This is a genomic window from Nocardiopsis sp. M1B1, from assembly GCF_052466615.1.
Window position 1 is genome coordinate 1,604,834 of sequence record NZ_CP196194.1, and the last position, 115,343, is coordinate 1,720,176.

The 115,343-nt window shown below is 72.7% G+C and carries 94 protein-coding genes, 1 tRNA gene, 2 pseudogenes and 1 riboswitch (2 of these 98 running past the window's edge); of the genes and pseudogenes, 52 read left to right on the plus strand and 45 right to left on the minus strand.

Annotated elements, in window-relative coordinates:
• Positions 1–532, plus strand: the final stretch of a protein-coding gene (gene gltX / locus ACSTA4_RS07015; protein WP_444962858.1) for a glutamate--tRNA ligase. 884 nt of this gene lie to the left of the window's left edge; the window shows 532 of its 1,416 coding nt (coding positions 885–1,416); its start codon lies off the left edge, out of view; the stop codon is at positions 530–532.
• Positions 533–1,797: 1,265 nt separating this feature from the next.
• On the opposite strand, the gene ACSTA4_RS07020 is transcribed toward gltX, so the two are convergent.
• Together ACSTA4_RS07020 and ACSTA4_RS07025 are read right to left on the minus strand one after the other, a co-directional pair.
• The gene (locus tag ACSTA4_RS07020; RefSeq protein ID WP_444962859.1) at positions 1,798–2,697 is read right to left on the minus strand and encodes a sulfatase-like hydrolase/transferase; all 900 of its coding nucleotides are present in this window, start codon (positions 2,695–2,697) and stop codon (positions 1,798–1,800) included.
• Positions 2,698–2,701: 4 nt separating this feature from the next.
• Positions 2,702–3,949 carry a methionine adenosyltransferase gene (locus tag ACSTA4_RS07025; protein ID WP_444962860.1) on the minus strand — a complete coding sequence of 416 codons (1,248 nt, stop codon included), beginning with the start codon at positions 3,947–3,949 and terminating at the stop codon, positions 2,702–2,704.
• A gap of 163 nt (positions 3,950–4,112) precedes the next feature.
• Between ACSTA4_RS07025 and ACSTA4_RS07030 the strand changes: the two genes are divergently transcribed.
• Positions 4,113–5,342 carry a helix-turn-helix domain-containing protein gene (locus tag ACSTA4_RS07030; protein WP_444962861.1) on the plus strand — a complete coding sequence of 410 codons (1,230 nt, stop codon included), beginning with the start codon at positions 4,113–4,115 and terminating at the stop codon, positions 5,340–5,342.
• A gap of 25 nt (positions 5,343–5,367) precedes the next feature.
• Positions 5,368–5,838, plus strand: a complete 471-nt coding sequence (locus ACSTA4_RS07035) for an NUDIX domain-containing protein (protein ID WP_444962862.1) — start codon at positions 5,368–5,370, stop codon at positions 5,836–5,838.
• Positions 5,839–5,842: 4 nt separating this feature from the next.
• Here ACSTA4_RS07035 and ACSTA4_RS07040 read toward each other — a convergent pair whose 3' ends face one another.
• Both ACSTA4_RS07040 and ACSTA4_RS07045 read right to left on the minus strand, forming a co-directional pair.
• Positions 5,843–6,019: a DUF397 domain-containing protein gene (locus tag ACSTA4_RS07040; protein ID WP_358168663.1), complete on the minus strand. Its 177-nt coding sequence runs from the start codon at positions 6,017–6,019 to the stop codon at positions 5,843–5,845.
• A complete protein-coding gene (locus tag ACSTA4_RS07045) occupies positions 6,012–6,839 on the minus strand; it encodes a helix-turn-helix domain-containing protein (RefSeq protein ID WP_444962863.1) in 828 nt (275 codons plus the stop codon). The genes ACSTA4_RS07040 and ACSTA4_RS07045 overlap by 8 nt, the downstream gene beginning before the upstream one ends.
• Positions 6,840–7,019: 180 nt before the next feature.
• Between ACSTA4_RS07045 and ACSTA4_RS07050 the strand changes: the two genes are divergently transcribed.
• From ACSTA4_RS07050 to ACSTA4_RS07065, 4 genes are all read left to right on the plus strand, one after another.
• Complete coding sequence (locus ACSTA4_RS07050; RefSeq protein WP_444962864.1) at positions 7,020–7,523, plus strand: ATP-binding protein; 504 nt, start codon at positions 7,020–7,022, stop codon at positions 7,521–7,523.
• Between the two features lie 997 nt (positions 7,524–8,520).
• Positions 8,521–9,360 (plus strand): replication-relaxation family protein, encoded by an 840-nt coding sequence (locus tag ACSTA4_RS07055; protein WP_444962865.1) that lies wholly within the window; start codon positions 8,521–8,523, stop codon positions 9,358–9,360.
• Between the two features lie 666 nt (positions 9,361–10,026).
• Positions 10,027–10,452, plus strand: coding sequence for a WhiB family transcriptional regulator (locus tag ACSTA4_RS07060; protein WP_444962866.1), 426 nt, complete (start codon positions 10,027–10,029; stop codon positions 10,450–10,452).
• Between the two features lie 31 nt (positions 10,453–10,483).
• Complete coding sequence (locus ACSTA4_RS07065; RefSeq protein ID WP_444962867.1) at positions 10,484–10,696, plus strand: helix-turn-helix domain-containing protein; 213 nt, start codon at positions 10,484–10,486, stop codon at positions 10,694–10,696.
• A gap of 74 nt (positions 10,697–10,770) precedes the next feature.
• Here the strand turns inward: ACSTA4_RS07065 and ACSTA4_RS07070 are convergent, their stop codons facing one another.
• The 8 genes from ACSTA4_RS07070 to ACSTA4_RS07105 all read right to left on the minus strand — a co-directional run bounded on the left by ACSTA4_RS07070 (position 10,771) and on the right by ACSTA4_RS07105 (position 21,526).
• Positions 10,771–12,135 carry a tyrosine-type recombinase/integrase gene (locus ACSTA4_RS07070; protein ID WP_444962868.1) on the minus strand — a complete coding sequence of 455 codons (1,365 nt, stop codon included), beginning with the start codon at positions 12,133–12,135 and terminating at the stop codon, positions 10,771–10,773.
• Between the two features lie 145 nt (positions 12,136–12,280).
• Positions 12,281–13,321, minus strand: a complete 1,041-nt coding sequence (locus ACSTA4_RS07075) for a HEAT repeat domain-containing protein (RefSeq protein ID WP_444962869.1) — start codon at positions 13,319–13,321, stop codon at positions 12,281–12,283.
• 292 nt (positions 13,322–13,613) lie between these two features.
• Positions 13,614–13,689 (minus strand) — tRNA-His (locus ACSTA4_RS07080).
• A gap of 67 nt (positions 13,690–13,756) precedes the next feature.
• Positions 13,757–14,407, minus strand: a complete 651-nt coding sequence (gene orn / locus ACSTA4_RS07085) for an oligoribonuclease (RefSeq protein ID WP_444962870.1) — start codon at positions 14,405–14,407, stop codon at positions 13,757–13,759.
• Positions 14,408–14,493: 86 nt separating this feature from the next.
• Positions 14,494–16,608, minus strand: coding sequence for a DUF2510 domain-containing protein (locus tag ACSTA4_RS07090; RefSeq protein ID WP_444962871.1), 2,115 nt, complete (start codon positions 16,606–16,608; stop codon positions 14,494–14,496).
• A 99-nt stretch (positions 16,609–16,707) separates the two neighbouring features.
• The gene (locus ACSTA4_RS07095) at positions 16,708–17,502 is read right to left on the minus strand and encodes a hypothetical protein (protein ID WP_444962872.1); all 795 of its coding nucleotides are present in this window, start codon (positions 17,500–17,502) and stop codon (positions 16,708–16,710) included.
• 224 nt (positions 17,503–17,726) lie between these two features.
• Positions 17,727–19,490 carry a substrate-binding domain-containing protein gene (locus ACSTA4_RS07100; RefSeq protein WP_444962873.1) on the minus strand — a complete coding sequence of 588 codons (1,764 nt, stop codon included), beginning with the start codon at positions 19,488–19,490 and terminating at the stop codon, positions 17,727–17,729.
• 269 nt (positions 19,491–19,759) lie between these two features.
• Positions 19,760–21,526, minus strand: coding sequence for a substrate-binding domain-containing protein (locus ACSTA4_RS07105; RefSeq protein ID WP_444962874.1), 1,767 nt, complete (start codon positions 21,524–21,526; stop codon positions 19,760–19,762).
• A gap of 412 nt (positions 21,527–21,938) precedes the next feature.
• On the opposite strand from ACSTA4_RS07105, the gene ACSTA4_RS07110 reads away from it, so the two are divergent.
• The 3 genes from ACSTA4_RS07110 (at position 21,939) to ACSTA4_RS07120 (ending at position 24,810) form a co-directional block, all read left to right on the plus strand.
• Complete coding sequence (locus ACSTA4_RS07110) at positions 21,939–22,574, plus strand: hypothetical protein (RefSeq protein WP_444962875.1); 636 nt, start codon at positions 21,939–21,941, stop codon at positions 22,572–22,574.
• Between the two features lie 427 nt (positions 22,575–23,001).
• Positions 23,002–23,820 carry a TrmH family RNA methyltransferase gene (locus tag ACSTA4_RS07115; protein ID WP_444962876.1) on the plus strand — a complete coding sequence of 273 codons (819 nt, stop codon included), beginning with the start codon at positions 23,002–23,004 and terminating at the stop codon, positions 23,818–23,820.
• A 57-nt stretch (positions 23,821–23,877) separates the two neighbouring features.
• Positions 23,878–24,810 carry a 2-hydroxyacid dehydrogenase gene (locus ACSTA4_RS07120; RefSeq protein ID WP_444962877.1) on the plus strand — a complete coding sequence of 311 codons (933 nt, stop codon included), beginning with the start codon at positions 23,878–23,880 and terminating at the stop codon, positions 24,808–24,810.
• Here the strand turns inward: ACSTA4_RS07120 and ACSTA4_RS07125 are convergent.
• Together ACSTA4_RS07125 and ACSTA4_RS07130 are read right to left on the minus strand one after the other, a co-directional pair.
• Complete coding sequence (locus ACSTA4_RS07125) at positions 24,795–25,076, minus strand: type II toxin-antitoxin system RelE family toxin (RefSeq protein WP_444962878.1); 282 nt, start codon at positions 25,074–25,076, stop codon at positions 24,795–24,797. The genes ACSTA4_RS07120 and ACSTA4_RS07125 overlap by 16 nt on opposite strands.
• Complete coding sequence (locus tag ACSTA4_RS07130) at positions 25,073–25,354, minus strand: type II toxin-antitoxin system Phd/YefM family antitoxin (protein WP_444962879.1); 282 nt, start codon at positions 25,352–25,354, stop codon at positions 25,073–25,075. Before ACSTA4_RS07130 ends, ACSTA4_RS07125 begins: the two co-directional genes overlap by 4 nt.
• A gap of 89 nt (positions 25,355–25,443) precedes the next feature.
• Between ACSTA4_RS07130 and ACSTA4_RS07135 the strand changes: the two genes are divergently transcribed.
• Positions 25,444–27,120 carry a bifunctional 3'-5' exonuclease/DNA polymerase gene (locus ACSTA4_RS07135; protein ID WP_444962880.1) on the plus strand — a complete coding sequence of 559 codons (1,677 nt, stop codon included), beginning with the start codon at positions 25,444–25,446 and terminating at the stop codon, positions 27,118–27,120.
• 163 nt (positions 27,121–27,283) lie between these two features.
• Positions 27,284–28,450 carry an NlpC/P60 family protein gene (locus ACSTA4_RS07140; protein ID WP_444962881.1) on the plus strand — a complete coding sequence of 389 codons (1,167 nt, stop codon included), beginning with the start codon at positions 27,284–27,286 and terminating at the stop codon, positions 28,448–28,450.
• Between the two features lie 391 nt (positions 28,451–28,841).
• Here the strand turns inward: ACSTA4_RS07140 and ACSTA4_RS07145 are convergent, their stop codons facing one another.
• Together ACSTA4_RS07145 and ACSTA4_RS07150 are read right to left on the minus strand one after the other, a co-directional pair.
• A complete protein-coding gene (locus tag ACSTA4_RS07145) occupies positions 28,842–30,647 on the minus strand; it encodes a gamma-glutamyltransferase family protein (RefSeq protein WP_444962882.1) in 1,806 nt (601 codons plus the stop codon).
• 613 nt (positions 30,648–31,260) lie between these two features.
• Positions 31,261–32,844, minus strand: coding sequence for a hypothetical protein (locus ACSTA4_RS07150; protein WP_444962883.1), 1,584 nt, complete (start codon positions 32,842–32,844; stop codon positions 31,261–31,263).
• A gap of 255 nt (positions 32,845–33,099) precedes the next feature.
• Between ACSTA4_RS07150 and ACSTA4_RS07155 the strand changes: the two genes are divergently transcribed.
• Both ACSTA4_RS07155 and ACSTA4_RS07160 read left to right on the plus strand, forming a co-directional pair.
• Complete coding sequence (locus tag ACSTA4_RS07155; protein WP_444962884.1) at positions 33,100–34,059, plus strand: glycerophosphodiester phosphodiesterase; 960 nt, start codon at positions 33,100–33,102, stop codon at positions 34,057–34,059.
• A 193-nt stretch (positions 34,060–34,252) separates the two neighbouring features.
• Complete coding sequence (locus ACSTA4_RS07160; RefSeq protein ID WP_444962885.1) at positions 34,253–35,506, plus strand: alanine racemase; 1,254 nt, start codon at positions 34,253–34,255, stop codon at positions 35,504–35,506.
• 152 nt (positions 35,507–35,658) lie between these two features.
• Here ACSTA4_RS07160 and ACSTA4_RS07165 read toward each other — a convergent pair whose 3' ends face one another.
• On the minus strand, positions 35,659–37,239 hold the full coding sequence (locus tag ACSTA4_RS07165; protein ID WP_444962886.1) for a beta-N-acetylhexosaminidase: 1,581 nt from the start codon (positions 37,237–37,239) through the stop codon (positions 35,659–35,661).
• A 284-nt stretch (positions 37,240–37,523) separates the two neighbouring features.
• Here ACSTA4_RS07165 and ACSTA4_RS07170 point away from each other — a divergent pair, with 284 nt between their 5' ends.
• The 3 genes from ACSTA4_RS07170 (at position 37,524) to ACSTA4_RS07180 (ending at position 40,021) form a co-directional block, all read left to right on the plus strand.
• Positions 37,524–38,393 carry a DMT family transporter gene (locus ACSTA4_RS07170; protein WP_444962887.1) on the plus strand — a complete coding sequence of 290 codons (870 nt, stop codon included), beginning with the start codon at positions 37,524–37,526 and terminating at the stop codon, positions 38,391–38,393.
• A 12-nt stretch (positions 38,394–38,405) separates the two neighbouring features.
• The gene (locus ACSTA4_RS07175) at positions 38,406–39,605 is read left to right on the plus strand and encodes a glycosyltransferase (RefSeq protein WP_444962888.1); all 1,200 of its coding nucleotides are present in this window, start codon (positions 38,406–38,408) and stop codon (positions 39,603–39,605) included.
• Positions 39,606–39,712: 107 nt separating this feature from the next.
• Positions 39,713–40,021: a hypothetical protein gene (locus ACSTA4_RS07180; RefSeq protein ID WP_013151635.1), complete on the plus strand. Its 309-nt coding sequence runs from the start codon at positions 39,713–39,715 to the stop codon at positions 40,019–40,021.
• A gap of 159 nt (positions 40,022–40,180) precedes the next feature.
• Here the strand turns inward: ACSTA4_RS07180 and ACSTA4_RS07185 are convergent, their stop codons facing one another.
• Complete coding sequence (locus ACSTA4_RS07185; protein WP_444962889.1) at positions 40,181–41,119, minus strand: LysR family transcriptional regulator; 939 nt, start codon at positions 41,117–41,119, stop codon at positions 40,181–40,183.
• 146 nt (positions 41,120–41,265) lie between these two features.
• Between ACSTA4_RS07185 and ACSTA4_RS07190 the strand changes: the two genes are divergently transcribed.
• Positions 41,266–42,594, plus strand: coding sequence for a pyridoxal phosphate-dependent aminotransferase (locus ACSTA4_RS07190; protein ID WP_444962890.1), 1,329 nt, complete (start codon positions 41,266–41,268; stop codon positions 42,592–42,594).
• 229 nt (positions 42,595–42,823) lie between these two features.
• Here ACSTA4_RS07190 and ACSTA4_RS07195 read toward each other — a convergent pair whose 3' ends face one another.
• Entirely contained in the window at positions 42,824–43,963 is a 1,140-nt protein-coding gene (locus tag ACSTA4_RS07195; RefSeq protein WP_444962891.1) for a glycosyltransferase family 4 protein, read from the minus strand.
• Positions 43,964–44,422: 459 nt separating this feature from the next.
• Between ACSTA4_RS07195 and ACSTA4_RS07200 the strand changes: the two genes are divergently transcribed.
• Together ACSTA4_RS07200 and ACSTA4_RS07205 are read left to right on the plus strand one after the other, a co-directional pair.
• Positions 44,423–44,677, plus strand: coding sequence for a DUF6457 domain-containing protein (locus ACSTA4_RS07200; protein ID WP_248773933.1), 255 nt, complete (start codon positions 44,423–44,425; stop codon positions 44,675–44,677).
• A 511-nt stretch (positions 44,678–45,188) separates the two neighbouring features.
• Entirely contained in the window at positions 45,189–46,607 is a 1,419-nt protein-coding gene (locus ACSTA4_RS07205; RefSeq protein WP_444962892.1) for an alanine/glycine:cation symporter family protein, read from the plus strand.
• A gap of 99 nt (positions 46,608–46,706) precedes the next feature.
• On the opposite strand, the gene thiD is transcribed toward ACSTA4_RS07205, so the two are convergent.
• From thiD to ACSTA4_RS07225, 4 genes are all read right to left on the minus strand, one after another.
• Complete coding sequence (gene thiD, locus ACSTA4_RS07210) at positions 46,707–47,510, minus strand: bifunctional hydroxymethylpyrimidine kinase/phosphomethylpyrimidine kinase (protein ID WP_444962893.1); 804 nt, start codon at positions 47,508–47,510, stop codon at positions 46,707–46,709.
• Positions 47,498–47,596: riboswitch (TPP riboswitch) on the minus strand. Its footprint overlaps the gene before it by 13 nt.
• Before the next feature lie 126 nt (positions 47,597–47,722).
• Entirely contained in the window at positions 47,723–48,418 is a 696-nt protein-coding gene (locus tag ACSTA4_RS07215; protein WP_444962894.1) for a DedA family protein, read from the minus strand.
• A gap of 19 nt (positions 48,419–48,437) precedes the next feature.
• Complete coding sequence (locus tag ACSTA4_RS07220; RefSeq protein ID WP_444962895.1) at positions 48,438–49,367, minus strand: DUF368 domain-containing protein; 930 nt, start codon at positions 49,365–49,367, stop codon at positions 48,438–48,440.
• Positions 49,368–49,909: 542 nt separating this feature from the next.
• Positions 49,910–51,583 (minus strand): acyl-CoA synthetase, encoded by a 1,674-nt coding sequence (locus ACSTA4_RS07225; RefSeq protein ID WP_444962896.1) that lies wholly within the window; start codon positions 51,581–51,583, stop codon positions 49,910–49,912.
• A 362-nt stretch (positions 51,584–51,945) separates the two neighbouring features.
• On the opposite strand from ACSTA4_RS07225, the gene rocD reads away from it, so the two are divergent.
• Positions 51,946–53,220 carry an ornithine--oxo-acid transaminase gene (gene rocD / locus ACSTA4_RS07230; RefSeq protein WP_248773939.1) on the plus strand — a complete coding sequence of 425 codons (1,275 nt, stop codon included), beginning with the start codon at positions 51,946–51,948 and terminating at the stop codon, positions 53,218–53,220.
• 31 nt (positions 53,221–53,251) lie between these two features.
• Here the strand turns inward: rocD and ACSTA4_RS07235 are convergent, their stop codons facing one another.
• Positions 53,252–54,682: an SGNH/GDSL hydrolase family protein gene (locus ACSTA4_RS07235; RefSeq protein WP_444962897.1), complete on the minus strand. Its 1,431-nt coding sequence runs from the start codon at positions 54,680–54,682 to the stop codon at positions 53,252–53,254.
• Between the two features lie 51 nt (positions 54,683–54,733).
• Positions 54,734–55,972, minus strand: coding sequence for an 8-amino-7-oxononanoate synthase (locus tag ACSTA4_RS07240; RefSeq protein ID WP_444962898.1), 1,239 nt, complete (start codon positions 55,970–55,972; stop codon positions 54,734–54,736).
• Between the two features lie 247 nt (positions 55,973–56,219).
• On the opposite strand from ACSTA4_RS07240, the gene ACSTA4_RS07245 reads away from it, so the two are divergent.
• Together ACSTA4_RS07245 and bioD are read left to right on the plus strand one after the other, a co-directional pair.
• Entirely contained in the window at positions 56,220–57,572 is a 1,353-nt protein-coding gene (locus ACSTA4_RS07245; protein ID WP_444962899.1) for an adenosylmethionine--8-amino-7-oxononanoate transaminase, read from the plus strand.
• The gene (bioD, locus tag ACSTA4_RS07250) at positions 57,569–58,306 is read left to right on the plus strand and encodes a dethiobiotin synthase (RefSeq protein WP_444962900.1); all 738 of its coding nucleotides are present in this window, start codon (positions 57,569–57,571) and stop codon (positions 58,304–58,306) included. Before ACSTA4_RS07245 ends, bioD begins: the two co-directional genes overlap by 4 nt.
• Here bioD and ACSTA4_RS07255 read toward each other — a convergent pair.
• Complete coding sequence (locus ACSTA4_RS07255) at positions 58,272–58,757, minus strand: DUF3291 domain-containing protein (protein ID WP_444962901.1); 486 nt, start codon at positions 58,755–58,757, stop codon at positions 58,272–58,274. The genes bioD and ACSTA4_RS07255 overlap by 35 nt on opposite strands.
• Before the next feature lie 120 nt (positions 58,758–58,877).
• On the opposite strand from ACSTA4_RS07255, the gene ACSTA4_RS07260 reads away from it, so the two are divergent.
• Positions 58,878–60,353: an aminotransferase-like domain-containing protein gene (locus ACSTA4_RS07260; protein WP_444962902.1), complete on the plus strand. Its 1,476-nt coding sequence runs from the start codon at positions 58,878–58,880 to the stop codon at positions 60,351–60,353.
• A gap of 153 nt (positions 60,354–60,506) precedes the next feature.
• Here the strand turns inward: ACSTA4_RS07260 and ACSTA4_RS07265 are convergent, their stop codons facing one another.
• Positions 60,507–61,121 carry a superoxide dismutase gene (locus tag ACSTA4_RS07265; protein WP_444962903.1) on the minus strand — a complete coding sequence of 205 codons (615 nt, stop codon included), beginning with the start codon at positions 61,119–61,121 and terminating at the stop codon, positions 60,507–60,509.
• Positions 61,122–61,899: 778 nt separating this feature from the next.
• Here ACSTA4_RS07265 and ACSTA4_RS07270 point away from each other — a divergent pair.
• The 3 genes from ACSTA4_RS07270 (at position 61,900) to ACSTA4_RS07280 (ending at position 66,847) form a co-directional block, all read left to right on the plus strand.
• A complete protein-coding gene (locus ACSTA4_RS07270) occupies positions 61,900–62,946 on the plus strand; it encodes a class I SAM-dependent methyltransferase (protein ID WP_444962904.1) in 1,047 nt (348 codons plus the stop codon).
• 236 nt (positions 62,947–63,182) lie between these two features.
• A complete protein-coding gene (locus ACSTA4_RS07275) occupies positions 63,183–65,195 on the plus strand; it encodes a glycosyltransferase (protein ID WP_444962905.1) in 2,013 nt (670 codons plus the stop codon).
• Entirely contained in the window at positions 65,192–66,847 is a 1,656-nt protein-coding gene (locus ACSTA4_RS07280) for a glycosyltransferase (protein WP_444962906.1), read from the plus strand. Before ACSTA4_RS07275 ends, ACSTA4_RS07280 begins: the two co-directional genes overlap by 4 nt.
• Positions 66,848–66,938: 91 nt before the next feature.
• Here the strand turns inward: ACSTA4_RS07280 and ACSTA4_RS07285 are convergent, their stop codons facing one another.
• The 4 genes from ACSTA4_RS07285 to ACSTA4_RS07300 form a co-directional block, all read right to left on the minus strand.
• On the minus strand, positions 66,939–67,394 hold the full coding sequence (locus ACSTA4_RS07285; RefSeq protein ID WP_444962907.1) for a MaoC family dehydratase: 456 nt from the start codon (positions 67,392–67,394) through the stop codon (positions 66,939–66,941).
• A gap of 316 nt (positions 67,395–67,710) precedes the next feature.
• On the minus strand, positions 67,711–68,868 hold the full coding sequence (locus ACSTA4_RS07290; RefSeq protein ID WP_444962908.1) for an enolase C-terminal domain-like protein: 1,158 nt from the start codon (positions 68,866–68,868) through the stop codon (positions 67,711–67,713).
• A 175-nt stretch (positions 68,869–69,043) separates the two neighbouring features.
• A complete protein-coding gene (ald, locus tag ACSTA4_RS07295) occupies positions 69,044–70,165 on the minus strand; it encodes an alanine dehydrogenase (RefSeq protein WP_248773947.1) in 1,122 nt (373 codons plus the stop codon).
• Between the two features lie 359 nt (positions 70,166–70,524).
• On the minus strand, positions 70,525–71,742 hold the full coding sequence (locus ACSTA4_RS07300; RefSeq protein WP_444962909.1) for an amidohydrolase family protein: 1,218 nt from the start codon (positions 71,740–71,742) through the stop codon (positions 70,525–70,527).
• Positions 71,743–72,143: 401 nt separating this feature from the next.
• On the opposite strand from ACSTA4_RS07300, the gene ACSTA4_RS07305 reads away from it, so the two are divergent.
• The 3 genes from ACSTA4_RS07305 to ACSTA4_RS07315 all read left to right on the plus strand — a co-directional run bounded on the left by ACSTA4_RS07305 (position 72,144) and on the right by ACSTA4_RS07315 (position 75,867).
• Positions 72,144–74,339 (plus strand): cytochrome c oxidase assembly protein, encoded by a 2,196-nt coding sequence (locus tag ACSTA4_RS07305; RefSeq protein ID WP_444962910.1) that lies wholly within the window; start codon positions 72,144–72,146, stop codon positions 74,337–74,339.
• A gap of 192 nt (positions 74,340–74,531) precedes the next feature.
• A complete protein-coding gene (locus tag ACSTA4_RS07310) occupies positions 74,532–75,704 on the plus strand; it encodes an RNA-guided endonuclease InsQ/TnpB family protein (protein WP_444962911.1) in 1,173 nt (390 codons plus the stop codon).
• A gap of 34 nt (positions 75,705–75,738) precedes the next feature.
• Positions 75,739–75,867 (plus strand): hypothetical protein, encoded by a 129-nt coding sequence (locus ACSTA4_RS07315; RefSeq protein ID WP_444962912.1) that lies wholly within the window; start codon positions 75,739–75,741, stop codon positions 75,865–75,867.
• 59 nt (positions 75,868–75,926) lie between these two features.
• On the opposite strand, the gene ACSTA4_RS07320 is transcribed toward ACSTA4_RS07315, so the two are convergent.
• The 5 genes from ACSTA4_RS07320 to ACSTA4_RS07340 all read right to left on the minus strand — a co-directional run bounded on the left by ACSTA4_RS07320 (position 75,927) and on the right by ACSTA4_RS07340 (position 82,170).
• Positions 75,927–76,355: a hypothetical protein gene (locus tag ACSTA4_RS07320; protein ID WP_444962913.1), complete on the minus strand. Its 429-nt coding sequence runs from the start codon at positions 76,353–76,355 to the stop codon at positions 75,927–75,929.
• 47 nt (positions 76,356–76,402) lie between these two features.
• Positions 76,403–79,390: an AAA family ATPase gene (locus tag ACSTA4_RS07325; RefSeq protein WP_444962914.1), complete on the minus strand. Its 2,988-nt coding sequence runs from the start codon at positions 79,388–79,390 to the stop codon at positions 76,403–76,405.
• The gene (locus ACSTA4_RS07330) at positions 79,390–80,547 is read right to left on the minus strand and encodes an exonuclease SbcCD subunit D (RefSeq protein ID WP_444962915.1); all 1,158 of its coding nucleotides are present in this window, start codon (positions 80,545–80,547) and stop codon (positions 79,390–79,392) included. The genes ACSTA4_RS07325 and ACSTA4_RS07330 overlap by 1 nt, the downstream gene beginning before the upstream one ends.
• 95 nt (positions 80,548–80,642) lie before the next feature.
• Positions 80,643–81,302, minus strand: a complete 660-nt coding sequence (locus ACSTA4_RS07335; protein WP_444962916.1) for an O-methyltransferase — start codon at positions 81,300–81,302, stop codon at positions 80,643–80,645.
• A 154-nt stretch (positions 81,303–81,456) separates the two neighbouring features.
• Entirely contained in the window at positions 81,457–82,170 is a 714-nt protein-coding gene (locus tag ACSTA4_RS07340; RefSeq protein ID WP_444962917.1) for a metal-dependent hydrolase, read from the minus strand.
• A 413-nt stretch (positions 82,171–82,583) separates the two neighbouring features.
• Here ACSTA4_RS07340 and ACSTA4_RS07345 point away from each other — a divergent pair, with 413 nt between their 5' ends.
• From ACSTA4_RS07345 to dapB, 13 genes and pseudogenes are all read left to right on the plus strand, one after another.
• Positions 82,584–84,467, plus strand: a complete 1,884-nt coding sequence (locus ACSTA4_RS07345) for an ABC transporter substrate-binding protein (protein ID WP_444962918.1) — start codon at positions 82,584–82,586, stop codon at positions 84,465–84,467.
• Positions 84,464–85,534, plus strand: coding sequence for an ABC transporter permease (locus ACSTA4_RS07350; RefSeq protein WP_444962919.1), 1,071 nt, complete (start codon positions 84,464–84,466; stop codon positions 85,532–85,534). Before ACSTA4_RS07345 ends, ACSTA4_RS07350 begins: the two co-directional genes overlap by 4 nt.
• On the plus strand, positions 85,531–86,577 hold the full coding sequence (locus ACSTA4_RS07355; RefSeq protein ID WP_444962920.1) for an ABC transporter permease: 1,047 nt from the start codon (positions 85,531–85,533) through the stop codon (positions 86,575–86,577). The genes ACSTA4_RS07350 and ACSTA4_RS07355 overlap by 4 nt, the downstream gene beginning before the upstream one ends.
• Entirely contained in the window at positions 86,574–87,596 is a 1,023-nt protein-coding gene (locus ACSTA4_RS07360; RefSeq protein WP_274976714.1) for an ABC transporter ATP-binding protein, read from the plus strand. The genes ACSTA4_RS07355 and ACSTA4_RS07360 overlap by 4 nt, the downstream gene beginning before the upstream one ends.
• Before the next feature lie 34 nt (positions 87,597–87,630).
• A complete protein-coding gene (locus ACSTA4_RS07365; protein WP_444962921.1) occupies positions 87,631–88,710 on the plus strand; it encodes an ABC transporter ATP-binding protein in 1,080 nt (359 codons plus the stop codon).
• 142 nt (positions 88,711–88,852) lie between these two features.
• Positions 88,853–89,155: pseudogene (locus ACSTA4_RS07370) on the plus strand (arylamine N-acetyltransferase); the annotation flags it as partial.
• Positions 89,156–89,269: 114 nt separating this feature from the next.
• Positions 89,270–90,409 carry an RNA-guided endonuclease InsQ/TnpB family protein gene (locus tag ACSTA4_RS07375; RefSeq protein WP_444962922.1) on the plus strand — a complete coding sequence of 380 codons (1,140 nt, stop codon included), beginning with the start codon at positions 89,270–89,272 and terminating at the stop codon, positions 90,407–90,409.
• 137 nt (positions 90,410–90,546) lie between these two features.
• Positions 90,547–91,176, plus strand: a pseudogene (locus ACSTA4_RS07380) (arylamine N-acetyltransferase family protein); the annotation flags it as partial.
• Positions 91,177–91,389: 213 nt separating this feature from the next.
• On the plus strand, positions 91,390–92,676 hold the full coding sequence (gene egtA, locus ACSTA4_RS07385) for an ergothioneine biosynthesis glutamate--cysteine ligase EgtA (RefSeq protein ID WP_444962923.1): 1,287 nt from the start codon (positions 91,390–91,392) through the stop codon (positions 92,674–92,676).
• On the plus strand, positions 92,673–94,013 hold the full coding sequence (gene egtB, locus ACSTA4_RS07390; RefSeq protein WP_444962924.1) for an ergothioneine biosynthesis protein EgtB: 1,341 nt from the start codon (positions 92,673–92,675) through the stop codon (positions 94,011–94,013). The genes egtA and egtB overlap by 4 nt, the downstream gene beginning before the upstream one ends.
• Positions 94,013–94,756: an ergothioneine biosynthesis protein EgtC gene (gene egtC / locus ACSTA4_RS07395; protein ID WP_444962925.1), complete on the plus strand. Its 744-nt coding sequence runs from the start codon at positions 94,013–94,015 to the stop codon at positions 94,754–94,756. Before egtB ends, egtC begins: the two co-directional genes overlap by 1 nt.
• Positions 94,757–94,821: 65 nt before the next feature.
• Positions 94,822–95,796: an L-histidine N(alpha)-methyltransferase gene (gene egtD, locus ACSTA4_RS07400; protein WP_444962926.1), complete on the plus strand. Its 975-nt coding sequence runs from the start codon at positions 94,822–94,824 to the stop codon at positions 95,794–95,796.
• 112 nt (positions 95,797–95,908) lie between these two features.
• The gene (gene dapB / locus ACSTA4_RS07405; RefSeq protein ID WP_444962927.1) at positions 95,909–96,652 is read left to right on the plus strand and encodes a 4-hydroxy-tetrahydrodipicolinate reductase; all 744 of its coding nucleotides are present in this window, start codon (positions 95,909–95,911) and stop codon (positions 96,650–96,652) included.
• An 85-nt stretch (positions 96,653–96,737) separates the two neighbouring features.
• Here the strand turns inward: dapB and ACSTA4_RS07410 are convergent, their stop codons facing one another.
• The 5 genes from ACSTA4_RS07410 to ACSTA4_RS07430 all read right to left on the minus strand — a co-directional run bounded on the left by ACSTA4_RS07410 (position 96,738) and on the right by ACSTA4_RS07430 (position 100,151).
• Complete coding sequence (locus tag ACSTA4_RS07410; protein ID WP_444962928.1) at positions 96,738–97,421, minus strand: class I SAM-dependent DNA methyltransferase; 684 nt, start codon at positions 97,419–97,421, stop codon at positions 96,738–96,740.
• 112 nt (positions 97,422–97,533) lie between these two features.
• Complete coding sequence (locus tag ACSTA4_RS07415) at positions 97,534–97,827, minus strand: hypothetical protein (protein ID WP_444962929.1); 294 nt, start codon at positions 97,825–97,827, stop codon at positions 97,534–97,536.
• Positions 97,814–98,473, minus strand: coding sequence for a hypothetical protein (locus ACSTA4_RS07420; protein ID WP_444962930.1), 660 nt, complete (start codon positions 98,471–98,473; stop codon positions 97,814–97,816). The genes ACSTA4_RS07415 and ACSTA4_RS07420 overlap by 14 nt, the downstream gene beginning before the upstream one ends.
• Positions 98,474–98,567: 94 nt before the next feature.
• Entirely contained in the window at positions 98,568–99,440 is an 873-nt protein-coding gene (locus ACSTA4_RS07425; protein ID WP_444962931.1) for a 1,4-dihydroxy-2-naphthoate polyprenyltransferase, read from the minus strand.
• A 156-nt stretch (positions 99,441–99,596) separates the two neighbouring features.
• The gene (locus ACSTA4_RS07430; protein ID WP_212641041.1) at positions 99,597–100,151 is read right to left on the minus strand and encodes a GNAT family N-acetyltransferase; all 555 of its coding nucleotides are present in this window, start codon (positions 100,149–100,151) and stop codon (positions 99,597–99,599) included.
• A gap of 96 nt (positions 100,152–100,247) precedes the next feature.
• On the opposite strand from ACSTA4_RS07430, the gene ACSTA4_RS07435 reads away from it, so the two are divergent.
• The 9 genes from ACSTA4_RS07435 to ACSTA4_RS07475 all read left to right on the plus strand — a co-directional run bounded on the left by ACSTA4_RS07435 (position 100,248) and on the right by ACSTA4_RS07475 (position 111,149).
• On the plus strand, positions 100,248–100,628 hold the full coding sequence (locus ACSTA4_RS07435; RefSeq protein ID WP_082768262.1) for a phage holin family protein: 381 nt from the start codon (positions 100,248–100,250) through the stop codon (positions 100,626–100,628).
• Between the two features lie 353 nt (positions 100,629–100,981).
• Complete coding sequence (gene dapA / locus ACSTA4_RS07440) at positions 100,982–101,953, plus strand: 4-hydroxy-tetrahydrodipicolinate synthase (protein WP_047870778.1); 972 nt, start codon at positions 100,982–100,984, stop codon at positions 101,951–101,953.
• Positions 101,950–103,635 (plus strand): ribonuclease J, encoded by a 1,686-nt coding sequence (locus tag ACSTA4_RS07445; protein WP_274976726.1) that lies wholly within the window; start codon positions 101,950–101,952, stop codon positions 103,633–103,635. Before dapA ends, ACSTA4_RS07445 begins: the two co-directional genes overlap by 4 nt.
• Before the next feature lie 295 nt (positions 103,636–103,930).
• The gene (locus tag ACSTA4_RS07450; protein WP_444962932.1) at positions 103,931–106,426 is read left to right on the plus strand and encodes a DNA translocase FtsK; all 2,496 of its coding nucleotides are present in this window, start codon (positions 103,931–103,933) and stop codon (positions 106,424–106,426) included.
• A gap of 234 nt (positions 106,427–106,660) precedes the next feature.
• Complete coding sequence (locus tag ACSTA4_RS07455; protein WP_444962933.1) at positions 106,661–107,869, plus strand: RodZ domain-containing protein; 1,209 nt, start codon at positions 106,661–106,663, stop codon at positions 107,867–107,869.
• A 171-nt stretch (positions 107,870–108,040) separates the two neighbouring features.
• A complete protein-coding gene (gene rimO, locus ACSTA4_RS07460; protein ID WP_212641036.1) occupies positions 108,041–109,483 on the plus strand; it encodes a 30S ribosomal protein S12 methylthiotransferase RimO in 1,443 nt (480 codons plus the stop codon).
• Positions 109,480–110,085 carry a CDP-diacylglycerol--glycerol-3-phosphate 3-phosphatidyltransferase gene (gene pgsA, locus ACSTA4_RS07465; RefSeq protein WP_444962934.1) on the plus strand — a complete coding sequence of 202 codons (606 nt, stop codon included), beginning with the start codon at positions 109,480–109,482 and terminating at the stop codon, positions 110,083–110,085. The genes rimO and pgsA overlap by 4 nt, the downstream gene beginning before the upstream one ends.
• Entirely contained in the window at positions 110,082–110,633 is a 552-nt protein-coding gene (locus ACSTA4_RS07470) for a CinA family protein (RefSeq protein WP_444962935.1), read from the plus strand. The genes pgsA and ACSTA4_RS07470 overlap by 4 nt, the downstream gene beginning before the upstream one ends.
• 159 nt (positions 110,634–110,792) lie before the next feature.
• Positions 110,793–111,149, plus strand: coding sequence for a helix-turn-helix domain-containing protein (locus ACSTA4_RS07475; protein WP_013151706.1), 357 nt, complete (start codon positions 110,793–110,795; stop codon positions 111,147–111,149).
• A gap of 105 nt (positions 111,150–111,254) precedes the next feature.
• Here the strand turns inward: ACSTA4_RS07475 and ACSTA4_RS07480 are convergent, their stop codons facing one another.
• The 4 genes from ACSTA4_RS07480 to ACSTA4_RS07495 form a co-directional block, all read right to left on the minus strand.
• Entirely contained in the window at positions 111,255–111,719 is a 465-nt protein-coding gene (locus ACSTA4_RS07480; protein ID WP_013151707.1) for an RrF2 family transcriptional regulator, read from the minus strand.
• Between the two features lie 237 nt (positions 111,720–111,956).
• Positions 111,957–113,429, minus strand: a complete 1,473-nt coding sequence (locus tag ACSTA4_RS07485; RefSeq protein ID WP_444962936.1) for a glycoside hydrolase family 3 protein — start codon at positions 113,427–113,429, stop codon at positions 111,957–111,959.
• Between the two features lie 133 nt (positions 113,430–113,562).
• The gene (locus ACSTA4_RS07490) at positions 113,563–114,531 is read right to left on the minus strand and encodes a carbohydrate ABC transporter permease (protein ID WP_444962937.1); all 969 of its coding nucleotides are present in this window, start codon (positions 114,529–114,531) and stop codon (positions 113,563–113,565) included.
• Positions 114,528–115,343, minus strand: partial view of a carbohydrate ABC transporter permease gene (locus ACSTA4_RS07495; protein ID WP_444962938.1) — the 3' portion only. 180 nt of this gene lie beyond the right edge of the window; 816 of the gene's 996 nt are visible here — the last part of the coding sequence; the start codon falls outside the window, past its right edge — the gene reads right to left on this strand; its stop codon occupies positions 114,528–114,530. Before ACSTA4_RS07495 ends, ACSTA4_RS07490 begins: the two co-directional genes overlap by 4 nt.

Below are 115,343 nucleotides of genomic sequence, written 5' to 3' on the forward strand. Positions count from 1 at the left end.
CTTCTTCGACGAGAAGAAGCTGCGCGCCTTCAACGGCGACTACATCCGCGCCCTGGACGTGGACGAGTTCGTCAAGCGCTGCGCCCCCTACCTGGAGGGTGAGGACGTGCCGTGGCGGCGTGAGGACTTCGACCCGGGCGTCTTCGCCACGATCGCCCCGTTGGCGCAGAGCCGAGTGGCGGTGCTCAACGAGATCGTGCCGAACGTGGACTTCCTGTTCCTGGACGCCCCGGTCTTCGATGACAAGAGCTGGGCCAAGGCCATGAAGCCCGGGATCGGCGCGGAGATGCTCACCGCCTCGATCGCCGCCTTCTCCGACGAGTCCCTGACCTGGGACGCCGAGTCCTTGAAGGGAGCCCTTGAGCAGGCCGGGGCCGCCCAAGGGCTCAAGCTCGGCAAGGCTCAGGCCCCGGTGCGGGTCGCGGTCACCGGCCGCACGGTCGGCTTGCCGCTGTTCGAGTCGCTGGAGTTGCTGGGCCGGGAGCGCGCACTGGAGCGACTGCGCGCGGCGCTGGAGCGGCTCAACGCCTGACGAGCTGAGGCCAGCCGCAGGGGCACCAACCACGGAGGAAGAACTTCCAGGAGTTCTGATGCTGCGGGCCCGTCCCGCTGACCGGTGAGCACCCAGCGCACCGGATGCGGAGGCGGGCCCTTGGCCATGTCGCGTAACCAGGAGTCCAGCCACCACCACGCCTCCTCCGCCTGGTCGGGAGGTAGTTCATGGTCGATCTCGATGTCGGTGAGTGCCCGGCACAGTCGGACCTGTTGGGACAGCGGACGCGGGTAGCACTGGGTGATCCACGTGGTGACGCGCGGGGGCGCCCCCGGGCAGCGGTCATCCAGTTCCTGTTTGGCCACCTCTGGAGTGAGGGTGACGGACACCTTCCGCTCCAGGGACCGTAGACGTCGTTCGTCTAGAAGGCTGTCCCCGTGGTGGGGAAGAACCGTACGGACCTGGTCCACCAGGTCGGAGAAGCTGACCGGCAGAGCAGCTGGTTGCAGTTGGCTCAGGTACGGCTCAGCGAGGAAGCACCGCAGCGTCGAGGGCCTGACGCCCTGTTCGAGCAGGTCTGAGATACGAGGTACTACAGACCCCGGCTCCAGCAGTTTGGACAGGAACAGGTGCGCCGGAGGGCGCCTTCCCTCGTTCAGGGCCCAGTACAGGCGGACCTGGACGGGTGTGGCGTCGCGTTTGTCGGTGCCCCGGACGATTAAGGTCGTGCGCTGTTCGATGTCATCCACGACCGTGGCCAGATGCCACAGGGCCCGCCCGTCACCGCGCATGAGCGGAACCGTCGCCTGCGCCGGAGTGAGGGCTGTGGTGGCGTTTACCGCCACGGAGGCGGTCAGAGCTTTGGAACAGGTGCCCTGTGCGGCTATGAGCCGGTCCGTGGCAGCCACATCGAGGCAAACGAGCCCTCGCCTCATCACCAGAAGTCCTCGGGCGTCCAGCCGCCGTAGGGCCTGCCGGTACCGGTCGCCTCGTCGGCTCTGACGGAAGGCCTCGTCCTTGACCGGTATCTGAGTCACCCGCGTGAGCTCTCGGAACAACCGGGGCCGGTGTTCGTCGCGGCTGCGCAGGCTGTCGCTGTCATCCCACCGAACGGACACGTGCGCGCTGACACCGAGACGTTGCGCGGCGCTGTGAGCCAGAAGCGCGGTGAGCAGGTGCGTGCGCAGGACACCGACGCGAAAGGACGCGTGGTTGGGGGAGATGCCCAGCCGTGTCCGGACTCCCTCGGAGGAAGCCGTGATGAGTGCGGGGTGCACGAACCAGGGTTGGAGGCCGGCCATGGCTCATCCCCCGCCCAACACGCCGCACCACAGGGGCACCGTGGCGACCGTCGGATGCGGGTGTGCATGGCCGAACCTGCCGCCTTCTCCGAACTCCTCGCCGTGGTCGGCGCAGACCACCACCAAGGGGCACCGTGCCTCCAGCCGTGAGAACAGATCGCCCAAACGGGTATCGGCCCATTCCAGGGCGCGCCTCTGCATGTCCAGGAGTACTTCGATGTCTTCAGCGGTCAGCAGGTCATCGTCGGAGTCGTTCTGCTGGGAGTCGTGCAGTTGGTAGAGGCGTTGGAGGAGTGCCTTGTTCCGCTTGGTGAGGGGGCTGAAGGGGGTCGTGTAGGGGATGTGCGTGCTGGAGCAGTTGACGAACAGGAAGAACCGTTCGGCCTCCAGACACAGGTCCGCGAGCATCCGAGTGTGGGCCAACGGCAGGTCTTCACCGCGATCGGCCACACGAGCCCTTGGAGTGGCTGAGGGGCGGCAGGGCCGACCGAAGTAGTGGAACTCCGGGAACAGTCTCGGCAGGCCGTTGGCCGGCTCCGAGGAGTCGAAGAAGGTCACGCCGCCCGCACCCACCACTCGGTAGCCCTTACCGCTGTAGTGCGCCATCAGCGTGGGCCCGTCGAAAGGGACGGCGTGGCGCTTCGAGGGCCGGGCCGCGGCTGAACGCCAGATGGTGTCCACGCTGTTTCCACCGAGTGGGAAAGGCACTGAGACCGGCCGGGGCAGGAAACCGTTGAACAACGCGGCGTGGGCGGGGAGCGTATAGGTTCCCGGGCTCTCGGCCTTCAGCAGCGGACCGAGTTTCGCCAGGTTCGGGGTGCGCGCGCTCGCCGCGACGTCATAGCGGCACGAGTCCAAGGTGACCAGGACGACGCTGAGCCCGGCCAGGTCGATGTCCGTCATCGGCTCACACCTCCAGGACCAGCGACGGGTCGCGGAAACGGTCGATCGGGGACAGCGTGAGCAGGCGCTCGGAGAGCAGCGGAAGCTCGGCCAGCGTCGCGGCGGTCAACTCCTCCACGGCATCGCGGTCGAGACGGCTGCCGCGCCGTGCCAGTCGAACGCCCACGAACGAAGGGGCGTCCAGGCGATCGCCGTTGCGCGAGACAAGCACGACCTCGTTGGGCACACCGAGCTTGGCGTGGATGCGGTCAGCCAGGCGCGCGGCGGCGAGCGTGTACAGCTTCCCGGTGTGGTGCACGGGGTTCTTCCCGGCCAGGGCCTCCACCCCCACGCCGCCGCTGGCGGAGATGACGCCGTTGGCCTTGTTGCCCCGGCCGACGAGCCCGCAGTCGCCCTTGCCCAGCGATGTCCCGAAGGGCGCGAGGTAGGCACCGCTGCCGTGGTCCTTGGTGTTGACGCTCAACCGCGTCAGCCACGGTTTCCGCCGGACGATCGGGTGCTCGTTGATGAAGGCGTCGAGGCGGTCGTACGCCTCGGATACCAGGGCCGTGTACTCACGGTGTGAGCCGACCGCCTCGGGGTGCACCGGAAGGCAGACCGTCACCTCCAGCACGCTCCCCGACCGGACCAGCATGACCTTGACGTCGGAACCGAGGCCGTCGAGCCCGTCCTTGAAGGAGGAACCGTTGACGTGGTTCTCCACGTCGACCGCCAGGACGTCCAAGGGATCAGCAGGGGCGTAAGCGCTACAGAAGGCCGTGTCGTTGGCCAGCGCGCCGCCACCCGGTACACGGCACTCCTCGTCAGCGGAGGGACGGTAGAACGTGGCGGGGTGGTCCGCTCCGATACCCGCGGTGTTCTCCACGAAGCTGCGCACGGAACGGACGATGTCCTTACTACCGGTCGCCTCGGCCAGGACGTCCTCGACCGCCGCCCGGAATAGTCCTTCGATCGGGATGGACCGGTCGCCCACCGAGCGCGTCACCTTGCCGAACAGGTACGCGCTGATGGGCTTGTGAACCGTGTAGCGGCCGAAGACGACCTCAGCCTCGGCGCCGACCAGGGCGACCTTGTCCACCCAGTGGTTCGGGACCGCTCCAAAGCGGTCGAGTCCGTGGAGTGAGTAGCGACGGGAGAACTCCTCCGCGATGAGGTCGGCGAGCGAGTCGGGGTGACCGATGCCCTTGCGTTCGACCACGTTGAACCCGGAGTCCGTGCTGGGAACGAGGACTTCATGGCAGGTTATGCGCATTGACTGTTTCCTCTTTAGTCAAGTCCGTTAACGAGTTTCGAGGGAATGTCGGATGAGAGGGATGGACGGGCCTTCCCTGCGGCCAGGCGGGGTGTTAGGAAGTTAAGGCCACATTCTCCGCGTGACCCGGAAAGAAATTCCGGGGTGTTTGGGAAGGGCTCTGATGCCTCCGAGTTCCCCTCAGCTCAGCCCAGGCCAGCGGGTCGCCTGGCACCGGCTCCGACGCGGCCTTTCTCAAGAGGTGCTGGCTGGTTTGGTCGGGAGAACGGCCGACTGGCTGGGCAAGGTCGAGAACGACCGGGCGCCCTTGGACCGTCTCTCGGTGATCAGCTCACTGGCCGAGGCCCTCGGCGTTCCCGTCATCGCCCTGATCGGAGACCACACGCGCCATGGGCACCATGAGGAAACGGACGTGCATGTCGCGCAGATCCGGTCAGTCTTGATGGACTACCGACAGATCAGCCCGGTTTTCCTGTTCGCCGACAACAACGGTGAGCAACCGGACCTGCACTTTCTTCGAAACGAGGCGGAAACGGTCATGGGCGCCTACCAAGCATCCGACTACAGCCGGGTGTTTCGCGGGCTCCCCGACCTCCTCGCTCGGGCGCAGACCGCGGTGCGTGTCTACGAGGGTGAGCAGAGGCGGCGGGCCGGAGCTCTGCTCGCCCTGGCTTGTCAGGCGTGCGCGATGATCCTCACCAAGGTCGGAGAATCAGATCTGGCCTGGATTGCGACGGAGCGAGGGATGAAGGCGGCCTTCGACTACGGCGATCTGCCCCTGCAGGGTTCCCTGATGCGTTCGGGGGTGCATTCCCTCCACTCACGCGGGCAATATGAGACGGCTGTCGCGCTGACAGGGGAAGCCGCTGCGTATCTGCGGCGGGAGCAGGGCAGTCGTCCCACCAACGTGCAGCTGTTGTCTGTCTACGGCACCCTGTTGTTGCCGGGAGCCGTGGCCGCGGCGCGCAACGGGGATCGTGCCAGCGCGATGGAGTACCTGAAGGAAGCCGAACGCGTCGCTTCCCGGCTCGGGCGGGACGCCAACCATCTGTGGACGGCGTTCGGGCCGACCAACGTGGTCCTGCACAGAGTGACCGTTGCGGCCAGCCTCGGAGATCCGCGTGCTGTCCTCGAACTGGGGGTTGGTGTCGATACCGCGGCCCTGCCACGGGAGAGGCGGGTACGTCACCTCTTCGACGTGGCTGGAGCGTTCGCGAACGTCAACGAGATCCCGTCAGCCGTGGAGCGTATGCTGGAGGCAGAGAGGTTGGCAGCCTCCCATGTCCACCGGCACGTGATGAGCCATCAGATCGTGGGGCGCATGATGCGGACCAAGGCGGGGAGGCGGGATCGGAGGCTGGCGGATCTGGCGCACCGGATGGGGATGTTCTGACTCGGAGGCCCGTTAGTGTCGGAGCATGGCCTCTGATCCCACAGAATCCTTCTCCCGCCCCCGGGTCGCCGCAGGTGCCCTGTTCTTCAATCACCTCGGTCAGGTGATGATGGTGGTTCCCTCCTACAAGAACTACCTGGACATCCCCGGCGGCTACATCGAGCACGGGGAGACACCGACCCAGGCCGCAGTGCGCGAGGTGAAGGAGGAACTGGGGATCGCTCCACCCATCGGGCGTCTCCTGGTCGTGGACTGGGCGCCCAACCCCTCCGAGGGAGACAAGCAGCTGTTCGTCTTCGACGGGGGAGTGCTAGGCCAGGAATGGCTGGACCAGATCACCCTCAATCCGGCCGAGCTGACCGGATACGAGTTCCACGACGTAGCCACGATCGAGGCTGCAACGATTCCCCGTCTCGCGCGCAGGATCGCCCATGGCGCACGCGCACGCCAAGAGGGCACAACGGTCTACCTGGAGAACGGGGAGACCATCTCGTAGGCGTTCACTCGCTGGTCAGGTGAAGGGTGCTGACGAAGGCGTTCCACTCGTCCGAGGTGAAGGCGAGCTGGCCGCGCGAGCGGTTCTGGGTGTCGCGCACGTCCGCGCCGGCGCTGTGCTCGCGGACCTCGACGCACTCGTTGGTCCCGCCGCTGTAACTGCTCTTGTGCCAGTCACTCATCGTCGATCGCCTTCATCTCGTCATGGATGGCTTGCAGCGTCTCCTGCGGGTCCCGAGAGGCCCCTTGCAGAGCAGTGAACACCATACGGCTTCGGCTGATATCGGCCGATCCCGAGATGATGCGGCCCTCCTCCGCGGATTCCATGTACACCACCTCGGGTTCGTCCGCGGTGGTGATGATGCGCCTGGGCCCTGATGTTCCCGCATGTCGTGGAGCCCGGACCGGAAGCATCTGGACGGTGACGCGTTCCCGCTCGATCTGCTGGGCCACGTACGCCAGTTGGTCGCGTTGCACCTGGGGAGACCCGTAGCGGCGCCAGAGCACGCTCTGGTCGATGATCAACCAGATCACCGGGGAGGCGGCTTCGGCCATGCGCTTGGCACGGTCGTTCCTCTCCTTGGCCAGGGAGAGAACCTGCTCCTGGGAAAGCCACGGTGCCCCATAGCGAATGAGTGCGTAGGAGTAGTCCTGGGTCTGGAGATAACCTGGAAACACCAGGGGCTGGTACTCGAACAGGGCGTCGGCGGCGTGGGTGCGTTTGGTGACCTCGTGCAGCCACACCTGCCGTCCGGATCCCGTCAGCTCCTCCCAGAACCTCTCCAACCTCCCATCGCTCTCCAGGATCTCGTCCAGGAGCTTGCGCAGCCACGGCCGTGCCGTCGCCCGGCCGTTCTCGATGTCGGACACGTGTGAGTCGCTGATCGTCGTGCCGCGCTGGCTGACCCGCCGCGCCAGCGCTTTCTGGGTAAGTTCGGTTTCCCCGCGCAGCCTGCGCAATTCGTGCCCGAAGGCCTTGAGGGCGCGTTCGTCTGTGTGCATGAGGCCATGTGACCACAGAGCGACGCATCCCATGGGGCATTCCACAGAATTCCAGAGGCCCATGGAAGATTCGGGAACTCTCCGTCCGACCTTCCCGATGTGAACGTCCTGACCACATCCTTTTGCTGCGGGCTCACGCATAGTGACCACGACCACGGCGAAAGGACCCGGTGGAAATCCATGACCCCAGCTCAGACTTCTTCCTCGCTCGACCTGCCCAGGCGCATCCGCCACACCGACCCCGACACCAGCGGCCTGGTCTGCGGGCCCTGCCCCCACCACGTGCGGGCCGCACGCCGGTGGGCGATGCAGGCCACCAGGACCACACCCAGCGCGGCCCACCCGCTGCTGGTGTCCCTGGCTGAGCTGCACGCCAACGCCCTCAAGCACACCGCGTCCGGGCTTCCGGGAGGCCGGGTGAGGATCGAGATCCAGCGGCGCCCGCGCCTGTTCCTGCTCCGTGTCACCGACGACGGCCCCAAACCGGGTGCGCAGGCCACCGTGCCCACCATGTCCACCGCATCCGGTGTGGAGAAGAGCGAACTCGTGCTGGCCGAAGGTGGATATGGCCTGGCGCTGGTGAACGCCCTGGCCCTGCACTGGGACTTCTCCACAAGCGCGGGAGGGCCGTTGATGGTTCGTGCCGCTTTCGACCGTTTCGGTCGGACCCGCCTGCCGCTGTGACCCGAACGCGGTGATGTTTCCCGGTGGCAGGTGTTGAAGAACCTCGCTTGTCCAAGCGAACATCGACCAGCCCAGCGGAAGCGGCACCATTTTCTGCAGGAAAAGGCCTTTTTGTGCCCTTTGTGTGGTGTGGGTGGGAAGCGCAGTTTCGGGTGGCGTACGACCCCAGAGCCAAAGACACCCGCCCGCTCCGCACAGGAACGACAGAAGACGTGGAGGCGCCCCGGCCCGGTGTTAACGGCACCAGGCCAGGGCTGAATCCCCACCTGAAGCAACCAGGAGGAGATCGTGGAGAAGCCTAGCGGTCGGCACCGCAAACCCGTCCGAGGATGGGCCCAGCAGGTGCGGTGGCTGTTCGGCGCGGTACTGGCCGCGCTGCTGTGCAGTGCGGTGGACGCGCGTCAGGAACGGCGCCCGCTGCCCTCACCCCACCGGCGCGCGCTGGAACAGGACAGGCCCTCGCCCCGAACCAGGCCTGTAACAACACCAGCGAAGTGGGCAAGGCCGGGAGGTGCCTCCTTCGGTGCCCCGCAGACCAGGCCCGTCCCCGGGCCGGTGCGAGTACCGCGTCCTCGCCGCCCCCACCCTTCCGAGCAGGGCTGGTGTGTCGATGACGACGGGGTGCGGGGCGTGCGCCCCTACCTGTTCCACCACCCAGACGAAGTATCCGACCGCAGGCAGCGGGTTCCCGGCGCGGGCGGGCCGGGGGAGTTCGATGAGCTGGCCGCTGCGGTGAGGACCTGGCTGGACATCCGCCGCTGAGCAACCCGCTTTCACCTCGGGGCGGCGCCACGCACGTGGCGCCGCCCCGAAGGCGTTGGTGGGGGGTGGGTGTGTCCACTGAACCCGTTCTGAACCTGTTCTGAACCCGAAGTGAACCCGCCTTCGGGGGCTGAACCCGGGAAAAAGTTCTTCCCTCGGGTGTCGCATTCGCGCTTGCACGGTCTTCATCAGGGAGTTCAAAGCACCAGACCGCGACGGCCCCGGGAGGGCATGCGTGAGCGACTACACCAAGACACTGATCCACCTGGCGCCCCGAATCACCAGCCGCGACCGCCAGATCCTGGCCGGACTCTGGGAACACCGGGTGATGACCACCCACCACCTGCACCGCATCTACTTCCCCGACGCCGGACCACGCCGCGCCCGCTCACGCCTGCTCACCCTGTACCGCTACGGGGTCCTCAACCGCTTCCGCCGCCACGCCCACGACCGCAACGCCCCCGACCACTGGGTCCTGACCCCCACCGGCGCCGTCCTGCTCGCCCTGCACCAGGGCAAGGAACCCGACGCGCTGAAGTTCCGCGCCGACCGCGTCTTGGCTTTGGCCCACTCACCCCAGCTGGACCACATGCTGGGCCTGGCCCAGACCCGGGTCGACTTTCTGGACAGCGCCCGCCAGTGCGGCGCCGAGGTGGAGCGGTGGCTCGGTGAACGCGAGTGCGAACGCCGCTACGGCTACGACGTGCGCCCCGACGCCCAGGTGAGGTGGAACCAGGAGGGGGTGCGTCTGACGGCGTTCGTGGAGTACGACACCGGCTCCGAGTCCTTGACCCAGCTCAAGAACAAGATGCGCGGCTACAAACGCCTGACCCGCTACCGCACCCCCGCCGCGGTGGTGCTGTTCGCCCTCCACTCCACCGAGCGCGAGAAGAACGCGGCACAGAAGCTGGCCGGGGACTGCACCGACCGCGTCGGGGTGTACCTGACCACCCACCAGCAACTGGTGGCTCCGGGAGCGGGCGCACGGATCTGGCGTTCGGCCACCCACCCCCGCATCGTCGCCCTGCACGAGATCGCCCGCACCTACCCCACGGTCGAGGAGAACGAGTGGTGAGCCCCCAAAAGCGCGGTGAACCTGCGGGCCGATGGGTGGGCCTGTGACAGGGCCAATGCCTACTCCACCCGCTCGTCCGTGTGGGGGTCCGGCCTTGGGTGGACCACCCCTGAGAACAGTCACAGTGCAGGTCGGCCGGGCTTGGGGGTGGTCCACCGGCCGCCCCGGCTGTCTACCCAAGGAGGTAGTCCTCTTCACGTGGGGCGGGCGGCGCCCCGTGGTGTGCGGGGGCGCGAACGCCCCCGCACACCCTCAACGCCAAGCCACCGCCCACCACAGCGGCCCCGTCTCCTCTGCTCTTCCTCTGCTGGAAGCTCTTGTCCCTTTGTTGCTTCTGGTCTTGCCTGTACTGCTCGGTGGTGGCGCAGCGGCGCGGTCAAGATCGCCCAGCAGGCCCAGGAGGACGGCGGCGTGCCTGCTCTTCTCACACGACCCTCGTGCGATGGCGCGGACGAGCTTCGCGACCGGTCGAGCGAGTGGAGGCGGCGCTGCGCAGGCGCGACCTCGCGGACACAGTTTCGGAGCCGATGTCGCATCCGCGGTGGCGGGTGTCTTCTTCGGGGTTCATCAGGGCGAGAACACCCACAGTGCGGGGTCAGGTCAGATGCCGTGCGGTGGGGTCCTGGGCGGATCGTGACCGATCACGGAAGGGCGGACATGGGGGACATGCGACGACAGGCACCGTTGGGAAACCGGGGGCCGTTGGTGGGTGACGTGGCGGCCCGAACCCGGGGCTCGCGCCCCACGGGCGGTGGTGGTGCGTCGGGCGCGGACGGGCCGTCTGGCGGCCGCACACGGCCCGGTGTTGTCAGGGGCGACGCTGGGGGCGGGCCTGGTGGGTGGCAGGCCTACGCGGCCTGTCGGGGCCAGGACCCGGACCTGTGGTTCCCCGGCCAGGGAGGGTCGGTACGCGCGGCCAAACGGATGTGCCGCATGTGTCCGGTGCAGATCAACTGCCTGGCCGAGGCGATGAAGCGCGGCGAACTCTACGGGGTGTGGGGCGGCGCCTCCGAGGACGAGCGCCGCCAGTTCCGCTCCGCTCTACGTAACGAACGCGGGGGAGGTGAGTATGGTCCCGACCGGGCGGCCTGACAACGGCGGTGAGGGGAAGGTGCCGGAGCGGTTGCTGACGATCCCCGAGGCGGCGCGGGTGCTCGCGGTACCTGAGTCGTGGCTTCGCGAACGGGTCCGGTTGCGGCGGGTACCGCACCGCAGGCTCGGCAAGCACGTGCGCTTCAGCGCCATTGACCTGGAACAGATCGTGGAGCGGGCCGCCCAACAGGCGGCTCCCGGACGGCGGCTCGCCCACGCCCACGGGTGGCCGCGTACCCGGTAGGCGAGAAGCCCAAGTGAACCGGTGGGGCGGGTGTTCGACCCGCCTCACCGGCATACCCGGGACCCGTAGCGGCTCTAGGAGATCAGGCGCAGACGCTGCTCATCGCCGGGATCGGTCCAGGGAGCGCTCCCGGCGGGTGGTCCGTCGATGGCCTCGATCATGGTGTCGTCGATGTCGGTGACCAGGTGCCCGTACCGGTCCATGGTCGTGGTGATCGAGGTGTGGCCCAGGCGGCGCTGGATCTTGAACACGTGCACGTCCTTGTCGATCAGCCACGCCACATGGGTGTGGCGCAGGTCGTGGATGCGCGGCTTCTTGCCCAGCCCACGCCGCTGGGCCTCCTTGACCCCGGGCGCCCACCTGCGCCCGTAGAAGGAGGAGTGCCGCCACCAGGACCCCCGGTCGGTGGTGAACACGAACTCCTCCGGGCCCTTGCCCTCCAGCCGAGGCCGCAGGAGGTCGATGGTACCCGGGGAGAGCGGGATGCGCCTGCGAGAGCTGCGGGTCTTGGGTGCGCCGAGCCGGAAGGTGTTGTCAAGGCAGCGTTTCCACGCCCGCCGCACGTCCAGGTGTCCCCGGGTGAGTGGTTGCCCGTCAGGGCCGATGGCGGGGGTCAGGGTGATGTCGCGGACCTGGAGGGCGACCAGTTCGCTGTAGCGCATCCCGGTGCGCACGAACACCTCCACCATGTCGCGTACGTCCTCGGCCATGGAGTCCCGCAGCAGTGCGAACTCCTCCCTCGTCAGGAAGCACATGTCGGCTTCGCCCTCGCCGTCGTCGATGCGGGGCAGGCGGGTACGCGATGCGGGGTTGGACGGGCGTAGCGGCGGATCCTCGCGCACGGCGGCCTCGCAGACGGTGAACAGCAGCCCGTGCAGGTTGTGGATGGACTTGGGGGAGAGGGGTTTGCGCAGCCACCCCGGTTCCTTCTTCCGGCCCCGGCTGGGTGTGTTGGTCCTGTACGGGGCGGCGGGGTCGGGGACGCCGGTGCGCAGGTGGTTGATCCAGGCGCGTACGTCCTTGGGTTTGAGCTGGGCGGGATCGCGCAGGTTCGCCCGCCCGAAGCGGGGGATCAGGTGGATCGCCAGGTCGCGGTGGTAGTCGGCGCGGGTGCGCTCCTCGATACCGGTCATGGAGTTGACGAGGTCGCGGGCGTAGTCGGCGAACAGCACCGGCTCGGCCTCGGGTTCGTCGTCCTCCTCGTCGCTCCTGACCCACCCGTGGCCGGGGACCCATCCCGGGGCCCAGCCCTGGCGGCGGATCCAGTTCTCGGGCCACTGGTGGCCGGCGGCCTCGACGTGGAGTTTGAAGGTGTGGGCGTCGGCGTGGGTGTCGAACGGTTCGGACTGGGGCGCGCCGGTGCGGGTGCCGCCGAGCCGCCATTTCACCCAGTACCGGGTACGCCCGTCGGCCAGCGTGCGCTGGTTGATGGTTGCCATGCGTGGACCATCGCTTGGTTGCGGGCCGAAGCGAAGGGAATCGGCGAAGGTTCTTGAAGAACTTTCGCGCGGAGCAACAGGATGGCATTTCCATGCGTCTTTGAAAGAAAAAGTATATTATGTCGATTTTGAGTAGTTGCTGTATTTACGCCCATGGGTCGGGCTCCTGTAGATCTTGCGTGTTCTCGCCGAGCACCTGCTGCGCGAGTGTGTCGAGCATCTGGGTCAGGCAGCGGTACACCCCGGTGTTGTTGGTGTCGACGTACTGCATCCACGGCACCCGGGACATGGTGTTGACCACCACCGACGTGAGCACCTGAGCCAGGACCGAGAGAAGCTGATCGGGCACCGGATCCTTCGTCAGGCACAGCCACGCGAGTGCAGCACCCAGTCGTGTCTCGGCGGACTGGTCCGAGGACGACCACAGTTCACGGGTCCAGGTGATGACGTTCCAGCTTGTGTGGTGCTCGTGAGCCAGTTGTGCGATGGCCAGGACCAGGCTGACCCGCACCTCGGGCACTTTCTCGACCTTCAGTCGGCTGTGCAAGGCGGCCAGGGTCCGTTCGACCTCGCCGGTGACCGCCGCGAGGGCGTAGCAGGCAGAGCAACGTACAGCGGTATCAGGATCGTCGAGGAGTTCAAGGACGATCCGTACTTCTGCGGTGAGAGCTTCCCGGGAGGCCTGAATCGACCAGTGCATCGGGTAACCGGAGGAGTCGAACAACCAGTATCCCGGTGGATAGGCGGTCTGGAGTAATCCGGTTCTTGACCCGTCGCCGTGGTGGTTGCGCCGACCGGATTCGGCTGCCAGCTGTAGTACTTCCGCGCGGTGGTGCGAAGAGGGATCAGCGGCGATGCGGAGCAGGAACGGTACGGCCAGGGCTGCGGGAGCGTAGGTGTCGCCCTGGTGGCGCACACCGTGGTGTAGGGAGGAGAGCGCCTGCGCGGCGGCACGGGGATTACCGGAGCGGATCTGCGTCAGCAGCTCGGCGACGTCGTCGGCCCGGCCGCTGGCATGGTGGAAGAGTCCCCAGGGGACTTTTGCGTACTCCGCGCGCGACGCCAGTTCGCGGTGCACCCGCGTCACCAACACGCGGACGTCACGCTCGGTTCCAGCTCCGAACTCGCGGTCCAGGTCGGCGAGGCTATTGCTGTGCCTAGGGCCACAGGGCGCTTCGTCGTCCATGTTCTCTTCCCGTCCTGGTTCCCTTCCGGCACAGTAGCGCTCTGCGCTATCGCCGGTCCTCTGGGCTGCGTGGAACCCGGCTGCGTTGGCGAGCCTGGGGTAGGCCCGGCCCTTACGAGCGGGCGCAGTGGTTTCTGTGCGCCTGGATGGGCCCTATCCGGGAATGAGTGACGGGATGGGTGGTGCACACTCGCGGAGCGAACCTTTACCCCCGTGCACCCGCTGGTGCACCCCCGGACGCGCGAAAGCCCCTGACCACTGCGCTTTTGCGCTGGTCAGGGGCCTTCGCCTCTGGGGTGAGTGACGGGACTTGAACCCGCGACTTCTTGGACCACAACCAAGTGCTCTACCGGCTGAGCTACACCCACCACGTGCGCCGGGCCTCTCGGCCCCGCGTACGTATGAAAGCTTAGCGGACTCCGGGGAGTGCTTCGATCAGTTTTCCGCCGCGTCGTCTCGGAGAGTCGCCTCGCGCGCCTCCGCGCCGGTGCCACCGGCCACCACGTCGGCGGCGATGGCGCGGGCGGTGGCCGAGTTCGGGCCGGGCTCGGGCACGAAGGCCGCGGCGCGGTAGTAGCGCAGCTCGTGGATGCTCTCGGTGATGTCGGCGAGCGCCCGGTGCCCGCCGTTCTTCTCGGGGCTCGCGTAGTACACGCGCGGGTACCAGCGGCGCAGCAGTTCCTTGATCGAGGACACGTCGACCATCCGGTAGTGCAGGAACTCGTCGATGCGCTTCATGTCGCGGGCCAGGAAGGTGCGGTCCGTGGCGATCGAGTTGCCGCACAGCGGAGCCTTGCGCGGCTCGGTCACGTACTGGCGGATGTGCTCCAGGACGAGGTCCTCGGCCTCCTGGAGGCTCACGCCCTTGTCCAGCTCCTCCAGCAGGCCGGAGGTCGTGTGCATGTCGCGGACGAAGTCCCCCATGCGGTCCAGCGCGGCCTGCGGCGGTCTGATCACGACATCCACGCCCTCGTCGAGGATGTTGAGCTCGCCGTCGGTGATCAGGCAGGCCACCTCGATCAGCGCGTCGCGCTCGAAGTCCAGGCCCGTCATCTCGCAGTCAATCCACACCAAACTGTCATTCATACCGGTCAGCTTAGGGGTTGCGGGGAGTTCCGGGGGATGACGAAGGGGGCGGCCGGACCGTGTCCGACCGCCCCCTTGAGCCCGGGTCAGTCCCAGATCCAGGGGTCCGAGATGCCGGGCGGCTCACCGACGCCGAAGATGGCGTACATCCAGTCCCACACGCCCCAGAACTGGAGGTAGCCCAGGACCAGGAGGACGAGCAGGATGAGCAGGAAGGTGAAGCAGCCGCAGCCGCAGCTCCTGCACCCTCCCCGCTTCTTCTTGGGCTTCTGCGGGCGGTGCTGCTGGTAGGGCCGTCCCGGCCCGGGGGGCTGCCCCGGACCCGGCTGGCCCCACTGCGGGCCTCCGGGGTGTCCGCCCATCGGCGGCTGCCCGCCCGGGGTGTTGGCCATGGGGCCGGGGGCCGGCGGGTACCCGGGCGGGGGGCCCGGCCGGTTGGCCCGCTGGTTGGGCGGCGGACCGCCGGGGGGCATGCCCTGCGGGGGACGCCCCGGGGTGTTCGGGCCGCCCATCTGCTGCGGGGGCGGGTAACCGGGCGGACCGAAACCACCCTGCTGGGGCGGCGGGGGCTGGCGGTAACCGGCCTGGGGCCCCGACTGCGGGTGCTGCGGTCCCGACTGGCGCTGGGGCGAGAACATGCCCTGCTGGGGTCCGGACGTGCCCGCGGGCGGAACGGAGTGCCCCTGCTGGGGGCCCGAGTGCGGCTGCGCGGGCGGGAAGCCCGGCGGCTGCTGGGCGCCGGGGAACGGCTGGGCGGAGGGCTGCTGGCCCGGGGCCTGCTGCTCGGAGGGGTTCTGACCGGGCTGGCCGGGCTGATCGGGCTGCCCGGTCGGGGGCCACGGGGCCCCCGGCTGCGCACCGACCGCCGAACCGGCGGCGGCAGCGGCGCCCGGGCCCTGTGCGCCCGGGGGCTGCTCCTCGGCGCGACGCCGGGCCTCCTCCTCGCGGCGCTTGGCCTCCTCCTGGAGTTCGGCCTCCCTGCGGACCCGCTCCTCCTCGCGGCGCTTGGTCGCCTCCTCCTCGGAGTGGCGGCGCTGCTCCTTGCGCTCCTCGGACAGGTCGGACCAGCCCTCCTTGAGGCTGCCCAGGAACTTGTTGAACTTGCCGCCCTTCTTGTCCCCCTCGTCCGCGCCTCCGGAGAAGGCGGGGTCGTTGGGGTCGAACACCGCGGTACCGGCGGTCCCGCCCCCGGAGGCCCCGCTCCCGGAGGCCGCGCCCCCGGAGAAGGCCGGGTCGCCCGGATCGAACACAGCGGTACCGGAGGTCCCGCCGCCCTGGAGCGCGGGGTCGCCCGGGTCGAACACCGCGGTGCGCGGAGCCTCACCCGGAGCCCCCGCCGACCCGGGAACACCAGGAGCACCGGGAGCGCCAGAGGTACCAGGAGTGCCGGAAGCGCCGGGACCAGCCGGGTCGAACACCGCGGTGCGCGGCGCCTCACCGCCCAGGTCGTCGTCGGTCAGGTTGGACGTGGGGATCTCGTCGTCGGTGAGGTCGGCGGTGGGCAGATCGTCCTCGTCGCGCCGGGGGAGGTCGGCCGGGTTGACCCGAACGGTCGCCCCGTCGCCCGCACCGTACCCGTCGCTCGCCCCGGGGCCGCCGCGGCCCGGCAGGTCGGCCGGGTTGACGCGCATCGTGGCGTTCGTGCCGCTCAGGTCGGCGGTGGGCTCCTCGTCATCGCCGCCGCCCCGCGCCCAGGAGGGGTTGATGCGCATGGTGCTGGGCTCGTCGTCGATGGGAGCGACGGGGGGCGGTGAGGCGGGGGAGGAGGAAGAGGCGGGAGAGGAGGGGGAACCCTGTGCCCACGACGGGTTGATCCGCATCGTGCTGGGCTCGTCGTCGATCGGGGGCTGGGGGGACGGCGGGGTGGTGTCCTGCTGGGGGGATCCCTGCGCCCAGGAGGGGTTGATGCGCATGGTGCTGGGCTCGTCGTCGATCGGTGCCGCCGACCGCTCCTGGGCGGGGCCCAGCCGCACCGTTCCGGGGTCCTCGTCGTCGGAGGCGGGGGTGCCCTGTCCGGCTCCGCCCTGCCCGGATCCGCCCAGGTGGGTGGTCGCGGCCTCCTCGTCACCCGGACCGCCACCGCCCTGGAGTTCGCTCAGGGAACGGGTATGCCGTGTCCACTCGCTGCCGTTCCACCATCTGAGCGTCTGCGCGTCGCCCTGCGGGTCCGCGTACCAACCCGGCTCGATAGATCCACCCATGGGCGACAGACTAAAGGGTTGCGGAACGGCGATGAACCAGTGGTGTCCGATTACCGGTGGTCAGAGCACCCGGACCATTTTTCTCCCGCCGCGGCGTACTCACCTCGTCGCGGAGGGCCGCGGACCAGCGGGAGCGCGCGGACCGCTCGGCGGTGGGACGAGGCCGGTGGCCAGCAGCCGCGCGGTGTCCAGTCTGCCGGGGCCCTTGGCGCAGGAGCCGGGGACCTGGTCGTGGCCGAAGTGCCCTCCCCTGGCCCACGCGCGCGCCACCCGCGCCGCGCGCGCGGCCTCGTCCGAATGCGGCGCCGTCGCGGCGTGCGCCGCCGTGCTGTGCGCCGCCGCGCCACCAGCCGCCGCGATGCCCGCCGCCACAGTGTCCGCCGCCGCGCTCCCCGTGCCCGGCGCCCGCGCTTCCCCGCTCCTCTTCCGCGGGCTCCCCGCGTCCACGGTCCCCGCCACCGGTCCCACGGGGTCCGCGCGCCAGACCCGCTCCACCCCCCAGGAGTCCAGCCACGCCAGGATCGGGGACAGCCCGTGCAGCGGGCCGTCGGTGAAGGGGGCCTCCCCGGAGGAGACCACCGCCACCACCAGACACACCCGCCCCTCATGGCCGTGGTCGTGGTACAGCTCGTACTGGCGCGTGCCGCCCAGGGGCAGGCGTCCGCGGCAGGTCGCGGCCAGGGTCTGGACCACGTCGCCGGTCAGCGGGTTCCACACCAGGTGCGCCTCGCGCCCCTCGTTCACCAGCCGCTGCGCCTCCTCGCGCGCGGACCAGGCCCCGGGGTCGGACCCCGTCACCGTCCACACGGCGCGCGGAGCGCCGATCCCGGGGGCTGTCCGGGTGCTCGTCCCGCCGCCGAACCTCTCGGCGCCGGGCATCCACGCCTCCGTCATGGCCTTCCCCCGTCCGGTCGTCGTGTGCCGGGCCTCCGGTACCGCGGGAGCATCCCCGACTCCTCTCTGAGTACGCCACCGCAACGGAGAAGTCCAGAGCCCCTCACTCGAAGGACAGGGACTTGTCACCGCCCGTCGGAGTTCCATGGGAAGGGGCCGGAGCCGCGCGGGGGGAGGGTGGGGAGAGGGAGGCGTCCGGGCCCGCGGCCCGGACGCCGTTCCGACTACTCCGTGGCCTCCTCGGAGCCCTCGGAGATGCGCAGGGAGAACGCCTGGAGGAAGATCTCACCGATCTCGGTGGGGTCCTCGGTCATGTAGGCGGCGCCGCCGGTGGCGGCGGCGATCTCCTGGAGCGGCTCCAGGTTCTGCACGTCGGGCCCGAACGCGATGGTGATGATCGGGATCGGCCGCGACGGGCTCGCCAGGGACTCGATCTGGGACATCAGCTCGTCCAGCCCCAGACCGCCGGGGTTGTCGTTGTCGCCGTCGGTCAGCATGAGGATGACGTTGGTCCGGTCCGGCTGGTAGGTGCGCGACATCTCCTGATAGGCCGCCAGGTAGGTCTCGTACAGCGCCGTGTCCCCCTGCGGCAGCGGCTGGAGCGCGGCCAGCGCGCCCGCCAGGACGTCCCGGTGCGCGGTACCGTCGTCGGCGGCCGCCTGGAGTTCGCGGATCGGCGCGATCTCCTGGTAGTGCAGCTCGTTGTTGACGTTGGTGGAGAACTCCCACAGGCCCAGCTCCGAACTGGGCGTGAACATCTCCAAGCCCTGCGTGGCGGCGGCACCGGTCACCTGCATGCGGGTCATCCCGGTCCCGGGCACCTCGGCCAGCATCGAGCCGGAGATGTCCACGATCGCCAGGACGCGGGAGTCCATCTTGAGCTGGTTCCAGGTGCGGACCAGCCCGGTGATCGACTCCGCCGCGGGCGTGGGCAGTTCGGTGGGCGGCTCGGCGGCGAAGCCGACCTCCTCGGTGAGCACGGAGGCGTCGATCTGGCCCTCGGGGCCGCGGAAGCCCTCCGCGAGCAGCCGGGTCCGCGCGTCCTCCCCGCGCACCGCCTCGCGGAACTCCTCGGCGGCGCGGGTGACGGCGCTCTCCTCGCTGCGCACGACGTAGGGGTAGTCGAGGTAGTAGGTGCCGCCCTCCATGTAGCCGACCTGGGCGGGGGTGTCCCCGTGCGCGGCGTTGTAGCGCCACACGGCCTGTTCCGACATCACCATCATGGGCGGGGCCTCGGCGGCGCCGCCGCTGAGGGCGAGGAAGGCGGCCTCCTCGTCCGAGGACGCGCCCCGGTGCAGGGACTGCAGGGCCGCGGTCATCCGCGCGTTGAACGCGGCGGTGTCGGGGCTGGCCTCCTCCAGCGCGCCGTGCAGGAGGTAGAGGGTGCCCAGGCCCGTGGCGTTGCGGGCGGGGTCGACCACGCGGACGGTGCGCTCCGCCTCCTGGCCCGGGGCGGTGGTGGGCACGACCTCCGCCCAGCTGCTCGGGGAGTCCTCGTCGGCGAACTCGGTGAGTTCGGCGAGGACCAGCGGTGAACGGGCCACGGAGGTGCCCGTCTCGGTGATGACGGCGTCGCCCGCCTGGCTCTGGACCAGGCGCGGCCACAGGGAGGAGTCCGGGATCCACACGTCGGAATCGGTGTCGCCCATGGTGGCGCCCGCGCCGGTGATACCGAAGGCGACGTTGGCGGAGTCGACCTGGCGCACCTGCACCTGAACGCAGCTCCCGTCCACCTGGTGCTCCTCCGCGTTGAAGTCGGAGGCGACGTCGGTCAGGGCCGGGGCGAGTTCGGGACTGACCGCGACGTCCAGCGCGATGTCGGAGCCGCCGCAGCCATCGGACCGGCCGAACACGTAGACGCCCACCGCGGCGAGGCCGACCACGATCACCAGCGCGGCGGCCAGGGCCGCGAAGGCGCCGCCGCGGCCGCGGCGGCGCCTGGACCGGCCGGAGGTCTCTTCTGCGTATCTTCCGCGGTGACGTCCCACAGCTTTCCTCACGGGTGGTGTACGGACGGGGGGTGCAGGGGGGTGTTACTGGTGGGAAACGGTACTCAACAGTCCAGACCGGGTTAATGCCGACCGTGCCGCTCCCACGTCGGCCCTGACGGGGGCCCGCGGGTGTGAACCCGGGCACAGCGCCGACCACCTCGGGGATTCCGTCCGTTCGTCCCGCGTTCTCCTTTCCGGGCGGGGCGGAACGAAATTCGATTCCGATACCCAATCGAGACCGCGCCGGTCGGAGACGGCTCCGGTCGTCAGCTGTCGCAGTCGGGCACGCAAAGACGCCGCGAGATGGAGCTGAGGAAGATGTCGCCGATCTCGTCGGGGTCGTCGGTGACGAACAGCGAACCGCTGGTGGCGGCCGCGATCCGCCGCAGCTCCTCCTCCGCGACCTGCTGCTCACCCGACCCGAAGGCGATGATGAACATGCTGACCGGCCGCTCGGGGTCGAAGCGGTCCTGGAGCGCCGCCACCAGGTCCGCGTGCGTGATGTCGCTGGACCCCTCGTCCTGCCCGGCTGTGAGCAGGATGACGCTGTTGATCTTGTCCTCGTCGTAGTCGTCCTGCACCCGGTCGTAGGCGGCCAGGATGTTGTCGTACAGGCGCGAACCGCCGCCGCGGACCGCGATCTCCTCGGCCACCCCGATGAGCTCCCTGCGGCGGGTGGCGGTGTCGCCCTGTTCCGTCTCGCCCAGGGGGTGCATGTCCGCGGCCTCGACGCGCCCGCTCGCGTTCTCGTCCGACATCAGCCACAGGCCCATGTCGGTCTCGTCGGGGAACAGCGACAGGCCCATGAGCGCCGCCTGCTGGGCGACCTCCATCCGGCTCGGTCCCCCGTCGAGGTCCTGCGCCATGTTCGCGGAGGTGTCGGCGAGCACCAGGGTGCGGCTGGGCATCGACAGCCGGTTCCAGTCGGTGACCGAGGCCAGCAGGGCGTCCCCGGTCAGGTCGTCGTGGGTGGGCGGCTCGTCGGCGGTCACACCGAACCCGTCGGGGTCCGCGCCGGCCGCGCCGGACAGGGTTCCGTCGGGGTCGCGGAAGCCGAGATCCCGGAGCTGGGCGCGGTAGGAGTCCCGGCGCAGCACCTCGTGCAGGTCGGCGGCGGCCGACCGCAGCGAGGCCGTGTCGGTGGTGGTGACGTAGGGGTAGTCGAGGCTGACGGTGCCCTCGGCGGGGTAGTGGGCCTCCAGCAGCGGCGCGGACCCGGCGCGGTCGGCGTTGTAGGACACCACCGCCTGTTCGGGGACGGCGATCAGCGGGTCGACGCGCCCTCCGCCGCCTTCGCCGCTCCCGCCGCCGTCGTGGCCGGAGGTGTAGAAGGTGGCGAGGTCGATCTCGCCGAACGCGCTGTCGAGCTGCACGTCGCGCACGAAGTCGGTCATGGCGGTGTCGGCCTCGTCACCGGTGCCCAGGTGACGGCGGACCGCGTGCATGACGGCCATACCGTCGGCGCCGCGGTTGGGGTCGACCATCACCAGGGGGCGTTCGCGGTCGTCGGGCAGGACCAGGGGCCATTCGGCCCCGTCGGGTCCGGGCACGCCCTCGCTGCCCCGCGGCGCGGCCAGGACCACCGGTGAGCTGGCCAGCGAGGGCGGGTCGGTGTCGATGCGGTGCGTGCCGCTCCCGGAGACGCGGGTCAGCTCGACCCAGGCCGAGGACTCGGGCACCCACACGTGCGGGGCGATGGTGGAGTCGCCCGCGCGGCCCCCGGACAGGGCGCTCATGATGCGGTGCGGCGCGATCTCGTCCACCTGCGCGTACACGCACTCGCCGTCGTAGCTGGGGCGCTCGTCGTTGAACTCGCCCGCGGCCTCGCGGAGCACGGGCGCGATGCCCTGGGTCGCCGACACGCGCAGGTAGCGGGTGTCGCCGCAGCCGAGCATGTCGAGTCCGACCGGGACCGCGACCGCGGCCGCCGCGATCAGGGCGACGGCGATCGCGGTGATCCCCAACGGCGACGCGACCGCCCTGCGGGTGTTCGCGGCGGTCGGTGAGGCCTGACGGTGGCGTCCACTGGGCACGGGCACTCCGGGGGGTCAATGCGGGGTCGAAGCGGGGCCGACGCCGGGGCGGGGCGGTGCCCCCGCGGTGCCACGGCACCGGCCCCGCGGAAGGAGGTGCGAACCCCCGCGCGCCCGACGGCGTCACACGGTATGGAGGACGAACAACCACACCGTGAGGCGCGAACGACACGTTTCCAGGACCTTACTCGTTGGTAATGCAGGAGAGGAAGCCCTTCCCGACCAGACCGGGGTGATCGCTTTGTTACCGTGCCCGTCAAGGGTCACTCGGCGCTCCCCGCTAGGCTTAGGCCCCGCGTCCACACCCAGCCCACACTCCCCAGTGGACGTCCCGTGACACCGACCCCCGAGGGTTTTTGGCATGTCCCCATCGCATCGTGAACACCGGAGCCGAGGCACTCTCGGCACCGCCATGCTCGCCGGAGCGTGCTGCCTCGGCGCGGTCGCCTACGGGGCGATCGTCGGTCCGTCGATGCTGCCGCCGGACCAGCGTGACGTGCGGGCCACCACCGCGATGACCCCGGACCTGGCCCCCGACGCGGCCGAGCCCGAGGAGGTCGTGGAGGAGGGGCCCAGCGGTCGGCTCCAGGTCCAGGTGAGCGACCGCGGACGCGCCTGGGTGCAGACGCTGATGTGCACCGGGAACCTGGAGGAGGACCCCGCCGCCTGCGCCGAGCTGGCCCGGGTCGCGGAGGAGTTCCACGCCGACACCGGCGAGCCGGTCACCGTCGAGGAGGAGTCGGTCGCCGCCGAGGGCGGCGGTGACGAGGCCGGGGGCGGGGCCGCGGAAGGCGACGCGGACGACACGGGTGACGAGGCCGACGCGGGCGACGCGGAGCCGACGGAGGCCGTCAACACGGGCAGCGCGCTGCTGTTCACCGAGGTCCGCGAGGGGACCGTGTGCACCGACAAGGTGTACGGGCCCCAGGAGGCCACCATCGTGGGCACCTGGGAGGGCCAGGAGGTCGAGACCACGCTCACCCGCAAAGGCTCCTGCGAGGAGGCGCGCTGGCAGCGCCTGCGCGCCCTCACCGAGCAGATCAGCTGACGGACGGCGCGGCCGGGTCTCGGGCGCGGTGAGGCTTGCCGCGCGGTCGGACCCGTGGCGCGGCCCGATCCGTGGCGTGCCAGGGCCCGTGGCGCGGCCGGGCAGATGTCCGCGATCGACCCGCGGCGCGGCAGGGCCCGCGTCGGCCGGACGCCCGTCCACAGGCCGCGATCGGGGCTTCCGGGCGCGGTGGCGCGGACGTAGGCTCGATGACGGGGGCGCCACGCGCCGCCGATAGCAGGGGGGTGGTCCCCCCGTTTTCCAGTGTGCCGCGCCGCCGACCGCGCCACCAGCCCCGCGCCGCCCCTGTGGACGGCCTGGGGACCGGGCTCCGCCAACCCTGTGCACGGCTTTCGGGTCGGGCTCCGCCAACCCCGTGGGCGGCCCCGGGACCGAAACCCTCGCGGACCGGAGATAATCGTCCCCCATGGACGTCATCAAGGTCAGTGACCCCGCGGACCCGCGCCTGGCCGACTACACCCGCCTGCGCGACGTGAACCTGCGCCGCCACCTGGAGGCCGAGCACGGGCTGTTCATGGCCGAGGGCGACAAGGTCATCCGCCGGGCCGCCGCGGCCGGGTTCGAGCCCCGCAGCTTCCTGCTCACCGAACGCCGGGCCGAGGCGCTCGACGACGTGGTCGCCGCCTCCTCCGCGCCGCTGTACGTGGTCGAGGAGGACACCGCCGAGAAACTCGTCGGCTTCGACCTGCACCGCGGCGCGCTGGCCGCCTTCCACCGCCGCGCCCTGCCCCCGCTCGACGACGTCCTGGCCGGGGCGCGCACCATCGTGGTCCTGGAGGACCTGGTGGACCACACCAACGTGGGCGCCATCTTCCGCAGCGCCGCCGGTCTGGGCGTGGACGCGATCGTGCTCGCGCCCCGCTGCGCCGACCCCCTGTACCGGCGCGCGGTCAAGGTGTCCATGGGCGCGGTCTTCACCCTGCCCCACACCCGCATGGACGACTGGTACGGCGGTCTGGACACCCTGCGCGCGGCCGGGTTCCACCTCATGGCGCTCACACCGGGGGAGGGCTCCCTGCCCCTGCGCGACGCCATGGCCGCCCTCGCGCCCGGCGACCGGGTCGGCCTCCTGCTCGGCACCGAGGGCGACGGGCTCTCCTCCCGCTGGCTGGAGCGGGCCACCGCCCGGGTGCACATCCCCATGGCCGACCGCGACGTCGACTCCCTCAACGTCACCGCCGCGGCCGCCATCGCCTGCTACGAGCTCACCCGCTCCAGCGGCTGACGCGGCCGTCCCGCTAGGGTGGCGCCTGAGATGGACCGAGGGGAAGGGCGGTGCGACATGGGCGGCCGAACGCTGGTGCAGTGGGAGCAGAACAGGGACAACGCCCCGGACTCCCTGACCGTGGACCTCTACGCGGGGGGAGCGGCGCCCGGCAGCGGACTGGACGAGGTCACCTTCTACCAGGTGCCTTACGCCCCCTCCACCCAGGGCGTCGACGCGCGGCTCGACATGATCGCGCGGATGCCGTCGCTGGAGGTCGTCCAGCTCCTGTCCGCCGGGTACGAGCAGGTGCTCCCGCTGCTGCCGGACCACGTGACCCTGTGCAACGGGCGCGGCCTCCACGACGCCAGCACCGCCGAGCACGCCCTCGCGCTCATCCTGGCCGCCCAGCGGGACCTGCCCCGGTGGGCGCTCGCGCAGAGGGAGCACCACTGGGGCTCCGCCCAGCTGCGCTCCCTGGCCGACTCGCGCGTGGTGATCGTCGGCTACGGCAGCATCGGCCAGGCCGTCGAGAGCCGCCTGCTGCCCTTCGAGGCCGAGGTCGTGCGCGTGGCCAGCCGCGCCCGTCCGGACGAGGGCGTGCACGGCGTGGACGAGCTGCACGCCCTGCTGCCCGGGGCCGACATCGTCGTCCTGGTCACCCCGCTCACCGAGGCCACCCGCGGCCTGTTCGGCGCCCGCGAGTTCGCCCTGCTGCGCGACGACGCCCTCGTGGTCAACGTGGGCCGCGGCCCGGTCCTGGACACCGGCGCCCTGCTGGAGCAGAAGGGCCGGGTGCGGGCCGCCCTCGACGTCACCGACCCCGAGCCGCCGCCCGCGGACCACCCGCTGTGGAGCGCCCCCGGCGTGTTCCTCACCCCGCACGTCGCGGGCGGTTCGGCCGCGTTCTACCCGCGCGCCCGCGCCTTCATGGACGCCCAGCTCGCCCGCTGGGCCGCCGGTGAGCCGCTGGCCAACGTGGTCCGCCCCGGAACTCAGCGAGACCGGTAGACGTCGGCCCGGTGCTCGATCGCGGTGACGATCACCGCCCGCTCCTCCTCGTTGATCTCATAGAGCACGCGATAGGCCCCGCGCCTGGCCGACCACGTGCCCTCATAGGGAGGTAGGAGAAGCCGTTTGCCCAGCTGGTGCGGGTTCTCCAGCAACGTCGAGGTGACGAACTCGTACACCGCCGCCGCCACTTTCTCCGGAAGACGCCCGGCGAGCATCCGGGCATCCGGACCGGTGACGACCAGACGGTAGCCCCTGTCGTTCACGTCTGACCCTTTCGCCGTGCCATCAGGGCGGCGAGTTCGTCGGCCTCCAGTACGTCGCCCGCTTCCAGGGCGGATCGGGACTCTCCCAGCTGGCGAAGGAGCTCGGGGCTGGACAGGACGTCGAGGGTCTCCTCAAGTGCCTCCAGGTCACTGGGAGAGACGAGGACCGCAACCGCTTCCCCGTGTCTGGTGATGGTGACTCTCTCGTGGGTGCGTTCCACGTCGTCGATGAGTTCGGACAGACGGTTGCGGGCTTCGGTCAAAGGCGTGGTCGTCATGACGCCCATAGTAGCCAAGGACTGGCGCGAAGTCTGTACAGAAGCGCGAATCCGCGGAACTGTCGCAGGCGGGCGGCACACTGGGGAGGATGCGGATCGCGGTGGTCGCCGACGGCGAGGGCGGCGGCTGGCTCCAGGAACTGGACGAGGCCCCCGGCCCGATCCGCCGCGTCGGCGACCTGGCCGCCGCCGTGCGCGAGGCCGAGCACGCCCGCCCCCAGCCGCCCCGCTGGGTGTGGTCGGCCGGTGAGGACGTCTACCCCGACCTCGTCCGCGCCGGGGTGCGGGTCTCGCGCTGCCACGACGCCGCGCTCACCGAGGCCCTGCTCCTGGGCTATTACGCCCGCCACGGCGAGGCCTCCTCGCTGGGCGCCGCCTGGGCGCGCCTGCACCGGCTGCCCGTCCCCGACGACCCCGTGCGCCCCCTCGGCGAGGGCGGCGCCGCCCACGCCCAGCCCGCGCTCTTCGAGGCCGACCGCTCCACCCTGCCCCCGGGCACCGACCGCCTCGCCGCCCTGGTCGAGGTGCACGCCGACCAGCTGCGGCGCCTCGCGGAACTCCCCGAACCCGCCCCCGGCCGCATGCGCCTGCTCGCCGCCGTGGAGTCGGCCGGGGGCCTGGCCGCCGCGGAGATGAGTCACGACGGCCTGCCCTGGCGGCCCGACGTCCACGACGAGATCCTCACCGGCCTCCTCGGTCACCGGCCGCCCTCAGGGCAGCGCCCGCCCGTCCTCGCCGACCTCGCCGCCCGCATCGGCGAGGCCGTGGGCCGCGAGGTCAACCCCGACTCCCCGGCGCAGGTCCTGCGGGCCATGGCGTGGATCGGCCACCCCGTCGACTCCACCCGCTCCTGGGTCCTGGAGAGGATCGACCACCCCGTCGTCCCGCTCCTGCTGCGCTACAAGGAGCTCTCCCGCCTGCACTCCGCCAACGGCTGGACGTGGCTGGACACCTGGGTGCGCAGGCGCCCCGGCCCGGACGGGACCACCCTCGGCCGCTTCCACCCCGACTACGTGGTCGGCGGTGTGGTGTCGGGCCGCTGGGCCACCCGGGGCGGCGGCGCCCTCCAGATCCCCCGGTCGCTGCGCGGGGCGGTCCGCGCCGACCCGGGCTGGGTCCTCGTCCGCGCCGACGCCGGACAGCTCGAACCCCGCGTGCTCGCCGCGGTCTCCGGCGACGACGCCCTGGCAGCCGCGGCCGCGGAGGAGGACCTGTACGCGCGCTTGGCCGTGCACGTGGGCGGCGACCGCGACCGCGCCAAGATCGGCATGCTCTCGGCCATGTACGGCCAGACCTCCGGCGACGCCGCGCCCCTGCTGGCCACCATGCGCCGCCTCTACCCGCGCGCCCTGGAGTACGTGGACTCCGCCGCGCGCACCGGAGAGGCCGGCGGCGTCGTCCGCTCCTGGCTGGGGCGCACCTCGCCCGCCCCCGCGGGGTGGGACGCCGCCGTCTCCGGACCCGGCGGCGAGCGCCGCCGCCGCGCCCAGGGCCGGTTCACCCGCAACTTCGTCGTCCAGGCCACCGCCGCCGAGTGGGCCCTGGTCCTGCTCGCCTCGCTGCGCCAGCGCCTGCCGGACATGCCCGAGGGGGCGGGGATCGTCTTCTTCGTCCACGACGAGGTCGTGCTGCACGTGCCGGCCGACCTGGCCGAGGAGGCGGTGCGCGCGGTGGCCGAGGCCGAGGCCACGACCCGCGCCACCCTCTTCGCGGACACCCCGGTGCGCTTCCCGCTGACCCCCGTGGTGACGAGGAACATCGGGTGAGCACCGGGTGGCGGTCCGGTATCGGACGGCGTGGGCTTCTTGCAAACTCGTTCCTGTACGCCCATTCTTGGATCCGGAAAGTGTAAAACCGGCAACGGGCCGTACGCCGCAGGGGTTCCCCCACACCCCGGTCGGCTCACTCGCAGAAAGGTGAGATCCCCCCGTGCGGAGCCGCTTGAGAACGTGTGCGGGAACCACGGCCGCCTTCGCCGTCGCCTTCACCGCCTTCGGGACCACCCCGGCCTGGGCGGAGCCGGTGGTCGAGGACCGTCCCCCCATCAGCGAACAGCTCTCCTCCGAGGCCTCCGGCGCCAGCGACCCCCGGCAGGAGACGTCCGAGCAGTCCCCCGAGGTCTCCGACTCCCGGTTGCGGCGCGACGCCTACGTGGCCCCCTTCCGCGAGGCCCGCAGCACCGAGTACTTCGCGGTCGCCCCCCGCGCCCTGCCTCGCGAGGCCGTCGAGGCGGTCCGCGGTATCGAGGGCGTCGAGAGCGTCCTGGCAGTGGACGCCGCCCGTGTCGAGATCGAGGGCGAACCCACCTCGGTGCTCGGCGTCAGCCCCTCCAGCTTCCGCAACCACGCCCCCGAGCCCTCGGCCGGGTCCGACGAGATCTGGCAGGGCGTCGCCGAGGGCCACGTCGCCCTGTCCAAGGACGTCGGCACCGAGCGCGGACTGGAGGTCGGCCGCGAGGTCACCGTCGCGGGCGGGCGCGGAGAGGTCCCGCTGGAGGTGTGGACGCACGCCACCTCCGGCATCGCCGGGATCGACGCGCTGGTCTCCCGCGAGCGCGCCGCGGAGCTGGGCATGCCCAGGGGCAACGCCCTGGTGGTCTCGGCGCCCGAGGCCGACCTGGCCGAGCTGCACGAGGCCCTGACCGAGGCCCTCGGCGAGGACGTCTCCCTCCAGCTCGTCGCCGACTCGCCCGAGCCGCTGGTCGAGGGCGAGGCCGTGGCCCCCTCGGTCATCGAGCAGGTCATCGACAACGCCGAGAGCCAGCTGGGCGTCCCGTACGTCTGGGGCGGTGAGACCCCGGAGGGCGGCTTCGACTGCTCGGGCCTGCTCCAGTGGGCCTTCGCCCAGGCGGGCGTGTCCATCCCGCGGGTCACCCACGACCAGTGGAACGCCGGACAGCGCGTGGAGTTCGACGACCTCCAGCGCGGCGACCTGCTGTTCTGGCGCACGGACCCCACCGCGCCCGACTACATCTCGCACGTGGCCATCTACCTGGGCGAGGGCATGATGCTGGAGGCGCCGCGCACCGGCCTGGACGTGCGCGTCACCCCGGTACGCACCGCCAACTACGCCGGAGCCGTGCGCGTCAACACCTGACGCCGCGCGGCCCGCAAGCGCACACGAAGCGGGCCGTGGCACCACCGCGCCGGTGGTGCCACGGCCCGCTCGTTCTCCTTGTCCGAAAAACCCAGCCGGGAGGGGAAGGCAGGCCTCGGTCAGGAGGGGGAACAGGGCCGTCACTGAGGGAGGGGGAGACAGCGCACGAGCCCTGATGCGGTGGTATTGAGTTCTGACGGAACGCGGTCGGGAGCTTTCCCGGAGTGCCGTCGCACAGGGTCTACATAAGCAGTGACCGGGCGATTTGGCAAGAGCCCGCATCAATGCAGGTAAGCGCTGTCAACCCCCCTGTGCAGTGCGTTCCGCGCAGCGCCGCGCCGCGTCGCGTGCCGTTTCGTCTTCCTCCGGTCCCGTGCGGTTCAGAGCCGGTTCAGCGGCCGACCGCGTACCCCTGCGAGGCACGCGCGTCGGCGGCGGCGCGCAGCTCGCCGGTCTCGGGGTCGCGGGCCACGGCGGCCAGGCGCCCCAGCGCCCACTCCTGGGCGACCTGCACCCGGTGGCCGCGTCGGCGCAGCTCCTCGACGGTCCCCGCCCCCACACCCGGTTCCACGACCAGGCCGCCCGGAACCGTCTCGCGGGGGTGGAAGGAGCTGGGGAAGGCGGTGGTGTGGAACATCGGGGTGTCCAGGACCTCCTGGAGGTTCTCCACCCCGTTGAGGATCCGCAGCAGGGCGGTGAACGTCCACTGGTCCTGCTGGTCGCCGCCCGGGGTGCCGATCGCCAGCACGGCCTGGCCGTCCTCCCTGGTCACCAGGGTGGGGGACAGGGTGGTGCGGGGGCGTTTGCGGGGCGCCAGGGCGTTGGGGGAGGCCGGGTCGAGCCAGAACATCTGCGCGCGGGTGCCCAGCGGGAAGCCGAGGGCGGGGATGACCGGCGAACTGCTGAGCCAGCCGCCGCTGGGCGTGGCCGAGACCATGTTGCCCCACGCGTCCACGACGTCCACGTGGCAGGTGTCCCCGCGCAGGTCGGCGGGGTTGGCGACGGCGTCCTGGCGTACCGTGGGCTCGCCCGTGGTGCGGTCGCCGGGGGTGTGGCCCGGCACGTACAGCGGCGGTTCGAAGGGTGTGCGGCCGCCGACGGAGCCGGGGCGCTGCTCCATGCTGGCGCGCGCACCGTCGACCAGTGCCGCGCGGCGCGCGGTGTAGTCGGCGCCCAGCAGCTCCTTGAGGGGTACGTCCGTGAAGTCGGGGTCGCCGTACCAGGCCTCGCGGTCGGCGAAGGCGAGCTTGGCCGCCTCGGTCACCCCGTGCACGAAGTCGGCGCTGACCCCGTTGAGCACGTCGCGGCCGGTGCCCAGGGCCTCGGCCAGGCGCAACTGCTGGAGCATGACGGGCCCCTGCCCCCACGGGCCGGTCTTGTGCACGGTGTGGGCGCCGTAGACCGCGCTGGCGGGCTCCTCGTAGGAGGCGCTCCAGTCGGCCATGTCCTGCGCGGTGAGCAGGGCCCGCTGGGGCTCGCCCGTGCCGCTGGGGACGGGCGAGGACAGGAAGTCCCCGACCGCCTCTGCGACGAAGCCCTGCGACCAGGACCGACGGGCCGCCTCGATCTGCGCCTCGCGGTCGCCTCCGGAGGCCTCGGCCTCGGCGACGATCCGCCGGTAGGCGGCGGCCAGGGCGGGGTTGCGCAGCCGGGAGCCGGGGCGGGGCGCGGCGCCGTGCGGGAGGTAGACGGCTGCCGAACCGGCCCAGTGGCGGGAGAAGACGGGGGTGAGCGCCTCGACGGCGGCGGCGATGCGGTCCAGGACGGGGTAGCCGCGCTCGGCCAGTCCGATGGCGTGGTCGAGGACGTCGCGGACGGTCATGGTGCCGTGGTCGCGCAGCAGCAGCATCCAGGCGTCGAAGGAGCCGGGGACAGTGGCGGCGAGCACGCCGCTGCCGGGGATGCGGTCCATGCCCGCGAAGGCGTCGACGGTCGCCGCGGCGGGGGAGACGCCCTGGCCGCACAGGACGCGGGGGGAGCCCCCGGCGGCCTGGAAGACGACGGGGACCTCCCCGCCGGGGCCGTTGAGGTGGGGCTCGACCACCTGGAGGGTGAACCCCGCGCCGACGGCGGCGTCGAAGGCGTTGCCGCCGCGTTCGAGCAGGGACATGCCCGTGGCGCTGGCCAGCCAGTGGGTGGAGGCGACCATGCCGAAGTCGCCGCGGAGCTGGGGGCGGGTGGTGAAACCGAGGGGCATCTGGGCGGGTCCTCCTCAGGGGGCGGTGGTGGCGGGGTCGCCACCGCGGTCCGGTCCGGGCCTGCCCCCGGTGGGGGACGCGGAGGCCGGGAGGGTGACCGTGGTCACCCGGGCTCGGGCCTGAGGTGACGTTACATCATGGGTTGTCCGTATGAATGGGTTGATGACTGGTGCGTGGGAGCGGTGCCCGGCGCCGTGGGAGGGGCGGGCCGCGCGGGACGCCGGTGGGACGGGGATCCGCCCCGAGGAGGGACCGTGCGCGAGCGGTCCACGGGGCCGTCGCCGGTTCTCCGGAGGAGGACGGGTGCCCGTGGACGGTCTCCGGTCGCGGTGCGGGGGAGCACCGTACGCGGGTGCTCGCACGGGGCGTCCGGCGGGAGAGGAGTCGCGCGCCGGGGACCGGGGGCGGGGCGCCCGGTGGGGGAGGAACCGCGCGCCGGAGACCGGGGGCGGGGACGCCCGGCCGGGGCGGGCGCTACGGCGTCGTCCACAGGAGGAACCCGGGGCTGGTGCGCGCGCCCGGCCCCGGGTTGACTGGATGTAGGGGGCCCTCAGGGCCCGCCCGCACCGTGCTGCCCGCCGACCGCCGCCTCGCGACCGGAGGGCGCCCTGCTCAGGAGGTCCCGGTCGGGAAGCTCCACGGCAGGGACCGCGTCAGCTCGGCCCACTCCTGGGCGCCGATCGGGTCCATGACCGAGGTGGCGTCCACCTCCACGGGCAGGGTGGCGTTCACCTCCTCCAGCGTGCGCGCCACGTTCTCCTCGTGCGTGGCGTCGTGCTTCTCGGCCTCCTCCACGAGCACGGCGATGATCCCGCCGAGGTCGGAGATGAGCCCTTCCAGTTCGGTGCGCGACATCTCGACGTCCTCGGCGCAGTGCTCGACGGCGCCGGTCTTGACGCCCTCGTCGCCGTAGTACCAGACGGTGGCCAGCAGGCGGTCGAGGTCCCCGTCGCCGAGCCGCTCCGTGGCAACGGCCCGCTCCACGAACTCCGCGCTGGCCGGGGTCATCTCGCCCAGGCGGGTCTCGCCGCTCTCGAAGCTCACGAACCGGCTGACGACGCACTCCTTGGCCATCCGGACGCGGGTCGCCCCGGGCTGCTCGGAACCCGCGGTCTCCCCGGTCTCCGCGGGTGCCTCCTGCGCGTCCTCCCCGGCGGCGGGCTGCTCCTGCGCCGCCTCTCCGCCCTGCTCGGACGGGGCCTGGGGGGTCTGTGAGGTCTCAGAGGTCTCGGAGGCCTCGGGGGTCTCCGGAGTCTCGGGCCGTCCGACGGGGGAGGCGTCCACCGCGGTCCCGTCGGCGGAGGACGCGCTCCCGTCCGCACCGGCGGGCTCCTGCGACTCCTTCTCCCCGGTCGTTTCGGGCGCCGACTCCACGGGCTCCTGGGTGCTCCCCGCCTCGGCGGGCTGCTCCTGCGTCGCCTCGCCGCCGGAGCCTTCCTCCGAGGCGGCGCCGCCCGCCTCCCCGCCGGGCCCGTCGGCGCCGCCCGCCTCTCCGCCGGACCCCTCCTGCGCGGGCTCCTGCGCGTCCGGCCCGTCCTGCGCGGGCCCCTCGGCGGTCGGTCCCTCGCTCGTCGGCTCCTCGGCGGTCGGCTCCTCCGACCCGGGCCCCCCGGGGTCGGTCTCCCCGGTCCCCTCCGCGGGCGCCTCCTCCTTCCTGGTCAGCGACTCCGCCATCCTGACCAGTTCACCGCTGCCCCACTTGTCCGGCTGGAGGTACAGGGCCACGGCCACGCCCGGCTCGTCGAGCCAGAACAGGTCGCCGGTCTCCGGCGACAGGTAGGCCTCACTGCGCAGAGCCTCGCCCGAGTCCAGGCGTTCCAGAGTCCTCTCGGGAAGGTGGCCGTACCGGCGCTCGCGCAGGTCGTCGAGCTGCTGCATGCTGTCCGAGCGCAGGATGGAGACCCTGCCGAGCAGCTGGTCGGGTCCGCGCATCCAGGACAGCTGCGACTGCCTGTTGCCCAGCCGGTCGGTCGTGGTCGAGGCGTGTATCCCGTGCCGCTCCAGTTCGGAGGGCAGATAACCGATCTCGTAGCCGTCCAGGCTGTACGAGGAGACGCCCTGGCCGATCTCCGGCCACGCCAGCGTCCGCATGTCCTTCTCGTCGGCCGCCACCGCCCCCGGGAGACCGACCAGTCCCGACGACGCGATCGCGGCGGCGCCGAGCAGCGCGACCCACCTCTTGTGGTGCTTGCGCATGAGTGTTCCTTCCCATCGACTACTCCTAGTGATGTTCGCAGCCTCTGAGTAATCGACCATGGGCGCGGGGGTCAAAAACCGTACATGAAGTGACCAAATGGATGCATTAAGTGAGAATGTCGTCGAACTGTCGGACACATCACCAGATGATGGGCCGCGGATCACCGGCTGCTCCGCAGACGGTAACCACGAGGTCACCATCCGCACCCAATCTGAGGAAGCAGCCGACAAGTTCACGCGCACTTGGGAGGTCCGGTGCAGCGCATCGGCATCGTCGTCGCAGCCGTGTCGTTCTTCGTCGTCACCGGCGCGAGCGCATCGTCCGCGACGCAGGACACCGACCCCCGGTGGTCGGGCGTCACCAGATCCGCAGTCATCGAGTACACGACAACCGAGCGCCCGCTGATCGCCGTCTCCCACCGCGGAGCCTCCGGTCACGCGCCCGAGAACACCCTGGCCGCCCTCGACGCCGCCGACCGGCTCGGAGCCGAGACCGTGGAGGTCGACGTCCAGCGCACCAAGGACGACGTCCTCGTGCTCATGCACGACACCACCCTCGAACGCACCACCGACGTCGAGGAGGTCTTCCCCGACCGCGGCTCCTACGAAGTCGCCGACTTCACCATGGAGGAGGTCCGCGAACTCGACGCGGGCGCGTGGTTCGACGCCTCCTTCGACGGTGAGCCCGTCCCCACCTTCGCGGAGGGGCTCGACCGCCTGGAGCAGCTGGACCTCAACCTCTTCCTGGAGCTCAAGGAGCCCGGGCTCTACCCCGGCATCGAGCAGGAGATCGCCGACGAGCTGACCGGGCGCGGAACCTGGCTGGAGCCCAACCCGGACGGTGAACCCCGCCGCCTCGTCGTGCAGAGCTTCGACTGGCAGTCGGTGCGGCGCTCCAAGGACCTGCTCCCGTCCGTGCCGCACGCCCTGCTCGGGCGGGTCCCCGAGAGCAGCATCGACGAGCACGACTGGGCGCAGATGATCAACCCCAACCACACCACCATCGACGCCACCTACGTGGAGCGGGTCCACGAGGCGGGGATGGAGATCATGCCCTACACCATCAACGAGCGCTCCCGGATGGACACCGTCCTGGGCTGGAAGGTCGACGGGTTCATCACCGACTACCCCGACGTCGGCCAGGAGGCCATCGCCGCCCGGACCCAGCGGTCCCAGCCGGTGGTCAGGATCCCCGCGCTGCCCCTGCCCCGCTGACCCGCGTTCGGCCCGGGAACCGCGTCCGCCCCGGAAGGGGGCGGCGTCCCCGGACCGCGCCCGGAGCGCTCCCTGGCCCCGGACGGTGTCAGGTGGGATGATCGGTCCGACCCACACGAGGTCCCCGCCCGCGGGGAGACCGCGCCGCGGTCTCCCCGCGGGCGGGGCGTTCGGACCAGGAGGCGGACACCACGTGAGCGATCGGCTGACCATCCCCCGGGAACACGTCGACTGGCGCACCAAGGGCCTGTGGTGGACGGACGACCCGATTCCCCTTGAGGAGTTCGCGGCCCGCCGCGACCACCTGTTCACCGGCCCCTTCACCTGGCCGCTGATGGTGCTGCGCGCCTCCGCGCTGGACCGCAACGTCGCCGCGCTCGCCGACTTCGCCGAGCGCCACCGGCTGCTGTTCGCCCCGCACGGCAAGACCTCCATGGCTCCGGCCCTCATCCAGCGCCAGCTGGACGCGGGCGCCTGGGGGGTCTCCGCCGCCAGCGCCAACCAGGTCCTGGACTTCCGGCGGTTCGGCGTGCGCCGGATCCTGCTTGCCAACGAGCTGCTCGACGGCCGGGTGCTGCGCTGGGCGGCCGGTGAGCTGGACGAGGACCCCGACTTCGAGTTCCTCTTCTACGCCGACTCCGCCGAGGGGGTGGCGGTCGCCGCGGAGGCTGCCGCCGACCGGCCCGGGGCGGGCCCCGCCGGGCGGCCCCTGCGGGTGCTGGTCGAACGGGGGGTCCCCGGCGGGCGCACCGGCTGCCGCACCCGTGAGGAACTGCTCGCGGTGGCCGCGGCCGTCGCCGAGGCACCGGGCCTGGAGTTGGCCGGGGTGGCGGGCTACGAGGGATCTCTCGGCGACGCCGACGGCGTGCGCGGCTTCCTGCGCGACCTGGTCGGCGACGCCGCGGCGCTGGCCGCCCGGCACGGCCTGGACAGGCCGGTGCTGTCGGTGGGCGGCAGCGCGTGGTTCGACCTGGTCGCCGAGGAGCTCGGCGGACGCGAGGACGTCCTGCCGATCCTGCGCAGCGGCGCCTACGTGGTCCACGACGACGGCCTGTACCGGCGCACCACGCCCTACCGCCGCCTGCCCGAGGGCCCCGACGCGCTGGCCGGGGCCCTGGAGCTGTGGGCCCAGGTGACCTCCGTCCCCGAGGAGGGGCTGGCGATCGTCGGCATGGGGCGCCGCGACGCCAACCACGACCAGGGGTTCCCCGTGCCGCGCCGCCTGCGCCGCGCGGACGGTGTCACCGTGGACGCCGGGGGCGCGGAGGTGACCGACCTCAACGACCACCACGCCTACCTGAGGGTCGCTCCGGGACTGGAGGTCAGCCCCGGCGACCTGGTCTCCTTCGGGATCTCGCACCCGTGCACGGCCTTCGACCGCTGGCGGGTCCTGCCGGTGGTGGACGACGCCGACACCGTCGTGGAGATGGCGGCCACCTACTTCTGAGGCCCGGGACGGCGCCGGGCCACCGAGGCCCGGTCGCCGTCCCCGCCCGGAATGCCGGGGACGTCCTCCACCGCGGAGGCCCCCCGGGCGCCGTCGGCGGAGCCGCGGAGCCAGACGCCCCGGGAGCGCCTACGGCTCCCGGGGCCTCGGGGTCACCCCCAGCCCACCACCCCCGGGCGGGTGTGCCACGGGCGCGGCCCGTCCAGCGGCCGGTACTCCACCCCGGCCGCGTCGAGCCGCTCCAGGTGCCTCCTCAGCCGGGGCTCGAACTCGGCGTAGTCGCGCTCACCGGACGACCACACCTGCTCGGAGAAGGCCGACAGCCTGGGGAAGACCATGTAGTCCAGCCTGCGCGGCGAGTCGATGTGCTCGGTCCACACGTTCACCTGCGCGCCCAGCACGTGCGCGGCCTCCCCCTCGGTCAGCCTCGGCGGGACCGGCTCGGCCAGGTAGACGTCCTCGGTCCGCAGCAGCGTGCCCACCGGGACGGGCTCGTCGCCGGACTCGGACTGCCGGTAGTCCAGGTAGGAGGTGCGGGTGGGGCTCATGACCACGTCGTGACCGGCCCGCGCGGCCGCGACACCGCCCTCCTCGCCGCGCCACGACATCACGGTCGCCCCCGGCGCGAGCCCTCCCTCCAGGATCTCGTCCCAGCCGACCAGGCGGCGGCCGCGCGAGGTCAGGTGCTCGTCCAGCTGGCGGATGAACCAGCTCTGCAACTCGTCCTCGTCGGCCAGCCCCTCCTCCTTGATCCGCCGCTGCGCTGACGCGCTCGTCCGCCACTGGGTCTTGGGGCACTCGTCGCCGCCCACGTGCACGTACGTGCTCGGGAACAGCTCGATCAGCTCGTCCAGGACGTTGCGGTAGAACTCCAGGACGTTGTCGGTGACCGCGAGCACCTCCTCGAAGATCCCCCACTGGTCGCCGACCGGGATCCGTCCGGACTCGCCCAGCTCGGGGTAGGCGTGGATGGCAGCCTGCGAGTGGCCGGGCACGTCGATCTCGGGGACGACGGCCACGTGCCGGGCGTCGGCGTAGGCGACGATCTCGCGGATGTCGTCCTGGGTGAAGAAGCCGCCGTGCGGGCGTTCGTCGAACACCGGCGGCTTCGCGGCGCCCACCTGGCTCCGGGTCCGCCAGGAGCCCACCTCGGTCAGCTTCGGGTAGCGGCGGATCTCCACACGCCACCCCTGGTCGTCGGTCAGGTGCAGGTGCAGGACGTTGAGCTTGTGCATGGCCAGCAGGTCGATGAACCGCAGCACCTCGCGCTTGGGCACGAAGTGGCGGGCCACGTCCAGCATCACGCCCCGCCAGCGGAAACGCGGCGCGTCGGTGACGCTCACGGCGGGCAGGGCCCACTCGGCGCCGCCCAGCGGGGCGTCCCGGTAGGCGTCGGCGGGCAGCAGCTGCCGCAGGGTCTGCGCACCGTAGAACACCCCGGCGGGGTCGTTGCCCACGATGATGGCTCCCTCGGCGTCCACGATCAGCCGGTAGCCCTCGCGGCCCAGGCCCGCCTCGGGGTCCACGCTCAGCCGGATCTGCGCGCTGGCCTCGTCGCCGGTGGCCAGGGGGAGGCCGGTGGCCGCTCCGAGTTCACGCTGGAGCCACGTGAGCGTGCCCCGGGCGTCGGGGTCGGCGGACACCCTGGTCGATGCGGTCAGCGTGAGGCCCCCGGCGCCTCCGGGAACCGAGGAGTTGGGACGGGGGACGAGGGAGGGGGAAGTGTCGGGCACGGTGAACCGCTCCTATCCGGTCTAGACCAATACCGGACATAGTGTCACGTGGCTCCTCCCGGGCACACCCCCCGCGGACAAACGGTCACCCGTACCCGAAGACGACGGGGTACCGAAACCGGAGCCGGGTAGGTGCGGGCGTGGTGGGGTTACCACCACGACGGATGGGGGGCTGGCGTTATCGCCGTGGCGCGGGGCCCGTCCGTACCGTTGCCGAGACGGCGGGACACAGGGGGTTCGGGGATGCTCAGGAGACGGGGGACACCCGTGGGGCGGTGGCGCTGATGCTGGTGCCGATCCTCATCGCCGTGGCCGGGGCGTTCACCCTGGCGCTGGGTTCGGCCCTCCAGGAGCGCGACGCCGTCCGCGCCCCGGGCGGCCGGGTGGCGAAGGCGGGGTTCCTGCTGCACCTGCTGCGCCAGCCCCGCTGGATGATCGGCAGCGTGGCCGCCGTCCTGGGCGCGGGACTGCACCTGGTGGCCCTCAGCGGCGCACCGCTGACCATCATCCAGCCGATCGGCGTGACCGGCCTGCTGTTCGCCATCGTGCTGTCGGCCCTGTTCAACCGCCGCCGGGTCGGCCTCTCCCAGATCATCGCCGGAACCGCCGTCATGGTGGGCCTCACCGGGGTGATCTCCCTGTTCCCGCACACCGCCGACAGCCCCGTCATGAGCACCGGCACGGCGCTGGCGCTCACCGGGGTCGTCCTCGGCGCGGGAGCCGCCGTCCACTTCACGGCGCACCGGATGAACAACGGGGTCCGGGCCCTCCTGCTCGCCCTGGCGGGCGGGGCGGCCATGGGTACCACGTCCGGCCTGGCCCGCGTCCTGTCCGCCAACGCCGTCGGGGACTGGACCAGCCTGATCAGCTGGCTGACCCCGCTCGCGGTGGCCGCGGCGGTCTTCGGCGCCCTGCTGATGCAGAACGCCTACCGCACCGGGCACTTCACGGCCGCCTACGCGACCCTCCTGATCACCGACCCCGTGGTCGGCGTGGCCATCGGCGCCCTCCTCCTGGGCGAGGGCGCGCCGCGGACCCTTCCCGCCCAGCTCGGCGCGCTGGTCTTCGCCTGCCTCGCCGTCGCCGGAACCGTGGCCCTCGCCCAGGCGCGCCACCGCAACCCCGAGGTCGTCGCCGCAGACACCGAACGCTAAGGAGAGAGCACCATGGCCGAACGCCCGCTGCGCGTCCTGATCGCCAGCGACACCTATCCCCCCGACGTCAACGGGGCCGGATACTTCACCCACCGCCTGGCCGAGGGGCTGGCCGGGCGGGGGCACCGGGTCCACGTGGCGTGCCCCTCCGAGCGGGGCGAACCCTACGTCACGGTCAACGGCGCGGTGACCGAGCACCGCCTGCGCTCGGCGCCCATCCCCTTCATGCGCGCCGCCGTCCCGCTGGGGATGGGCGGGCACATCGCCAGGATCGTCGAGCGCCTGGACCCCGACGTCGTGCACGCGCAGAGCCACTTCCCGCTCAGCCGCGCGGCGATGCGCAGGGGCCGCGCCGCCGGCGTCCCCGTCGTGCTCACCAACCACTTCATGCCGGACAACCTGTACGCGCACGCCCGGATCCCCGCGCCGATGCAGGAACTCGCGGGCCTCCTGGCCTGGAAGGACATGGTCCGGGTGGCGGGGGAGGCCGACCACGTGACCACGCCGACCCCGCGGGCGGCCCGGCTCCTGCGGGAGAAGGGGTTCACGCGCGGGGTCGAGGCGATCTCGTGCGGGATCGACCTGGAGCGGTTCCGCCCCCACGAGGACCCCGCTGCGGCGCGGCGCCGGTTCGGGCTGCCCGACCGGGACACGATCGTGTTCGTGGGCAGGCTGGACGCGGAGAAGAGGGTCGACGACACCATCCGGGCGCTCGCGCGGATCGTGCCCGAACGCGACGCCCAGCTGGTCCTGGCGGGGACCGGCCAGCGCGAGGAGGAACTGCGCGCGCTGGCCGCGGAGCTGGGGGTGGCGGACCGGGTGTTCTTCCTGGGGTTCGTCCCGGACGAGGACCTGCCGCTGGTCTACGCGGCGGGGGACGCCTTCGCCATCGCGGGCGTGGCCGAGTTGCAGAGCATCGCCACCCTGGAGGCGATGTCCACCGGCCTGCCGGTGGTGGCCGCGGACGCGATGGCGCTGCCGCACCTGGTGGAGGAGGGGCGCAACGGGTTCCTCTTCCCGCCGGGCGACCCCGTGCGCCTGGCGGACCGGCTGCTCCTCGTGCTCGGTCCCCGGGGGCGCGTCCTGGGTGCGGCCAGCCGTGAGCTCGCGCGGCGGCACGACCACCACCGGTCCCTGGAGCGGTTCGAGGAGGTCTACACCCGTCTGCGGGGCGCGGCCCCCGCGCGGGCGGAGAGGCTGGTCGCCGCCTGAGGTGTCCGAAAGAGCCGTTTGGTTGATATTTCGATTCTTCTGCCACTTTCCGTATTCTTTGCGTAGCGACCGGTGATGTTGTCCTCCTGCGGGATACACAAGATGTTGTGTGGTTCGAAGGGATCAGTGCACAGACCGGCCGGGGCAACCCCACCGAGGGCCTCACCGATCGGCTCGTCAGCGCCGAGCGGGAGGCGGGGTTCCACGAGCGCGACATGTCGGTGTTCGAACGCGAGCGCATCGACCTGGAGCACCGGGTGAACCGGATGGAGGCCGAGCTGGAGGCACTGCGCAAAAGAAGACTGGAAGCCTACGCCCGATGGTGGAACGCCCGGGACGACCGTGACCGGGCACTCCACGTCTGCCGCAGACTGCGCCGCCGGATCGACCGGACACGCGGCAGGGAGAAGGAGTGAACGACGGCGAACGTGGTCCGACCCCCGGGGGGTTCGGGCCACGCGTCGTTCCACGGCGGCCCCCAGGAGTCCGCCCCGGTGCCAGCGGCGGGGTGCTCGTGGAGGGCGTTCTGACACGGGACCCGGCCGGATCGGCGCGGGACGGCCCGGCGTCGCCGGTCAGGCCACCGTGATCCCGGCGATCTCCCTGTTCACCTGCTGCGCGGCGTCCCTCAACGCCGCCAGCGTCACCTGCACCGCCGGTCGCCTCGCCGCCGCCGACCGCACCACCGCGTACACGTGCCGCTCGGGCGCGGACGCGGGCAGTTTCCGGTAGACGAGTCCCGCCGGGGCCCCCACCATCGCCAGGGCCGGGACCGCGGCGATCCCGATCCCGCGCGAGACCAGGCTCAGCACCGTTCCCAGCCCCTCGAACTCCCAGGCGGCGGAGGGCAGACCGCCCACCTCGGACAGGAGCCGGTCCGTTCCGTAGCGCGAACGCTCGCTCTCGGGCGTCACGATCCACGACTCGTTCAGCAGTTCCTCCAGCACCACCGGCGTCGAGGGGGCGGCCAGCGTGTGCCCCCGGGGCACCGCCAGCACCATCGGGTCGCGCATCAGGTTGATGTGCCGCAGCCCGCCCTCGGGTCCGCGCCCGGGGTGCTGTCCGGACCAGTCGTCGACCAGGGCGATGTCCACCTCCCGCGAGCGCACCTGCTGGGTCCCCGTCGCCAGCAGGGTCTGGCGCAGCAGCAGCTGCATCCCCTCGTGCCGGCGCAGCGGCGGCACCAACAGGGGCGCGAACGCCACGGCGGCGGTCGGGAACGCCGTGACGGTGACCACGCCCAGCGCCAGGTCGGACTGCTCGGCGAGCACCGACTCGGTCGCCTCCACCAGCGCCAGGATGTCCTCGGCCTGGGTCACCAGCAGCCGTCCGGCGTCCGTGAGTTCGGCGCCCCGCGCGGAGCGGTCCAGCAGCGCGACGCCCGTCTCCCGCTCCAGGGTGGCCAGTTGCTGGGACACCGCCGAGGGCGTGTAACCGAGGGCGCCGGCGGTGGCGGCGATGGTCCCCCGGACGCTGAACTCGCGGAGGACGTGCAGACGGCGCAGATCGAGCATAAGAAGATCTTACGCTCAGCATCGAAAAGACGCGCTTGTACTGATGGCCGAACCTGGGCAGTGTGTGGGGTGACGGGCCGTCTTCCCAGGTGGAGCGGCAGTCCACGCATCACCCGCATTCACGACAAACCGGAGATGAGTCCTCGATGACCGTCACTGTGTCCGCGACCCTCGCCGTCAACGAAGCGCTCGCCGAGAAGCGCCGCCAGGGAGTCCGCGTGCTCCCCCTGGGCTTCGGCGAGGCCGGACTCCCGGTCCACCCGGTCATGCGCGACCGGCTCACGGCGGGGAACGGCGCCAACGCCTACGGGCCCGTCGCCGGGTCCGCGGCCCTGCGCGAGGCCGCCGCCGGGTACTGGGAGCGCCGCGGGCTGCCCACCGACCCCGGGCTGGTCGTCGCCGGACCCGGCAGCAAGCCGCTCCTGTACAGCCTCCTGCTGGAGATCGGCGGCGACACGGCGATCGCCGCGCCCAGCTGGGTCAGCTACGCCGCGCAGTGCCGCCTGGTGGGGCAGCGGCCCGTCATGGTCCCCACCGCCACCGGCGAGGGGGGCGTACCCCAGCCGGACCTGCTGCACGCCGCCGTCACCGCCGCCCGCGAGCAGGGGCGCACGGTCAACGCCGTCATCGTCACCGTTCCCGACAACCCGACCGGCACCGTGGCCGGGGCCGACACCGTCCGGCGCCTGTGCGAGGTGGCCCGCGAACTCGACCTGGTCGTCATCTCCGACGAGATCTACCGCGACCTCGTGCACCCCGCGACCCCCGGCGAGGAGCCCGCCGAGGTGCACAGCCCCGCCGAGTACGCGCCCGAGCGCACCGTCATCTCCACCGGACTGAGTAAGAACCTGGCCCTGGGCGGCTGGCGCATCGGCGTCGTGCGCCTGCCCGACTCCGAGATCGGCCACCGCCTGCGCGGCGGGCTGCTCGGGGTGGCCAGCGAGATCTGGTCGAGCCCGGCCGCCCCGGTCCAGGAGGCCGCCGCGCACGCCTTCACCGAACCCGCCGAACTCCTCGACCACGTCGACCGCAGCCGCCGTCTGCACGGCATCGTCGCCGGGGCGGTCACCGAGGCCTTCGTCCGCGCGGGCGCGACCGTGGCCGCCCCCCGGGCGGCCTTCTACCTCTACCCCGACTTCGAGCCGGCCCGGGAGCGGCTGGCCGCCCTCCACGGCGTGGCCACCGGACCGGACCTGACCGGGCTGCTGCTGGAGCGCTTCGGGATGGGCGTACTGCCCGCCGCGGAGTTCGGGGAGGGTGCGGAAGCCCTGCGCATGCGGGTCGCCACCAGCCTGCTCTACGGCGACACCGAGGAACGCCGCTACGCGGCCCTCGCCGCCACGGACCCGCTGGCGCTGCCCTGGATCCGCGCACACCTGGACCGCCTCGACGAGGTCCTGGGCGCGCTGCTCCCCGAGGGCGCCGACGCCGGGCCCGTCCTGCGCCGGTCCACCGAACCACAGGCGGTCAGCTGACCGCTCCCCGCGTCCGCCCCGTGTAAGGGGGCGGGGCGGACGCACCGACCTCCGGCCTCCCCCGGCCGCTCCTTCCGGGGGAGGCCGGACCTGTGTCCGGCCCCGCGCGGCGGGACGCTCCGGTCGTTGGGCGGCACGCCGCTTTCCGTCCCGACGGCACGTCCCCGCCCGAGGCACCGCCGGACCCCCGCCCGGTGAGGCCACCGCGAGGACGCCGCCTCCCCCGCGCTCACCTCGGAGCGGACGGGGCGCCCTCCACCCCCGCCTCGCGCGCGGCCAGTTCCGCGCTGGAGGCGATCACCGCCCGGTAGTGGTCGAGCAGCTGCTCACCGACCGCCTCCCACGTACGGTGCTCCACCGAGGGACGCGCGCCCCGCGCCATCCGCTCACGCACCTGGCGGTTGTGGGCCAGCCGCCCCACCGCCACCCGCAGTTCGCGCACCGAGTCCGGGGCGTACAACAGCCCGTTGTGTTCGGGTACCACCAGGTCCAGCGGACCGCCCGAGGCCGGGGCCACCACCGGCACCCCCGAGGCCAGCGCCTCCTGGACGGCCTGGCAGAACGTCTCGTCGGCACCGGTGTGCACGAACACGTCCATGGACGCGTACAGGCGCGACAGGTCGCCGCCGGTGCGCTGCCCGGTGAACACCGCGTCGGGCAGGCGCCTGCGCAGCCGCGCCCGTTCGGGGCCGTCCCCCACCACGACCAGCCTGATCCCGCGCAGGCGGGACACGTGTTCCAGCATCTCCACCCGCTTGTCCCTGGCCAGCCGCCCCACGTAGCCCACGATCGTCTCCCCGTTCGGCGCGAGCCTGCGCCGCAGTTCCTCGTCGCGGTGCGCGGGGGAGAAGCGCCGGGCGTCGACCCCGCGGCGCCACAGGTCCAGGCGGGGGAACCCGCGCGCGGACAGCGCCTCCATGGTGGCCGAGGACGGCGCGAGCGTGCGGTCCACCGCGGCGTGCGTGCGCCGCAGCAGCGACCACAGGGCGTCCCCGCCGGGCAGGCGGTAGCGCCCGGCGAAGCCGGGGAGGTTGGTCTGGAAGACCGCCACGGTCGGCAGCGCCCACCGGCGGGCGGTCTCCACGGCAGCCGCCCCGAGCAGGGCGGGCGAGGCCAGGTGCAGCACATCGGGGGAGAAGGCGCGGATCGCTGCGGTCATCACCCGCCGTGCGGGCAGCCCCACGGAGAAGTCGCGGTAGAACGGCAGGGGCACGGAGGGCAGCCGGACCACCGGGAAACCCGCGTAGGAGGAGGGGCCCGGCCCGGGGGCCAGCACCAGGGCCTCGTGGCCGCGCGCGGCGAGCAGGTCGGCGACCCGGCACACGGAGTTGGTCACCCCGTTGACCTGGGGGAGGAAGGACTCCGTCACGATCGCCACCCTCAGCCGGCCCCGGGCGTCGGCCGGGGGCACGCGGTCGAGCGGGGGCGTGTGGGCCGCCGCAGCGCGGTGCCCGGCAGCGGGAACGCGAGCGGACGCGTGGTCGGCCGCGTTCCGGGGAGCGGCCGAGGGCACGGAGGGTGCGCGTGCGGCCGGGGGGTGGTGAGCGGCCGGGGACGTGCGCGTGGCCGGAGACGTACGGTCGGTCGGGGACATGCGGGTGGCTCCCAACGCCGGGGGGACGGCTGCCTACGCCGGGGACGGCTGTCTCCGACGCTAGGCTCGTGGGGTGAACCTCGGTTTGGGTACGGGGGAACCGCGCCCGAAGACCAGGCGTGGGCAGTCCGAGCGGTCGGTGACCGCGTCCGTGTGCCCGTGTGTCCGCCGGGTGACTCTCCGGTGGATATGATTGCTGAATGTAGCCAATATATTGCTCTAAGGAGTCATGCGGTGACCCTCGTGGAATGGGCCGAAGCAGTCCGAAGTGAACTGGGCCTGACCGGCACCGAACCCCTCCGCAAGGAGGACGTCGACCGGGTGCTCGACCTCGCCCGGGACGCCGCCCACTCCGTGGCCCGGCCCGCCGCGCCCCTGACCACCTACCTCCTGGGTGTGGCGGTGGGTCAGGGCGCGGACCCCGACGAGGCCGCGGCGGCCCTCAGCAGGCTCGCTCTGGCCCAGGTCGACGAGGAGGACCGCGCCTGACACCCCGCCACCGTCCGCGCCGGTCGGGGCGGCCCCGGCCGTACCGGCCGCCTCCGGCCGTGCCCTCGCGGCCGCGTCCGTGAGGAACACGGCGCCCGGAACCCGCCTCGTTCGCAGCGGATGGTCGTGGTCGTATCGGCCAGCAGTCCGTACCGGCCGCATCCGACAGCGTCGTGCTCCGGACAGCGTCGCGCGTGGGCCGCGCCGGCTCCACCGGTGCCCTCGGGTCCGCCGCCGTCCGGACGCAGCCCCGGAGTCCGGCCCCCGACCAGCGCGTAAGCCCCGGGAGGACACTGCCCCCGCCCGGGCGGTACGCGGAAATGGAACCGGAAGTTCCCGAAGAAACAGGCATGTGGAACACGTGTGATGTGTTTGTTACGCGTCGATGCGATTCTTTGCCGGTATCGCGGGCCTCCACCAGTGCCGAAGCGATCGAGAGGGCGTCGGATCCCCCGTACTCCAGTACCGGCGGCCCCTCGTCCCCACACACTCACCGATAGGGAGATCCCCTGTGGACCAGCTCCTCGAAATGGCTGGCATCGTCAGCAGCATCGTCTGGGGGCCCTTCGTCCTCATTCCGCTGCTGTTCGGTGTCGGCCTGTTCCTCACCGTCCGCCTCCGCGTGCTCCAGCTCCTGCGGCTGCCGCACGCGCTGTGGCTCGCCCTCGTCCGGCGCAAGGAGGACGCCTCCGTCGAGGGCGACATCTCCCACTACCAGGCGCTGAGCACGGCCCTGGCCGCCACCGTCGGCGTCGGCAACATCGCCGGTGCCGCGCTCGCCATCGGCGTCGGCGGACCCGGCGCGCTGTTCTGGATGTGGGTCGTCGGCTTCCTCGGCATGGCCACCAAGTACAGCGAGGCCCTCCTGGGCGTGAAGTTCCGCCGCACCGACTCCAAGGGAGAGCAGAGCGGCGGCCCGATGTACTACCTCAAGTACGGGATCCCCGGCGGCCTGGGCACCACCCTGGGCGTGGCCTTCGCGGTCTTCGGCGCCATCGCCGCCTTCGGCATCGGCAACGGCACCCAGGCCAACGCCGTCTCGCAGCAGATCACCAGCGTCACGCCGCTGGAGCCGTGGATGGTGGGCCTGGCCCTCGTGGTCCTCGCGGGCGCCGTCATCCTCGGCGGTATCAAGAGCATCGGCCGCGTCGCCTCCGGCCTCGTGCCGATCATGATCATCGGCTACGTGGGCGTCTGCCTGGTCATCCTGGCCGCCAACTGGGCCGCCATCCTCCCCGCGCTCCAGCTCGTGGTGACCGACGCCTTCACCGGCACCGCGGCCACGGGCGGCTTCGCCGGGGCGGGCATCATGCTCGCCATCCAGATGGGTTTCGCCCGCGGCATCTTCTCCAACGAGTCGGGCCTGGGCACCGGCGCCATCGCCGCCGCCGCGGCCAAGACCACCCAGCCTGTCCGCCAGGCCATGGTCTCGATGACCCAGACCTTCATCGACACCATCATCGTGGTCACCATGACCTGCCTGGTCATCATCACCACAGGTGTCTGGTCCGCCGGTGGCGAGGACGGCTCGCTGATGACCAGCAGCGCGGTCTCCGAGGGCCTGGGGTCGATCAACCCCGCGCTCGCCCCGGCCGGCACCGTCATCGTGGCCGTCGCGGTGGCCGTGTTCGCCTTCACCACCCTGCTCGGGTGGGCCTACTACGGCGAGCGCTGCATGGTGTTCCTGGGCGGCCGCCGCCTGGTCCTGCCCTACCGCCTGGTGTTCATCGCCGTCATCTACGTGGGCTCGGTCGCCAGCCTGGACTCGGTCTGGCTGTTCAGCGACATCGCCAACGGCCTGATGGCCCTGCCCAACCTCATCGGCCTCCTGCTGCTGTCCCCGGTCATCGCGGCGGAGACGCGCAAGTTCTTCGCCCACCCCGACTGGAGGGACCCGGACAAGGTCATGGAGGACGTGACCAAGGTCTGACCCGGTAGGGGCCGCGAGCCCCACCGGAGGACGGAACGGGGAGGGGGGACCGGCGCGGAGCCGGTCCCCCCTCGGCGTTCCCTCCTCCGGACGCCGCTGCTACCACCAGGCGTGGAAATGGTGCACCGGGCCCTGCCCGCCGCCCGCGTCGATCTCGTCGGCGCGCCGGATGGCCTCGGTCAGGTAGTCCTTGGCGTCGCCCACCGCGGCGGCCACGTCCGGCCGCTGCGGCAGCAGGGCCGCGATCGAGGAGGAGAGCGTGCACCCGGTGCCGTGCGTGTTGCGGGTGGCCACCCTCGGGGCGCGGAACTCGACCGGGTCGGCGTCCCGGGAGACCAGGACGTCGACGCTCTCCCCGCCGGGCAGGTGGCCGCCCTTGAGCAGGACCCGGCGCGGGCCGAGATCCAGCAGCCGCCAGGCCTGGGCGCGCATCGACGCCAGGTCGGTCGCCTCGGGCTCCTCCAGCAGGTCCGCGGCCTCGGGCAGGTTCGGGGTGACCAGGTCCGCGCGGGGCAGGAGCTTGGTGCGCAGCGCGTCGACGGCCGAGGCCTCCAGCAGCCGGTCCCCGCTCTTGGCGACCATCACCGGGTCCACCACCACGTTCGGCAGCGTGTGGCGGTCGATCGCCTCGGCCACGGCCTCGGTGACCTCCGAGGTGCCCAGCATGCCCACCTTGACCGCATGCACGACGGCGTCGGTGAAGAGGGTGTCCATCTGGTGGGCGACGAAGTGCGCGGGGATCGGGTGGACCCCGGTGACGCCGAGCGTGGACTGGGCGGTCAGCGCGGCGATCACCGTCATCCCGAAGGTCCCGTGCGCGGAGAAGGCCTTGAGGTCAGCCTGGACGCCCGCGCCCCCGCTGGGGTCGCTGCCGGCGATGGACACGATGTTGTACGCGCTCATGGCGTTCCTTCGCTAGTGCTAACTAGGGCAGGTTCGACGGGTGTGCTCTCAGCCGGGAACGTGTCCCGGCACCCCGCGCCTCCGGAGCCGCGTCGGCGGCCCCGGTCATTATGTGTTTGTGGTGCGTTCCGGGCAGGATACCCACAGAACGCCGAAGGGGTCCGCCCGGGGATGCGGGCGGACCCCTGGAGGGGTTCACGGGGAGCGGGGGCTCAGGTGGAGGTGTCCTGGTTGCGGCGGTTCCGGGCCAGTTTGCGGACGCGCACGACGACGAACCACAGCACGAGCAGGCCGATGGCCGCGAGCACGACGTTGCTGATCAGGCCGCTCCAGCGGGCCAGGGCGGGCTCGACGGCCGGGCCGAAGACGTAGCCCAGGCCGATCCAGATCGTGTTCCACACCCCGGAGCCGATGACCGTGTACAGGGAGAACCTGAACAGGGGCATTCGCTCGATCCCGGCCGGGACCGAGATGACGCTGCGCACGACCGGCACGCAGCGGCCCAGGAGGACGGCGGCGCCGCCGTACCGGGCGAAGAAGCGCTCGGCCTTGTGGAAGTCCTCGATCTCCAGCAGCGGCGTCTTCTCGAACAGCCAGGCGGTGCGGTCACGGCCCAGGAGCGCGCCGACCGCGTAGAAGCCCCACCCGCCGACCAGCGCGCCGACCGTCGCCCACGTGATGGCGAGCCACACGTTCATCTGTCCGGAGTAGGCCAGGAACCCGGCGCCGGGCAGGACCGCCTCGCTGGGGACCGGAGGGAAGAAGGTTTCGATCAGGAGCGCCAGGCCGACACCGGGCTCGCCCAGGGTCGTCATCAGGCTCAGGACCCATCCGATGAAACCCTCGTACTCGGGGACGTGCCCGCTCCCCGTCGCGGGGGCCGCGGCCGCCAGCAGACGTGTTGTCATGAGGTCGTCGTTCCCGTTCTCAGACGCCGGTGGGAATCCGGCGGAGTTCGGCCTCCTCCATCCGGAGGCGCTTGCGGCGCTCCCAGACGATGGCCGCCGCCACGATCGCGAAGCCGACCGCCATCAGGGCGACCGTCACCGGGACCTCGGTGGGGGCCAGGAACGTGCGGTCCTCGTCCTGCCAGGGCCACAGGGCCCGCAGAGAACCGGCCATGAGGCCCGTGAGGACCACCAGGGTCATGTGGTGGAAGTTCTCCAGCAGGTGCTGGAGCAGCTTCACGAACAGCGACAGGCCCGTGAGCATGCCGAGCGCGAACACCGAGAGGTAGGCGATGTCCATGTCCCCGACCGCGCTGATCGTGGGCTCGTACAGGCCCAGCGTGAGCAGGATGAAGGATCCGGACAGTCCGGGCAGGACCAGGGCGCAGACGGCCACCGCCGCGGCCAGGAAGACGATCACCGGGTGGGTGGGCAGATTGGCGCCGGGCAGGCCGGTGAGGAAGAACGCGCCCGCGGCGAAGACCAGGGCGACGAGGTAGTGCGAGGCCCGCCACTTCTGGCCCGCGCCGGTGTAGGGGATCCACAGGCAGGCCAGGACCAGGCCGAAGAACAGCGCGTACGCGTACTGGGTGTGGGCCTCGACCAGCGGGGCGAGGATCACGGCCGCCATGCCGAGGAAGGCCACCATGCCGACGAGCGCGGGGATCAGCACGCTCCAGTCCACCTGGCGGAACTGCTCCTGGGCGCGCTCCCTCCCGCGTCCGCGCGGGACGTCGGCGACGTAGCGCCTGACACCGCTGACCATGTGGCCGGCGCCGCCGATGAGCTTGTCGTAGAGGCCGACGATGAGGGCGACCGTTCCGCCGCTGATACCGGGAAGGGCCTCCGAGGCGCCCACGGCGCCGCCGCGCACCGCGTTGAAGATGTAGCTGCCTACTGAGTTGGGCATCTGGGTTCTTGGGCGCGCTCCGGGCGGAGCCCGGGAAGGCGCGCCGTCCTCCGTCCTAGTGGTGTCACCGCACGCGCACCGTGTGCACGGGTGGAGGGGTGGGTCAAAGGTGGTCCCCGCGGTCCACGGCCACGACCGGAGGCTAGGCGGGACCGGTCGGACCCGGTCGGGTGTGTGCGACCCGGAACGGGCGGGGGAGGGAAAACCGTGGGGCCCGGGACCAGGCGACGCCAGTCTAGCGGTGGCGGAGGGGGTCCATGGCGGCCGACGGTCTGCGAAATCCCTGTTTCGGCTGGGTAAGTCCATATTGACCCTGTGCCCGAAATGAAGGGTCCGGTACCGCCCAGGTGCGGAGTTCCGCAGCAGACCGCCGGGGAGGCCGGGCGCCCGCCGCGAGCGCCGTCTCCGGCACGGTCCGGCACCCGTTCCGAGGTCCGCCCCCGGGGCCCGTCCCGGAACGGGAGGTCCGGCCGCGGGGCCCGTTCCGACACGACCCCGGGCCCGTGGAGGAGCCCGGCGGGGCCCGGAGAGCGGACCGGCTCTCAGGGAACGTTCGGGGCGGCCGGAGCGGGCGAACCGGCCCCGGTGACCGACGCCGCCCACCGGTAATCCTGCTTGCCGACCGCCGTACGCCGCACCCGGTCCACGAAGTGCACGGTGCGCGGCACCTTGAACCCCGCCAGCCGGACCCGGCAGTACGAGCGCAGCTCCGCCTCCTCCAGACGGGCGTTCGCGGCCAGCGAGACCAGCGCGGTCACCCGCTGCCCGAGGTACTCGTCGGGCGAGGGCACCACGATGGCGTCCTCCACCGAGGGGTGCGCCTTGAGCGCCGCCTCCACCTCCTCGGGGTAGACCTTCTCCCCGGCGGTGTTGATCACCGCGCTGCCGCGCCCCAGCAGCGCGATCGAGCCGTCGGCGTCCCACGTCCCGAAGTCGCCCGACAGCGCCCAGCGGCGACCCTCGGCGTCGGTCGGGAAGGTGCGCGCGGTCGCCAGGGGGTCGTTGTAGTAGCCCAGCGGGATCCGTCCGGTGCGCGCGATTCGCCCCACCTCCCGCGAACCCGGGGGCAGCGGGCGCAGGGACGCGTCCAGCACCGCGATGCTGCCGCCCATGGTGAAGCTGCGGCTGCCCGAGGGGCCGCCCCCGGAGGGGGCCTCCGCCGGACCGGCCGGTTCGGCGGAGGTCGCCGACCCGCACACGCCCGTCTCCGAGCCCCCGTAGGCGTCGGAGAGGGACACGTCCTCGCGCCAGGCGTGCCACAGCGCGCGCACCGCCGGGGTGAGCGGGGTGCCGCCGGAGCGGACCGAGGCCAGGTCCGGGCACAGCCCCGGTTCGGTGAGCAGGTGGCGGGCCAGCGGGCGGGCCATGGCGTCGCCCACCAGCTGGAGCGCGTGCACGCCCTCCCGGTGCGCCGTCTCCAGCACCCGGTCCGGACGGAAGCTGCGGTCGGTGGACAGCACCACCCGTTTGCCGCACAGCAGCATGCTCAGCGCGTTCCACTGTCCGGCCGCGTGCATGAGCGGTCCGAGGACCAGCATGCGCTGCTCGAAGCAGCGCGCGGCGCGCTCGGCCACCTCCCGAGGGGTGCGGGCGCTGGGCGTACCCGGAGCGCGGCGCTCCAGGGCCGCGCGGAAGATGTCCGCCTGCCGCCACAGCACGCCCTTGGGGTAGCCCGTCGTGCCGCCGGTGTAGAGCAGGTAGTGGTCCTCGCCGCTGGTCGGGGGCAGGACCGCGTCCTCGGGCGCCGAGGCCAGTGCCTCCTCGTAGTCGAGGCCCCGCGTCCCGCGCGCGGAGCCGTCCGCGACGAGCAGGACGTGGCGCAGCCGGGGCAGGTCGGAGCGGACCGTGTCCACCGCCCCTGCCAGCGAGTCCTCCGCGATCAGCGCGACCGCGTGCGAGTCGGCCAGGACGTGGCGCAGCTCGCCCGCGACGTAGCGGTAGTTGACGTTGACCGGGACCGCCCCCGCGCGCAGGACGCCGAGGAAGGACTCCACCCACTCGGCGCGGTTGAACGCCAGGACGGCGACGTGCTCGCCGGGGCGCACGCCCGCGCCGACCAGGTGGCGGGCCAGCCGCAGCGAGCGCTCGTGCAGGGCGCGGTAGGTGAGCCGCCGGGGACCGGCGACCAGGGCGGTCCGGTCGGGCACGGCCTCGGCGACCGCCGCGAACAGGCGGGAGAGCGAGAAGGGGGCGTCCGGGGACGCGGAGGTGGGCACGCCTGACCTCCCGGGCACGGTCGACGGGGCCGTCCACGGCTCGGGGCTCGCGGCGGCTGAGTGGCTGTTGGTGCGACCGTACCCCTCGGGGGGCGGCCCGACCGCCGTCGGGGCTGTGGAGCGCGTCACCAGGGGCGTTATCGCAGGTCACCATGGATGTGACGACCCCGCTCAGAGGGTGTGCGCGGCGTTTCGCGGACGGGTTTTCGGGCATCGCCCCCGAGCTGTGATATCTCCCACCCCTTGTGGGCTCACCGGATCATCTGCTCAACTCTTGGGGACCTCCCGCCGAAGGGGCGCGATCCGGCCCGATGGTGGGTATCAACTGTCTGACATCGGTCAATGGTGATCGGAGCGGCTAGATGGGCAACACCCAGAACCTGGGACAGCGGGACTCCGCCGGGAACCCTGGTGGAGAGGCACTCTCCGGCGCGGACCACATCGCGCTCGCGCGGGCGCGGTCGGCGCACAACTACTCACCCCTTCCCGTCGTGATCGCCGAGGGCCGTGGCGCCTGGGTGACCGACGTCGAGGGCAGGAGGTACCTGGACTGCCTGGCCGGGTACTCCGCCATGAACTTCGGCCATCACAACCCCGACCTGCTCGCGGCGGCGCACCGGCAGATCGACCGGGTGACCCTCACGAGCCGGGCCTTCTACAACGACCAGTTCGGCCCGTGGGTCAGCGCCCTCGCCGACATGGTCGGCAAGGAGAAGGTCCTGCCGATGAACACCGGCGCCGAGGCGGTGGAGACCGGCATCAAGGTGGCCCGCAAGTGGGCCTACGAGGTCAAGGGCGTGCCCGAGAACGAGGCGACCATCGTCGTGGCGGGCGCCAACTTCCACGGCCGCACCACCACCATCGTCTCCTTCTCGTCGGACCCGGAGGCCAGGACGGGTTTCGGGCCCTACACGCCGGGTTTCCGGTCCGTGCCCTACGGTGACGCCGAGGCCATCGAGGCCGCCATCGACTCCACGACCGCGGCGGTCCTCATCGAGCCCGTGCAGGGCGAGGCGGGGGTGATCGTGCCCCCGGCGGACTTCCTGCCCCGGGTCAGGGAGATCTGCGACCGCGAGCGGGTGCTGTTCATCGCCGACGAGGTGCAGTCGGGCCTGGGCCGCACCGGGACGGTCCGGGCCTGCGAGCACAGCGGGGTGGTCCCCGACGCCTACCTGTTCGGCAAGGCGCTGGGCGGCGGCATCCTGCCGGTGTCGGCGATGGTCGCCGACGAGGACGTGCTCGGCGTCATCCAGCCCGGCCAGCACGGCAGCACGTTCGGCGGCAACCCGCTGGCCGGGGCGGTCGGGAGCACGGTCGTGCGGATGCTCACCGAGGGACCCTACCTGGAGAACACGCGCCGTCTGGGCGAGGTGCTCAAGCGCCGCCTCAAGGAGTTCGTCGGGGACGGGGTGGTGTCCGCGCGCAGCATCGGGCTGTGGGCCGGCATCGACGTCGACCCGTCGCTGGCCTCCGGCCGGGAGCTGTGCGAGCGCCTCGCCGACCACGGGGTCCTGGTCAAGGACACCCACGGCTCCACCGTGCGGATGTCGCCGCCCCTGGTGATCAGCGAGGAGGACCTCAACTGGGGTCTGGACCGCTTCGCCGAGGTGATCAAGGAGCTCCAGGCGGGCCGGTAGCGACGCGACGCGGGGCCGACGCTTCCCCGGGTCAGGGGGCGTCGGCCTCGTTGCCGGGCGGCTCGGTGGCGAACTCCGGGTCCAGCGGCCCGCCCAGTTCCGACCTCAGCTGCTCGGGATCAACCTTCTCAAGGGTCTCCCGGGCCACGTAGACCTCCCGCTCGGGGCCCTCCACGACCTGCAGGCGCACCCGCTCGGCGATGGACAGCTGCCCCTGCGCGGTGGGGTGGAAGCTCGCCCGGTCCACGCGCAGGCCCTCGCCCAGCTGTCCGAGCACGATCCCGTTCAGCCAGGCCGCGTCGGCGCTCACCTCGTGCCCGCTCAGGGCGGAGAAGGTGTTCACGTACTCCACGCTGCCGGTCTGGCGCCCGCCGTAGACGTCGCCGTCCACCCGGTAGGCCGTGTCGCGGATGAGCTCGTTGAAGCGCTGGGCCAGACCGTTCAGCCAGAGCTGGTCGCTCCTGGTCAGCGTGTAGTACATGCCCGGGGGGTCCTCCGGGAACAGCCGCGGGTAGCCCAGCACCAGGATGCGGGCGTCGGGCGCGCGGTCGCGGACCTCCCCGAGGATCTCGGTCAGGGTCTCCTCGAAGGTCCTCATCCGCCTGTCGACCTCCTCCTCCTGCTCGACGCAGACGCTGCTCTCCAGGAGCGGCATCCGCACCATGCAGGTGCGCAGGACGGGGATGAAGCCCAGGTCGTTGCCGCCGATGCCCAGGGTCACCAGGGACGTGTTCTCGGTGACCCGCTCGATCTGGGACTCGGAGGTGCCGATCTGCTCGACCATCTCCGAGCCCTTGTGGCTGCTGCACGCGTAGAAGGCCAGCGAACCGGTGAAGTCGAACTCCTCGGCTACCACCCGGGGGTAGGCGTTCTCCGAACGCCAGCAGCCGCCCGCCTCGGCGGTGTCGGGGGCGTAGTCGCCCGCGCCGTCACCGGAGGAGTAGGAGTCGCCCAAGGCCACGTAGTTGCCCCACAGCGCGGCCTCCTCGGGCTCCATCCGGACCCGCCAGTCGGTCTGCTCCTCCTCGGTGATCGGGGGGAGCTCCTCGGCCGGGCACACGCCGTCGGTGGTCTCGCACCACAGGGAGACCAGACCCTCGCGGGTGGCGGGCAGCGCCAGGACGGCCACCATGACCAGGATCAGCGTGACCGAGACGGCGGCGGCCACCCGGGAGCGCCGGCGCCGTCGGCGCGGACGGCCTTCCCCGTCCTCCCCGCCGGAGCCGTCCCCGCCGCTGCCGTCATCGGCCCCGTCACCGGAACCGCCGGTGCCGCCCGGTCCCGCACCGGTTCCGCCGTCGTCGGGGCCGCCGGTGCCCGCCGGGCCGCCGCTGCCGTCCGCTTCCTCGCCGGAGGGGTCCTCCTCCGGCTCGCGGGGGGCGGCGTCAGGTACACGGCCGACGGCGGAGGGGTCCGCGGGGACCGGCTCCGGCGCCTCGGGGCCCTCACCACGTGCTGACACGGCCGCTATCGCCTCCCCGGGTCCCGGCGGACTCTCGTCACCTCCGCAAGACTATCCGGGACGGTTCGCCGCGATGACGTCCACGACCCGGTCCACGTCGGCCCCGCTCAGCGTCGCCCGGGCGGTCAGCCGCAGCCGGGACCGGCCGTCGGGGACCGAGGGCGGGCGGAAGCAGCCCACGCGCACGCCCGCAGCCAGACAGGCCTCGCGCCAGGCCAGAGCGGCCTCCGGGGAGGGCGCCGTCACCGACACCACGGCGGCGTCCGGGGCGCTCGCGGGCAGCCCGCGTCCGCGCAGTCCCTCCGCCAGCCGCCGCGCGCGGTCGCGCACCGCGTCGGCCAACCAGGGCTGGGCGCGCAGCACGCGCAGCGCGGCCAGGGCCGCGCCCGCCGAGGACGGAGCCAGGCCGGTGTCGAAGACGAAGGTGCGCGCGGTCTCGGTCAGGTGGCGGACCACCCGGTGCGAGCCCAGCACCGCGCCGCCCTGAGAGCCCAGCGACTTGGACAGGGTCACCGACACCGCGACGTCGTCCGCGCCGCGCAGCCCGGCGGCGGTCGCCGTCCCGCTCCCGCCGGGCCCCACCACGCCCAGGCCGTGCGCGTCGTCCAGCAGCAAGGCGGCGCCGTGTCCGCGGGCCGCGCGCGCCAGGGCGGCCGCGTCGGTGAGGTCGCCGTCCACGGAGAACACGGTGTCGCTCAGCAGCAGGGCCCGCCCCCCGGCGGTCGCGAGCGCCTCGGCGGCCCGGTCCGCGTCGGCGTGGTCGTAGAGAGCCACGCGCGCCCCCGAGGCCCGGGCCAGGCGGGTCGCGTCGATGAGGGAGGCGTGGTTGTACCGGTCGCACACCAGCAGGGGAGGGGCGCCGCCGTCCGGCGCGGCCAGCGCGGTGACCATCGCCAGGTTCGCCGCGTACCCGGACGAGAACACCAGCGCCGACTCCGCGCCGTGGAAGTCGGCGAGCTCGCGCTCCAGCTCCCGGTGCAGGCCGGTGTCCCCGGTGACCAGCCTCGATCCGCCCGCGCCCGCGCCCCACACGCGGGCGGCGTCCCCGGCGGCGGCCACCACGTCCGGGTGCCGCAGCAGCCCGAGGTAGTCGTTGCCCGCCAGGTCCAGCAGGCCGTCGGCCGCGGGCCGGGGCGTGGCGCGCCGCGTCAGCCCGGCCTCGGCGCGTGCGCGGGCGGCGGCGTCCAACCACGCGAAGGGGTGTCCCGGCGGCAGCGCCTGAGCACGGCGTGCGGGGGCCGTGGCGCGCAGGGGCCACGGGCGGCGGGTGGGTGCGGCGGTGCTCGGCATACGCGGGTCGGCCTCCTGGGTCGTGGGTGCGGTCGGGCCGGGAGGCGAGGGCGCGTCCCCGGCGGGGACCGACCCAGCGGCGGCCAATCCCGCTGGGGCGGTCCGGTCCTTCGTGCCAGGGAGGCGTCTACGACTCTGCCGTCCCGCGCACGTGCGCGTCATTCACCGAAGCCCACAAAGATCCGCCCGGATTCCTGGTGGGACCGCACGGGGGCGCGCACGGGCGTGGGGTGAACAATGGAGCCCCATGACCCCGACGTCCCCCGCGGCTTCCGCGGACCTGGCGCCCGCGGACCGCTCCGCCCGGATCCGCGCCGCGGACACCGCCCATCTGTGGCACCCCTACACCACCGTTCCCGCCGCGGAGCGGCCGTACGTGGTCACCGGTGCCGAGGGGGCGACGCTGACCCTGTGGTCCGAGGAGGGCGAGCGGCGCGTGGTGGACGCGATGTCGTCCTGGTGGTCGGCGGTGCACGGCTACCGCCACCCGGTGCTCGACGCCGCGGTGCGGCGGCAGGCCGACGCGTTCAGCCACGTCATGTTCGGCGGGCTCACCCACGGGCCCGCCGCGGACCTGGCCGAGGCCCTGGTGGCGGTCACCCCGCAGCCGCTGGAGCACGTCTTCCTCGCCGACTCGGGCTCCGTGGCGGTGGAGGTCGCCATGAAGATGTGCATGCAGTACCACCGCTCCACCGGCAGGCCCGGGCGGCGTCGCTTCCTCACCTGGCGGGGCGGCTACCACGGCGACACCTTCCACGCGATGAGCGTGTGCGACCCCGACGGCGGCATGCACTCCCTGTGGGGCGACGTGCTGCCCGCCCAGGTGCACGCCCCCGCGCCGCCCTCCGGGTTCGACGCCGAACCCGACCCCGGCTACGTGGCCGCCTTCGAGCGCCTGGCGGCCGAGCACGCCGACGAGCTGGCCGCGGTCATCGTCGAACCCGTGGTGCAGGGCGCGGGCGGCATGCGCTTCCACCACCCGGGCTACCTGCGGGAGCTGCGGCGGATCGCCGACGAGTACGGGCTGCTGCTGGTCTTCGACGAGATCGCCACCGGCTTCGGCCGCACCGGCGAGTTCTTCGCCGCCGACCACGCCGGCGTCGCCCCCGACGTCATGTGCCTGGGCAAGGCGCTGACCGGCGGCTACCTGACCCTCGCCGCGACGCTGTGCACCGCACGGGTGGCCCGCGGCATCGCCGGGGGCGAGGTGCCGGTGCTCGCCCACGGGCCCACGTTCATGGGCAACCCGCTGGCCTGCGCGACCGCGCTGGCCTCGGTGGACCTGTTGACCGGCGGGGACTGGAGGGGCGACGTGGCGCGGATCGGGACCGGCCTGCGCGAGGGACTGGCCCCGCTGGAGGGGCTGCCGGGCGTGCGCGAGGTGCGGGTGCTCGGCGCGATCGGGGTGGTGGAGCTGGACGCGCCGGTGCGCATGGCCGAGGCCACGCGGGCGGCGGTGGAGGCGGGGGTGTGGCTGCGGCCCTTCCGCGAGCACGTGTACGCGATGCCGCCCTACGTGTGCACCTCGGAGGAGGTGGCCACCGTCGCCGACGGGATGGCCGCCGCGGTGCGGGCCTGCCTGGGGGAGGAGCGCCGATGAGCGTCCTGGTGGTGACGGGGACCTGCACCGGGGTCGGCAAGACGGTGGTCACCGCGGCGGTGGCCGCGCTGGCGGTCGCGGCGGGACGGCGGGTGGCCGTGCTCAAACCGGCCCAGACCGGGGTGGGGCCCGGCGAACCCGGCGACGCCGACACCGTGGCCGCACTGGTCCCGGGCGTGACGACGGCGGAACTGGTCCGCTACCCCGAGCCGCTGGCCCCCGCCACGGCCGCCGCCCGCTGCGGGGCCGAACCCGTGCGGGCCGAGGCGGTGGCCGAGGCCGTGTGGCGCCTGGCGGGCACGCACGACCTGGTGCTGGTCGAGGGGGCGGGCGGGCTGCTGGTGCGCCTCAACGCTGAGGGGCAGACCCTGGCCGACGTCGCCGTGCTGCTGTCCGCGCCGGTCCTGGTGGTGGCCCGACCCGACCTGGGCACCCTGAACGCCACCGCGCTGACCGCCGAGGCGCTGCGCACCCGCGGCCTGGCCCCGGCCGGGGTGGTGGTGGGGTCCTGGCCGGACCGCCCGGACCTGGCCATGCGCTGCAACCTCACCGACCTGTCCGCCATGGGGGCGGGGCCCCTGGCGGGAGCCGTGCCGCGGGGCAGCGGGGCGCTGGACCCGCGCGCGTTCGCGGACGTGGCCCGCCGCTCCCTGGCGCCCCGCCTGGGCGGGGTCTGGCGGGTCGGCGCCGGGTCGGGGATCAGGTCGGAGGGGGCACCGGCGAGGACAGGGTGAACGCCCGCGCCCCCGGACCGTGCGCGCGTAGCCACGCCGCGCGCTCCCCGGCCTCCCCCGGCGACACCGGGGTTCCGGCGGCCGACCACCACAGCGTGCGCTCCACCTCCGGGAAGGAGCCGACGGCCGCGCGGAAGGCCAGCACGTCCCGGTGCGCCGCCTCCACGAAGGACCGCAGGTCGCCGGGGGAGCGCCACAGCGAGACGAGGCGGACGCGGTCCCCCTCGTCGAGGAAGTGGACCTCCTCCAGGTGGCCGGGGTCCCGGCGGGCCCGTTCGCGCAGGGCGGCGGCGAACGCGCCGAGGCGGCGGCGGTCGCCCCGCAGGACGCGCGCCTCCACCAGCACCGGACGGCCGGTGCGGAGCGCGGGACCGTGCTCCCCGGGGCGTTCCGGGCGGCGTCGGGGCGTGCGGCGGACGGTGTCGTGTCGGCGCTGGGCGAGGAAGTGCATGACCGCTCCCGAGGAATTGGACTGCTTGTGCGGGGACCACTTCGGCTCTGGTGGTATCCCCTCCGGTGATGCCAGTATGGAATCCGGGGGCCACTCCCCACAGAGCCAATGGAGGGGAAAATGGACTCTTCCCGGAGTTCCGCCGAACTCGCCGACCTCCTCGGCGCCTGGCCCCGGGGAGGCGGGCCCCTCTACCGGCGCCTCGCCGACACCCTGCGCCGGCTGGTCGACCAGGGCAGCCTCACCCCCGGCGAGCGCCTGCCCTCCGAACGCGCCCTCGCCGCCGGCCTCCGGGTCAGCCGCACCACCGTGGTCTCCGCCTACGACGCCCTGCGCGCGGACGGCATCCTCGACAGCAGGCAGGGCAGCGGCACCCGCGTCAGCAGCCGGGTCGCGCCCGTGCGCTCGGACGGCTGGACCGCCAACGGCACGGGCAACCCCATGTACCGCAACCTCTTCCAGCACGAGGAGGGGCTCATCTCGGCCGCCTGCCTGTCCACCCCCGCGCTCCCCGGCGTGGAGGAGGCCATCCGCCGGGTCGTGGCCGAGGACCTGCCCGCGCTCATGGCCGAGGGCAGCTACCACCCCAGCGGTCTGCCCGCGCTGCGCCGGGCCGTCGCCGACCACTACACCGCCCGGGGCCTGCCCACCACCGCCGACCAGATCGTCGTCACCACCGGCGCCCACCAGGCCGTCAACCTGGTCGCCCAGCTCTACCTGCGCAACGGCTCGCCCGTCGTGGTGGAGGACCCCAGCTTCGCGGGCTGCCTGGACCTGATGGGCGACCGGGGCGCCCGCTTCCTGCCCGTGCCACTGGACGAACAGGGACTGGACGCCAACGGCGTGCGCCGCGCCGTGGCCGAGCACGCGCCCCACCTCGTCTACACGATGCCCTCGTACCACAACCCCACCGGCACGATGATGTCCGCGGCGCGCCGCCGCGAGCTGGGCGAGTTGTCCGCCCGCCACGGCGTGCCGGTGCTGGAGGACCACGCCTACACCGGCCTGCGCGCCCCCGACGAGCCCCCGCCGCTGGCCGCGTTCGCCCCGCGCGGGGCCGAGGTCATCACGGTGGAGTCGCTGTCCAAGGTCGGCTGGGCCGGGCTCCGGCTGGGCTGGCTGCGCGCGCCCGCCGAGATGGCCCTGCGCCTGAGCCGCCGCAAGGTCCTCGCCGACCTGGCCAGCCCCCTGCTCGACCAGGCGGTGACCGTGCGCCTCCTGGAGCGCTACGACGAGCTGTCCCGGCAGCGCTCCGCGCTGATGCGCGAGGCCCTCGACCACATGGAGGAGCTGCTGCGCGGGGCCCTGCCCTCCTGGGAGTGGCGGCGCCCCGACGGCGGGGCGGCGCTGTGGGTGCGCCTGCCCGGTGTGGAGGCCCGCGCCTACGTGCAGGTCGCGCTCTGCCACGACGTGGAGCTGGTCCCGGGCTCGGTGATGTCGGCGTCCGGAGGGGAGCGCCACGCCGAGTGGTTCCGGCTGCCCTTCGCCTACGACGCCCCCACCCGAGAGGAGCTGGTCTGGCGGCTGGCGCGGGCCTGGCGCGAACTCGACCGGCACGGGCCGGTGGAGGCCGACCCGGTCCGCCTCGTGGTCTGACCCGCCGGGGCCCGGGGCGGAGGCCCGGGGGCGGGGCCCGGCGCAGGCCGGGGGCCCGGGAGAAGCGGCCCCGTACACGCGCGAGGGCGGCATCACCGGTGGGTGGTGCCGCCCTCCGCCGTGTCCGGCGACGAACCGGACGGGGGACCGGGCCTAGCCGATCTTGACCCCGCGGGCGTTGGTGAAGCGCTCCTGGACGTCGGCCCAGTTGACCACGTTCCAGAAGGCCTTGGCGTACTCGGCCTTCACGTTCTTGTACTGGAGGTAGAAGGCGTGCTCCCACATGTCCAGCATCAGCAGCGGAACGGAGCTGAGGGCGGTGTTGCCCTGCTGGTCGTAGAGCTGCTCGATGACCAGGCGCTGACCCAGCGCGTCCCAGGCCAGGATCGCCCAGCCCGAGCCCTGGATGGTGGTGGCCACGGCGGTGAAGTGCGAGCGGAAGGCGTCGAAGGAGCCGAACTGGTCGTCGATGGCCGCGCCCAGCTCGCCCTCGGGCTTGTCACCGCCCTCGGGGGACAGGTTCTTCCAGAAGATGGAGTGGTTGACGTGGCCGCCCAGGTTGAAGGCCAGGTTCTTCTCCAGCATCGGGATGGTGCCGAAGTCGCCGGTCTCCCGGGCCTCCGCCATCTTCTCCAGAGCCGTGTTGGCACCGGCGACGTAGGTCGCGTGGTGCTTGTCGTGGTGCAGCTCCATGATCTGACCGGAGATCCACGGCTCCAGGGCCGCGTAGTCGTAGGGCAGTTCGGGAAGCGAGTACGGCGCAGACATCTCTGACGCACCTTTCCAATGACGCGGTTCGTCGTGTTCACCAGCGATGGGATCGCCTAGGCAGCAAGCTATCAGTCGGGCGGCGGCTCACCCGATGTCAGGCTCTTTACACTCCGGTGCGGGAATAAACCGAGGCCGTCGGCCCCGGTCCGGAGCGTCCGGCCCCGTGCCCGCGGCCGCCGCCCCCTGTGGGAGCGGACCCCGCACGGACGGCCCGCGAGGCCGAGGTCCCACCGCCGCCTCCTCCCCGCACTGCCCGGCACGGCCGATCCCAATCCTCGCTTTCGCGGTGAAATCGCCGGGGATGCGGAGGCGGGCGCGCGGACTTCGCGGAAAACACCCGCCGGTGTCCGCCGCCACCGCGTTGAATTCGCAGGTGGGAGGAGGAAGAATTGGCCGTGGTGCTCCGAACGGCACACGGCCGCCCGCGTCCGGGCCCCGGCGCCCCCGCGCGGGAGGTCCCACGGGAGGCCAGCGGGTCGCGGGACGGGGTCGCCGACGCCCCGGGAAAACTCCGGATGCGTGCAAATGAGAAGCACGTGATGCGCGGGTGAACGGAAGGCGAATTGCGCGTAATCCAGGTTTCGATTCCCCTTCGGGGGCGTCCGTTATTTCCTCGAAGGGCTAAGGTCGAAAGCGTCTGAGCGGATTGCCGTCCTCCCCGAAACACCGGGCGAAGCGGCAGTTCAGTGCCGGGAAACCAGCCCTTCCCCTCTCGTCCCCCCCGCGGCCCGCGCCCGGCGGAACCGTGTCGAAACTCCCGTGGAGGTATCCGCCCATGCGGTCGCTTCGCAGCCGTCTCCGTCCACTCCTGGTCACCGGCGCGGTGGTCGGCGCCGCTGTGCTCTGCGTGCCTACCGCCCTGGGGATCGCCGGCCTGATCGGCTGGACGGACGTGCTCACCCTCACCTTCCTCGGCCTGCTCGCAGGTGCCGTGGGCGTGCTCGGGCTGGGCACGCTGCTCCTGTACCGCAGGGTGGGCGCCCTCTCCAGGAGCGTGTCCACCTCGATGGAGGCCCACAGCCGCAGCGTCGCCGAGACGCTGGGACGGGACCGTCTGGAGGCGACCCTGGCCATGGACGGCGTCCGCGAACGCCTCGCCCACCTCCAGGACCACACGCTTCCCAAGGTCAGCCGCGAGATCAGGAACGTGGTCACCGCGCGGGGCCGCGACGACTACGAGCAGCAGGTCGCCTGGACCGAGCTGCGCGAGCACCTCGACACCGCCGCGTTCATGCCGCCCCTGCGCGGCTGGGCCGCCTCCCCCGACGTGCTCCGCATCCTGGTGCGCCAGATCGACCGGCTGCGCCCCGAGCTGGTCGTGGAGTGCGGCAGCGGCGCCTCCAGCGTCTGGATCGGCTACGCCCTGCGCCGTGCGGGCACCGGCAGACTCGTCGCCGTCGAGCACGACGCCCGCTACGCCGAGCTCAGCCGCGAACTCGTGGCCGCGCACGGGCTCGACGACATCGTCGAGATCCGGCACGCCCCGCTGGTCCAGACCCCCAACACGACGGTCACCGTCGAGGGCGAGGAGCGGCCCACCGCCGACCGCTGGTACGACACCTCGGTCTTCGCCGACCTGGAGGGCATCGGCCTCGCGTTCGTCGACGGCCCGCCCCAGGCCACCGGCCTGCAGGCCCGCTACCCCGCGCTGCCCGTCCTGCTGCCGCGCTGCACCGAGGAGGCCGTCATCGTCCTGGACGACGCCGCGCGCGTGGACGAACGCGCCATCGGGGACCGCTGGCTGGCCGAGCACCCCGAACTCCAGCGCGTCGAGGAGGCCGCAGAGAAGGGCGCCCACGTCTTCAGCCGCAAGGGCGTCTAGGGAGTGTTCCGTGGAGGCTTTCGGATCAGCGAGCGGCCGTCCGGGCAATCTCTCGCAAGACGGTTCGCGCAGGTCAGCCTGGTTGGCTTTTCAAGCGAAACCGGCGCAGCGAGAGGAAGTCCGGTGGTCGCGAGCCCGAAATGATCCAAGGAACACGACCTAGCGAACGCCGCGTTCCCACGCACCGCCTGACGGGCTCCCCGCCGAGCCCCGACCGACACACCCGAGGTCACCCGATGATTACCACCGCCCTGCGGCAGGCACTGCGCGCCCGTGGCACCGAGGCCGCCGTGCTCTGCCACGCGGGTGCCGACACCCGCTCCGTCCTGGCCGAGCTGCCGCTACGCCCCGACGACATCCTGGTGGACCTGGACGCCCACCCCCTGGGACAGCCCCTGGAGCTTCCGCGCGCCTGGATGCGGGACGAGGAGCCCGAGGTGGGACTGGTCGCGGTCGTGGCCGCCACGACCACCGACCTGCACCGCGCCCTCACCGTCTCCACGCACCTGCCCAGAGCCGTGCACATCGTGGTCGCCATGGTCGCCACGTCCGGCCACCAGGAGCCCCCGATCCCGGCCTCCCCGGGCATGGGCCAGTGGCGCGAACTCCAGGAGGTGCGGGTCCGCCGCGTCAACAGGAACGGCTGGCTGTGCGAGCTGTTCTTCCCCAACGGGATGGACACCGTCCAGGTGGTCGACGCCGTCGTGCACGGCACCCGGGGACGGCGCCGGGGACCGGCCACCGCGCCGCTGGCCGTCCTCAACGGGCCCGAGGCCGCCCTGTGGCGGCCGGGCGACACCGGAGTGCGGGGCGTGGAGGCCCAGGGGCCCGTCCCGCTGCGCCGGGTGACCCCCGTGGGGGACCTGGCGCTGCGCGTGTCCGACGACGTCGAGCGGCCCGAGTGGACCGACCCGGTCGTCCCCGTCCTGGACCGCGCCACCACCGCCGCCGACTCCTGGGCCCGGATCGCCGGGCCGGACGGGCACGTGCGGGCCCAGGGGGCGGTGCCGGACGCCGCGCACGCGGTCGCGCCCGTGGACGAGCTCACCGTCAACCCCACCGGGTTCACCAGGGTCAAGGACGGCAACCTGGCCGACCTGACCGTCCACGGCCCCCACGCCGTGGTCAGGGAGGGCGGCAAGGACCTGGTCACCGTCGCCGCCGACGGCACGGTCACCGACGTCGACCTGGCGCGCCTGCGCCACCTGCGCGGGGTCAGGGTGGACTGGTCCGGGCACACCGGACCCAGCGCCGCCGTGCGCGCGGTCGCCTCCCTGGCCGCCGGCGGGGTGCCCCTGATCAGCGGCGAGGTGCCCGCCTGGGCGTCGGGCCTGGGCGGACCGCTCACGGACCTGATCACCGGAGCCCGCGACGAGGACCTGCGCGATCAGCTGCGCCGCGAGGAGTACAGCGTCCGCCTGCGCCGCACGGCCCTGCGCGCCCACGGCCAGCGCTCCCGCTGGCGGGCCCTGGGGGCGCAGGCCGGGATCCCCCTGCCCCGGGAGCCCCGGATCTCGGTGATCCTGTGCACGCGCCGCCCCGAGATGGTCGGGTTCGCGCTCGCCCAGATCGCCCGGCAGCGCGACGTGGAACTGGAGGTGGTCCTCACCCTCCACGGGTTCACCGCGGACCTGCCCGAGGTGCGCGCGGCGATCGACGCGTTCCGGGAGACGGGGCTGCCGCTGGTCCTGCACGAGGCCGACGCGGGCCAGATCTTCGGCTCGGTGCTCAACGACTCCGTCGACCGCGCCTCCGGAGACCTGATCTCCAAGTGGGACGACGACGACTGGTACGGCCCCGACCACCTGGCCGACCTGCTGCTGGCGCGGACCTACTCCGGCGCCGAGCTCGTGGGCACCGGACAGGACTTCATCTACCTCCAGGAGGTGGACCTGACCGTCTGGCGCAACCGCAGGTCGGAGGCGGCCACCCGGTTCATCGCCGGGGGCACGATCCTCACCGACCGCGTGGTGATGGAGGAGATCGGCGGCTTCCGGCCGCTGCCCCGCGCCATCGACACCCAGCTGCTCCTCGCCGTCATCCGGGGCGGCGGCCGCATCTACCGCGCCCATGGACTCGGATACGTGCTCCGCCGCACCGGCGGCGGGCACACCTGGTCCGAGGACATGGCCTTCTTCCTGCACAACCACACCCAGCAGTGGTTCGGCTGGCGTCCGAGCGCCATCGTGGAGGGCGAGCCCTCGCCCCTCGGCCAGCCCGCCACCGAGTACACGGGGGAGATCCGTTGACCACGCTTGACACGACTCCGGAACCGGTCTCCGGCGGCCGCGCGACCGCGCCGCTCCTGCCCCGCGCGCAGACCGACTACCGCGACCAGCCCCGCGCGCGGCGCAACGACTACTCCGTGCTCCAGCCGCCCGCGATCGGAGAGTGGACCCCGACCCTGTCGGTGTCGGTGGTCATCCCCGCCCACGGGCACCAGGACAAGCTCGAACTGGTCCTGGCCTCCCTGTCCGCGCAGAGCTACCCCGCGCACCTGATGGAGGTGATCGTGGTGGACGACGGCTCGCCCGAACCCCTCAAGCTCTCACCGGTGCGCCCGGAGAACACCCGGCTGATCACCTCGGCCCCCGGCGGCTGGGGTTCGGCGCACGCCGTCAACAGCGGCGTGGCCGTCTCCTCCGGCCAGGTGGTCCTGCGCCTGGACGCGGACATGCTGGTCTACCGAGACCACGTCGAGTCGCAGATGCGCTGGCACCACCTGGTCGACTACGGGGTCGCCCTGGGCCACAAGATGTTCGTGGACTTCGACCCGAAGGCCATGACCGCCGAGTACGTGGCCGCCGAGGTGAGCGAGGGGCGCGCCTCCCAGCTGTTCGACCGCGAGAGCGCCGACCCGCACTGGGTGGAGCAGACCATCGACGGCAAGGACAAGCTGCGGACCGCCGACCGCCTGGCCTACAAGGTGTTCATCGGCGCCACCGGCTCCCTGCACCGCACCCTGTTCGACGCCGCGGGCGGCCTGAACGGTGAGCTGGTCCTGGGCGGCGACAGCGAGTTCGCCTACCGGGTCTCCCAGCAGGGCGCCCTGTTCGTCCCCGACCTGGACACCAGCAGCTGGCACCTGGGCCGCACCCAGATGCAGACCCGCCGCGACGCGGGCACCCGCTACCGCGCCCCCTTCGTGGCCAACCGGGTGCCCGACTTCCACCTGCGGCGCAAGCGCCCCGACCGGCAGTGGGAGGTCCCGCTGGTCGACGTGGTGATGGACGTGGACGGCGCCACCCTGGAGGACGTGGACACCACCGCGTCCGCGCTGCTGTCCGGCACCACCCCCGACATCCGGTTGTGGCTGGTCGGTCCATGGGACGTGCTGGACGAGGGGCGGCGCTCCCCGCTGGACGAGGAGCGGCTCGACCTGCGGCTGATCCGGGAGACCTTCCGGGGCGACCCCCGGGTGCGCCTGGTGGAGGAGGCGCCGGGCCACGACCCGCTCGTCAACTTCCAGCTGCGCGTGCCCGCCGGTCCGGCGCTGAGGGAACGGGCGGTCGTCGAGCTGGTCGACATGGCCAACAAGAACAAGGCCGGGCTGCTGTGCTCGCCGGTGCCCGGCGCCACGCGCGGTGACGGCGTCATGCGCCTGGAGCGGATCGCCGCCTACGCCAGGGCCCGCCACCTGTGGCCCGAGGCGGGCTCCGAGGAGCTGGACCGCCGGGTGGAGGAGGTCTACGGCACCCACTGGGTCCCCGGGACGGACTTCGTGTTCCCGGAGGAGGGCGAGCGAAGCAAGCCCGAGAACCCCGAGGTGCTGCGGCGCAAGCTCGACCACGCGCTCGCCGAGGTGGAGCGCATGCGCGCGCGGGCCAGGCGCGCCGAGCGCAAGCTGCGCTGGTTCACCCCGGGGCTCACCCGCAGGGCGCTGCGCAAGCTGGCGCGCTGAGCACGCGGCCCCGGTCGGCGGGAAGACCGCCCGGCCGGGGCCGCGCCCGCGCGCCCGGGCCGCCCCGCGGCATTCCCGGGAGCGGAGGGCCTCAGGGCACCCAGAGGCCGAGCGACTCGGCCACCAGGGCGGGCCGCTCCCGGTCCTCGATCTCCACGGTGTGGGTCGTGGTGACCAGGTAGCCCTTGGGGGTCTCCTGGACCGAGCTGAGCTCGACGCCGTCGCGGATGCGCGAGCCGGACACGACCGGCTGGAGGAAGCGCACCTTGTTGAGCCCGTAGTTGATCGACATGCTCGGTTTCTTCGTCACCGAGATCACCGACTGGGAGAAGTGGGCCAGCATCGACAGGGTGAGGAACCCGTGCGCGATGGTGCCCCCGAAGGGGCCCGCGGCCGCCCTCTCCGGTTCGGTGTGGATCCACTGGTGGTCCTGCGTCGCGTCGGCGAACAGGGAGATCCGGTCCTGGTCGATGGTCACCCAGTCGGTGTGGCCCAGGTGCTCGCCCTGGGATGCGAGCACCTCTTGGATGTCGGCGAATACGCGCACCGCGCCTCCACGGTCGTCGGGTCCGGAAACGGGGGCCGGACGGTGCCGCAACTCTACCTAACGCTGTTCGGTTAGGGGAGGAGGGAACCCGGTCGGGCGCGGCGGAGTTCTGCTGCGGTTGCTGCGGTTGCTGCGGTTGCTGCGGTTGCTGCGGTTGCTGCGGTTGCTGCGGTTGCTGCGGTTGCTGCGGTTGCTGCGGTTGCTGCGGTTGCTGCGGTTGCTGCGGTTGCTGCGGTTGCTGCGGTTGCTGCGGTTGCTGCGGTTGCTGCGGTTGCTGCGGTTGCTGCGGTTGCTGCGGTTGCTTAGGGGCCGCCGGTCAGTGCCGCCGTCGGGCGCCGTTGGCGCGTCCGCGCTCCACGCGGGCCTCGCGCGGGCCGTCGGCGTCCACGACCAGGGCCCGGGCGGTGCGCTCGGCCACCGCCGCGCGGTCCACCGTGTGCCCCAGACCGCTCTCGGTCAGCGGGACCGGCACCACCCCGTCGTGCGCGCGCACGGGCGGGAGCACCAGGTCGCGGCCACGGCTCCCGGCACCGGGCATCTCCACGGGCAGCGAGGCCCCCGACAGCGAGGCCAGCGCGACCGTCGCGGCGCGGCCGACCCCCGTCGCCGCCGAAGAACCGCACCACACCCGCCAGCCCGCGTCCACGGCTCGGTCCACCGCGCGGCGGGCCGCCGTGAGGCCGCCCATACGGGCCGGGTCCACGTTCACCGCGCCGCCCGCCTCGGCCCGGATCGCCTCGGTGAGGTCGTCCACCGACTCCAGGGATCGGCCCAGCGCCACCGGCGTGCGCATCTGGGTGGACAGCCGGGCGTGCGCCGCGAGGTCGTCCGGTGCGAAGGGGTCCTCGACCGCCAGCAGGCCGAGCCCGTCCAGGACGCGCAGCGCGTCCAGATCGGCGGGGGACTCGGTGTAGCGGCAGCCCGCGTCCGCCTGGAGGACCAGGAACGGAAAGCTCGACTGCACCGCGCGCACCACGTCCGCGTCCCAGCCCGGCGCGATCTCCAGCCGGATCCGCCGGAAGCCCGCCCCCACCTGGCGGTTCACCTCCGTGACCACCGACTCCACGGCCGCCTGGCGGGTCAGCGTCACTCCTGCGGTGAGCGCGGTGCGCTCCCCGCCCAGGGCGTGCGAGAGCGGGGTGTCGCGCTGACGGCTCCACAGGTCCCAGCACGCGGCGTCCAGGGCCCCGGCCACGGCCGGGTCCCAGGGCAGGTCGGCCCAGGCCTCGCCCGCCTCGGTCGGACGCCGCCAGGAGTGGCCGAGCAGGGCGGGGGCGAAGGCGCGGGTCAGGGCGTCCCACTGGGCCGCGCTGGCCTCCGGCAGCTCTCCCCAGCCGCTCACGCCGTCACCGTCGGCCACCCGGACCAGGACGGGGCCGTCGGCGCCGGGGCCCCGGCCGCCGGCCGGGGGTCGCAGCCGGATCAGCTCTAGTTCGACGATCCGGGTCGCGGTCGCCGAGCCGGTGTGTGCCACGCTGTCCCACCTCGGTACTCGTCCTCCCGCGACCGGCCGCAGAGCCGGACGCGCGGGCTTTCCCCTCGACCGTACCCCCGGCCGACCTGCGCGACCACCCCGAACGGTGCGGTCCGCGCCACCCGTGCGGCCGGGCGGCGCGGACCCCGGGCGCGTGCCGCCCGCGTTCGGGGACCTAGCCCTGGACCAGCACCTCGTCCAGCGGGCGGTGCTTGAGCCCGTGTGCCTCGGCGACCGGGGCGGAGACCACGTCGCCGTCGAAGGTGTTCAGGCCCCCGGCCAGCGCCTCGTCCTCGTTCATGGCGCGCCGCCAGCCCTTCTCCGCCAGCGCCACCGTGTAGCGCAGGGTGTCCTTGGTGAGGGCGTGCGTGGAGGTGTTGGGCACCGCGCCCGGCATGTTCGCCACGCAGTAGAACACCGTGTCGTGCACGTGGAAGGTGGGGTCGGCGTGCGTGGTGGGGCGCGAGTCCTCGAAGCACCCGCCCTGGTCGATCGCGATGTCCACCAGCACCGCGCCCGGCCGCATCCGCGACACCAGCTCGTTGGTCACCAGCTTGGGCGCCTTGGCCCCCGGCACCAGCACCGCGCCGATCACCATGTCCGACTCCAGTACCGACAGCTCCAGCTCGAAGGCGTTGGACACCACCGTCTTGACCCGGCCCCGGTAGAGGGAGTCCACGTGCCGCAGCTTGTTCACGTTCAGGTCCAGCACGGTCACCTCCGCGCCCATGCCCACCGCGATCTGCGTCGCGTTCAGGCCGGAGACGCCCGCGCCGATCACGGTCACGCGCGCCGGGCGCACACCCGGCACCCCGCCCATCAGCACACCGCGCCCGCCGCTGGGCCGCTGGAGGGTCACCGCGCCCATCTGAGGGGCCAGGCGGCCCGCGACCTCCGACATCGGGGCCAGCAGCGGCAGGGAGCCGTCCGGCAACTGCACGGTCTCGTAGGCGATGCCGGTCACCCGCCGGTCCAGCAGGGCGTCGGTGCACTCGCGCGAGGCGGCCAGGTGCAGGTAGGTGAAGAGGGTCTGCCCCTCCCGCATGCGGTGGTACTCGGCCGCGACCGGCTCCTTGACCTTCAGGACCAGCTCACCGGCGTCCCACACCTCGTCGGGGGAGTCCAGGACGCGCGCGCCCGCCGCCTCGTACTCGGCGTTGGAGATGGAGGAGCCCAGGCCCGCGTCGCGCTCGACGACCACCTCGTGGCCTCGTCGGACCAGTTCGTGGACACCGGCGGGGGTGATGGCCACCCGGTACTCGTGGTTCTTGATCTCGCGGGGCACGCCGATGCGCACGGTTCCTCCTACGGCCGTCTCCGGTGATACCCCCACTGTGAACTGCGGGGGTGCCCTGGCGCCATCGCCAACATGCATCGCTGTCGACGATCTTGTTGACAGGGTGTAAGCCCGGTGTGTGGTCTGGGACACGGGTACCTGCCCGTGACGCGCGGGCTCAATCCCCCGGGGCCCGAAGCGCTGGAAACCGCCGCCCCGGGCGCTTCCGGTCCGGGCGCGCCCACCGCCCGCCGTAGGCACCGAAGGTTCCCGTGCTTCGGGCGCCCGAACACAAGAAGGACCGCGCCGCAGGTGTCCGCTGAGGGTGGTGGCGGGCGACGGGTGGGACGAAGCGGAGCGGAGGTCCCAAAAAACACCGCCTAGCGGACGCCGCCCGCCGGGCGGCCCGAGATCCACACCCGGCGCACCCGGCCGGTCAGCTCCCGGCCCGCGTAGGGGCTGGGGTCCGCCGCGGGGACCGCCACCCGCGCGCCGGGGTCGAAGGCGACCAGGTCGGCGTCGAACCCCGCCGCGATCCGGCCCTTGCCCACCAGCCCCAGCAGTTCCGCCGGGGCCCGCGCCGTCCACCGTGCGAGGTCGGCCAGCCCACGGCCGCGCCGGTGCGCCGCCGTCCACAGCGCCGACAGGCTCCACTCCAGCGTGTACAGGCCGTGGGCGGGCAGGTGCCCCGACCCCACCGTGGTGATCGCCGAGTCCCGCGCCAGCAGCGCGTTCCACAGCGCCTTGCGGTTGGCGTCCGAGCGCAGCGGCGGCCGACAGGCGTGCGCGGGCGACTCCGGCGCCAGCGACTCCGAGGGCAGGCACAGGTAGTGCGGGCAGGTGTGCGCGGTCAGCGCCACCCCCACGGTCCCCGCCGTCGCCAGCAGCGCCGCGCACTCGGCCGCGGTGAACGATCCCACGTGCGTGCGCGTCCCCACCGCGCGGGCCGCCGCGATCACCCGCTCCAGCCCGCGCCGCTCCGCCCGGGGCGGCCGGTGCTCCGCCGCCGTCGGCGGGGTCCCCAGCTCGGCCGCGTCCTCGGCGTGCACCAGCAGCACGCTGTCCAGCGCCGCGAGTTCGGCCATCGCCTTGCGCAGCTGGGCGTCGTTGAGCGCCGCGATGTCCGGGGCGCCACCGTCCGACAGCGAGCAGTGGAAGGCCACCGCCCCGGCGGCCTGGAGGTCGGCCAGGTCCAGCGGGCCGGTGCCCGGGGCCACCCCGCCCAGGAACAGCACCGGCACGGGGGACAGGGCCGCCGCGCGCTGGTGCGCGGCGAGGGCGTCCGCGTAGGTCAGGGCGGGCCGTGCCGGGGCCGGGGACGCCACCACGCAGGTCACACCGCCGCGCAGGGCGGCCGTCCCCGTCCGGCGGTAGGACTCGGCCAGGTCCTGCCCGGGCACGTGCGCGCCGGTGCCCACGTCCACAGCGCCGGGCAGCAGGGCCACGGCGCCGAGGTCGGTCGTCACGTGGGCGGGCATGCGCGCGCCGTGGGCGCCCACGGCCTCGATCCGCCCGTCGCGCACCCCGACCGAGGCGGGCCGGACCCCCTCGGGGAGGACCACGCGCGTGGACCTGACCACATTGTCGTACACGGCCATCCGCCGTCCCCTTCGCTGCGCTCGCTGGAGGATGTGCTGAGAGGCGCCGCGGGCGACCGCGGCACGGGAGGGGAGGCCGGACGCCGAAGGCGGGGAAACCGTCGTCTCGACCGGATACGAGCGTATCGCGAGGAGCCCCGCCGCAGGGGGGAATCCGACATCCCGGCCCCGGAGCCGCCGCCCCGGAGGCCGCTCCGCGCGCTTCGCGGGCGCCTCGGATCCGCCCGCGGGGGTGTACGGGGACGCCCAAGTCCGACACTGTGTAGTAGACGGACTAACCTTGGTCGAGGTGTTCCTCCGTGCGCGGCCCCTGCCGGAAAAGTCCCGGACAGCGGCGAGGCGGTCACACGGCCAAGGGCGCTGACCAGCCAGTTGCAACGAGACCGACGACGGAGTGGCGCGTGGCTCCTCCCGCACAGAACCAGAAGTCCCCCCTCAAGGAACACCATGACGACGCCCCGGGCACGGGACGGGCGCCCCTCTTCGCCGCCGCGGCCGCCGCCCTGTGCCTGACCGGCCTGAGCCTGACCCTGGTCCTGGGCGGAGCCGCCTTCCCCGAGGTCATCCCGGGGCTGCCCGACGCGGGTGAGGCGGTCCGCTGGGGCCTGCCGCTGGCCAAGGTCACCATGGACGCCTCCGCGGTCGTGGCGATCGGCCTGCTGCTGCTCGCCGCCGTCCTGCTGCCCTCCCACAAAGGCAGGCTCTCCCCGCAGGCGACCTCCTACGTGCGCGCGGCGAGCTGGGCGGGCCTGGTCTGGGCCCTCGCCGCCGTGTTCACCCTGTACTTCCAGGCCGCGGAGTTCCTGGCCCGCAAGGTCGGCCAGATCAGCGTCGACGAGGTCACGGCCTACGCCGGGTCGGTATCGGGCGGCATCGCGCTGATGTTCGTCGTCCTGCTCACGACCGGCATCGCCCTGTTCGGCCGCACGGCCACCACCGCCACCGGCGGCCTGTGGCTGCTCGTCCTGGCCCTGGCCGCCACCACGCCGCCCGCGCTGACCGGCCACTCGGCCTCCTCCGGCTCGCACGAGCTGGCCGTGACCGGGCTGGCCCTGCACGTGATCTCCATCAGCGTGTGGGTGGGCGGCGTGGCCGCGCTGACCTACCACGCGCTGCGCCGCGACGCCCAGGACCCGTCGGTGGCCGCCAACCGCTTCAGCCGCCTGGCCCTGTGGGCCTACGTGGGCGTGGCCGTCAGCGGCGCGGCCAGCGCGCTGGCCCGCCTGTACTCGATCGGGGACCTGGTCGCCACCGAGTACGGCCTGATCATCCTGGTCAAGATCATCCTGTTCGGGGTCCTGGGCGCGTTCGGCTACATGCACCGCGAGTTCGTCTTCAAGCGTCTGGAGGGCGCACCGACGGGACCGGCGGGCGAGGCCTTCCGGCGCCCGCTGTTCCTGCGGGCGGCGCTGGCCGAGGTGCTCATCATGGCCACCGTCATCGGCGTGTCCGTCGGCCTGGGGCGCACCGCGCCGCCCCCGCCGCTGGAGGGCACCGTGGACCCGGCCGCCGCGATCCTCGGCTTCCCCGTCCCGCCGCCCATGACCGCCCAGACCCTGCTCACCCTGTGGCGCCCCGACCTGTTCTTCATCATGATCGTGGTCGTCGCGGGCGGGCTGTACGCGGGCGCCGTGACCCGGCTGGTGCGCCGGGGCGACTCCTGGCCCGTGGGGCGGACGGTGGCCTTCGCGGCCGGGCTGCTCACGATCGTGGTCACGCAGCTCACCGGGTTCGCGACCTACTCCATGGTGCTGTTCTCGACGCACATGATCCAGCACATGGTGCTGTCGATGCTCACCCCGATCCTGCTGGTGCTGGGCGCGCCGATCACCCTGGCCCTGCGGGCGCTCAAGCCCGCCGCGCGGCGCGGGGACCGGGGGCCGCGCGAGTGGCTCAACCTGTTCCTGAACAGCCGTTTCTCCAAGCTGGTCACGCACCCGGCGATCGCGGCCCCGCTGTTCGTGTTCGGCCCCTACGCGCTGTACTTCACGCCGCTGTTCGGCACGCTGATGAACGACCACCTGGGCCACCTGCTCATGGGCGTGCACTTCCTGCTGGTGGGCTTCCTCTTCTACTGGATCATCGTGGGCGTGGACCCGGCGCCGAGGAAGGTGCCCTTCCTGCTGCGCATCCTGCTGCTGCTGGTGGTGATGGGGTTCCACGCCTTCTTCGGCATCACGATCATGATGCAGTCCGAGCCCCTGGCGATGGACTACTACGGCCAGTTCGACATCCCGTGGCTGGAGGACCAGGCCGCCGACCAGTACGCGGGCGGCGGCGTCGCCTGGGCGCTGGGCGAGATCCCCACCGCGCTGGTCATGATCGCGCTGGTGCGGCAGTGGTCGCGCGACGACGAGAAGCAGGAGCGCCGCCGGGAGCGCCACAGCCGCCGGGGCGGCTCCGACGACGCCGACATGGACGCCTACAACGCCTACCTGGCCGAGCTCGAACGCCGCTCGCGGGGCGGGGCCCCGGCCGGGGCCACCGCGGTCACGGAGGCGCCGCCGCGCACCGGCGGTGAGCCGGAGGCGCGCAGCGCACCGGCGGCCGGGTCCGGGGAAGACGATCCCGACCCCGCCGCGAGCAAGGGCGGCTGAACCGACACGCGGGGGCGCACCGGCCGGTGCGCCCCCGCCGTCGTCGCGGGCCCGGCCGGAGCGCGCCGACCCCCCAGGCATTCAGGCCCGGCCCGGGAGGAATCGTCGTCCAGAGCACACCCAGTCTCCAGTGACGCACATCACCCACCTTCATATGTTTTCGGCTGCGCTCCATGACCGACCCGGTACAGGATGGTGGGCGTGTCGACGATCACCGTGCAGCTCAAGCTCACGCCCTCGCCCGAACAGGCGGCGGTGCTGGAGCAGACCCTGCACGCGCTCAACGACCATGCCAACCATGTCTCACGGGCGGCCCACGAGCAGGGCATCCACCGCCTCTACCCCTTGCGCAAGCTCACCTACACCCGCCTGCGCGAAGCCAGAATCGGCTCACAGGCCGCCCAGTTGACCATCAAGAAGGTCGCTGACGCCTACACCACGTTCCACGCCAACCTCAAGGCCGCAAACTACGGACCCAAGGGCTCCGAGCGGCGCCAGCGCATCGAGTCCACACCAGTCGTCTTTCGCCCCGAGGCCGCCCAACCCTACGACGCACGCAACCTGTCCTTCGCCCTGGATGCCCACACGATCTCGCTGTGGACCGTCCAGGGCCGGATGAAGGACGTGCCCTTCGCCTGCTCGCCCGACCAGATGAAGGTGCTGGCCGAGCACAAACGGGGCGAATGCGACCTGGTGCACCGTGACGGGGCTTGGTTTCTTCTGGTGGTGGTCGCTGTGCCCGACGCCCCCGAGCATGAGCCCGACGGCTTCCTCGGAGTGGATCTCGGCATCGTCAACGTCGCCACCACCAGCGATGGCCAGATGATGGCCGGGCGCAAGCTCAACCGGTACCGCAGACGGCAACGCCAGCTGCGCGCCAAACTCCAGAAGAAGGGCACCAGGAGCGCCAAACGTCTACTCAAACGTCAGCGTCGCAAGGAGTCCCGCCGCTCTCGGGACGCCAACCATGTCATATCGAAGCGCATCGTGGCCGAGGCCGAACGCACCTCGCGCGGGATCGCCCTGGAAGATTTGAAGGGCATCCGGCAGAGGGTACGGCAGAGAAAACCCCAACGGGCCGCGCTGCACAGCTGGTCGTTCCAACAGCTGGGGAGCTTCCTCATCTACAAGGCCAAACGGGCCGGTGTGCCGGTGGTGTTGGTGAACCCGGCGTACTCCTCCCGGGAGTGCGCTGAGTGTTCCTACACCCACCGGCACAACCGGATCTGTCAGGCTTCCTTTACCTGCCGGTCGTGCGGTGTCGTTGCACACGCCGACCGTAACGCTTCCCGTGTCCTAGCCCGCAGGGGCCAGGAGGCGTGGAACGCGGGGCGGCAGTCATCCGCCTCTGACGGTTCCCAGTAATCGTCTGGACGCGGGAGGTCGATCTGGCAGCCAGTTGGGCGCCTACCCGCAAGCTCGGCCCTTCACGGCCGAGAAGCTGACCTACGTGGTCACCCAGGCGCCCTACCGCGACGCCCTGGCCGAGGCCATCCCGCTGGTGCGGGCGCGGGAGGGAGCGGCCTGACGGGTGGACCCGGGCAGGGGGGGCGGGGCCACAGGGCGCGCGGACGCGCGAGCGCGGGGTCAGACGACCAGGGCGGCCACGGAGGCCCCCACCAGCCCCAGGACCAGGCAGATCAGCAGGGCCGCGGCCAGCATCGGCAGGGACGGCCGCAGCGTGGAGACCACGGACCCGCCGCCCCCCGAGGACTGGCGGCGCGCCACCACCGGCAGCATGACCACGTTCACGGCGCACACGACGGCCGCGACGCAGGCGGCCGCGGCGAACCCCGACCAGAAACCGGACCCGGCGGCCAGCGTGTTGGCCGCGGCCAGCGTCGGCAGCGCGATCAGCACCACCACGGAGGCGATGCCGAACGCCGCCCGCGACCGGGGCGACGCCCCGCGCGAACTCCCGGAGACGACGAGGAGCAGACCGAGCAGGGCCGCCATCAGGATGGCGCCCACGACTCCGAACACGGCGATGTTGACCAGCGAACTCACGCTCGCCATTGTCGCACCGAACCCCGGGTGCCCGGATCCGGGGTGGACGTGCGCGCTCAGCCGGTGTGCTCCACCCGCGAGCCCGCCGCGGTCTTGACCACCCTCAGCCGGGTGGACACCCTCTGCCGCAGGTCGGCGACGTGGCTCACCACGCCCACCGCACGGCCGCCGTCCCGCAGGCGGTCCAAGACGTCCAGCACCTCCTCCAGGGTGTCCTCGTCCAGTGTGCCGAACCCCTCGTCCACGAACAGGGTGTCGATGTCGGCGCCGCCCGCCTCGGCGCTGGCCACGTCGCCCAGGCCCAGGGCCAGCGCCAGCGAACTGAAGAACGTCTCCCCGCCCGAGAGCGTGGCCGGGTCGCGCTCCACGCCCGTCCAGGCGTCGACCACCCGCATGCCCAGGCCGCCGGCCGAACGCGCACGCCCGTCCCCGGCGGCCTTGTCCACCGTGTACCGCAGCTCGTACCGGCCGTCCGACATCGTCACCAGGCGGTCGTTGGCGGCGGCCACCACCTGCTCCAGGCGGGCCGCCAGCACGTACGCCGACAGGCGCACGTTGTCGGCGTTGTCGGAGGAGGTCCCGGCGGTCAGGCCGCGCAGCCCCTCGGCCACCGCGTAGCGGCGCAGCGCCGGTTCGCAGTCCCGCAGCCGCAGGCCCAGCTCCCCGCGCAGGGAGGCGAGCCGACGCGCCCGCTCCTCCAGCATGCTCCGCCAGGCCACCGCGCGGTCGGCGGCCTCCGACGCGGTCCGCGCGGCGCGGGCCAGCTCCTCCGGGTCCGGGACGGGCAGCTCCCCGGCCGCGGTCAGCGCGGGGTCCGCCAGCGACGCCTCGACGGCGGCCAGGGCGTCGTCGAAGGAGCGGGCGCGCTCGCGCAGCGCGCGGCGCCGCTCCTCGTCCAGCGCGGCCTCCCACACCCCGGCCTCGTCGGCGAAGCGGGCGTCGGCACGCTGCCGCTCGGCCTCGGCGGCGGCGGCGCGCAGTTCGTCGGCCGCGCGGTCGCGGTTGACGGCGGCCTCGGCCGCGGCGCGCAGCAGGTCGGCCTCACCGCCCAGCCTGGCGATCCGCTCGTCCAACCCGGCGTCGTCCCCGCGCGCCCGGTCCAGCAGCGCGGTCAGCCGCCCGTGCTCGCGGACGGCGTTGTCCCGGTCGGCCCCGGCCTGGACCTCCTGCCTGGCCAGCTCGCCCTCGCGGGCGCGGGCGCGCTCCAGGTCGCCGGTGGTGCGCTCCAGCTCCTCCTCCACCCGCCGGGCCTCACCGGCGGCGGCCCGGGCCTCCGCCAGCGCCGCGGTGTGCGCCTCCACCTCCTCGCGGGCGGTGTCGGCGGTGCCGTCCTCGGCGCGCTCGCGCGCGGCGGTGCGCCGCTCCCTCAGGGCCACCACGTCGTTCTCGGCCTCCGCGCGGCGCGAGGCCGCGGCGTCGGCGGCCGCCTGGGCCCGCCGCTCCTCCTCGGCCGAGACCAGGCCCTCGCCGCGGGGCCGGGCGGGGGAGGGGTGCGCCACCGACCCGCACACCGCGCACGGTTCCCCGTCGGCCAGGCCGGACGCCAGTTCGGCGGCCATGTGGGTGATGCGGCGCTCGCGCAGGTCCAGGGCGCGGTCGCGGGCGGCCTGGGCCCCGTCCACGGCCTCGCGGTAGCGCTCCTGCGCCCGCGCCAGTTCCCGGCCCAGGCGCTCGTACTCCGCGGCGGCGTCGAGGCGCCTGCGGGCGGCGGCCAGGGCGGTCTCGGCGGCCCCCTCCTGCCCGGCCTGGTCGTGCAGGCGCCGCAGCTCGGCGGTGAGCGCCTCCACCCGGGGCGGCAGGGAGGCGGCCAGCGCGCGCTGGCGCTCCAGCTGCGCGGCGATCTCGTCCAGGCGCCCCGTGAGCGCGGTGACGGAGCGGCCCAGGGACCGGCTGCGCTCGGCGTCCGCGCGCAGCGCGTCCAGGCGGGCCAGCTCGTCCCGGCGCTCCCGCTCGGCGGCGCCCAGCTCCTCGCGCGGCACCACCTCGCCGGGCCGCGCGGAGAAGCCCGGCAGCCCGCCCACCAGCGCCAGGTGGTCGGCGACGGCGAGCTCGGCCTTGTCCAGCTCGGTGCGGCGGTTGTCGCGGGCGCGAAGGAAGGGCAGCACCGACTCGGCGCGCTCGGCGTCGCCGAGCTGGGCGTCGATCGCGGACCGCCACGCGGTGTGCTCGGCCAGCCGGGCGCGGCGTTCCCGGGCGTCGGCCAGCCGCTCCTGGAGCGCGCGCAGCTCGCGTCCCTCGGACAGGGCGCGCTGGGCGTCCTCGCGGGCCCCGGTGAACTCCCCGGCCACCCGCCCGGCGTCGTGCGCGGTCGCGGCGGTGACGCAGGCCAGTTCCGCGGCCCAGGCCGACAGCTCCTCGGGCGGTTCGGGGGCCCGGGACCCGCCGACCTCGGCGATCCGGTCCGCGACCGCGCGCACCTGGTCGTTGGCGGTCCGGACCTCGTGTTCGAGCCGTTTGGCGTGCGCTCCCAGCCACGTCTCCACGTCCCGGAACAGCCGGGTGTTGAAGATGCGCTCCAGGGACTCGCGGCGCTCCTCGGACTTGGCGCGCAGGAAGCGGGCGAAGTCGCCCTGGGGGAGCATGACGGTCTGGCAGAACTGCGCGAGGGTCAGGCCCAGCAGGTCGCTGACGAACTGCCCCGCCTCGTCGGGGCGGGTGGTGACGCCCTCCCACCTGCCGCCGGTGAACTCCTTGACGACGACCTTGGTGTTCTGCGACACCGTGCCGGTGCCCCGCTTCTTGGGGCGGTCCCAGCGCGGCTTGCGCTCGATCCAGATACGCCGCCCCTGGACCGTGAACTCCAGGACCACCCTGGGCTCGGCGTCCGGCGGCGCGTGGTCGCTCTTGGGGGAGCGGTCCTTGCCGCGGGCGCCCGGCACGTTGCCGTACAGGGCGAAGCACACCGCGTCCAGCACGGTGGTCTTGCCCGCGCCGGTGGGGCCGTGGATGAGGAAGAGCCCGCCCGCGCTGAGGCGGTCGAAGTCCACCTTCTCGGTGCCCGCGAACGGGCCGAACGCCTGGACGGTGAGGGTGTGCAGCCGCATCAGCGCGTCCCCTCCTGGAGCCGGACCTGCTCGACGGCGGTGTTCACGAGGGCCTCCTCCTCGGGGGTGGTGGGGGTGCCGCGGGCCCACTCCACGAAGTCGCCGACCACCTGGCGCTCGCTGCGGTCGGCGACGGAGGCGGCGATCGGGCGGGTGTCGGGGGCGCCGCCCTCGGGGGCGAAGTCCAGGACCAGGACGTGGGGGAAGCGTTCGCGCAGCCGGTCCATGGGGTGGGCGGGGCGGCGCGGGTCGGTCAGGGTGATCTGGAGCCAGTGGCCGGTGCGGGACTCCCACTCGGGACGGGTGAGCAGGTCCTCGATCCGGCCGCGGACACGGGCCAGGGGGCGGGGGACGGGCGCCGCGGCGAACTCGGCGCCCGCGAGGCCGTCGGCGTCCAGGTCCACCAGCCAGTAGCCCTTGACGTGGTGCTCCTCGGAGAAGGAGTAGGCCAGCGGGCTGCCCGAGTAGCGCACGGACGGGGTGATGGTCTGGCGCCCGTGCAGGTGGCCCAGGGCCACGTAGTCGACCCCGTCGTAGACCGGGACCGGCACGTGCGAGGCGCCGCCCACCGAGATGTCGCGTTCGCTGTCGGAGGGCTCGCCGCCGGTCACGAACGCGTGCGAGAGGACCACCGACCGGGTGCCGGGCCGCTCGGCGAGGTCGGCGCGCACCAGGTCCATGGCGTGCCCGAGCGCCGCCGCGTGCCCCCGCTCGGGCAGGTCCCAGTGGTGGCGCGCGATCTCCGGTTCCAGGTAGGGGATGCCGTAGAAGGCCACGGGCCCGTGCTCGTCCTCGATGACCACGGGCGTGCCCACGCCGTCCAGGGAGCTGCGCAGGTGGACGCCGGAGGCGTCGATGAGGCCGGTGGCGAAGGACATCCGCGCCATGGAGTCGTGGTTGCCGCTGATGAGGACGGCCCGGGCCCCGGTCTCGCGGATCCGGCCCAGGGCGCGGTCGAAGAGCCGGACCGCGTCCACCGACGGCAGGGCGCGGTCGTAGAGGTCGCCGGCGACGACCACCACGTCGACCCGGTGTTCGCGGATGGTGTCGACGAGGTGGTCCAGGAAGGCCGCCTGGGCGTCGACGAGGTTCTCCCGGTGGAAGGAGCGGCCCAGGTGCCAGTCCGAGGTGTGCAGCAGGCGCATGGCACTGGACATTACCGAAGCCCGACGCTCCGCGTGCGGGACGAGGGCCGTCCCGTGGACGGCCTCCGGGCTCGGCGCTCCCCGCGGCGCGTCGGTGTTCGGGTGCGTCAGCGCTTGCGGGCGAGGGTGAGGCCGTCGCCGATGGGCAGCAGCACCTGAGTGACGCGCTCGTCGGAGACCAGCCGGTCGTTGAAGTCGCGGATCCCCCGGACGGCCGCCGAGGTGTTCTCGCGGTCCACGACCCGCCCGTGGGAGAGGGTGTTGTCGGCCAGGATCAGGCCGCCCGGCCGGACGCGGGGGACCAGCTCCTCCCAGTAGCCGACGTAGCCCTCCTTGTCGGCGTCCACGAAGGCCAGGTCGAACCGAGGCTCCTCGGGAAGCTCCCGCAGCGACTCCAGGGCCGGGCCCAGCCTCAGGGTGATGCGGTCCGCGACCCCGGCGCGCTCCCAGTACCTCCGGGCCACGGAGGTCCACTCCTCGCTGACGTCCAGGGCCAGGAGGCGGCCGTCCTCGGGGAGGCCGCGTGCGAAGCAGATCGACGAGTAGCCGGTGAAGGTCCCGATCTCCACCACCTCCCGCGCGCCGCAGATCCGCGTGAGCATCGTGGTGAAGGCGCCCTGCTCGGGGCCGATCTGCATGCCCCGGTGGTCCGGGAACAGCCGCGCGGTCTCCTCGGCCAGGTCCGCAAGGACCCCGTCCACGGGCTCGCTGTGCTCGACGACGTAGGCGTGCAGTTCGGGGCTGAGGCCCTCTGTGGATCGTGTCACGCCCGACAGCCTAGGCCAGCCGGGGCGCGGCCGACAGGTGCCGGGCCGTCGCGGGGAGGGGAACCGGACGCGGCCCCGGCGGCGGGGCGCGTCGCGGGGCCCCGCGCGCGGCCGGGGCGTCGGTGCGGGGGCGCCCCAGCGCCCCCGGCCCCCGTCAGTACTCGGGCAGCAGCGCGGGCCAGTCGAACAGGTAGATGGTCCCCACGATGACGCCGATGGTCAGCAGGGGGGTGACGAACTTCTGCTCGACCGGGCCGTCGGTGACGAAGCCCTTCCCCTGGCCGAAGCGCTTCTTGAAGAAGGGCCAGAAGATGGGCACGCCCATCTTGGTGATCATGTCGCCGAAGAAGTGCAGGATGACGCCGAAGGCCACCGCCAGGCCCAGCCAGCTGTAGTTCACCCCGGAGGTGAACAGCGCCAGCGTGATGCCCGCCGTGGCCATCGCGTTGATGACCCCCGACGCGACCTTGTTCTTGTCCAGGCCGAAGCCCAGGCCCTGGAGGGCGATGCCGATCAGCAGGAACACGAAGACCTGGACGGCCAGCTCGGACCACAGCGCCAACAGCTGCACCAGCACGCCCATGAGCACCGCGAAGAAGAACGAGTGCGTTCCCATCCGGTGCCCGCCGAACAGGAAGCCCAGCATGCCGCTCAGCACCTCGGTGACCTTGCCGTAGGTCTTGGTCACCGTGGCGCTCTTGTGGTCCAGATCGGGCAGCAGGGCCGCACCGGCACAGACCAGGGAACCGGCGATGATCTCACCGGGACCCAGCTGGAAGCTGAGTCCGAGGAATTCCCTGCCCTGGACCAGCGGAACGACCGCCATCCAGCCAACCACGCCGCTCAGTGCGTGCGAGTGCCCCATCATGGCGGGAACCGTAGCGGAGTACGGCATTTACTGCCAACGCGGGGTGTCCGCCAACGGCGCACCGGTCACGCAGCGCACACGGCCCGCTTCCCCGCCGCCCTCCCGGCGGCGCCCCTTCGCCACCCACCGTGTGGCCGCGACCCCTCTGCGTGGGAACACGGGGCCGCTGTGCGCCTTTCCGCGTTCCCCGCGTGCCGGTGGCGCACTCCGGCCGATCTTTTTCCGCGTGTCCCGGACATTTCCGGTGACGGTTTCCGGACGCTTTCGCGGGGACATTCTCCGGGCCGAATCCAAACCGATGTCACGGCGCTCCACGAAGGTCATTGACGCTCGTCGTCGTCCGTTGGTAAACAACCACCAACCCCCAGGTGGCGTGCCACCGACCCACGATCCTCTGACAGGAGGGGCCGCACATGAACGCCCACCACCCTCCCCCCGGTTCCCCCGTGCGCCGCACCGTCCCTCCCCACGCCCCTTCCGCCGGCGCGTTCGCGCGCCGCACCGCGGCCACGGCCGCCGCGCTCCTCCTCCTGGCCGGCACCGCCGCGGCCCCCGCCGCCGCGGACACCTCCGACGGCCAGACCCTCAGCATCGCCACCTCCCAGCAGGTGGACTCCTTCAACCCCTTCACCGCGCAGCTCGCGATCACCACCAACGTCCTGCGCCACGTCTACGACTCCCTCGTCACGGTCGACCCCCAGACGAACCAGCCCGCCCCCTCCCTCGCCGAGTCCTGGGAGTCCAGCGACGACGGCCTCACCTGGACCTTCCACCTGCGCGAGGGCGTGCAGTTCTCCGACGGCGAGCCCCTGACCGCCGACGACGTGGCCTGGACCTTCACCACCATGATGGAGAACGAGGCCGCGGCGGTCGCCAACGGCAACTACGTCTCCGGCTTCGACACGGTCACCGCCGAGGACGACCGGACCGTGGTCGTCGAACTCGACGAGCCGCAGGCCACCATGACCTCCCTCAACGTCCCGATCGTCCCCAGGCACGTGTGGGAGCCGATCCTGGAGCGGGAGGGAGAGGCCTTCTCCGACTACGGCAACGAGGACTTCCCGACCGTCGGCAGCGGACCCTTCGTCCTCACCGGCCACGACCGGGGCCGCTCCATCACCCTGGAGGCCAACCCCGACCACTGGCGCGGCGCACCCGCCTTCGAGCGGATCGTCCTGCGCTACTACTCCGAGAAGGACGCGGCGGTGGAGGCGCTGCGCAGCGGCGAGGTCTCCCTCGTCTACGAACTCACCCAGGCGCAGGCCGCCGCCCTGGAGTCGGCGCAGGACATCGAGGTCAACATCGCCGACGGCAAGCGCTTCCAGGCCTTCACCATCAACCCCGGCGCGGTCACCCAGGACGGGGAGGAGTTCGGCGACGGGCACCCCGCCCTCGCCGACCGCACCCTGCGCCAGGCCATCGTCATGGCCATCGACAACCAGGAGATCGTCGACAAGGCGCACGGCGGCGAGGCCGTGGCCGCGGGCGGCTACATCCCGCCCCGCTACGAGGACTTCCACTGGGCGCCCGAGGGCGAGGAGGCCGTCCTCGACTTCGACCCCGAAGCCGCCAACGCGATGCTCGACGAGGCCGGGTACGAGCGGGGCGAGGACGGCGTGCGCGTCTCACCCGAGGGCGACCGCCTCGAACTGCGCATGCACGTCCACCAGGACCGGCCCGACAACGTCAACACCGGACTGGTCATCGTCGAGCGCCTGGCCGACATCGGCATCGAGATCGAGAACCTCACCGTCGACCCCGGCGTGCTCAGCGACGCCCTCTTCGCGGGCGAGTACGACCTCATCTTCACCGGCTGGACGGTCAACCCCGACCCCGACTACGTGCTGAGCATCCACACCTGCGGCGCCCTGCCGACCGAGCCGGGCACCATGCAGGGCGACGCCTACTTCTGCGACGAGGAGTACGACGAGCTCTACGGGGCCCAGCTCGCCGAGTACGACCGCCGGGCCCGCGCGGAGATCATCCACCAGCTCCAGGAGGTCCTCTACCGCGAGGCCGTCGTGAACGTGCTGGCCTACCCCAACATCATGGAGGCCTACCGCACCGACCACATCGCCTCCATCCAGTACGAGCCCGCCGAGGGCGGCAACATCTGGGGCCAGGACGGCTACTGGGCCTGGTGGTCGGCCGAACCCGCCGACGAGCGGGCCGCGGGCGCCGCCTCCGGCCCCTCCACCGGGGTCTGGATCGGCGTCGGGGCCGTCGTGCTCGTCCTCGCCGCGGTCGGGGGCTTCCTGCTGCTGCGCCGACGTTCCACCATGGAGGACCGCGAGTGACCACTACTCCCACCGCCGCGGGAGGCCCGCCCGGGGAGGAGACGCACGCCGCCCCCTCCCCGGCCGGACCCGCCGGAGCGGGCCGCGCCGGGCGCGCCGCGCGCTACGTGGCCGGACGCCTGACGACCGCGGTGGTCTCCCTGGCCGCCGTGGTCGTCGCCGGGTTCTTCCTCTTCCGGATCCTGCCCGGCGACCCCGTCCGCGCCATGACCGAGGGCCGCGAGGTCACCGCCGAGCAGCGCGATGAGCTGCGCCGCCAGTTCGGGCTCGACCAGCCGCTGTGGCAGCAGTTCCTCGACTACGCGCTCGGGCTGCTCCGCCTCGACCTCGGCGAGTCCTTCCAGTACCACGAACCCGTCACCGAGCTCATCCTCGACCGGATCGGCCCGACCGTCCTGCTCGCCGGGACCGGCACGGTCGTCGCCGCGCTGCTGGGCCTGTTCCTGGGCGCCCGGGCGGGCTGGAGGCCGGGCAGCCGCTCGGACCGGGCCAACACCGCCGTCGCCCTGTTCTTCTGGTCGGTGCCCACGTTCTGGCTCGGCCTGCTGCTCATCGTCTTCCTGGCCTCGGGGCGCGGGTTCGTGCCCGGCATGTTCCCGACCGGCGGCATGGTCGACCCCCGCACCGGCGGGGGCCTGGAGACCGTGCTGAACACCGCCTGGCACATGGTGCTGCCCGTCACCACCATGGTCGCGGTCATCTACGCCCAGTACCTGATGATCATGCGCTCCTCGCTCATGGACGAGAAGGGCGCCGACTACCTCACCACCGCGCGCGCCAAGGGCCTGCGCGACGCCCTGGTGCGGCGCAGGCACGCCGTGCCCAACGCCCTGCTGCCCACGGTGACGCTCCTGTTCCTCAACCTCGGACAGGTCGTATCCGGGGTGATCCTCGTGGAGACCGTGTTCTCCTGGCCCGGCCTCGGACAGCTCTTCTACTCCGGCCTGCGCGTACCCGACCTCGGCCTCGTCCAGGGCCTGTTCGTGGTGTTCGCGGCCTCGGTGATCCTCATGAACCTGCTCGCCGACCTGGTGTACCCGCTGCTCGACCCCCGGGTGCGCCCGTGAACGCCCCCGCCGGGACGCCCGGCAGCCCGAGCGGCGGGGAGAACAACCCCTCCGCCCGGACGGAGGGCTCCGACGGAGACCCCGCCGGGGGCGGAACCGCCACGGCCACCGCGCCGCCGCCGACCGCACCGCCCTCTCCCCGCGTCCTCGCGCGCAGACGCCGTCAGGAGGCGCTGCGCCGCTTCGCCCGCGAGTACGCCCGCAACCGGGCCGGGCTGGTCGGCCTGGCCGCGCTGCTGGCCATCGGCGCCCTGGCCCTGACCGCGCCGCTCTTCGTCGACCCGGCCGACCTCACCGTCACCGGAGCGCCCGGCACCGCCTACCAGGAGCCCAGCGCGCGGTTCCCGCTCGGCACCGACAACTTCGGCCGCTCCATCCTGGACCTGGTCGTCTGGGGCTCGCGGGTCTCGCTCACGGTGGGCTTCCTGGCCACGGCCGTCTCCGTGGTCCTGGGCACCCTGGTCGGGGTCACCGCCGGGCACTTCGGCGCCTCCGGCGGACCGGCCGGGCGGTTCGCGTCCTCCGTGCTCATGCGCGTCACCGACTGGTTCCTGGTCCTGCCCACGCTGGTCCTGGCCGTGGCTCTGGCCGCCGTGCTGCCGCGCGGCACCGGGACCATCATCATCGCCATCGGCCTGACCGTCTGGCCCGCCACGGCGCGCCTGGTGCGCGCCCAGACCCTCGCGGTCGAGGCGCGCCCCTACGTGGAGCGGGCCCGCGCCCTGGGCGGCGGCCACGGCCACGTCATGCTCTGGCACGTCCTGCCCAACGTCATGCCGGTCGTGCTCGCCCAGACCACCCTGCTCGTGGCCACCTCGATCATCGCCGAGTCCACGCTGGCCTTCCTGGGCGTGGGAGACCCCACGACGATCTCCTGGGGAGGCATCCTGGACGCGGCCCGCAACGCGGGCGCGATCAGCTCCGGGATCTGGTGGTACATGGTGCCGCCCGGCCTGGCGATCGCCGTGGTCGCTCTGTCCTTCACACTGTGCGGCCGGGCCCTCGAATCCGTCATCAACCCGCGACTCCGGGAGCAGCGTTGACCTCCCTCCTCGACGTCCGCGACCTGCGCGTCACCTACCGCACGGGCGGCGGCGACGTCCCCGCCGTGCGCGGCGTGGACCTGTCCCTGGACCCCGGCGACACCCTGGGCCTGGCGGGGGAGTCGGGCAGCGGCAAGTCCACCGTGGCCCTGGCCCTGCTGCGCCTGCTGCCCGAGACCGCGCGCATCTCCGGCGAGGTCCTGCTGGAGGGCGAGAACGTCCTGGACATGCGCTGGGGCCGCCTGCGCGCGGTCCGTTGGGCGGGCGCCTCCATCGTCTTCCAGGGCGCCATGCACTCGCTCAACCCGGTCCGGCGGATCGGACAGCAGATCGCCGAGCCGATGAGCGTGCACGGCACGGTTCCGGCGGCGGAGGCGCCCGCCCGCGTCGGCGCGCTGCTCGAACAGGTCGGCCTGCCCGCCTCCCGCGCCCGCGACTACCCCCACCAGCTGTCCGGCGGGCAGCGCCAGCGGGCCATGATCGCCATGGCGCTGGCCTGCGAGCCGCGCCTGGTCATCGCCGACGAGGCCACCACCGCCCTGGACGTGATGATCCAGGCCCAGATCCTGGCCCTGCTGCGGCGGCTCGTCGCCGAGCACGGCATCGGCATGCTGATGATCAGCCACGACCTGTCGGTCCTGGCCTCGACCTGCGACCGGGTCGCGGTCATGTACGCGGGCCGGGTCGTGGAGCAGGGACCGGCCCGGGAGGTCGTGCACGAACCCGCGCACCCCTACGCCAGCGCGCTCAGCGCCGCCTTCCCCCGCATCGGCGACCCGGCCTCGCGCCTGGCGCCCCGGGGCCTGCCCGGCGATCCGCCCGACCCGGCGGACCCGCCCTCGGGCTGCGTGTTCCGGCCGCGCTGCGCGGTGGCCGAGACCGTGTGCGCCACGGTCGACCCGCCCCTGTGGCCGGTGGACCCCGACACCGGGGGCGCGTCCACCAGGCAGGCGGCGTGCGTGCACGTGGGCCCCGCCCGGCCGCTGACCGCCACCGGGGACGACGGGGGCCGCCCGTGACCGCGACCGCCGCACCCACCGAGGAGACGCGCCCGTGAGCACCACCGAGACCGACCCCCACGAGACGCCGCCGACCCGCGGGGAGGAGGCGGTCCCCGTCCTGAGCGCCCGGGGGGTGGAGGTCGCCTTCGCGGCGGGGTTCGCCCCCGGCGGCGGCCGGGGCACCGCCCGCGCCGTGGACGGCGTCAACCTCGACGTCTCCGCGGGCGAGATCGTGGCTCTGGTGGGGGAGTCCGGCTGCGGCAAGACCACCCTGGCCCGCGTCCTGCTGGGCCTGGAGCGGCCCACGGGCGGCGACGTGGCCTTCGAGGGCGAACCGCTGCGCTACGGCTCCCGCGACATGCGCCGCTACCGCCGCCGGGTGCAGCTGGTGCAGCAGGACCCCACCGGGTCGCTCAACCCGCGCCGCACCGTCTACGAGTCCGTGGCCGAGGGGCTGCGCATCCACGAGGGCACCGTGTCCGACGAGGCCGAGCGGGTCGGCGAGGCGCTGTCCAAGGCGGGCCTGCGCCCGCCGGACCGGTTCTTCCCCCGCTACCCGCACGAGCTGTCGGGCGGCCAGCGCCAGCGCGTGGTGATCGCCGGTGCGCTCATCCTCGATCCCGAGGTGCTGGTGGCCGACGAGCCGGTGGCCTCCCTGGACGCGTCGGTGCGCGGCGAGATCCTGCGGCTGCTCCTGGACCTGCGCGCCGACCTGGGGCTGTCGGCCCTGGTGGCCACGCACGACCTGGGCCTGGCCTGGAACATCGCCGACCGCGTCGCGGTGATGTACTTGGGGCGCGTGGTGGAGCTGGGCACCGTGGAGGAGGTCCTGTCCGCTCCCGCCCACCCCTACACCCGGGCTCTGCTGTCGGTGCTGCCCGAGGCGGACGGGGAACCGGTGGTGCTCTCCGGCGAGCCGCCGGACCCCAAGCGGGTGCCCCGGGGCTGCCGCTTCCACCCGCGCTGCCCGGTGCTGGCCTCCGGTGAGGCCGGGCGTGCGGGGGTGGCCGACCGCTGCCGCACCGTGGACCCGGCGATCCTGGGGGGCGGCGCCGAACGGCGGGTGGCCTGCCACTGGGCGGCGGCCGACGCCGCCGGACGCGTGCGCGAGGGGGAACCGGCCTCCGGCTGAGTACGCACCGGTGTGACGGCGCGCTGACCGCGGACGTCTCCACGATCGCCCGGACCACACCTCGGTCCCCTGTCCGGATGCGGCCGGAGGGCGCATCAGTTATGTCGGAATAGCCCTGTTCCAGAGCCGGTTCGGGGTCGATATGCCCTATGAGACCGCCGTTTCCGGCACTGACGCTTCCGTACCCGCGCCGCGTCCCGAGCGCCTCACCACCGACCGCGACTTCTGGCACGGCCGGGAACTGGACCTGGACGCCTACCTCGCCCGCGTGGGCCTGTCCGGCGACCTACCGCCCACCCCGGACACCCTGCGCGCCGTGCACCGCGCGCACCTGGCCGCGATCCCCTTCGAGAACCTCCAGATCGTGCTGGGCCGCTCCGTCGAACTCGACGTGCCCGCGTTGGTCGACAAGATGGTCCGCCGCCCCAGGGGCGGTTACTGCTACCGGTTTTTATCCGAGAGCGCTTCGGCCTTCAGGCCGGAGGTGAATCGGCTCTGAGTTTCCCGCCTGTTCTTGGTCGGTCACGTTCTGTCGTACCCCGCCTCTACCATCGATGGCATGCAGTTGCGGTACAACTTCCGTGTGTACCCGGACGCTGATCAGCGCATCCAGCTGGCGAGGGCGTTCGGGTGCTCCCGTGTGGTCTACAACGATGCCCTCCGGGCGCGTGAGACCGCGCGGGCTGAGGGCGAGGCCTTCCCGAAAACCGGAGAGTTGTCCACCCGGCTGATCACCCAGGCCAAGAAGACCGAAGCACGGTCCTGGCTGGGCGAGGTCTCCTCGGTCATCCTCCAACAGTCCCTACGCGACCTGGACACCGCCTACCGCAACTTCTTCGACTCCCTCAAGGGCAAGCGCAAGGGCCCCAAACTGGGTCCTCCCCGGTTCAAGTCCCGCAAGGACAGCCGCCAGTCGATCCGGTTCACCGCCAACGCCCGCTGGAAGATCACCGAGGCCGGGAAACTGCTGCTGCCCAAGGTGGGTGAGGTGAAGGTGCGGTGGTCGCGGGCCCTGCCCTCGGCCCCGTCCACGGTCACGGTGATCAAGGACGCCGCGAACCGATACTTCGCCTCGTTCGTGGTCGAAACCGATGACGAGCCATTGCCGCAGACCACGGCTGATGTGGGGATCGATCTGGGCTTGGGCCACTTCGCGGTGCTCTCCGACGGCACCAAGGTCACCAACCCCCGGTTTCTACGCCGCGCCCAGAAGAAGCTGAGGAAGACCCAAAAGGACCTGTCCCGTAAACAGAAGGGCTCCAACAACCGGACCAAGGCGCGGGTGAAGGTCGCCCGCGCCCACGCCCGGGTGGCCGACGCGCGCCGCGAGTTCCACCACCAGCTCTCCACCACGCTCATCCGCGACAGCCAAGCGGTGTTCGTGGAGGGCCTGTGTGTGCGGGGGCTGGGGCGCACGAAGCTGGCCAAGAGTGTGCACGACGCCGGATGGTCGGCGTTCGTAACCATGCTGGAGTACAAGGCGCAACGGTACGGGCGCACCTTTCTCAAGGTCGACCGGTTCCTACCCTCGTCGCAGACCTGCTCGGTGTGCTGGGTGGTCGATGGGCCCAAACCCCTCAACGTGCGCACTTGGACCTGTGCTGGGTGTGCGACGATTCATGACCGGGATGTGAACGCGTCCCGGGTGGTGCTCGCCGCTGGACGGAAACTCGCCAGAGAGCGGGAAGCGGAGAACTAAAACGCCTGCGGAGGCAGGGTAAGACCAACCGCCCTCTTTGGGGGTGGGGCACCGGCCAGCGAAACAGGAACCAGCGGACGCCGCGAGGTGGACCGCGCCTACAGCCGCGAGGTTGTGGGAATCCTCGGGGTTCACCCCGAGGAGGACGTCAAGAACAGAACCTCCTGCTGGCGGCCGTGCTGGACCGGCTCGGGTTCGCCGTCACCGGATTCACCGCCCGCGTCCTGTCCGGTTCGACCGGGAGCCCGCGCCCCTCCACCCACTCCCTGCTCCGGGTGGACCTGGACGGGGAGCCGTGGCTGGCCGACGTCGGCTTCGGCGGGGGCGGCCTGCTGGAGCCCATCCCCCTCGCCGACGGACACCAGGAGGTCCAGGGCGGCTGGGGCCTGCGCCTGGACCGCGTGTCCGAGGTGGGCGAGGACGAGTGGCTGCTGCGCTCCTTCGACGGACGGGAGTGGCGTCCGCTGTACTCCTTCGCCACTGCGGCGGCGGTGCGCCAGGACTACGCGATCTTCAGCCACTTCCTGGTCAGCCACCCGCGCTCCCCGTTCCTGGGCAGGCTGATGGCCCAGCGCATCGGACCGGGCACCCAGCACACGCTCACGGACACCACCCTGACCACCGCCGCCCCCGACGGCACCCGCACGGAACGCGAGGTGCCCGTGGAGGAGGTGGGACAGGTGTTGCGGGAGGTGTTCGGTATCGGCCTTGACCAGGACGAACGGGTCGCCGTCGAGAAGCGCCTCCGGGAGTTCACTGGCATGTGACCGGCATCACACATCGGTGGGTGGGAGCGCGCCCACCCACCGCGACGGCCGGTACCACCTGGCATCCCGCCGCCCAGCCTCCCCGTCCGTATCGGGAGTGTCCCGACATCAGCGGAGAGTCGTGGACAACACGCACGTTCGGCATGACGACCGGATGGGCAGGATTCCCGGGGCGCCGCCCGGCGGAGGCGGCCGTTCGCGAGGGGACAGCCCATGGCCCACCACATGACCACGGAAGACGTCCACGAGTACATCAACGGCGTCTGTTTCAAGACCGGCCCTCCCGGCAAGGTCGGAGCCGAGACCGAATGGCTGGTCGCCGACTCCGCGGACCCGACCGCACCCGTTCCCCTCGACCGCCTCGCCGCCCTGGTGGAGTCCTGCGGCCCGCCGCCCTCGGGGAGCGGCGTCACCTTCGAACCCGGCGGACAGCTCGAACTCAGCTCACCCGCCCTTCCGGGACCGGCCCGGGCGCACGCGGCGCTCGCCGCCGACCTGGACCACATCGGCAAGGCCCTCGCCGAGGCCGGACTCCACCTGGTCGAGACGGCCCTCGACCCCGTCCGCCCGCCCCGGCGCCAGCTCCGTGAAGCCCGCTACACGGCCATGGAGCGCTTCTTCGCCCACCACCGCCAGCCCAGCGGCTACACCATGATGTGCAGCACGGCCTCGCTCCAGGTGTGCCTGGACACGGGGGAGGACGCCGCCGACGTCCGCGACCGCTGGGAACTCGTCCACCGGCTCGGCCCGGTGCTCGTCGCCGCCTTCGCCAACTCCGCCGTCTGGCGCGGCCGACCCACCGGATGGAAGTCCACCCGCTGGGCGATCTGGGCGGCCACCGACGCCACCCGCACCCGGCCCGTCCTGGACGCGGACAGTTCCGCCGACCCCGCCACGGCGTGGGCCGAGTACGCGCTGGCCGCCAGGGTCCTGGCCGTCCCCGGGAACGGTGGCCCCTGGACCCCCGACCCGGGCGTGACCTTCGCCCAGTGGCTCGACGGACAGGGCCCGCGCCCGGCCACCCGGGCCGACCTGGAGTTCCACCTCAGCACACTCTTCCCGCCCGTGCGCCCGCGCGGCTGGTGGGAGCTGCGGATGATCGACGCGCTGCCCGTGCGCTGGTGGCCGGTCCCGGTGGCGCTCGCCGCCGCCCTGGTCGACGACCCACGCGCCCGCGCCGCGGCCCAGGAGGCCACCGAGGAGCTGTGCGGGGGACGGTCCCCCGACCGCCGCCTGTGGTTGCGCTCGGCCCGTCTGGGCATGGCCGACCCCGAAGCGGCCCGGTGCGCCCGCGCCTGCTTCGACGCCGCCGTCGAGGCGCTGCCCCGCATGGGCGCCGCCTCCCTGGCCGCGCTGGTCGACGACTACGCCGACCAGTACACGCGGCGCGGGCTCAGCCCCGCCGACACCCGGCCGACCGTGCCCGTGCCGCGCCCGGCGCGGGCGGAGCGGGTACGGTCCGCGGCCGCGGACCCCGGACACGTGGAAGGAGCACGGTGAACCACGAACAGGAGCGCGCCAAGGAGCGCATCGCCGCCGAACTCGACCGGGCCAGGGACCGCAGCAACGGCCTGACCCTCCACGCCCTCGACGAGGGCGAGCTCCTCGCCCAGCACTCGCCCCTGATGTCGCCGCTGGTCTGGGACCTGGCGCACGTGGGCAACTACGAGGAGCAGTGGCTGCTGCGCGCCGCGGGGGGCCGCGAGGCGCTGCGCCCCGACATCGACACCCTCTACGACGCCTTCGAGAACCCGCGCGCCGAACGGGTCAGCCTCCCGCTGCTGCGGCCCGAGGAGGCCCGCGACTACAACGCGCGCGTGCGCAGGGAGGTGCTCGACGCGCTGGAGTCGGCCGACCTCACCCGGGTGGAGACCGGCCCGGACGGCGAACGATCCCTGCTGGACGCCGGGTTCGTCTTCCACATGGTCATCCAGCACGAGCACCAGCACGACGAGACCATGCTCGCCACCCACCAGCTCCGCAGGGGCGAGCCCGTCCTGCTGGAGGAGACCGCGCCGGTCACCGCGCTGCGCCCGCCGGTCCGGGACGAGGTGTTCGTGCCCGAGGGGCCCTTCACCATGGGCACCGACGACGACCCCTGGGCCTACGACAACGAGCGCCCCGCGCGCACCGTCGACCTGGGCCCCTACTGGATCGACACCGCCCTCGTGACCAACGCCGCCTACCAGGAGTTCATGGACGACGGCGGCTACCAGACCCGCCGCTGGTGGACCCGCGACGGGTGGGAGTGGAAGGAGAAGCGGGGAGCGGTCTCCCCGGCCTTCTGGACCCGCGAGGGGACCGGGTGGTCGCGCCGCCGGTTCGGCCGCCGGGAGATGGTGCCCCCCGACGAGCCCGTGCAGCACGTGTGCTTCCACGAGGCCCAGGCCTACGCCGCCTGGGCGGGCAAGCGCCTGCCGAGCGAGCCCGAGTGGGAGAAGGCCGCGCGCCTGGACCCGGTCAGCGGCCGGTCCCGGCGCCACCCGTGGGGCGACGCCGAGCCCGGGCCCGGCCACGCCAACCTGGGACAGCGCAGGCTCGGCCCCTCCCCGGCCGGGAGCCACCCCGACGGCGCCTCGCCGCTGGGCGTCCAGCAGCTGATCGGCGACGTGTGGGAGTGGACCTCCACCACCTTCACCGGCTACCCGGGGTTCCGCTCCTTCCCGTACGAGGACTACTCGGAGGTGTTCTTCGACGACGGGTACAAGGTGCTGCGGGGCGGCTCCTGGGCCACCCACCCCACCGCGGTCCGCGCCACGTTCCGCAACTGGGACCACCCGATCCGGCGGCAGATCTTCAGCGGCTTCCGCTGCGCGCGCGACGCGGAACCCGCCTGATGTGCCGACACCTGGCCTACCTGGGGCCGCCGCGCACACTGCACGACCTGCTGTACGCGGCGCCCCACTCACTGCACGTCCAGTCCTGGGCGCCGCGCATGCAGCGGTACGGCACCGTCAACGCCGACGGGTTCGGCGTCGGCTGGTACCCCCCGGGGGACGGCCCCGCCGAACCGCTGCGCTACCGCCGCGCCATGCCCGTCTGGGGTGACGCCTCCTTCGCCGACGCCGCCCGCGCCATCGCCTCCGGGTGCGTGGTGGCCGCCGTGCGCGACGCCACGATCGGGTTCGGCTCGGAGGAGTCGGGCGCCCAGCCCTTCCGCGCCGACCGGCTGCTGTTCAGCCACAACGGCGCGGTGGAGGACGACGAGGCGCTCACCGCGGCGTTCGCCACGCCCCCGCCCCGAGGCGCGCTGGACGCCCGCGCCCCCCTGGACTCCGCACCGCTGTTCGCGCACACCGTGCGACTGTGGCGCGACTCCCAGAACCTGTCCGAAACCCTGGCCACCGTGGTCCGCGAGGCCCGCAAGCACTCCAGGGGCCGCTACAACCTGCTGGCCAGCGACGGCCAGACCCTCGCCGCCACCGCGGCCGGGGACACCCTGTTCACCCTGCGCGAGCCGGACGGCGGGGTCTTCCTTGCCTCCGAACCCTTTGACGACGCCCCCGGATGGCGCGAGGTCCCCCAGGACTCGGTGGTCGCGGCCACGGGGGAGCGCACCGAGATCCGCCCGATCGACTGACCGGCTTCGCCCATCTTTCCGACACCACCTGTCCCGGGTACAACTTCGGGGACACAGGAGGCACCATGTTCCGGATTGACCGAAACCTGACCGCCGACGACCTCGACAAGGCGCTGCGCACCGACGTCGCCGAGGGGCTGACCGCGCGCCCCAAGCGGCTCCCGCCCAAGTGGTTCTACGACGAACGCGGCAGCTCCCTGTTCGAGGAGATCACCGCCCTGCCCGAGTACTACCCCACCCGCGCCGAGCGCGCGATCCTGGAGCTGCGGGCCGACGAGATCGCCGCCGCGGCCGGCGCCGAGGTCCTCATCGAGCTCGGGTCCGGATCGGGGGTCAAGACCCGCCTGCTCCTGGACGCGATGCGCCGCCGGGGCCGCCTCACCCGCTTCGTGCCCGTCGACGTCAGCGGCGACTTCCTCGACTCCTCCGCCCGCCGCGTGGCCGACGACTACCCCGGCCTGGACGTGCACGCCGTCGTCGGCGACTTCGAGGAGCACCTCGGGCTGCTGCCGGTCGGCGGGGAGGGCGGTCGCCAGCTGCTGGCCGTCCTGGGCTCCACCATCGGCAACCAGGAACCGGGGCCGCGCGCCGCCTTCCTGCGCGACGTCCGCGGCGTCCTGCGCCCCGGGGACTCGCTGCTGCTGGGCGCGGACCTGGTCAAGGACCCCGCCCGCCTGGTCGCCGCCTACGACGACGCCCAGGGGGTCACCGCGGCCTTCGACCGCAACGTCCTCGCCGTCATCAACCACCGGCTCGACGCCGACTTCGACCCGGCCGCCTTCGACCACGTGGCGCGCTGGAACGCCGAGCGCGAGTGGATCGAGATGCGGCTGCGCTCCCGGGCCGCCCAGCGCGTGCGGGTCGCCGACCTGGACCTGGAGGTCGAGTTCGCCCCCGGGGAGGAGATGCGCACCGAGGTCTCCGCCAAGTTCCGACGGGAGGGGCTGACCGCGGAGCTGGAGGGGGCGGGGTTCGCCCTCACCCACTGGTGGACCGACCCCGCGGGGGACTTCGCGCTCACCCTGGCCGACGTCCGCTGACACCGGAGGGCCCGGTCCGGGCGGTCGCGGCGGCGGCCCGGCCGGGCCCGTCCGCCCACGTCGCGGGCCGGGCCGCGACGACCCGCCTCCCCGGCTCCGGTACGCTCGTGCCGTGTTCAAGGTAGGAGTTTTCGGCGCCGACGGGCGCATGGGGTCAGAGGTCGTCCGAGCGGTGCGGGGCGCCGACGACATGGAACTCGTCGCGGGGGTGGACGCCGCCAGCGACAGGGACGCGGTGCTGGGGGCCGACTGCGTCGTCGACTTCACCCACCCCGAGGCGGTGATGGACAACCTGGAGTGGCTCATCGGCCACGGGATCCACGCCGTCGTCGGCACCAGCGGGTTCGACGAGGCCAGGCTGGAGCGCGTGCGCCGGATGCAGGAGGCGAAGCCCGGGGCCAAGGTGCTCATCGCCCCCAACTTCGGCATCGCCGCCGTCCTGATGATGCACTTCGCGCGCAAGGCCGCGCCGTACTTCGACTCGACCGAGATCATCGAGCTGCACCACCCGAACAAGGCCGACGCCCCCAGCGGCACCGCCTACCGGACCGCCGAGCTGGTCGCCGAGGCCCGCCGCGAAGCCGGGACCGCGCCGATGCCCGACGCCACCACCTCCGAGATCCCCGGCGCCCGCGGCGCCGACGTGGAGGGCGTACGGGTGCACGCGCTGCGCATCTCCGGGCTCATCGCCCACCAGGAGGTCGTGTTCGGCACCGACGGGGAGACCCTCAAGATCCGGCACGACTCGATGAACCGCGCCTCGTTCATGCCGGGCGTGCTGCTGGGCGTGCGTGGGGTGGACGGCCTCGCCGACCCCCTCACCGTGGGTCTGGACGCGCTCCTGGACCTGGACTAGCCGGCCGCCCCGGACCGTCGCGGACGGGGGCGCTCTCCGGACCACCGCACGGGGGCCGCGCACGGCGCGCGGCCCCCGTCCCGTCTCACGCGCCGCGACGGCAGGTGAGGAACACCTGGACCTCGGGTCGGGCGCCCTCGGGCTCGTAGGAGACGACCCGCTCGTCCTCCACGACCAGCCCGGCCTCCTCCACCACCCGGCGCAGCTCCCCGTTCGGGTAGCCCGACACCCGGACGTCCGTGCCCAGGAAGGGGATCGGGGTGTCGTCCAGGTCGGCCTCCACCATGGACAGGCACAGCAGGCCGCCCGGGACCAGCGAGGCGCGCACGCGGCTCAGCGCCTCGGGGATGCGGGCCTTGGGCAGGCACAGCAGGGAGAAGAACGCCACGATGGCGTCGTAGGAGGACTCCGCGGGGTCCAGGTCGAGGATGTCGGCCCGGACGAACGTCGCCTCCGGCACGTTGCGGCGGGCGATCTCGACCATCCGCCCGGAGATCTCGTAGCCGGTCACCCGCGCCCCCGCCGCCACCAGCTGCCGGGCGGTGGGCACGCCCGTGCCCGAGCCCAGGTCGAGCACGTGCGCGCCGGGCGGCAGCAGGTCCAGCAGCCGGCGCACCCGGTCCTCCTGGCCCTCCTTGCGGGGGAATGCCTCGTCGTAGCGCTCGCCGATCGCGTCGAACGCCGCGGCCTGGAGGGCCGAGCGCCGCGCCCACTCCTCCGGATCCGGAACGTGGTCGAGGGGGTCGGGGGCGGTGTTCTCGCTGGGCACGGTGTCGTCTCTCCCTGCCGTGTCGTACGCGCGTGTCTGGGGTGCGCGCATCCTAACCCGTCCCCGCCTGACCGGGGCCCGGGCGCCGCCTCCCGGCGTCCGGCGTGTCGTCTCAGCCTCCGCCCGCCACCGGCAGGTCCAGGTCCTCCACGGGAGCCTCCAGCTCCTCCGTCCCCGCCTCCACGTCCAGGACGGGGGCGGTGGCGACCGGGGCGTCGTTGACCAGGGGGACGATCAGCTCGCCGCGGTGCCCGGCGGGCGGGGGCTGCGGCGGTTCCCACAGCAGGGCGTACCCGAGGTAGGCGGTGTAGGCGGCGGCCAGGGCGGCCAGCACGAGGGGGCCGAGGGCACGCCCGCGGCGGGACCCGGTCCGCCCCGGAGCGCCCCGCCCCTCATCCGCGGACAACGCGCACCCCGGTGAACGTACCGGCGAGCGGGACGCGCACGTCCATCGCCCGCACGTCCTCCGGCGGGGCCGCGAAGGTCGCGCTGAGCTCCACGGAGTCGCCCGGCCGCAGCACCAGCGCCGGGTCGGGGTCGGAGCAGACGCATCCGCCCGAGGAGTCGCGCGCCACGCGGTGCACCCTGCCGTTGGCGGCGTCGACCAGCTCGACGGCGGCCATGCCCTCGTCCGACCCGACCAGCTCCGCGAACGCCGGGCTGTCGGCGCCCCCGCCGTTGTGGATCCGCAGCACCAGTTCGACCGTCGCCCCGCCGCTGACCAGCTCGCGCACGCTCACGACCAGCTCGGTGCCCCCGCGCCGCACGGTCACCTCGTCGCGCGGTTCCCGGGGCTCGCGGCCCTCCTCCGCCCCCGTGGTCCCCTCCGCGGTCTCCTCCGCCCCGTCGTCCCCGGACACGGGAGGCGGGGGCGGGTCCTCCCGCACCGCCCCGGTCGGCGGGGGACTCCCCTGCGGGGGGTCGGTCCTGTGGTTGAAGGAGGCCTCAGGACTCCGGGGAGCCTCGGCCGGGTTGCCTCCGGAGCAGGCGGTCGCGATCAGCGTCAGCGCCGCGGCGATGAGCGCCGCGGCGGTCGTGCGGGGGGTCGCCATGCCTCGAAAGGCTAGGACCCGTGGGTCTCCCGTCGGTCACGGGCGCGCCCGGGCCCGCCCGCGAAGGGCCCGTCGGCCGCGCGCGGCCACCGCCTCACCCCAGGAGCAGGGCGACCGAGAACAGCACGCCGAACGCCATCTGGAGCCGCCCGGTCTCACCCAGGCCCAGCACCAGGTCGCGGCCGGTCTGACCGCCCAGCACGCGCCGCAGCGGGGGTACCGCCAGCGGCGCTGACACCAGCACCAGCGGCGTCCACCAGAACACCGGGGTCAGCGCCAGCGCCACCAGGTAGGACAGCACGATCGCGCCCCCGTACAGGCGGCGGGTGCCGGCGTCGCCCAGTCGCACGGCCAGCGTGACCTTGCCGGTCTCGCGGTCGGTCGGGATGTCGCGCAGGTTGTTGATCACCAGCACCGAGCAGGACAGCAGGCCCACCGGCACCGACGCCACCCACGCCTGCCAGGGCGCGGAGCCCAGTTGCACGAAGACCGTGCCCACCACGGCCACGACGCCGAAGAACACGAACACCGAGACCTCGCCCAGGCCCCGGTAGCCGTAGGGGCTGCGGCCCCCCGTGTAGTACCAGGCCGCCGCGATCGCCAGGGCGCCCACCAGCAGCAGCCACCACGAGGACGTGGCCACCAGCACCAGGCCCACCACCCCCGCGAACGCGAAGCTGGCCAGGGCCGCCGCCAGCACCTGCCGCGGGGCGGCCAGGCCGGTCGCGGTCAGCCGGGTCGGCCCCGTCCGCGCCTCGGTGTCGGTGCCCTTGACGCCGTCGCTGTAGTCGTTGGCGAAGTTCACGCCGACCTGGAGCGCCATGGACACCACCAGGGCCAGCAGCGCCTTCCACCAGACGAACCCGTCCAGGGCGAAGGCCAGGGCCGTGCCGACCGCCACCGGAACGATCGAATTCGGAAGCGTACGGGGGCGCAGCCCCGAGACCCATTCACTGACCGTGGCCACGCTCCGGCCCCTCCCCGCTCACCACCGGCGCGCCCGTGCGCGCCGCGACAACCACCCCACGTTAGACCCTGTCGGCGGCGCTCCCGCCCGCGCCCCGGCGCCGGGGCGCGGACGGGCCCCTCCCGCTCGGTCCGGCAGGCCCGCGCCCCGGCCCCGCTACTGGGAGATGGCCGCGTGCAGGCGCACCATCGGCAGCAGCCGCCCCATGTCGATCTCGCGGCGGGCGCCGTCCGCGCGCCAGCCCGAGGCCTCGAAGAACGCCCGCAGCGCGTTGTCGGCCTCGGGCACCCACACGTGCAGGGTGGCGAAACCGTCCTCGACCAGGTGGTCCACGCACGCGTTCACCAGGCGGCTGCCGTGCCCCTGGCGCGCCCGCGCGGGGTCCACGTGCAGGGCGAACACCTCCGCGTCCTTGGCGGGCCACAGGTCCGGGTCCCCGGCGGGGCCGAACGCGGCGAAGCCCGCGACCGTGCGCGTTCCCTCCACCTCGTCGGTGGCCACCACCAGCCGGTGCCGGGAGGTCGGCGGCGACTCCAGGGCCGCCGTCCACTGCTCGCGGAACCGCCCCCGGGCCTCCTCGCCGCCCAGGGCCCCGGACACCTCCTCGGGCAGCAGCGCCCCGTACACCGCCCGCCACGACGCCACCTGGATGTCGACGACCGCGTCCACGTCGGCGGTACGGGCGGGACGGACGAACCGGGCACTGGACACGGGGGGCTCTCCTTCTGGGGTGGGCGACACGCCTGGCGACAAGATCACCTACGCCGGAGTTTCCGGACCTTGCCACAGCATGGGAACATCTACGTTGTGAGCCTCATTATCAGAGTTATCGTGAACGCGCTCGCCCTTTGGGCGGCTGTCCTCCTGATCGACGGCATCGAAGTCACCGCGCAGGACACGGTCGGCCAGATCCTGGTCTACCTCGCCGTCGGCGCCATCTTCGGCGTGGTCAACGCGGTCATCAAACCGATCGTCAAAACGGTCGGATGCCTGTTCTACGCTCTGACCCTGGGGCTGATCGGCCTCCTGGTGAACGCGCTGCTGCTCATGCTCACCAACTGGATCGCGGGCCTGTTCGACCTGCCCTTCCACATCGACGGGTTCTGGCCCGCCTTCTGGGGCGCGATCGTCGTCACCATCGTCAGCTGGCTGCTCAGCATGTTCCTGCCCGACGGCAACGACGACTAGCCTCCTACCACGGACTCCGTCCGCCCCGAACCGCGGGCGGACCCGGGCCCGGCCGGATGGCACGGGCCCGGGACGGGTAGGTTCGTCTTGCCGGGGACCACTCAACCTCGACCCACGAGGACGGTGGACCGGACGGGGCTGGGCCCCTCGCCCCCGCCACGGGGGCACCACAGATCTTTCCCGCGACCGTCGCGCATCCGCCGGTCGCGGTGGCGCACACGCAGCGCCGACCACCCGTGCCCGAGGCACACCCGCACGGGATACCACAACTGTTTCGGAGTACACCGAGAGGAGGAGGGGCAACCACGGACCCCACCGCCCGAGGGCGGCGGTCCGCACGCCTTTCACACACGATGATGGACACCAAGAACCGCCCGTTCGGCAAGATGTTGACCGCGATGGTCACTCCGATGCTGGAGGACGGGGAACTCGACTACGAGGGCGCGGCCCGACTGGCCACCTACCTCGTCGACGAACAGCACAACGACGGCCTCGTCATCAGCGGCACCACCGGTGAGTCGCCGACCACCAGCGACGACGAGAAGGACCGGCTGCTGCGCGCCGTCCTGGAGGCGGTCGGCGACCGCGCCACGATCGTGGCCGGGGTCGGCACCAACGACACCCGCCACAGCATCCGGCTGGCCCAGGCGGCCGAGAAGGCGGGGGCGCACGGTCTGCTGACCGTCACCCCGTACTACAACAAGCCGCCGCAGGAAGGTCTCATCCGGCACTTCACGTCGATCGCCGACTCCACCGACCTGCCGGTGATGCTCTACGACATCCCGCACCGCACCGGGACGCCGATCGCCTCCGAGACCCTGGTCCGCCTGGCCGAGCACCCGCGCATCGTCGCCAACAAGGACGCCAAGGACAACGTCGGCGCCAGCTCCTGGGTCATGGAGCGCACCGACCTGGCCTTCTACTGCGGCACCGACATCCTCAACCTGCCGCTGCTGTCCGTCGGCGCGGCCGGGTTCGTCAGCGTCGTCGGCCACATCGTGGGCGCCGACCTGTGCGACATGATCGACGCCTTCGAGAAGGGCGAGGTCGGCCAGGCCCTGGCCATCCACCGCCGCCTCACGCCGGTCTACACGGGCATGTTCCGCACCCAGGGCGTCATCACGACCAAGGCCGTCCTCAACCTGTTCGGCCTGCCCTCCGGGCCGGTCCGCACCCCGCTCGCCGACGCCTCCGCCGAGCTCCAGGCACTCCTGCGCGAGGACCTGGCCGCCGCGGGCGTCAAGGGCCCGATCGGGCTCGCCCCGCACCAGGCCGTCCCGGCCAGCGCCGTCGCCGTCGAGCGCCTCACGGAGGGATCCGTATGAGCCACCCGCACCCCGAACTGGGCTCGCCGCCGCCCCTGGGCAAGGGCGTGCTGCGCATCGTCCCGCTGGGCGGCCTCGGCGAGATCGGCCGCAACATGACGGTCTTCGAGTACGGCGGGCGCCTGCTCATCGTGGACTGCGGCGTGCTCTTCCCCGAGGAGGAGCAGCCCGGCGTCGACCTGATCCTGCCGGACTTCGAGTACATCCGGGACCGGCTCGACGACATCGAGGCGGTCGTGCTCACCCACGGGCACGAGGACCACATCGGCGGCGTGCCGTTCCTGCTGCGTGAGCGGGCCGACATCCCGATCGTCGGCTCCAAGCTCACCCTGGCGCTGATCACCGCCAAGCTCGGCGAGCACCGCATCAAGCCCGAGACCGTGCTGGTGGAGGAGGGCGAGCGGCACGACTTCGGCCCCTTCGACCTGGAGTTCTTCGCGGTCAACCACTCCATCCCGGACGCGCTGGCCGTGGGCATCCGCACCCCGGGCGGGTCGGTGCTGCACACCGGCGACTTCAAGATGGACCAGCTGCCGCTGGACGGGCGCCTGACCGACCTGGCCGGGTTCGCCCGATTCGGCGACGAGGGCGTGGACCTGCTGCTGTCGGACTCCACCAACGCCGAGCAGCCCGGCTTCATCGTCAACGAGCGCAACCTGACCGAGGCCATCGACAAGGTGTTCCGGCAGTCCCAGAAGCGCATCGTGGTGGCCTGCTTCGCCTCGCACGTGCACCGCGTCCAGCAGGTCATCGACGCGGCCGTCGAGCACGGGCGCAAGATCGCCTTCGTGGGCCGCTCCATGGTCCGCAACATGAACATCGCGCGCGACCTGGGCTACCTGAGCATCCCCGGCGACACCGTCGTCGACGTCAAGCAGCTCGACCAGATGCGCCCGGACGAGGTGCTCCTGGTGTGCACGGGCTCGCAGGGCGAGCCGATGGCCGCGCTCAGCCGCATGGCCAACCGGGACCACCAGATCCGCATCGAGGAGGGCGACACCATCCTGCTCGCCTCGTCGCTGATCCCGGGCAACGAGAACTCGGTCAACCGGGTGATCAACGGCCTGACCCGCTGGGGGGCCAAGGTCGTGCACAAGGGCAACGCCCTGGTGCACGTCTCCGGCCACGCGCCCGCGGGCGAGCTGATGTACGTGCTCAACATGGTCCGCCCGCGCAACTTCATGCCCGTGCACGGCGAGTGGCGGCACATGCGCGCCCACGCCGACCTCGCCAAGCTGACCGGGGTCCCGAGCGACCGGATCGTCATCGCCGAGGACGGCGTGGTCGTCGACCTGCACAAGAACCGGGCCAGGATCGTCGGCGCGGTGCAGGCCGGGTACGTGTACGTGGACGGCTCCTCGGTCGGCGACGTCACCGACGCCGCGCTCAAGGACCGCCGGGTCCTGGGCGAGGAGGGGTTCATCTCCGTCGTCGTGGCGGTGGACTCCGGCTCCGGCAAGATCCTGGGCGAGCCCGAGATCCACACGCGGGGCGCGGGCATCGGCGCCGACGCCTACGACGACGTCATCGACCGGATCCAGGACGCGCTGGACAAGGCGGCCCGGGACGGGGTCAACGACCCCCACCAGCTGCGCCAGCTCATCCGCCGCAGCGCCGGCCGCTGGGTCAACGAGACCTACCGGCGGCGGCCCATGATCATCCCCGTCCTGGTCGAGGTCTGACCGGCACCCGACGACGACGAACGGCCCGACGACGCCCCGCGGCGCGTCCGGGCCGTTCGCGTCGCCAGGACCGGGAACCGGTACCGAGGCGGTGACGGAACCGGGAACCGGTACCGCAGCGTCGCCGGGACCGGGGCCCGGGCCGGGACGGCGGTGGGACGGGGAGCACAGCGGCGTCCGGGCGACACGCCGCGCGGGATACGGGCGCGAGGGGTGGACGCCGCAGTAGGCTGCCCGCCGTGGCGGGCCGTCCTGCCCGACCGCCCGCACGACCCCGTCCCCTGGAGGTGACCCCATGGCCACGCGCGCCTCCTCCGGCGGTTCCGGACGCAAGAAGCCCGCCGCGCGCAAGCCCGCGGCGAAGAAGCGCATGCCCGACGGGCCCATCGCCTTCGCCGTCACCATGTTCGGCCAGTTCCTGCTGGTGCTGTGGAAGCTCGTCGCGCACACCGTCGGCGGCTCCGCCCGCGCGGTCGGCCGCGGCGCGCGCGGCCTCGACCCCGACCTGCGCCGCGACGGCGCCGGGCTGGTCCTGCTGGCCGCGGGCGTCCTCATCGCCGCGGCCGTGTGGTGGAACAGCGACGGGCTGCTCCTGGAGTACACCCGCACGGTCGTGGTCGGCGCCTTCGGCACGTTCTCGCCGATCCTGCCGCTGCTGTTCCTGCCGATCGCGGTCAGGCTCATGCGTACCCCGGGCGACAGCAAGGAGGGCGACGCCGGGCGGCTGCTCATCGGCTTCAGCTCGATCATGCTGGGCCTGCTCGGCCTCATCCACATCGCCCACGGCATCCCGCAGCCCTCCGAGGGCCTGGAGGCCCTCCAGGAGGCCGGCGGGCTCATCGGCTTCGTCGCCTCGGGGCCGCTCAGCGCCGTCGTCACCCCGTGGCTGACCGGCGTCCTGCTGGCCCTGGTACTGGTCTTCGGGATCCTCGTGGTCACCGCCACACCCATCCGGCGCATCCCCGAACGCCTCCAGGTCCTGTTCGGCGCGCTCATGGAGCGCGACACCGGCCCCGACGCGGGCATCGGCCTGCTGGGGGCGGAGAAGAAGAAGCCCGCCAAGCCGCGCAGGAGCGCGCCCAAGGCCAAGAAGGCCACGGGCACGGTCGCGGGCGACCACGAGCGCCCCTACGACAGCCCGGTGCTGCCCGACGAGCCGATCGCCCCCGCCCTCACCGACGAGGAGGAGGCCCCGGAACCGGCCGCGGCCGAGGCGGAGGCCGCGCCCAAGGGCAGGAAGGCCGCCCGCGCCAAGCGGGAGGTCCCCGACCCCACCCCGGCCCCCGCCACCACCGAGCAGCTCACCATCCCCTCCCGCGTGGTGGAGGGCGACTACGAGCTGCCCGCGCCGACTATGCTCAAGCCCGGCAGCCCGGTCAAGCCGCGCACCAAGGCCAACGACGAGGTCGTCGAAGCCCTGTCGGGGGTTCTCACCCAGTTCAACATCGACGCCGACGTCACCGGCTTCACCCGCGGGCCGACGGTGACGCGCTACGAGATCGAACTGGGCCCCGCGGTCAAGGTCGAGAAGGTCACCGCCCTGGCCAAGAACATCTCCCTGGCGGTCAAGAGCGCCGACGTGCGCATCCAGTCGCCCATTCCCGGCAAGTCCGCCATCGGCGTGGAGATCCCCAACACCGACAAGGACCTGGTGAGCCTGGGCGACGTGCTGCGCTCGCCCGCGGCGACCTCCGACGACCACCCCATGCTGGTGGGCCTGGGCAAGGACGTCGAAGGCTCCAACGTGGTCGCGAACCTGGCCAAGATGCCGCACGTCCTGGTCGCCGGCGCCACCGGCGCGGGCAAGTCCACCTGCATCAACGGGCTCATCACCTCGCTGATGATGCGCGCCACCCCCGACGAGGTGCGGATGATCCTGGTCGACCCCAAGCGGGTCGAGCTGACCATGTACGAGGGCATCCCGCACCTGATCACCCCCATCATCACCAACCCCAAGCGGGCCGCGGAGGCCCTCCAGTGGGTGGTGGGGGAGATGGACCGGCGCTACGACGACCTGGCCGCCTCCGGGTACCGGCACGTGGACGACTTCAACGCCGCCGTGCGCACGGGGGAGCTGACCGCCCCGCCCGGCAGCGAGCGCCAGTACGAGCCCTACCCCTACCTGCTGGTCATCGTGGACGAGCTGGCCGACCTGATGATGGTCGCCCCCCGCGACGTGGAGGACGCCGTCGTGCGCATCACCCAGCTGGCCCGCGCCGCCGGGATCCACCTGGTGCTGGCCACCCAGCGGCCCAGCGTCGACGTCGTCACCGGCCTGATCAAGGCCAACGTGCCCTCCCGCCTGGCCTTCGCCACCTCCAGCCTCTCCGACAGCCGCGTCATCCTCGACCAGCCCGGCGCCGAGAAGCTGGTGGGCAAGGGCGACTCGCTCTTCCTCCCCATGGGCGCGGGTAAGCCCATCCGCCTCCAGAACGCCTGGGTGGGGGAGAAGGAGATCCGGGCGATCGTCGAGCACTGCAAGAAGCAGTCCGAGCCCAGCTACCGCGAGGACGTGGCCGTCCCCGACACCAAGAAGAAGGAGATCGACGAGGAGATCGGCGACGACCTGGACCTGCTCCTGCAGGCCGTCGAGCTGGTGGTCACCACCCAGTTCGGGTCCACGTCCATGCTCCAGCGCAAGCTGCGCGTGGGCTTCGCCAAGGCGGGCCGCCTGATGGACCTCATGGAGAGCCGCGACGTGGTCGGCCCCAGCGAGGGCTCCAAGGCCCGCGACGTGCTCGTCCAGCCCGACGACCTGCCCGCCGTGCTGGCCGACATCCGGGGTTCCTGACCCGCGCCGCTCGCCCCCGCGCGGCGGCGAGCGGGCGCCGACCGGCACCCGGGAAGTCGGGCTTCAGGCCCCGTGTTACGGCCTTTCCCGAAACTCCACTGGCATCCCTTAAAAACAGGCATGCCCGATTTGGTGGGATCTTGGAGGCTTCATGGGGCGTGGTGACCTGCGCGAAAGCGGCCCGGGCGGCAGAGTGGTCTCTTGCAGCTACACACAGTCGCGGGGGGAGTGCGCATGGCGACGATCGGTCAGACCCTGTCCGCCGCCCGGGTCGCGGCGGGGTACACGGTCGCGGACCTCAGCATCCGTACACGTATCCGGGAACCCGTCCTCACGGCCATCGAGCAGGAGGACTTCTTCTCCTGCGGCGGGGACTTCTACGCACGCGGCCACATCCGCGGCATCTGCCGCACGCTCGGCCTGGACCCGGCGCCGCTCCTGGCCGAGTACGACCGCGAGCACGCGTCCCGCGCCATACCCGCCTTCGTCCCCCCGCAGCGCCACCCGGCGTCCGTGCCCGAGGCGGCTCGCGTGGCCGCCGCGGCGCGCGCCGAGACCCGTCCCGGGGAGGACGGGGAGGCGGTGATGGCCCACCGCTTCGGCGAGGACGACTCCGGAGTCGGCGCCCAGCGCTGGGGCCACTTCGAACGCAGGCAGTTCCTGACGCGCCAGCCCGACGAGGAGCCCCAGGAGACCCAGGAGCGCCGTGGGCCCCGCAGGCCGCGGCTGGCCGGGTGGATCCCCGGTCCCCGTGACACCGCGGAGGGACGCCGCCCCCGTGCTCGGGCGCCCGAGCACGGAGCGCCCGAGGACGGGGCCGCCGACGTCGGCACCGCGCGGACCGGACCCGTGCGGGGTGGGCACGCCGACGGCAGGCACCGGAGCAGCGGCCCCCGGGCCCGCGGTCCCCAGACGGGCGGGACCCGGGTCGGCAGGCACGGCCGGGGCGGCCCCGTCACCCGCCCCGTGGTCATCGCCGCGAGGCCCCGGCCCGTCGACGCCGTCCGGCGCCACTGGCCCTGGGCCGTGGTCGGGGCCATCTTCCTCCTGGCGCTCTTCGTCGGGGTCCGCACCTGGCAGGACTGGGACGCGGGCAACCCGCTGCGCTCGGCCTTCGACTCCTCCGCCACCGAGAGGACCGTCGACTCCGCCGTGGGGGCGGAGGAGGCCGCGGCGGAGCAGGGGCCCGTCGAGTTCACCGTCGAACTCGGCGCCTCCGGACGCAGCTGGGTCGAGGTCACCGGGGCCGACGGCGAGGACCTCTACGTCGGCTACCTGCTGGAGGGCGACGTCAAGGAGTACGTGACCGAGGACATGCTCAACCTGTGGGTCGGCGACGCCGGGGCGGTCAGCGTGACCGTCGACGGCGAGAGCTCCGGCCCCCTCGGGCTTCCGGGCGAGGTCAAGGAGATCGTCATCGGCCCGGACGGCGTGCGGCAGTGACCGGACCGTACCCCGGCCCGGAGCGATCCGGGCCGGGGTACGGGCGGGTGAGCCGACCAAGGTAATGTGGGGGGCTGCGGGCGGCGCCGGACCGCGCCGTGCTCCGAGCACGGCCGACCGGTCCGGGACGGCCCCCGCGCCACCCGAAGCTCTCCCACACGCTTGGAAGCCATGTCATCGCGCCGTACTGTCTCACTCGTCACCCTGGGGTGTGCGCGTAACGAGGTCGACTCCGAAGAGCTGGCCGGGCGCCTGTCCGCTGGCGGCTGGGACCTCGTCGAGGGCGACACCGAGGCCGACGTCACCATCGTCAACACCTGCGGGTTCATCGACGCGGCCAAGCAGGACTCCATCGAGACCCTCCTGGAAGCGGCGGAGAACGGCGGCAGAGTCGTCGCCGCCGGGTGCATGGCCGAGCGCTACGGCTCCGAGCTGGCCCAGGCCCTGCCCGAGGCCCAGGTCATCGGCTTCGACGACTACGCCGCCATCACCGACCGGCTCGACGACGTCGTGGCCGGGCGGACCCTGGTCCCGCACGACCCCCGCGACCGGCGCACGCTGCTGCCGATCAGCCCGGCCGAGCGCGACGCCTCCCAGGCCCACGTCCCCGGCCACGCCAGCTTCGCCGACTCCGCCGGGGCCGAGGGCACCGAGCTGCCCTACCGCGCCTCCGTCCCGCGCCGCCGCCTGGTCGGCGGACCGGTGGCCAACCTCAAGATCGCCTCCGGCTGCGACCGGCGCTGCACCTTCTGCGCCATCCCGACCTTCCGGGGCGCCTACCTCTCCCGCCGCCCCGACGACATCGTGCGCGAGGCCGAGTGGCTCGCCTCCGAGGGCGTGCGCGAGGTGTTCCTGGTCAGCGAGAACTCCACCTCCTACGGCAAGGACCTGGGCGACGTGCGCGCCCTGGAGAAGCTCCTGCCCCGCCTGGCCGCCGTCGAGGGCCTGGAGCGGGTCCGGGTCAGCTACCTCCAGCCCGCCGAGGTCCGCCCCGGTCTGGTGGACGTGCTCACCGGAACCCCCGGCGTGGTGCCCTACTTCGACCTGTCCTTCCAGCACGCCAGCGGCACCCTGCTGCGCCGCATGCGCCGCTTCGGCGACCGCGAGCGCTTCCTGGAGCTGCTGGACACGGTCCGCGAACGCGCCCCCGAGGCCGGCTCGCGCTCCAACTTCATCGTGGGCTTCCCCGGTGAGACCGAGGCCGAGTTCGAGGACCTGGTCTCCTTCCTCTCCGAGGCCCGGCTGGACGCCATCGGCGTGTTCGGCTACTCCGACGAGGAGGGCACCGAGGCCTTCGGCCACGGGGGCAAGCTGCCCGACGAGGTCGTCGCCGAGCGCGTGGACCGGCTCAACCGCCTCTCCGAGGAGCTGATGGCCCAGCGCGCCGAGGAGCGGATCGGCTCGGAGGTCACCGTCCTGGTGGAGACGGTGCTGGAGGACGGCGCCTACGAGGGCCGTTCCGAGCACCAGGCCCCCGAGGTGGACGGCAGCACGATCCTCTACGGCGAGGGCCTGGCCGTCGGCGACCTGGTGCGCGCCACCGTCATCCAGTCGGCCGGGGCCGACCTCATCGCGGAGCAGGACGACACCCACGGGGAAGCCGCGGACAGATGAGCACCCCCGACCCCGCGGCCACCCCCGCCCCCCGCGTTCCCCTGTGGAACATCGCGAACATCCTCACGATGAGCCGCCTGGTCATGGTGCCGCTCTTCGTGTGGTTCATGTTCCTGGACGGCTCGTGGTGGCGGTTCGCCGCCTTCTCCGTCTTCGTGCTGGCCGCCATCACCGACCGGGTCGACGGCGAGATCGCCCGCCGCCGCAACCTGGTCACCGACTTCGGCAAGATCGTCGACCCCATCGCCGACAAGGCGCTCACCGGCTCCGCGCTGGTGGTGCTCTCCCTCCAGGGCGACCTGTGGTGGTGGGTGACCATCGCGATCCTGGTCCGCGAGTGGGGCATCACGGCGCTGCGCTTCGCGGTCCTGCGCTACGTGGTCATGCCGGCCAGCCGGGGCGGCAAGCTCAAGACGGTCCTCCAGATCGTCGCGATCAGCGTCTACCTCTTCCCGCTCCAGGTGCTGCCCTTCAGCGAGGTCTTCGTCTGGTTCGCGCACGTCGTGATGGCCGCCGCGCTGGCGGTCACCCTGTGGACCGGCCTGGCCTACGTGTTCGACGCCGTGCGCGCGGTGCGCGCCCGCAAGGGCCCCGCCGCGTGACGGACGAGCGGGACCGGCCGGTCCCCGGTGACCCGGACCCGCGTGCCGCGGCACTGGCCGCGGCCGGGGCCGCCCACCGGTCCCTGCTCGCCGCCGGCGCCACCTGCGCCACCGCCGAGTCGCTGACCGGCGGCCTCGTCGGCGCCCACCTCACCGCGATCCCGGGCGCCTCGGGCACCTACCGGGGCGGCGTCGTGGCCTACGCCACCGACGCCAAGGACAGCGTCCTGGGCGTGCCCGCGGACCTGCTGGCCGAGCACGGCGCCGTCCACCCGGAGGTGGCCGGGCACATGGCGCTCGGCGTCCGCCGCCTGCTGGGCTCCGACTACGGCGTCGCGGTCACCGGCGTGGCCGGACCCGATCCCCAGGACGGCCAGCCCGTCGGCACGGTCTTTGTGGCCGTCGCCACGCCCGACGGGGCCACGCGGGGCCGCCGTTTCCGTTTCACCGGGGACCGTGCGGGTATCCGATACCGCACGGTCGAGGGGGCGCTGCTGCTCCTGGACACCGCTGTGCGCGGGAGCACGGGAGGAAACGCCCGGGACTGAACTTTCCGGGCTGTTCTTCCTTTCCCCACCCTTGGGAACAAAACCACCCTCGGGCGGGGTTCCCCCTCCAGCGAACAGGACGGCAAGAGGTGCCCGAATCGGGCGTGGGACAGGTACGGTGGTGTATATGAAGGTCGCTACCGGTGGGAGGGAGCGCGAATGATGGTCCTGCTTCGTCACCTACTTGGTGACGTGCTCAGGCGGCTCCGGCAGCGCCAGGGCCGCACCCTCCGTGAGGTGTCGGCCGATGCACGTGTATCCCTCGGTTACCTGTCGGAGGTCGAGCGCGGGCAGAAGGAAGCCTCTTCCGAACTGCTCTCCTCGATCTGCGGGGCGCTGGGCGTCCCGCTCTCGCAGGTACTGAGAGAGGTCTCCGACCAGCTCGCCCTCGCAGAGCTCCAGGAGGCCGCGCTGCTGGGTGACGCGGTCACGACCGACCCCGTCTCCGCCCAGGACCTCGGCATCGACCCGGTACCGGATCGCGTTCCCCAAGTCGCCGACATGGTGGGGGTCTGACCCCTCCTCGGAACTGTCCGTCCATCGTCACCGTGACCACGACGAAGGAGCCGACCAGACGGTCGGCTCCTTCGGTGTTCACGGGACCTGCGCGCGGGGCGGCGGTCAGCGGTGGGTGTGGTTCACCCAGGCCTCGGGGTCCTCGGCCAACGAGCGCACCGTCTCGGGCAGCTCGTTGGTCACCAGGTGCTGGAGGTTGACGCCCTCCAGGATCGCGCGCTCACTGGCGCGCAGCGCGATCCACACCTGTTGGAGGCTGCGGGCCGCGCCGTCGTAGTCCACGTGCTCGGGGCGTTCCCCGCGCACGTTGGCGAGCGGTCCGTCGACCGCGCGGATGATGTCGGCCAGGGAGATCTCCCCCGCCGGACGGGCCAGCCAGTAGCCGCCGACGGGGCCGCGCTGGCTGCGTACCAGACCGGCCCGGCGTAGCTGGGTGAGGATGTTCTCGAGGAATTTTCCGGGGATGGCCTGCGCGCGTGCGAGCTGTTCGGCCGTCACCGGCCCCTCGTCGGCGACGGCGAGTTCCGCCGCCGCGCGTAGCGCGTAGTCGACCCGGGCTGAAAGGCGCATGCTGTGATTATGCCGTGTGTAAGTGGGCGAATGGGGCACCGGTCGTCGACGGGAACGCCGCCGACCGGGATGCTTCAGGCCAAGGGTACTTCTCCTACCGGGTTGCGGGGACATCGGTGACGTCCCCGCTCTCGGGGTGTCCCGTCCCAGTATGTCCGCCGCGGTGACGAGCGTCACCCGAACGCGCCGACCCGGCCGGTCGCGGACCGGCCGGGTCGGGGAGCGGAGCCGGGGCGCTCAGTTCACGCCGGGGGAGGGGGCGCCCACTGGGGCCCCCAGCAGCTCCGCCGCGCTCTGCCCGTTCACGTGCGCGGCGCCGTAGGTGCTCACGTGCGCGCCGCAGTCGGGCCGCCAGATGGGCAGCCCCATCTCCACCACCACGGCGTCGGGGTGCGCGCTGAGCAGGCGGTTGACGAGCGCCTGGGCGGACGGGTAGCGGTGCGCGTCCCGCACCACCACGACCAGGTCGCGGTCCCGGGCGCTGGCGGCCAGCCGGTCGGCGTGCGCGACGTCGGGGGAGACCCGCTCGGTGCCCGGGAACCAGGGGGACAGGCCCCAGGGGACCTCGCCCACCGCCATGCCGGAGGGGGCGTCCACCTCCACCACGTAGGGGTCCGCCAGCGGCGGCAGGTCGCCGTCCACGCGCACCGCCCGGCGGGCGCCGACCAGGCCGACCCCGTCGGCCGCGGGCGCGTCCGTGCGCTGGGTCCGGGCCGTGCGGATCCAGCTCCGCAGCTCGGCGTTGCGTCCGGCGGCCTCCTCCAGGCGCTCCCCGGACAGGCGGCCCTCCCGGACCGCTTCCACCAGCGCGGCGCGGATCAGCTCGACCTGGTCGGCGTAGACGAACCGGCCCAGGCACAGCAGGTCCACCCCGGCGGCCACCGCGCGCACGCAGGCCTCGGGGATGCCGATCCGGCCGCTGACGCCCTGCATGTCCATGGCGTCGCTGACCACGGTGCCGGTGAAGCCCAGCTCGCCGCGGAGCAGGTCGTTGAGGATGCGCGGGGTGAGCGTGGCGGGGCCGTCGCCGCCCAGGCCCGGCATCTCGATGTGCGCGGTCAGGATCGACCGGACGCCCGCCTCCACGGCCGCGCGGAACGGCAGCAGCTCGCGGCGGCGCAGCAGGTCGGCGTCGGCCTCCACGCGCGGCAGCACGTGGTGGGAGTCCTGGGAGGTGGCGCCGTGGCCGGGGAAGTGCTTGGCGCACGCGGCCACGCCCGCCTCCTGGAGGCCGAGCACGGCGGCCGCCGCGTGCCGGGCCACCAGTTCGGGGTCGGAACCGAAGGAGCGGGTGCCGATCACCGGGTTGTCGTCGGCGACGTTGACGTCCACCGAGGGCGCCAGGTCCAGGTTGAAGCCCAGCTCGGCCAGGCGCCCGCCCAGGGAGCGCAGGGTGGCGCGGGTCAGGCCGGGGTCGTCCACCGCGCCCAGGGCCGCGTTGCCGGGGTAGTCGCTGCCCTGCGCCTGGCCGATGCGGGTGACGTCGCCGCCCTCCTCGTCCAGGGAGATCAGCGGGGTGTCGGTGACCCCGGCCAGGGTCGCGTTGAGCGCGGTCACCTGCTCGGGGCCGTCCAGGTTGTTGTGGAACAGACAGACACCGGAGATCCCGTCCGCCAGACCCTCCAGGACCCAGCGCGGGGCTTGGTAGGACTCGAAGGGCACCAGCAGCGTGGCGTTGGCCAGACGCGCCAGGGTCGGGTCGTACGGCATGACGAACTCCGTTCGGTGAGCGAAGGGGTGCCCGTGGTCGGGCAGACGAAGGGCGGGCAAACGGGGGGAGGGCGCGCCCGGAGCGGGGCCCGCGGTGTCCGTCGCGGGACCCGCCCCGGCGGGAGGGACGCGGTCAGCCCTTGACCGCGCCCATGGTCAGGCCGGAGACCATGCGCCGCTGGACGAACAGGAAGAAGATCATCACGGGGATGGTCAGCAGGGTGGAGGCGGCCATGATCGGCCCCCACTCGGTGCCGAAGCGGCCGAAGTAGTAGGACAGCGTCAGCGGCAGCGTGTAGTTGTCGGTGCTGCGGCCCAGGAACGTCAGCGCGACGATGAACTCGTTCCACGCCGTGATGAAGGCGAAGATGCTCGCCGCGACCAGGCCCGGCGCGACCAGGGGCATCAGGATGCGCCAGAAGACGGTCCAGGCGCTGGCGCCGTCGATGGCCGCCGCCTCCTCCAGCTCCTTGGGCACCGCGGCCACGAAGCCCCGCAGCATCATGATGGTGATCGGCAGGGACACGGCCGTGTACACGATGAGCAGGCCGGACAGGTTGCCGAGCAGCTCCACGCCGCTGACGTCGGACAGCTGGCGGAAGTTGATGAAGATGGAGATGATCATCGCCTCCATCGGCACCATCTGGATCACCAGCAGCAGGATGATGAACGCGGTGCGTAGCCGGAAGCGGAACCGGGCCACGGCCACGGCGGCCAGCAGCGACAGGAACGCTCCCATGGCCACGGAGGCCACGGTGAGGAACAGGCTGTTGCCCAGGAACTGCCAGAAGTTCACCCCGGGGATCAGCTGGCCGTTGAGCACCCGGTCGAAGTGCTCCAGGGTCGGCGCCGTCGGGAAGATCGTCTGGTCGCGGGTGAAGATCTCGCCCACCGGCTTGAAGGCCGTGATGACCATCCAGTACACGGGGAACACCGAGAACAGGAACACCGCGAGGCCGGCCAGGTACAGCGGCAGGCGCCGCAGCCGGCGCAGCGGGCCGCGGCGGTAGACGCGCCCCGAGCCGCTCGGGCCGCCCCTCCCGGCGCCCCCGGTGGCGCGCTCGCGGACGGCGGAGGCTGAGGTCTGGTCGATCGCGGTCATCGGGTCTCCCCCTGGCGGATCATGATGCGCAGGTAGTACGCGGTGACGGCGAGGATCATCACGGTCATGACCACCGCGATCGCCGAACCCATGCCGTAGTTGGCCGGGCTGGCGCTGAAGCCCTGCTGGTAGATGTAGTACGAGAGCAGGTAGACGTCCTTGTTCTGGAAGCTGTTCGCCAGGATGTAGAGCTGGGTGAACACGCGCAGGTCCCAGATGATCTGGAGGACCAGCAGCAGGGCGAACAGCGGGCGCAGCATCGGGAACGTGACGTTCCAGAAGGCCTTCCAGCCGCCCGCGCCGTCCATCCTCGCGGCCTCGTACAGCTCGTAGGGGATGCTCTTGAGCCCGGCGAGCACGGAGACGGCCACGAAGGGGAAGGACTGCCACACGATCACGGTGATGAGGATCGAGAACAGCGGGAGCGGTTCGAGGAACCAGTTGTACTGCAGCCATCCGCTGCCCACCAGCCAGTCCGGCAGCCGGTCCAGGATGACGTTGACCAGGCCCCGCTCGGGCAGGAACAGCCAGCGGAAGACCAGGGAGGCGCTCAGCGCGGGGGTGGCCCAGGCGAGCATCATGCCCAGGGCCACGAACCCCGAGAACCACTTGGGGAGCTTGTTCAGCAGCAGCCCCACGAGGGTGCCCAGCACCATCGTGATGCCGACCATCAGCACGCAGACCACGACCGTGTTGCGCAGGATCCCCCAGAACTCGGGGTCGGTCAGCAGCGTCTGGTAGTGGGCGAAGTCGTTCCAGGCCGGGCCCGGCTGGTTGGGCAGGAGGTTGCGGGTGGTGAAGCTGGTGAGCGA

Coding starts and splice junctions, on each gene's coding strand:
- ACSTA4_RS07020 (WP_444962859.1), bottom strand. CDS start 2,697: ATGACGGACATCGACCTGGCCGGGCTCAGCGTCGTCCTGGTCACCTTG.
- ACSTA4_RS07025 (WP_444962860.1), bottom strand. CDS start 3,949: ATGCGCATAACCTGCCATGAAGTCCTCGTTCCCAGCACGGACTCCGGG.
- ACSTA4_RS07030 (WP_444962861.1), top strand. CDS start 4,113: ATGCCTCCGAGTTCCCCTCAGCTCAGCCCAGGCCAGCGGGTCGCCTGG.
- ACSTA4_RS07035 (WP_444962862.1), top strand. CDS start 5,368: ATGGCCTCTGATCCCACAGAATCCTTCTCCCGCCCCCGGGTCGCCGCA.
- ACSTA4_RS07040 (WP_358168663.1), bottom strand. CDS start 6,019: ATGAGTGACTGGCACAAGAGCAGTTACAGCGGCGGGACCAACGAGTGC.
- ACSTA4_RS07045 (WP_444962863.1), bottom strand. CDS start 6,839: ATGCACACAGACGAACGCGCCCTCAAGGCCTTCGGGCACGAATTGCGC.
- ACSTA4_RS07050 (WP_444962864.1), top strand. CDS start 7,020: ATGACCCCAGCTCAGACTTCTTCCTCGCTCGACCTGCCCAGGCGCATC.
- ACSTA4_RS07060 (WP_444962866.1), top strand. CDS start 10,027: ATGCGACGACAGGCACCGTTGGGAAACCGGGGGCCGTTGGTGGGTGAC.
- ACSTA4_RS07070 (WP_444962868.1), bottom strand. CDS start 12,135: ATGGCAACCATCAACCAGCGCACGCTGGCCGACGGGCGTACCCGGTAC.
- ACSTA4_RS07075 (WP_444962869.1), bottom strand. CDS start 13,321: ATGGACGACGAAGCGCCCTGTGGCCCTAGGCACAGCAATAGCCTCGCC.
- orn (WP_444962870.1), bottom strand. CDS start 14,407: ATGAATGACAGTTTGGTGTGGATTGACTGCGAGATGACGGGCCTGGAC.
- ACSTA4_RS07090 (WP_444962871.1), bottom strand. CDS start 16,608: ATGGGTGGATCTATCGAGCCGGGTTGGTACGCGGACCCGCAGGGCGAC.
- ACSTA4_RS07095 (WP_444962872.1), bottom strand. CDS start 17,502: ATGACGGAGGCGTGGATGCCCGGCGCCGAGAGGTTCGGCGGCGGGACG.
- ACSTA4_RS07110 (WP_444962875.1), top strand. CDS start 21,939: ATGCTCGCCGGAGCGTGCTGCCTCGGCGCGGTCGCCTACGGGGCGATC.
- ACSTA4_RS07115 (WP_444962876.1), top strand. CDS start 23,002: ATGGACGTCATCAAGGTCAGTGACCCCGCGGACCCGCGCCTGGCCGAC.
- ACSTA4_RS07120 (WP_444962877.1), top strand. CDS start 23,878: ATGGGCGGCCGAACGCTGGTGCAGTGGGAGCAGAACAGGGACAACGCC.
- ACSTA4_RS07130 (WP_444962879.1), bottom strand. CDS start 25,354: ATGACGACCACGCCTTTGACCGAAGCCCGCAACCGTCTGTCCGAACTC.
- ACSTA4_RS07135 (WP_444962880.1), top strand. CDS start 25,444: ATGCGGATCGCGGTGGTCGCCGACGGCGAGGGCGGCGGCTGGCTCCAG.
- ACSTA4_RS07145 (WP_444962882.1), bottom strand. CDS start 30,647: ATGCCCCTCGGTTTCACCACCCGCCCCCAGCTCCGCGGCGACTTCGGC.
- ACSTA4_RS07150 (WP_444962883.1), bottom strand. CDS start 32,844: ATGCGCAAGCACCACAAGAGGTGGGTCGCGCTGCTCGGCGCCGCCGCG.
- ACSTA4_RS07170 (WP_444962887.1), top strand. CDS start 37,524: ATGCTGGTGCCGATCCTCATCGCCGTGGCCGGGGCGTTCACCCTGGCG.
- ACSTA4_RS07175 (WP_444962888.1), top strand. CDS start 38,406: ATGGCCGAACGCCCGCTGCGCGTCCTGATCGCCAGCGACACCTATCCC.
- ACSTA4_RS07185 (WP_444962889.1), bottom strand. CDS start 41,119: ATGCTCGATCTGCGCCGTCTGCACGTCCTCCGCGAGTTCAGCGTCCGG.
- ACSTA4_RS07190 (WP_444962890.1), top strand. CDS start 41,266: ATGACCGTCACTGTGTCCGCGACCCTCGCCGTCAACGAAGCGCTCGCC.
- thiD (WP_444962893.1), bottom strand. CDS start 47,510: ATGAGCGCGTACAACATCGTGTCCATCGCCGGCAGCGACCCCAGCGGG.
- ACSTA4_RS07215 (WP_444962894.1), bottom strand. CDS start 48,418: ATGACAACACGTCTGCTGGCGGCCGCGGCCCCCGCGACGGGGAGCGGG.
- ACSTA4_RS07220 (WP_444962895.1), bottom strand. CDS start 49,367: ATGCCCAACTCAGTAGGCAGCTACATCTTCAACGCGGTGCGCGGCGGC.
- rocD (WP_248773939.1), top strand. CDS start 51,946: ATGGGCAACACCCAGAACCTGGGACAGCGGGACTCCGCCGGGAACCCT.
- ACSTA4_RS07240 (WP_444962898.1), bottom strand. CDS start 55,972: ATGCCGAGCACCGCCGCACCCACCCGCCGCCCGTGGCCCCTGCGCGCC.
- ACSTA4_RS07245 (WP_444962899.1), top strand. CDS start 56,220: ATGACCCCGACGTCCCCCGCGGCTTCCGCGGACCTGGCGCCCGCGGAC.
- bioD (WP_444962900.1), top strand. CDS start 57,569: ATGAGCGTCCTGGTGGTGACGGGGACCTGCACCGGGGTCGGCAAGACG.
- ACSTA4_RS07255 (WP_444962901.1), bottom strand. CDS start 58,757: ATGCACTTCCTCGCCCAGCGCCGACACGACACCGTCCGCCGCACGCCC.
- ACSTA4_RS07260 (WP_444962902.1), top strand. CDS start 58,878: ATGGACTCTTCCCGGAGTTCCGCCGAACTCGCCGACCTCCTCGGCGCC.
- ACSTA4_RS07265 (WP_444962903.1), bottom strand. CDS start 61,121: ATGTCTGCGCCGTACTCGCTTCCCGAACTGCCCTACGACTACGCGGCC.
- ACSTA4_RS07270 (WP_444962904.1), top strand. CDS start 61,900: ATGCGGTCGCTTCGCAGCCGTCTCCGTCCACTCCTGGTCACCGGCGCG.
- ACSTA4_RS07275 (WP_444962905.1), top strand. CDS start 63,183: ATGATTACCACCGCCCTGCGGCAGGCACTGCGCGCCCGTGGCACCGAG.
- ACSTA4_RS07300 (WP_444962909.1), bottom strand. CDS start 71,742: ATGGCCGTGTACGACAATGTGGTCAGGTCCACGCGCGTGGTCCTCCCC.
- ACSTA4_RS07310 (WP_444962911.1), top strand. CDS start 74,532: ATGGTGGGCGTGTCGACGATCACCGTGCAGCTCAAGCTCACGCCCTCG.
- ACSTA4_RS07320 (WP_444962913.1), bottom strand. CDS start 76,355: ATGGCGAGCGTGAGTTCGCTGGTCAACATCGCCGTGTTCGGAGTCGTG.
- ACSTA4_RS07325 (WP_444962914.1), bottom strand. CDS start 79,390: ATGCGGCTGCACACCCTCACCGTCCAGGCGTTCGGCCCGTTCGCGGGC.
- ACSTA4_RS07330 (WP_444962915.1), bottom strand. CDS start 80,547: ATGTCCAGTGCCATGCGCCTGCTGCACACCTCGGACTGGCACCTGGGC.
- ACSTA4_RS07340 (WP_444962917.1), bottom strand. CDS start 82,170: ATGATGGGGCACTCGCACGCACTGAGCGGCGTGGTTGGCTGGATGGCG.
- ACSTA4_RS07345 (WP_444962918.1), top strand. CDS start 82,584: ATGAACGCCCACCACCCTCCCCCCGGTTCCCCCGTGCGCCGCACCGTC.
- ACSTA4_RS07375 (WP_444962922.1), top strand. CDS start 89,270: ATGCAGTTGCGGTACAACTTCCGTGTGTACCCGGACGCTGATCAGCGC.
- egtA (WP_444962923.1), top strand. CDS start 91,390: ATGGCCCACCACATGACCACGGAAGACGTCCACGAGTACATCAACGGC.
- egtC (WP_444962925.1), top strand. CDS start 94,013: ATGTGCCGACACCTGGCCTACCTGGGGCCGCCGCGCACACTGCACGAC.
- egtD (WP_444962926.1), top strand. CDS start 94,822: ATGTTCCGGATTGACCGAAACCTGACCGCCGACGACCTCGACAAGGCG.
- ACSTA4_RS07420 (WP_444962930.1), bottom strand. CDS start 98,473: ATGGCGACCCCCCGCACGACCGCCGCGGCGCTCATCGCCGCGGCGCTG.
- dapA (WP_047870778.1), top strand. CDS start 100,982: ATGATGGACACCAAGAACCGCCCGTTCGGCAAGATGTTGACCGCGATG.
- ACSTA4_RS07445 (WP_274976726.1), top strand. CDS start 101,950: ATGAGCCACCCGCACCCCGAACTGGGCTCGCCGCCGCCCCTGGGCAAG.
- ACSTA4_RS07450 (WP_444962932.1), top strand. CDS start 103,931: ATGGCCACGCGCGCCTCCTCCGGCGGTTCCGGACGCAAGAAGCCCGCC.
- ACSTA4_RS07455 (WP_444962933.1), top strand. CDS start 106,661: ATGGCGACGATCGGTCAGACCCTGTCCGCCGCCCGGGTCGCGGCGGGG.
- rimO (WP_212641036.1), top strand. CDS start 108,041: ATGTCATCGCGCCGTACTGTCTCACTCGTCACCCTGGGGTGTGCGCGT.
- pgsA (WP_444962934.1), top strand. CDS start 109,480: ATGAGCACCCCCGACCCCGCGGCCACCCCCGCCCCCCGCGTTCCCCTG.
- ACSTA4_RS07475 (WP_013151706.1), top strand. CDS start 110,793: ATGATGGTCCTGCTTCGTCACCTACTTGGTGACGTGCTCAGGCGGCTC.
- ACSTA4_RS07480 (WP_013151707.1), bottom strand. CDS start 111,719: ATGCGCCTTTCAGCCCGGGTCGACTACGCGCTACGCGCGGCGGCGGAA.
- ACSTA4_RS07485 (WP_444962936.1), bottom strand. CDS start 113,429: ATGCCGTACGACCCGACCCTGGCGCGTCTGGCCAACGCCACGCTGCTG.
- ACSTA4_RS07490 (WP_444962937.1), bottom strand. CDS start 114,531: ATGACCGCGATCGACCAGACCTCAGCCTCCGCCGTCCGCGAGCGCGCC.